Raw genomic sequence first — 111242 nt, forward strand, 5'->3', positions numbered from 1 at the left:
AGATGGCTAAGCTGGTGGGCATGCCGCCGGAGTACCTGCTCAAGGGCGAGAAGGAGAAGAGGTTCGTCGAGAAGACTATGGAGGCCTGGTCCATAGCCGTCAAGAGGAAGATAGATGACATCCGGAGGAGCGGCGCCAAGATAGTGGTTACAGCCTGCCCGGTCTGTATGCACTCGATAGCAGGCGGCGCCCAGCTCTACGGGCTCAATATAGAGGTGAAGCACATAGCCGCCTACGTCGCCGAGCGCCTGGAGTGAGTCCCCTGTCTTTTTCCCGCCCTCTCCCCCGCGGCCTCCTCCCCATTTACGCCCTGGGGGCTCGGAGGGGCCTAGCGCGCCCCTATCATGCCGGCCGACGCGAGGCTGTACGCGGCCACGGCGGCCGAGGCGGCCTGTAGCAGCTTGTTGGCCAGCGGGTCGCTGCTCCTCAGCCTGGCCAGCCTGTAGAAGCGGCGCTGGAAGGGGTAGAGGAGCGCAACCCCCCGGACGGTGAGCATGTCGAGGAGCAGGTGGCTGGAGTAGCCGAGCAGGAACCCTGCAGCCACCAGCCAGGCGGCCCAGGGCGCGGCGGCGAGGGACGCGGCGTAGGCTAGGATGGTTAGCGCGAGCATGACGGGCACGTTGTGGAGCAGTGCCCTGTGCGCGGTGTGGAGATCCAGGTCGGGTATCGCAGCGGCCAGCGCGGCTACAGTGGAGGCTAGCATGACCGCCCCCGGGGGCTCCCCAAGCTCAGCCATCACGGTGACTGCGAGGCTTACCGCGAACACCAGGTGAGTCGACCTCTCCACCCCTCCCAGCCCCGGCGCAGCCTCCCGGAGGGGCCCTCGGGGCCCCTAGGCCGCCTGGCTGGAGAGTGGGCCCGCCTGCTGCCCCCTTTATCCAGGCCGGCAGGTGTTTCTCCCCCGAGAGGGCTCTCGCAGGGCGCGGAGGGCCAGGGCTATGCCGGCGTCCAGCGTTCTTGCGCATGCTAGACTCGGCTCGGCAGCGGCCACGGAGCGGGACGAGGAGCCGGCGGGCTATGTCCTGGTTACCGGCTCCAGCCGCGGCATAGGGAGGGCTGTGGTGCTCCGGTTCGCCTCCGAGGGCTACGCTGTGGCGGTGACCTACCGCTCTAAGCGCGAGCAGGCGCTGGAGACTGCTGAGAGGGCTCGCCGCCTCGGAGCCCCTGACGTGGTGGTGCTCCGGCTCGACGTGTCCAGCCCGGAGAGCCTCGAGGAGGCCCGCCGGGTCCTCGAGTCCCGCTGGCCTCACCTCAACGTGCTGGTAAACAACGCCGGCATCATACACTTCGGCGGCATAGATGAGACGAGCCTCGAGGACTGGGAGCGCGTCATAAGGGTCAACCTGACCGGCGTCTTCCTGGCGACGAAGACCTTCCTCCCGATGCTCCGTAGGGCGCCCTGGGCCAGCATAGTCAACCTGGCCAGCATAGCGGGGCAGACGGGGAACGTGGTGGCCTCAGCCGCCTACGCCGCCTCAAAGGCCGGGGTGATAGGGCTCACCCGCCGCCTTGCGGTGGAGCTGGCGCCCCACGGGATAAGGGTGAACGCCGTCGCCCCCAGCTTCGTTGAGACGGACATGGTGAGGGAGTTTATAGACACGCCGGAGAAGAGGAAGAGGGTTGAGGAGATGCACCCGCTGCGCATTATAATACAGCCGGAGGACGTAGCTGAGGCAGTCTACTTCCTCGCCACCCCCGCCTCAAGGGCTATAACCGGCCACGTGCTGAGCATAAACGCCGGCCGCTTCACAGCCTAGCCCCGCGGCGGCCGCCGGGAGCCCCTGGGCTTGTTAGCCTCCCTCGTGCCCCCTCTCCCCCGGGCGTGGAGGACGTGGCGGCCTGCTGGTACAGCCTGAGAGTCTCCCGGCACGCCCGGGAGAGGATGGAGGAGCGCCGCGTAAGCCTTGACGAGGTGCTGGAGGCCCTCGAGAACCCGGTGCAGCTCGTCTACGACGAGGAGAAGGACGTCTACCTAGCCCTCGGCGTGAACGATGTCGCGGTCGTCTACGCGGCGCGGGGCAGGGTAGTGGAGATAGTCACTGTCATGCGGAGAGGGGAGTACGAGGCCCTGGTAGGGAGGCTCAGGGGCCGCCGCTACAGGGTGGTATACTAGCCCAGCCCCGCCACGTAGACGGCCACGGCAACCAGCGCGGCACCAGCAGCTATGGAGGCGTAGGGCGCCGCCCGGGTAACAGCGTGCTGCACACGCTCCACGCGGTACAGGGCCGAGACGGCGAGCCCCATGCCTACCAGCGGCGAGACAAAGATAACATTGTACAGCATTAGGAGCGGGAGCACCGCCAGCCCCTGGTAGCCGCTGGCCCTAGCCAACACTATGAAAGCCACCAGGGGGCCGCCGCTGCACGGCAGCAGGGTGAAGGAGAGCAGCAGCCCAAGCCCCGCAGCCCCCAGTAGACCGGCGGTGCGCACAGCCCTCGGGGCCAGCCTGACCCCAGGCCTCTGGAGTCCGGGCCTCCCGCCGCGCAGCTCGTAGAGTCCTACGGCGATGTTATAGACCCCGTAGGCGCCCGCGGCGAGCGATAACAGCCACGCAGAGAGCCGGGAGGCCGCACCCGCTATCCCGAGGCCCAGTAGCGTGTACCCCGCATAGATCCCGGCTACGAAGGCCAGCCCGGCGGCTAGTACTGCCCGGCTGCGCCTCTCCTTAAGGGAGACCGAGAGCAGCAAGACAGCGTATATGTAGAATGTGCAGGGGTTAATACTGTCGAGGGCAGCCAATGCAGCGAGCTCGCCGAGGAGCCTCATAGCCCCTACCCCAGGGCCCTAGCATCAGCCAGGGTTTCACGGCACAGCAGGTTGTAGAGGCTCCCCATGCCGCCGAGCCTGGCGCCGACGAACCCGGCCAGCCTGCCCCCAATGTACACGGGTATGGTAGTGGCATTGCCCGTCGACACGCCATTGCTAAGGATGCTCCTCCACCAGCCTGCATCCTCGTACTCCCCTACAACTATGCCATCAACCCTATGGCTCTCGGCGTCGCAGACAACGATTGTGGGCACGCCGAGCGTAACCCTCTCAGCCACGAGAAGGCTGAAAGCCCTCCAGCAGCTAGACCCTCTAGCGTCTATATCACAGAAGTAGGCTACGCCGGGCAGCTTCTCCTCGAAGAACGCCTCCATGGCGCGGCAGTGGGGGCAGGCCGCGCTGCCCAGGATCACTATATACCTTCCAGGAGGCTCGGCCCCGGCTGCCGGGGTGGCGGTAGGGCCCGGGCCACCATTCCTGGTATGGGCTGCGAGCACTAGTAGCGTGAGGGAAAGGAGGGCGACAGCCGCTCCCAGAGCCACGGCTGCGGCGGCCCTCACCGGGCCTACACCTCCAGCACCCTGCTCCCACCGGGAAGGCGCAGCCGGTGGCTCATGGCTAGCAGGGCGGCGGTGTAGCCGAGGGCAACCAGCCCTAGGACACTATGCGCCTCCAGGAGCCCCGGCGTCTTGTAGGCGGCGGCCCCGGTGGCGGCGAGGAGTGCTAGCAGCAGGTCTCCGGTAGCCAGGAGTAGCTGCCTCGCCTCCCCGGGGCCTAGTGCTAGGCGGGTGTAGAGCCGCATACCCAGCAGGCTAGCGGCGGAGGCCAGCACCAGCCATGCTGCTATAGTCCTGGCATGGATCAACGCCTCCAGGACGCTGGGGGGCGCCGTGTAGAGTCCGCTCCAGGCGCCGGCGAGCACAAGGTGCATAGCCACGGCGGCGGCGAGCCCGAGGTGGAGCATGCTTGCCAGGAGGGCTGTCAGCAACGCTGTAGGATGCCCCAGGGCCGGGAGCACCAGGAGGTCGCGGAGGAGACGCCGGAGAGCCCTGGCCGCAGACCGGTAGCCCCTAGCCCCGCTTAGCCCTGCATAGGCTATAGGGAGCAGCGCAGCGGCCAGTAGGGCGGCGGCCTCGTAGGAGGCTGCCGGGATCGGGGCCACCCCTACCCCCTCTTCTCGAGCACTACGTAGAAGGTTCCCTCCCTCTCGCCCTTCTCGAGGATCCTCGCGATGCCTGCCTTCTCCAGGCTTAGGGCAGCCGCCTCGACTAGGCCGCGGTCCCCAGCCCTAGCCCTGACTACAAGCCTCTCACCGCTGGCTAGCGCCTTCAGCTTGGAGAGTATGTGCACAGTGTAGTCGCCGCATACCGTGGTCAGGGCTGTCAAGTCGAGCACTGCTTCTCCGCCGGCCATGCCCGCCCCCACTAGGCTCTTCCACAAGGCCTACTAATCTACGTAACTAGCGTATATTACGAGATAAAATTAAAAATATCTGGCTACCCCCACCACTCCGCTAGCTCCTCCGGATCCCTCGGCTCACCCACATGCACCCTGCCGCTGGGCGAGATGAAGGTAGGCACACGTCTCACCGGGATCTCTCTACCAGTGGCATAGTAGCCCTCGACGTTGACGACCTCCAGCTCAGCCGTGCTGCAGCAGAGTATATGCAGCGCGTCGTACAATGTCTTAGCGCAGGGTAGGCCCGGCACCACGTAGAGCCTGGCCCGCCCCTTCACGCCGCCGAGCCCCCTGCAGCGACCCGGCCTCCATGCCTCGGCGGATGCTGCGACAGCTAGCAGGAAGATCGGCTTGAGTATGTCAGAGGGGGCCCCGTAGAAGAATATCCTGCCCTCTAGGGTGCCGTCTATGCTTATCAGGGGCGGGGGTAGCTCGGAGCCCCAGCTACTCTTCTCAACGATCCTCGTTTCAACGCCCTCATACCTCTCCAGGAGCTTCTTTAGGTTATCGGCTTCAGCCCTGGCATACCTGGAGTTGTCGATCACTATGACGACCCTGGTGCCCTTCTCGGCTCGCCTCATGATCCTGCCTACTTCGTCTAAGGTAGGCAGCCCTGCTGTACGGAGGAGTACATCGGCTATTGCTGCTCTCAGTGCGGTCTCGTCGAGAGGCATGGTGCCCGCCCCGAAGTCTGAGGAGCAGGACCCTCATATATTTATTTTTGAATTTTATGAATATAAGTAATTAAATAATATAATGTGTTCTCGGGGCACCCGGGAAGCCAGGGCTGAGGTGTGGCCGTGATCCATAGGGATGCAGTGGACGCTATAATAGGCGAGGCAGAGGAGATAGCCCGGGAGGCGCTGGCAGCATGCACCCGGTGCATGATGTGCGCAGCAGGCTGTACATCCTACCGTGCAGTCCGTGATCCGAGGCTGGCACCGCCGCGGCGCCTAGAGGCTGCAGCACGGGTACTCCTGGAGGGCAGGGCCACGAGCGACGACCTTGTCTCGCTCTACACCTGCAGCATGTGCGGCGCCTGCACCCTCCTATGCCCCTTCGGCATAGAGGTCTGGAGGCTAGTCTACGCCGCTAGGGCGAAGCTCAGCCTGCAGGGCAGGGCTCCGAAGAGCCTTCAGCAGGTTGCCGAGAACGCCGCCGTCTCCGGCCACAGCTTCGTAGCTAGGCGGGAGGAGCCCCGCCGTGTCCTGGAGAGGGTGGCTAAAGAGGCAGGCGTAGAGCCCGGCAGCCCGGGCGACGTCCTCTACGTGCCCTCGCCCTTCGAGACCACTTTGTATCCGGAGAAGCTGCGGGAGGTTCTCCTCCTCCTCCGCCTCCTGGGTGCCAAGGTAACTGTATCGCCGGAGGCCCTCGACCTCGGGGGTAATGTAGCATTCGACGCGGCCAGGCCCGACGTGGGGCTAGCCCTGCTCGAGAAGGCTGTCGAGGAGGCTGAGAAGCTAGGAGCCAGGAGAGTCGTAGCTATTACATGCGGCGCCGACATAAAGTTCATACACCTGGCTAGAGCGTATGGGCTCGTCCCGGGAGGAGGCGTCGAGGTAGCTGACGGACTGGCTATGGTAGCAGGCCTAGCGCCTCGAGCCGGCCACGGTAATGGCGGCAGGGGCTCCATGGTCTTCACCAGCTGCGGCTTTTGCCGCTTTGGATACCGCACGGTCTGCCCCCTGGTGCTGAGACTAGCTGGCGCCGGGCAGCCGAGGGACAGGCCACCGTACACGCTCTGCTGCGGGGGTGGAGGTGGAGTCAACTACCTGAAGGAGGAGCCCTTCCCAGGCATCCGCGAGCGGATCTACAGGTGGAGGGTGGAGCGGATGCTGGAGCAGGGAGTCAGGGAGATAGTTACGCCGTGCATAAAGTGCTACACTGTATTCCTCCACGGCGCGGTACTGGCCGGTGCTCTGGGCAGGCTCCGCGTCGAGCTTCTTACCAGCCGGCTCCTGGAGCACGTTAGGGCTGGGGCTGAGACGGGCCCCGGCAAGTGATGAATGATTGTGGGCTCGTCTAACGTAACTTGACTAATTTAGCCTCCACCGGTGCTGTAGATATAATGAGGGTAAGGGTTTCAGTTCACCAACCAGCTAGGCTGGGGTGGTAGGGCGTTGACGGGGGATGTGCTCCTGCTATCCGTGGAGAGGGCCGAGGGCTACAGGGTGCGCGAGCTCAAGGGGCTAGTCTATGCTTCAAGGCCGATAAGCCTCACTGTAGCCGGCCTTGAGGCCGAGCTAGACGCTATAATGGAGCGTGTGAAGCAGGAGGCCCGCAAGCTAGGCGCAAACGCCGTCCTCGGCATCCGTATCGACACCAGGAGAGTCGTCGGCGTTGGCGGCGAGTGGGTGCTCCTCCTAGCCTACGGGACGGCAGCTGTACTAGAGAAGGCGGAGAGCCAGTAGCTCCCACCTACACGGTGATGGGCTTTTTTCCCCTCATAGGCTATGCGCTCGGAGGGGCTTGCCGTAGGCCAGCGGGGGTCTCCGCCCACTGCGGGCTGCGGCCCCCGGTCTCCCCAGCAGCCCTCTCGGAGAAACCTGCAGGGGTGCAGCCTCATTGACGTGGATACACCGGCCGGAGCCCTGGATGCTCGACGTGGTAGCTGACGCCCTAGGGCTGCCCAGGGAGCGGGTGGAGGAGCTGGCCTCCCGGAGGACGCTCCGCTTCCGCGAGTTCAGGGGCCTCCTCTACGCCTCCCTCCGCCGGGGGGTGGCGGGGCACCATGAGGGCACCGCTGTGGTCTTCGGCAGGGGCTGGTGGAGGGTGGTTCCCGGCTACCCGCCGATACAGAGGATGGTCCTTCCAAGCGTCGCGCTTCCCCGCCACTTCCTGGACAGGGTTGTTGTGGAGGAGAAGCTCAACGGGTACAATGTCAGGGTGGTCCTGGTCGATGACAGGATACTAGCCGTTACGCGGGGCGGGCTGATCTGCCCCTACACTACCTCCAGGCTCGAGAGGCTCATGGGCGACAGGCTGAGGGAGATGCTCCGCGAGCTGGGCCCCGAGGACCACGTGGCGGCGGGGGAGGTTATAGGCCTCGAAAACCCTTACACGAGGTACTTCTATCCCGAGGCGCCCCGCTTCGGCTACTTTGTCTTCGACATCTTCCGCGGCGGGAGGCCGCTGCCGCCGAGGATGCGGGACGAGGCGGCGGAGAAGCACGGGGTCCCCCATGTCCCGGTGCTGGGGGTGCTGGAGAAGACCGATGTGGAGGCCTTCAAGAGGATAGTGGAGAGGCTTGACCGTGAGGGCCGCGAGGGCGTCGTGGTGAAGGACCCGGACTACCGGGTGCCCCCGCTGAAGTATACGACCTCCTCCACCAATATAGGCGATATAAGGCTGGGCATGAGGTTCTTCATGGAGGAGGGCTGGAGCTTCCTCTTCTCCAGGATCCTCCGCGAGATATTCCGGGTCTACGAGGAGGGGGTGGAGGGCCCGAGGCTCGACGCCATAGCCCTGGAGCTGGGCCGCGCCGCCCTCCAGCCGGCGGTGGAGACCGTCAAGAAGGTCGCCGGCGGCTACATGGTCTACGAGGAGTTCGAGCTGGAGTTCGCCGGCAGGGATGAGCTAGAGGAGTTCATGGACTACATGCAGAGCCTCGGGGTCGACGTCGTCCTGGTCGAGGCCAGGGAGGAGGGCGGGGTCCTAAGGGCCAGGATGAGGAAGATAAAGGAGACCTGGATACGGGTGCGCCGGATCCTCGAGACTGGCGTCTCCCCGATAGACTAGCCTACCGGGGTCCGGGTTAGCTCGCCGCCCCCGCCGCCGGGGTGCTGGCCGCACGACGCCCGAAGGTAGCCGGCGGCCATGTAGACTAGGAGCCCTGCGAGGACGGCTAGCGAGGCCTCCACAGTGTAGCGGCTCGTCCTAGGGTTGAAGAGGAGGGCCAGATAGGCTATGTAGCCCGCTAAGAGGGCTGCGAGTCTAGCCCTACAGCCCCTCCCCGGCACCCTTCCCCTCCCCGTCTACCGGCTCCACGGGCCCCGGGGCTGCCGCTCCCGCATCCTCCCCGGCCTCCGCCGGGGCCGCGCGGCTCTCGAGAGACCTCCTAAGCTCTTCCCCGGCCTCCTCTATGCACCTCAGCAGCCTCCCGTAGCTGGGGGAGGCTATTACAGCCGAGGCGCCGAGCCCGGCGAGGGTTATCGAGGAGACCGCGGCCACGCTGAGCCCCGGCGGGCTTCTGCACGCGGGCTCCGCCCCGAGGCTCTTGGCAAGCCTCAGCAGGGCCGCGGCGCCCCTCCTGGCGATGTAGTATGATAGTATTGAGGCTAGCAGCCCTGACACCCCGGCGCCTGCCGCCGCCAGGGGCCAGAGGCCCGCCACCTGCTCCAGCCCCGCGATGCTCTGGGCCACGAGGGTAGCGTCGGTGGCGCCCCGGGGCCCCAGCTCCGCCACGCCTAGCCTGGAGACGTGTGCGAGGGCCCTAGCCAGTGCCTCGGCGTAGCCCCTCGCCAGCATCCGGGCGGCGGCGGCGGAGACGGCTGAGGCGAGGGCCAGGTAGCCTGCGAAGTGTAGCACTAGCTCCCTGGCCGGAGCGGTGGCCACGGCCAGCAGGCCTATAAGGGTGGTGAAGGCTAGCGCCCCCTGCAGCGCGGCGAGCCTAGAGGCTGTCAAGGCTCCCCCTCCAGCCTTCCGGGCGCTGCGTCGGGGAGGGGAGCGGCTATAACACGTCGGCTCCCGCTTCTTGGGACAAGTGTTATTGGCTTGTCCTGCACGCCCTAGTGGGAGGGCTACGGGGCGCTGTTGATGTGTCCTCCCCGGGGGATCCTTGGCGGCGGCAGCGGTGGTGAGGCGATGAGGGAGAAGCTGCAGAGGAGGCTCAGGGTCTACGTGCTTGACACTAGCGCGGTCACAGACCCCCGGCTCCGTGCAATCCTGGGCGCGGGCAGCCTTGACGAGGCGGTGCGGGTGCTTGCCGGGATGCTTGCCGAGGCCCGGCTCGGCTACGGGCTGGAGATATACATGCCCCCGACGGTCTACGAGGAGGCCCGACGCTTCCTCCAGGCCAACGGGGTGACTATACAGAGCTTCGAGGCGCTAGCGACCTGGATAACCATAAAGCCGCCGGCGAGGCACGAGATAAGCCTCCCAGCGACGGTGCTCAGGGCCTACGTAGAGGAGATGCGCAACAGGGTGACGAGGGGCCTGCGGGTGGCGGAGGAGCATGTCCGCCGCGCCTTCGAGGCCGGTAGCATGTACCCGAGCGGCGTGGCCAGCAGGGAGGCCCGGAGGGAGAAGCTGGGCGCCCTGATACGGGGGCTCCGGGAGCGCTACAGGGAGGCTACCAGGCACGGCGTGCTGGACAGCATAGAGGACCTGGACGCTGTGCTGCTGGCCCTTGAGACCCAGGGTGTGCTGGTGACCAACGATGAGGGTGTCAGGAGGTTCGCCGAGATGCTAGGCGTGGTCTCGATAGACCCGCTCCGGTTCCTCAGCATCCTTCAGGGTCTCATAGAGCGGGCGAGGAGGCGCGCGGAGAGGGAGGCTGAGGCCAGCGTCGAGACCCCGGAGCCGGGGGGCTCTTAAGAGCCCCGGCGGCCTCGGGCCCACAAGGGTGGGCCTCCAGTGGCGCATACACTGCGCATCGGGCTGGCGGGCTTCGGCAATGTTGGTAGGGCGTTTACGCGCATGCTCGCCGAGAGACAAGGGCTTCTCGCTGAGCGCTACGGGCTCGAGCCGCGGCTCGTCTTCATAGCTGACAGCAGGGGCTTCCTCGGCTCCAGCCTGGGCCTCGACTGGGGTAGGGTGGAGGCCGCCCTCCGTGCGCCACGCGGCGGCCTCTCCAGGCTGGAGGGCGGCTTCGAGGGGAGCGTGGCCGAGGCCCTCGAGCGCTTTGATATCGACGTGCTCGTCGACGCTACTCCAAGCCGCTACGACTCGCCGGGCGAGGCCCTCTCCTGGTATGAGCGCGTCCTCTCCTCGGGCGGCGCGGTGGTGGCGGCTGACAAGGCTCCGCTCGCTACTAGCTGCAGCAGGCTCCTCCGGGGCTCCTGGAGCCGCCGGGTCTTCTACAAGGCCACCGTCATGGCGGGCACCCCTCTCATCGATGTGCTGCGCTGGGGGCTTGCGGGCAGACGGGTGAAGAGACTCCAGGGCGTGCTCAACGGCACCACCAACTACGTGCTAGGCCTCGCCGAGAAGGGCATGAGCTTCGAGGAGGCGGTGAGGGAGGCCCAGGCCAGGGGCTACGCCGAGCCGGATCCCAGCGCGGACCTCGAGGGCCACGACCTCGCGGCCAAGGCGGCTATAGTCTCCTGCACCCTGGGGACCCCGAAGACAGTGTTCGAGGTGGAGCGGCTGAACCGCGTGGACGAGGAGGCCTTCCGCCGGGCGGCGGAGGCGGCGGCCCGGGGGAAGAGGCTCAAGTACGTGGCGCTCGTCGAGCCGGGCGCGGGGAGGGCGGTGGTGGAGCTGGTGGAGGTTGGGCCCGAGAACCCGCTCTACAGGGTCGAGGGGGTCTACAACGCGGCGCTCATAGAGACCGCGGAGGCTGAGCCGATAACCCTGGTGGGGCCCGGCGCGGGCCCCTCGGCGACGGCCTCCGCCATGCTGAGCGACCTAGTCTCGGCGGCCTACGCGCTGGGGGTGGTGTAGTATGGCTAGAGGCCTGCTGGTCGCCAAGTTCGGGGGCTCGCTGCTCCGCGACGCCTCCGGCTACATCACTGCAGCGCAGGAGGTGGCTAGGCTCCGGCAGGAGGGCTACCAGGTGGTAGTGGTAGTCTCGGCTATGAAGGGTGTCACCGACGAGCTGATAGAGATCCTCGAGAGCCCCAGCGGCTGGGAGCCCAGGCTCAGGAGGATAATGGAGCGCTACTACTCCGCCGCCAGGGGCGCGGTGAGCAGCGAGAGGGAGCTTACCAGCGTGCTGGGGGAGCTGAGCAGGCTGTTCGATGAGCTGTTCAAGCTCGTCTGGGCGGTGAAGGTTATAGGGGAGGCCACCGGCAACGCCCGGGCAGCTATAGTCTCGTTCGGCGAGCGGCTCTCCGCCGCCCTCATGGCGGCGGCGCTCCGCAGCAACGGGGTTGAGGCCGTCTGGCTCGGCGGCCGCGAGGCCGGGATAATAGCGGAGGGTGACCCCTGGGAGGCGGTAGTCGACTACGAGGCCTCCGAGCCCATGGTGAGGTCTAAGCTCCTCCCGGTCATCGAGCGCGGCGTAGTCCCCGTGGTCACCGGCTTCGTGGCCGGCACCCGGGAGGGCCGTATAGTCCTCCTGGGAAGGGGCGGGAGCGACTACACCGCCACGCTGCTCGCCCGGTTCCTCGGAGCCGACGAGGTGGTGCTCTACACCGACGTACCCGGCGTCATGACGGCCGACCCCGGGAGGCTGAAGAACGCGAGGGTGATTGAGAGGCTCAGCTTCGCAGAGGCCATGGAGCTGGCCCTCCTGGGGGCTAAGAGGATGCATCCCAAGACCTTCGAGCCGGTCATGGGCACCAGCACCAGGGTCAGGATAACTATGCCCGGCTCCAGCCAGTCCACCCTGGTGGACAGCAAGGGCGGGCCGCCGCCCCTGAAGGCCGTGGTGGTGAGTGAGGGTATCTCCCTCGTAACAGTGGTAGGCGGCGGCCTCGTGGGGAGGATAGGCACAGCCGCCAAGATCACGGGAGTCGCGGCCAGGCTGGGAATAAACATACTCGCCATAATGCAGCCTATAACCGAGACGAGGGTAAGCCTCGCCGTTCGCCGCGACAGCGCCGAGAAGCTTGCCAAGGCCCTCTCCGAGGAGCTGGGCCACATAGTATCCGAGGTGGAGGTGGAGGACGCCTCAGCCGTCAGCGTGGTGGGCGACGGGCTCCGCGAGCCCGACGTCTCGGGCAACGTGGTGGAGAAGGCCGCGGGCCTCGGCGGGGTGAAGAGCATCCTCTGGGCCCCTGGCAGCCCGATACTCGTAACATTTGTTGAGCCCGACGAGTCCTGGGCTATAGCCGAGAAGCTCCACGAGGAGGTGGTCTCCCAGTGGCGGATCGACTAAGGGCGGCAGTCCTCGGCGCAACCGGGCTCGTCGGGCAGAGGTTCGTGAGCCTTCTAGCCCGCCACCCCTGGTTCAGCCTCGAGGCGGTCACCGCCAGCGAGAGGAGGGTGGGCAAGCGCTACGGCGAGGCAGTGGAGTGGTATATAGACGAGCCGTTCCCCGATGAGGCCGCTGAGCTGGAGCTGAGGCCCACCAGGCCGGAGGCTGTGCGCGACGCCGACGTGGTGTTTGTGGCTCTCCCCAAGGAGGTTGCAGCCGGGATAGAGCCCGAGCTGGCCCGGATGGGCAAGATAGTGGTGTCCAACGCCAGCGTCTACCGCATGGAGCCGGACGTGCCCCTGCTGAACCCCGAGGCCAACTGGGAGCACATACAGCTGGTCAAGGTGCAGCGCCAGCGCCGCGGCTGGAGCGGGGCGATACTCAAGGTGCCCAACTGCACCACGGCGGTGCTGACGCTCAGCCTCAAGCCTCTCCTGGACCGTTATGGCCTAGAGGAGGTCTACATGACCAGCATGCAGGCGATAAGCGGCGCCGGCTTCGCCGGAGTCCCCGGCTACGCTATAGTGGATAACATAATCCCCTTCATAAAGGGCGAGGAGGAGAAGGTTGTGAGGGAGAGCAGGAAGATCCTCGGGAGGCTTGAGGCCGGCGAGGTCAGGCCCGCAGGCTTCCGCGTGGTGGCCACCGCCACCAGGGTGCCGGTGCTCGACGGCCACCTGGAGAGCGTGGTGGCGAGGCTCTCCAAGGCGCCCGGCGGCGTCGAGGAGGTGGTTGAGGCCTGGGAGGGGTGGAGGAGCCTGCCCCAGGAGCTGGGGCTCCCCACAGCGCCGGAGAGGCCTATAGTGGTGCGCCGCGAGCCCGATAGGCCCCAGCCGAGGCTGGATAGGAGGACGGGCCGTGGGATGAGCGTGGTTGTGGGGAGGGCCTCGCTGCCCCTGGAGGGCGAGCCCCTGCTCCGCTACCTGGTGCTGGGCCACAATACCCTCCGGGGTGCGGCCGGCACCGGGGTGCTGATAGCGGAGCTCTACTACAAGCTGGTGGAGCAGGTTTTCTAGCCGCGGCCTCCCCCGGCCTCCTCTAGGCTCCTCTTCGCAACCTCAATCGCCTCGCGGAGGAGCTGGAAGGCCTTCAACGCGTCGTCTAGGCCTAGGACGAGTATGGTGTCCGTGTAGACGGACTCCACCTGGTATATGTTTATCCCGTTCCTCGCAAGAATATTGGTTATATGCGCCACGAAGCCCGGCGTCTCAACCACCTCCTGCGGGCTAACTATCACTAGCACCGCCTGGTCCGGGTAAACCTCTATGAAGTTCTCCCGGCCCACCTTCTCCTCTATGCGGCCGAAGTACTCGCTGCTAACCGTGACCGTTACGCTGGAGAGGCTCTGCATGAGGAAGAGCAGCCTGCTACGCCCCGCAAGCTCGGCGACAGCCTCCGCAAGCCTGGGCAGGGCGTGGATCTTCGCAGTAGCCACGGTCACCCCAGTGCGGAGCTCCAGCGCGCTCCTCGCCAGGATCTCCAGCAGCTTCCTCTGCGGGGTCCTCGTCCCCTGGCCCCGGAGCCTCGAGGCGTAGCGGACCAGCGCCGCCTTTATGGCCTCAAGGCTGGCGCTCCGCCCGACCTCTCTCTCCGCCACCGGCTTGATACGGCGGGCCAGCTCGGAGTAGTTGGCTATACCGCGGGCCAGGCACTCCTGGATGCAGGGATCGGCGTCCACCAACCTGCGGACTATCTCGGAGAAGCTCGGGGCCGCCAACCCCCCCAGCCCCCTCCTGCAACACGCAGTGTCCTGTGTAACGGGTTCCGAGGAGCTTTATCCCTAGCGTGCACCGGCTAGTGCACGTAGTTTAACAGACAGTATCGGCCCAGGGGCCCCGGGGGGCAGGAGCTTGAGGGTTGTGCTAGCCTACTCCGGCGGCCTCGACACCTCGGCTATACTCGCGCTTCTCCGGGAGCAGGGCCACGAGGTAATCACGGTCACAGTCTCGGTTGGCCAAGAGGAGGAGCTGCGGGGGGTTGAGGAGAAGGCCTACAAGCTCGGCGCCTACAAGCACTACACTATAGATGCCGTGGAGGAGTTCGCAAACAACTACATATCCATGGCAATAAAGGCTAACGGGCTCTACGAGGACCGCTACCCCCTCGGAACCGCGCTGGCCAGGCCACTGATAGCCGAGAAGGTGGCCGAGATAGCCAAGAGGGAGGGCGCCGACGCCGTAGCCCACGGCTGCACGGCCAAGGGCAACGACCAGGTCCGCTTCGACACAGTACTCCGCTACCACCTGGGCGACGACTTCAAGATCATAGCCCCGGTCCGCGAGCTCAAGCTCACACGCGAGAAGGCAGCCGAGATACTGAGGAGGAACGGCTTCGAGCCTCCAGGGCTCCACAAGACCTACAGCATCGACGAGAACCTGTGGAGCAGGAGCATAGAGGGGGGCCCCATCGACGACCCTCTCGCCGAGCCCCCAGAGGACGCCTTCGCCTGGACCGTGGCGCCGGAGAAGGCGCCCAACCAGCCCCTCTACCTCGAGATAGGCTTCGAGAAGGGCGTGCCGGTCTCGGTCAACGGGGAGAGGATGAGCCTGGCCAAGATAGTCTCTATGCTGAACAAGCTCGTGGGGGCGCATGGCTACGGTAGGATAGACCATATAGAGAACAGGGTGGTCGGGCTTAAGAGCCGCGAGGTCTACGAGGCCCCCGCCGCCCTCACGCTCATAGAGGCCCACCGCGACCTGGAGAAGGCCGTCTATACCCCTAGGGAGCTGAGGTTCAAGAGGCTCCTGGACCAGGAGTGGAGCGACCTGGTCTACCAGGGCCTCTGGATCGAACCCCTCAGGCTAGTGATAGAGAAGGCTGTGGATGAGCTCAACCGCTGGGTGTCCGGAGTAGTCAAGATGAAGGTGTATAAGGGTAGCCTCCAGGTCGTCGGCCGCTGGAGCCCCTACAGCAGCTACAGCCGCGAGGTCATAGACTACAACAAGGGCTGGTACCCGAGCGATGAGGAGGCCCGGGGCTTCATAACCATCTGGAGCCTCCACAGCCTAGCGGCCGCCAAGGCTCGGGGGCTCCGCGGCTGAGGGCTCCCGGAGTCCAGGCCTCCCGAACCCCCTGGGGGCGCTGCGTTGATAAGGGGGTAGCAGCGGGCGGAGGATGGTGGGTTATTGCCGAGGTATCGGGAGGAGGCCGGCATCGGCGAGGGCTCGGGCCTGGTTTACGAGTACACCACCAGCCTCGGCCACGACCATGAGATCTATAGGTATGTTGTCCGGGTCCTCCTCGCCCACACCCTCCACCTGGCGGAGCGCGGGATTATACCCCGGGAGGCGGCGTGCCGCAGTCTCGCCGCCCTCCTAGAGGCGCTCGCCAAGGATCCCGGCGAGCTCCTCCGGCCCGGCTACGAGGACGTGTTCGAGGCCCTCGAGGACTGGCTTGCGGCGAGGACCGGGGGCGCCTCAGCCTACATATGGATAGGGAGGAGCCGGAACGACCACGTATCGGCGGCTCTCCGCCTCTACACCCTCGAGCGCGTCGCCGAGACGCTCCGGTGGATCCTGGAGGCCCGGTCCAGGCTCCTCCAGCTCGCCGAGAAGTACCGTGGCGTGCCCGTGCTCTTCCACACCCACCAGCAGCCTAGCCAGCTGGCAACCCTGGACTGCCTCCTCGAGGCTTGGGAGGAGGCCCTCGCCTCCTCCTACCGGCTGCTGGCCGGCGTCCTGCCCCTCGTGGACCGGAGCCCCCTGGGGGCGAGCGCGGGGGCCGGCAGCCTCGCCGGGCTCGACCCCTCCGAGCTGGCGGGCCTCCTGGGCTTCGGGGGCGTGCTGGGGAGCAGTCTCTACGCGGCCGGGGGCAGGCTAGACGTGTCGGCCGCCGGGCTGGCGGCCGCGGCCTTCCTGGTTGAGGCCTCGAGGATAGCGGGGGACCTGATACTCCTCTCAAGCCCCTACGTGGCGGCCGCCCGGCTCCCCGAGGGCCACGTGGCGACGAGCAGCATAATGCCTCATAAGAGGAACCCCGCCACCCTGGAGGTCCTCCGGGCCCGGGCGGCGCGTGCAGCGGGGCTCGCGGCGGGGCTCCTCGCTGTGCAGAAGGGGCTCCCCTACGGCTACAACCTCGACCTCCAGGAGGCGAACCCGCTCCTCTACAGCCTTCTCCGAGACGCCTCCGAGGCTGCGAGGGTGCTGGCCGACCTCTTCTCCGGCCTAGAATTCGATACGGAGAGGCTCCGCCGGCTCTCCGAGGCCTACATGGCCTGGGGCGCTGAGCTGGCCGAGCTCCTCGCCCTCCGCCGGGGGCTGCCGCTCCGCGAGGCCTACAAGGAGGCCGCCAAGGCCATACGCGAGGGCAGGGGCCGCGAGCTGCTGAGAGAGCTGGGGGTCGAGGACCCCATGGAGCTTGTCGGGATGAGGCGCACCGGTTGCCGCGGCCCGGCCGACCTGGCGGGGGCTAGGGAGAGGCTGGCCCGCGACGCGGGCGAGCTGGAGGAGCTGGCCGGGAGGCTAAGCGGCTCGTGGAGGAGGCTTGTGGAGAGGGCGGAGGAGGCGGCCCGGGGATGCAGGTAGGTGAGATCAGGGTCTACAGGATGCCGCTGCTACGCTGCCGCACGGGGCTGGGGGCTCGGCTGCTGCTAGCCGACGGCCTCGGCGTCGAGGGCTGCGGGTTCGGCGCCCCCGCCACCAGGGTGGGGGAGGTAGTGTTCACGACCGCTATGACGGGGTACCCGGAGAGCCTCACCGACCCCAGCTACCGTGGCCAGATACTCGTAGAGACCCACCCCATGGTCGGGAACTATGGGGTGCCCAGCAGGGCTAGGAGGGTGTACGGCATCCCCCTGGACTACGAGTCCGACAGGATACAGGTGGAGGGCTTCGTGGTCGCCGAGCTGCCGGAGCCGAGCCACTACGCCTCGGCCACGAGCCTCCATGAGTGGCTCCGCGGGGAGGGCGTGCCAGGCATCTATAGGGTCGACACCAGGATGCTCGTGGAGAGGATAAGGGAGCACGGCGTCATAATGGGGGTGCTCTCCGTCTACCCGCTCGACGAGGAGCCCCCCAGCTGGGATGAGCTGGCCCGGGTCCTCTCCAGCTCCAAGTCCTACGACGAGAGGCTATTCGCGCTGGAGACGAGCCCGAGGGAGCCCATAACCCATAGCCCGCCGGGCCGCCCCCGGGCCCGGGTCTCGATGCTCGACTGCGGGGTGAAGTATGGGATACTCCGCCAGCTCCTCCACCGTGGCGTGGAGGTGACACGCTACCCCTGCACGGCGGGGGCGGACGAGCTGCTGGACGGCTACGACGCTGTGGTGCTCAGCAACGGGCCGGGGAACCCCGCGCTGCTCCGGGCCCAGGCCCGGGTGGCGGCGGAGGTGGCCACCTCGGGCAAGCCGGTGCTCGCCGTCTGCCTGGGCATGCAGCTCCTCTCCCTCGGCCTCGGGGCCCGCGCCTACAAGCTCCCCTACGGCCACCGCGGCGTCAACAAGCCCGTGGTGGAGCTGGGCACCGGCCGCTGCATGGTGACGACGCACAACCATGGGTACGCTATAGACTGGGACAGCCTGGAAGGGACCGGGCTGGAGCCCTGGTTCCGGCAGCCCGACGACGGCACCCTGGAGGGCGTGAGGAGCAGGGACGGGCTGGTGCTCGCCACCCAGTTCCACCCGGAGGCGGGCCCGGGGCCCTGGGACTCGTCCTGGGTCTTCGACCTCTTCGTTAAGATGGTCGCGGGGAGGAGGTAGCGGGGTCGACGTAAAGCAGGGGGTGCGTGGAAGTGCCCAGGAGGATTGACGTGAGGAAGGTGCTGGTGCTCGGGAGCGGCGCGATAAAGATAGCTGAGGCGGCCGAGTTCGACTACAGTGGCAGCCAGGCGCTCAAGGCCCTCCGCGAGGAGGGTATTGAGACCGTACTGGTGAACCCCAACGTAGCCACCATCCAGACCAGCTACAGGCTGGCCGACCACGTGTACCTGGGCCCTCTGAAGCCCTGGTTCGTGGAGAAGGTCATCGAGAGGGAGCGGCCCGACGGCATCCTCCTAGGCTTCGGCGGCCAGACCGCCCTGAGCCTAGGGGTCGAGCTGCACCGGCGCGGTGTGCTCCAGCGCTACGGGGTGCGCGTCCTAGGCACCCAGGTGGAGGGGATCGAGAAGGCCCTGTCCCGCGGCCTCTTCCGCGAGGCCATGGTCTCCGCTGGGCTCCCCGTCCCGCCCAGCGTCCCGGCGAGAAGCATTGAGGAGGCGCTGGAGGCCGCCGAGAGGATAGGCTACCCCGTGATAGTGAGGGTGAGCTTCAACCTCGGCGGCGGCGGGAGCCTGGTGGCCCGGAGCCGCGGGGAGCTGGAGAAGTGGCTTGCCCGCGCCTTCGCCCAGTCGGGCTCCGGCGAGGTGCTTGTGGAGAGGTACCTCCACCACTGGAAGGAGATAGAGTTCGAGGTGGTCCGCGACCAGTATGGCATCAGCGTGGCCGTGGCCTGCCTCGAGAACGCCGACCCCATGGGGGTCCACACCGGCGAGTCGGTGGTGGTAGCGCCCTGCCAGACGCTCACCGACCAGGAGTACCAGCTCCTCCGCCAGGCCAGCCTCCGGGTGGCGGAGGCCATAAGCCTGGTCGGCGAGGGTAACGTGCAGCTGGCCCTCAACCCGAGGGACAGCCGGGGCTACTACGTGATAGAGACCAACCCCAGGATGAGCAGGAGCAGTGCCCTAGCGAGCAAGGCCACCGGCTACCCGCTAGCCTACATAGCGGCCAAGCTCGCCCTCGGCTACCGACTGGACGAGCTGCTCAACCGCGTCACCGGCAGGACCTGCGCCTGCTTCGAGCCCAGCCTCGACTATGTAGTCGTCAAGGTGCCGCGCTGGGACCTCGACAAGTTCGACAACGTGGAGAAGAGCATTGGCAGCGAGATGAAGAGCATAGGAGAGGTCATGGCTATAGGCAGGAACTTCGCTGAAGCCCTGCAGAAGGCTATAAGGATGCTCGACATAGGCGAACCCGGCGTGGTGGCCGGGCCCAGGTACGAGGAGCCGGAGAGCCTAGAGAGCGTCCTAAGGCGGCTCCGCAGCCGCGAGCCCTACTGGCCCATATGGGTGGCCAAGGCCCTCCGCCTTGGCACGAGCGTGGGCCAGATCTACGAGGCCACGGGGATTGACCCCTACTTCCTCAACCAGATCCGGGAGATAGTCGAGGTGGCGGAGGCCCTCCGCCGCGCAAGGCCGAGGAGCATGGAGTTCCTCGAGCTGCTCGCCGAGGCTAAGAGGCTCGGCTTCAGCGACGAGCAGGTGTCGCTGCTCACCGGGCTCAGCGTGGAGGAGGTGGAGAGGGCGAGGCGGAGCATAGGCCTCGAGAGGCCCAGGGTGAGGCAGATAGACACCCTCGCCGCCGAGTGGCCAGCGGCGACCAACTACCTCTATATGAGCTACAGCGCGTACGAGGACGATAAGCCTATAACCACTGGGCGGCCGCGGATAATGGTGCTCGGCGCCGGCGTCTTCCGGATCGGCGTCTCCGTCGAGTTCGACTGGGGGGTGGCGAGCTTCGCCGAAGAGGCGCGCAGGCTCGGCTACGAGGTCGTCGTGGTGAACTACAACCCCGAGACAGTCTCCACAGACTGGGATATGAACGACAAGCTCTACTTCGAGGAGCTCAGCCTCGAACGCGTCCTCGACATATATAGGTTCGAGGAGCCCGTGGGCGTGGTCGCCTTCCTCGGCGGCCAGATAGCGAACAACCTGGCCAGGCCGCTCGAAGAGAGGGGGGTCCGGCTCCTGGGGACCCCGGGCAGCAGCGTCGACCGGGCCGAGAACCGGGCGAAGTTCTCCCAGCTACTCGAGGAGCTAGGGATAAAGCAGCCCGAGTGGACGGCGGCCACGAGCGTTGAGGAGGCGCTCCGCTTCGCCGAGGAGGCCGGCTACCCGGTTTTCGTGAGGCCCAGCTACGTGCTCAGCGGCTCCGCTATGAAGATCGCGTGGAGCCCCGAGGAGCTGAGGAGCTATATAGAGAAGGCCGCTAGGGTCTCGCCCAGGTACCCCGTGGTCGTGTCCAAGTTTCTCGAGGGAGCCGTGGAGGCTGAGATAGACGCGGTGGGGGACAGTCGCCGGGCAGTCGGCGCGGTGATAGAGCATATCGAGCCTGGCGGGGTCCACAGCGGCGACTCAACCATGGTGATCCCCTGGTTCAGCCTCCCAGATGCCGTGGTCAGGGAGATGATCCGAGTGGCTGAGACGCTCAACGAGGTGCTGGGGATAAAGGGCCCATTCAACATACAGTTCCTCGTAAAGGATGGGAGCGTCTACGTGGTGGAGCTGAACCTCCGCGCCAGCCGCTCGATGCCCTTCACCAGCAAGACCACCGGCTACAACCTGATGCGCGCAGCCGCCGAGGCGGCGCTCAGGGGAGGGATAAGGTACGGCTTCGAGGCCGGCGAGGAGGGCTTCAAGCTCCTCCGCCCGGCGGGCTGGTGGGGGGTGAAGAGCCCCCAGTACAGCTGGCAGAGGCTGCGGGGGGCCTACCCCGGCCTAGGCCCTGAGATGAGGAGCACCGGCGAGGTGGCGGCGCTCGGCCGCAGCCTCCCAGAGGCGCTGCTCAAGAGCTGGCTGAGCGTGCAGGGCAACCAGCTGCCGCCCCCCGGCGGGGTGATCCTCGTCTACACGCCCACCGGCAGGGGCCGCCGCGAGCTCTCGGAAGCCGTGAGGTTGATGGCAGAGAGGGGCTACAGGATATACACGGTAGAGGGCATGGAGGCCGACGGGGCCGAGCCGCTCCCGGTGGAGCAGGCGCTGCGCCTCATAAGGAGCGGCTCAGCCGGCATGATCATGACCACGGACTACGCGCCCGACCGGGACTACGCCATCCGCCGCCTAGCAGTGGACCTCGGCGTTCCCGTGGTGCTCGACGCGAGGCTCGCCAGGATGCTGGCCGAGGCCATATCCAGGACCGGCCTCGAGGCCATCGAGGCCCTCGAGCTCCGCGACTACTGGGGCCCAGGGGTGGAGGCGTTCTAGCCATGCCCAGGGTGGCTCTCGTAGTGGACGTGGTGCGGATGGAGGAGCGCATGCTGCTCGACGTGCTGCGCTCCAGGGCCGAGACTGAGACGGTGGACGCTGGCTCTATGCCCCTCGAGGTAGGGAGCAACAGCTTCGACGCGGCAGTCATAAGGCCTATAAGCATGTACCGCGCTGCCTACGCCGCTGCGAGCTTCGAGGCAGCCAGGGTATTCACCGTGAACCGTTCCGAGACCATAATGCTGGCTGGGGACAAGATGCTGACCTACGCCCGGCTAGCCGCGGCGAGGGTGCCCACGCCCCGCAGCTTCTACGCCTCAAGCCCCCAGGCAGCCCTGAAGGCCGCGGAGAAGCTAGGCTACCCAGTAGTCATCAAGGCGCCGCTCGGCAGCTGGGGCAGGCTCGTGTCACGCGTCGACAACCCCGTGGAGCTGGAGCAGCTCGCGAGGCTCCGCCAGGGCCTGCCCTGCAGCCAGACGAGGAGCATGATAGTCCAGGAGTACCTCGACACCGGGGGCAGCGACATACGCTGCATAGTGATGGCTGGCAGCCTCCTCGGATGCATAAGGAGGATAGCCGGCAGCGGCGAGTGGAGGAGCAACGTAGCCCTAGGCGCGAGGACCGAGGCCTACAACGCGGACCCCGCCCTGGAGGACCTCGTCCTAAGGGCAGCGGCGGCGGTGAAGGGGTTCTTCGTGTCGATAGACGTGTTCGAGACGCGGGAGAGGGGCTACCTGGTGAACGAGGTCAACGGCGTCCCGGAGTTCAAGGGCTTCTACCGCGCCACCGGGATAAACCCCGCGGTGAGGCTGGCCGAGGCGCTGATAGAGGAGCTGAAACGCTAGAAGCCTTCCCGGGGGAGCCCCTCCGGGCGCGGGGAAAAAGAGGAGCGCCGCTCCCCCGGGGGGCTTAGCTGCTCTCGCGGAGCAGGCGCTCGCTCTCCTCGACAGCCTTCTTGAACTCCTCCCAGGCCTTCTTGATCTCCTCTACGCTGGCCTCGTCCTCCAGAGTGCTTACGTCGCCCAGCGGGGCGCCGGTGGCGACAGCCTTTACCAGCCTCCTCATTATCTTGCCGCTCCTGGTCTTTGGCAGCTTGTTCACGAAGAGCACCCTGCTCGGCACGGCTATCGGGCTCAGTGCCTTGCGGACGCTCTGCTTGATCTCCTCCTCGAGCTCCTTGCTGGGCTTGTAGCCCTCCCTGAGCACCACTACGGCGAGGGGCACCTCGCCCTTGATGGGATCGGGTATACCGACCACAGCGGCCTCGGCCACGGCGGGGTGGGTTAGTATCGCGTCCTCTATCTCCGTGGTGCCCAGCCTGTGGCCCGCTACGTTCAGCACCTCGTCCGCGCGGCCCAGCATCCAGATGTAGCCGTCCTCGTCCTTCACAGCGTAGTCGGCGGGGTAGTAGATCCATATCCCCTTATCGGGCTGGCTGAACCTCTGCCAGTAGGTCCTTATGTAGCGCTGCGGGTCGCCCCAGAGCCCCATCAGCATGCCGGGCCACGGCTTCTTTATCACGAGGTAGCCCTTCTCGCCGGGCTTCGCCGGCTCGCCCTTGTCGTTGAACACGTCGGCGTCCACGCCGGGCAGCGGGTACGTGGCGCTGCCGGGCTTCAGGGGCACCAGGGCTATGCCTGGAGCCGGGGCTATCATCGCGGCGCCGGTCTCGGTCTGCCACCAGGTGTCCACTATCGGGAGCTTGCCGCCGCCGACGACCTCGTAGTACCACTTCCACACGTCGGGGTTTATCGGCTCGCCCACGGTGCCGAGCAGCCTGAGGCTGCTGAGGTCGTGCTTCTTCACCCACTCGTCGCCGTACTTGCGGAACAGCCTTATGGCGGTCGGGCTCGTGTAGAGTATCGTCACCCTGTACTTCTCTATTATCTCCCAGACGCGGTCGGGCTGCGGGTAGTCGGGCGCACCCTCGTACATAACGTTGGTCATGCCGTGCATGAGGGGCGCGTAGACTATGTAGGTGTGGCCGGTTATCCAGCCTATGTCCGCGGCGGTCCACATCACGTCGTCGGGCCTCGGGTCCCAGGTCCACTTGAAGCTCCAGTAGACCCAGACCATGTAGCCGCCGACGCTGTGCATTATGCCCTTAGGCTTGCCGGTTGTACCGCTGCTATAGAGTATGAAGAGTACGTCATCACTCTTCCTGGGCTCCGGGGGCACGTAGACGTTGTGGGGCACCTCCTTGGCTAGCTCGTCGTACCAGTAGTCGCGGCCCTCAACCATGTTCACGTCGAGGTTGAGCCCGCTCCTCTTAACCACCAGTACCTTCTCCACCTTAACGCCCTGCTCCTCGGCCAGCTTGACGCCCTCGTCAGCGTTCTTCTTCAGGTTTATGACCTTGCCGCGGCGGTAGTAGCCGTCGGCGGTTATGAGCACCTTAGCCTTGGCATCCACTATGCGGTCGGCGAGCGCCTTGGGGCTGAAGCCGCTGAACACAACGCTGTGTATAGCGCCTATCCTGGCGGCGGCCAGCATGGCTATGGGCAGCTCGGGTATCATAGGCATATAGATTACCACGCGGTCGTCGGGCTTAACCCCGAGGTTCTTGAGGACCTGGGCGAACCTGTTTACCTCGCGCCAGAGCTCATAGTAGCTTATCACCCTGGTGTCGCCGGGCTCGCCCTCCCAGTAGTAGGCGACCTTGCTCTTGACCTCGGTGTTCATCCAGCGGTCTAGGGCGTTGACGGTTATGTTGGTGACGCCGCCCACGAACCAGCGGTAGAAGGGCGGGTTGGAGTCGTCGAGGACCTTGTCCCAGTACTTGAACCAGATGAGCGCGCGGGCCTTCTCGTCCCAGAACTTCTCGAGGTTATCGAGGCTCTCACGCCTAATCTCCATCAGCTGCTTGATGGCAGGGATGTACTTCTCGCCGAAAGGTAGGCCCTGCTCCTCAGTCATAGCCTCGCCACCCGACGAGCCAGGCTTTCGACTCTACTCCACGCTGCTAATCTATTTAAAGCATAACGCTTCATCTTAAATGTTAGAACGTTAGAATCGCGTAAGCATGTGGGCGGGCCCCGCAATCCCGGCGAGGCCGGGGCGGAGTGTTACCCGGGTAGCTATGGAGCCGCAGCCCGGCGGCCCCGGGACGAGGCAGCAAGCTATAGGGGTGGGCTGCGCGATGACACGCTTCGACCTCCCGCCGCCCCCGCCGGGGCTGCTCGAGAGGAGCAACCGGGAGGCGATGGAGGCCTTCCTCGCAGCGCTCGCCGCCGCCGGCGCCAGCCCGAAGACCGTGAAGGCGTACCGGGCGGCAATAAGCGACTTCCTAGACTTCATAGCCGGGAAGCCTCTCCGCGAGGTGACGAGCAGCGACGTCTCAGCCTGGATATACGAACGTCTCACCCGGGGGCTCAGGAGGCCCAGGAGCCCCGGCGGCGGGTCCCTCGACGAGAGGAGGGAGAGGCAGACAACGATGCACTACTACACGCTCTTCCTCCGTGGCTTCCTCGAGTGGCTGGGCCTCCCGGTTAAGGTCCCCGTGGTGAGGAAGCCCAGGAGCCCCAGGATCGAGGCGCTCCGCCCGGAGGAGGTTGAGAGGCTCCTCAACGCGGCCCGCGACCCGCTGGACCTCCTGATAGTGGCGCTCCTCTTCGAGACCGGGCTCCGCGCCCAGGAGGCGGTAGGGCTCCGGCTACGCGATATAGACACGGCTAGGCGGGAGATAAGGGTGAGGAACGCCAAGTACGGCGAGGAGCGCGTTGTCCTCTACGGGCCCCTAACGGAGCAGGCCCTGGCCCTCTGGCTAGCCCTGAACCCCGGCCTCGGGCCGGACGACCCGCTGCTGGGGATAAGCTACAGTGGGCTCTACAAGAGGCTGAAGAGCCTCGCCCGCCGCGCCGGCCTCGACCCGAGGAGGGTGAGGCCCCACGTGCTCCGCCACACATTCGCCACCGAGGCGCTCCGCCGCGGCGTGCCGCTCCCCGTGGTGCAGAGGCTGCTAGGCCACCACGATATCAAGGTGACCCAGATCTACCTACACCTGCTGGACGAGGACCTGCGCGCCGCTTACCAGCGCGCCTTCGCCGCCCAGCAGCCCCCGCCGCCAGCCACGTGGCAGTACCCGCAGCCATGGCCCGCGGCCCCCCAGCCCCAGCAGCAGTGGTGGACGCCCCCGGCCTACCCAGCCGCCCAGCCCCCAGGGGCCGCCGGCCCCCAGCCCTACCCCTACCCATACCAGCCCCAGCCGCCTCCGGTGCAGCCCGCCTACCCCCAGCAGGCCGGCAGCCAGGCGCCGGGCGCGGCGGGCGGCGGGAAGGGAGACGAGGAGAGGAGGCGCCGCGGCTAGGCCCCGGCCTTCCTGCCCCTCTCCTCCACCACGGCTGCGGAGCCGTAGCCCACGAGCACTATCTTGTCCGGGGCCAGCGCCCTGAGCACCTCCGGCCTGTTGGTGGAGACTATGAGCGTTATCCCCGCGCGGCGGGCTAGGGCGCCGAGCTTCCTAGCAACCCTCTGGGCCGTCAGCCTGTCTAGATGTGCTGTGAACTCGTCCACTATCATGAGGTTGGGCCTCTCCGCCAGGAGGCTTGCGAGCCTCGCCCTCTCCTTCTGCCCTGTCGACAGCTCATCGAACCTCGCCCGGTAGAAGATGGCGTCGCTCAGCCCCACAGCGTTGAGCACCTCCACCGCAGCGGCGGGGTCGCCGATCTTCCTGGCGACGTGCTCCAGCAGGGCCTCCCCGAAGCCGGGCTCCATCTCGCCGGGCAGGAGGACGGCGAGCCTGACGTTGCCTGGCACCTCGACCCTGCCCTGGCTGGGCCGGTACTTCTCGCTGCTCTCCCCCAGCGCGGCGCCGACTATCATGCGGAGGAGCGTGGTCTTCCCGGCCCCGCTCGCGCCCACCACGGCCACCACCTCGCCCGGCCCTATCTCCAGGTTCACGTTGCGGAGCACGTAGCGCTCCCCCTCCTCCTCTCCGCCCCGAAGGCGCGGAGCACCTCCTGCAGCCCCGGGGGCAGCCTGGAGACGTCGAGCTCGCCGCTGTACATCTTGGTCACGTTTACGAGCCTTACTGGCGAGCTTAGGGGCTCAACCCTCCCGTACCTGGGCCTGAACAGCCTGCCGCCGTGGCGGCGGGCGTAGGGGTCCTTCTCGAGGAACTCCTCGATCCTCCTCCGAGCCTCCTGGGTCAGCGGGTACATGAGCACTGGGCGGCCGCTCGCGGTGTCCCACATGTAGCGGAACCCCGCCTTCTCGAAGAACGGGTTGTACCTAGCCATCTGGGCTATGGTCTCTACCACGTGCTTCCTCCTCTTCATCTCGGGTATCCGTCTCTCGGCGATCCACTCGAGAGCCATCCTAACCGCTAGGACGCCGAGGCCGTCGCCGCGGTAGTCGGGGTGCACCACCACCCTCGCGATCCTCGCCGCGGCGGTGTTGGCGCGGCGGAGCGCCTCCTCCGCTATCTCCTCGCCCACGGCCGCCCGGGCTATCCTCCTCGAGCCGTAGAGCTCCGCCAGCTCCTGGAACCTCTTCCTAAGCTCGGCCCTCCTCGCGTAGGCCAGGGGCCAGAAGGTCGGGTGGAACCAGTCCCGGGGGAACATCTTCTCCCCTTATCATCCTCTCTATCTCGACCCTGCCGTCCTCGCGGACTATCCGGCGGTGCATCAAGGGTATCGGCGTGTCGACCCTAACGTACGCCACTATCCTCGGCTCGTAGGGCTCCCTGGAGACGAGCTCGAGCACCATGAAGCGGCTCGAGGGGAGGCTCCCCCTTATCTCCTGCAGCTTCATCGGCACCCCGCATCGGGGGCAGGTGGGCTGCACGTTGGCCTCGGCGTAGGCGCCGCAGACCGGGCACCTCCATATAGCTACGACCTCCTCCTTGCTAGCGTAGTGGTACTGCTCGAGCCCGACAATCTCCTTGAAGTCCTCCTCGCTCTCAGCCTCCCTGGCGACGACGCGGTACTCGTAGACCTTCTCCCCCAGCACGCTCTCCCGCTCGAGCCGGGCCTCCCTCCTCCAGAGGGGCCAGACCTGGATCCTCTCCTCCCCCTCCTCCCCGCCCCAGATCCTCCAAAGCTCGAACGTGTCCCTGGGGGCGACGTACACGCCTCCAAGGTTCTCGGGCTCCTCCAGGAAGCGCACCTCGACCCTCTCGCCCCTCTGCATCCACCTGGCTATAGCCCCGGGCATGAGGAGGTGGACGCGCGCCCCCGTCTCAAGCTCGACCATGAGGCCGCCTAGCCAGCGGGAGCCTACCCTGGGGACCCGGGCGCCGAGCACCCGGCCCCGAAGAAGCAGCATAGCCGGGACGGGCTCCCTCCTAGCCCCAGCCAAGCCCCTGCCCCCCGGGGCCTCAGAGCAGCCCCAGACCTTATCCCCTGGCTAGACGAGGCGGCGCCTCCGCCGGGCCAGCGTCCTGCCCATAATGCTCCTCCTGGCCAGGCGCAGCTGCAGCCCCCGGGCCGCGGCGAGCTGCTCCAGGAGCCTAATGTAGCCTGCAAGCTGGCTGGAGGTGAGGGTGGCGTTCATGTGCGCGGCCACGAGCTGCACGTTATAGTACTCGGGGCCGGCGTAGCCGGCGCGGAGCACCGCCACCAGCTCCTCCTCCCGGGCGCCCGGCTCCTCCAGCACCCTGCCGGGGGAGTAGTAGCAGCCCGGCTCTCCGGGGAACTCGGCGAGGAGCGGGGCATCCCCCGCCCCCAGCCTCACGTAGATCATCCTGCTGCAGGGTAGCTCGTCCAGCAGCCCCGGCAGCCTCTCGGCGAGCGAGCGGAACTCCTCCGCCTCCGGCTCCCCCGCCAGGAGGGCCTCGGCCCGGGAGGCCGCGCGCTCTACCAGGCCCTTGATCCCGCCCCTCGCCAGCGCCCTGCTGAGCCTCAGCGGAGGGGGCATGCGGAGGACCCAGCTGTACCCCGGGCCCTGGCCGGCGGCGTCGGCTATGAAGAAGCTGTCCCGGTAGCTCATATCCAGCGCGGCGTCGAACGCGCCGCGCAGCTCGTGGGGGACGAGCCTCCTCGCCTCCAGCAGCTGCTCCCGGAAGGCTAGCGGGTAGTAGTCGAGCGCCCTCGAGGCGAGGGGCTGGAGCGCCCTCACCCTCTCCGCCACCGCCTCCAGGAGCACCTTCTCCTTCAGCGCCCTGAACCCGTGGTCCTTCGAGACGTAGGCTACCGTTACGCCCCTCTCCCTCGCGGCCCTCACGAGCCCCGCTATCTCGGCGAGCATGTAGCCGCTGAGGAGCGCGGTGTAGACCAGCCCCAGGCTCTGAGCCCCGTGGCTGGCGAGCTTCGCCAGGGCGGTCAGCCCGGCGGTAACCGTGACCCAGAGGCTGCCATCCATTAGCAGCACGCTCCCCGGCGGCAGGCGCAGGGCCAGCCTCACAGCTATCCTGTGCTCCAGCCAGCTCCGGAGCGCGTCCAGCACCCTGGACTCGCGGACGGGGTAGTAGCGCAGCTCCAGCCCCCTCTCCGGCTCCCCCGCCTCCACGTAGCCGTAGGCCCTGGCTATGTAGAGGGCCCCGGCGCCCCCCGCGGGCTCCAGGCCCCCGCCCCCGTCGACGGCCGCGACCCGCCTATTCCCGGCAGGCTCGGGGAGCCCAGGCACCCACCAGTAGGAGGGGAGCCCCTCAAGCTGCCGGCCGCCGCCCCGCAGCCTGATAGACTCTATGAGCTTCTCGGCCTCGCTCGTGAAGAGGTCTACGAACCAGTCGCCGGCCAGCCTTGGCACCGCAGGGCGCCCTAAACCGGGGAGAACAGGGGTAATACTTTATCCCGGTGAGCCTGCCGGGCCCAGGCCTAGGAGCCTCCCAGCCGCCAGCCTGTACGCCGGCGTCTGCCACGCCCACTCCCTGCCGACCCCTGGATCCGGGCCGGGCTCCCGGGGCTCCGAGAGGCTTGCCAGCCTGCTAAGCCTCGTAACCAGGTTCATCTCCTCCAGCCTCTCCCCGCTCCATCCAAGCCCCGCCAGCCGCCCCAGGGGCAGAGGTTGCCCCCGGTCCACCCGCCTGCCGGCGAAGCATAGGCGCCCAGGCGGGAACGCTGTCCTGAAGCCGCAGTCCATCCCGCGTCCCCCAGGGGCGCGGGGATGCGTTCAAGCCTCTAGCCCGCCACTAGGCCGGCGAGCCAGCTGTAGAGCGCTATCGACCCCGCCGCCGAGGCGCCGCGGGCCAGCCCGTAGAGCCCGTAGCCGCCGGCCCCGCCGCGGACCATGGCGCGGGCGACGGTCTCGAACCCGGCCTCGGCGACGCCGCTGAGCGCGGCCGCGGCCAGGGCCCCGGCGGGCGAGCCTCCCACAGCGAGCACCGTGGCGCCGGCCGCCACGCCGAAGAGCGCGGGGAGCAGCGCCGCCGCCCCGGGGCTGCGGTCGTAGAGCACGCCGAGGGGCACGGCGGCCAGCGCGTCGGAGAGCATGGCTACGGCATAGAGTAGGGGTGCAGAGCCCCGCGGCACACCGCCCAGCACCCGCGCCACGTACTCGACCGCGAGGGGGCCTGCTACAAGGGTCCCAACCGCCGCCACGTAGAGGGAGGCCCTCAAGCCTTCCCCGAGCGACTCCCGGAGGCTCCTCCTCGGCCCCGGCACGGCGCTCCTCGGGTAGAGGCGCCACGCGGCGGCGAGCACCGGGAGCGTGAAGGCGGCCGGGACTGCGAGCAGCCAGAGGCCGGCTCCGCGGGCCAGCGCGGCGTAGGCGAGCAGGGGCCCCGCCACAGCCCCCACCTGGTCCATGGCCTCGTGGAGGCCGAAGACGAGGCCCCTCCTCCCGCCCGCCAGTCCTCCGAGGAGCGCGTCCCTGCTGGGGCTGCGCAGAGCCTTCCCGAGCCTCTCCAGGCCGTAGCCGAGGACTAGCAGGACGCCGCCCTGGGAGGCCGCCAGTACCCCCACCGGTATGAGCGCGTAGCCGAGCCCGGTGAACCCCCAGTAGGCCCCCAGCCTGTCTGCCAGCAGCCCCGTGGCGGGCCGGAGGCTCCAGGCGAGCACCTCGCCGAGGCCCACGACGCCGCCCAGCTCCAGCCCGCCCCTCACCAGGACCGGGAGCGCGCTCCGGAACCCCTCGTAGCTCATATCGCCGAGGAGGCTGACGACGCCGAAGAGGAGTACGACAGCCAGCGCCTCCTCCGCCAGGCCGAGCCCCCCGCTGCGCTCCCCGCCATCCCCCACGACGCGGCCCCGAGGGCCAGCCCCGCCCCCTGGCTCTTAACCGGTGCGGGGCCGGGGGTCAGCCCCCGTCTATGCGCCCATCCCTCCCCGGGCCCCGGGGAGGATGGGCAAGGGCCAATCATCATCCCCATCACGGCTTAAAGGCGGCCCCTACGCCACCACCCTGGGGTGGTGCGGGCGTGGCGGCCCGACGCGCCTGGATAGCGGTGGCAGCCGCGCTGGCCGCTATAGCCGCTGTAGCTGCGGCCCTCCTGATCCACGGGGGCGGGCCTGGCGCCCAGGCGCCGGAGACGGGCACAGCGGGCCAGCAGGGCGCCGCCCTGCCGGTAGTGCGTGTCGGCACGCTGCGCGGCGGCATCTCGAGCCTCGACGTCATAAAGGAGCTGGGGCTCGACAGGAAGCATGGTATAGACGTGAGGGTGGTCTACTTCACCAAGACGCTCGACCTCGCCAATGCACTGGCGCGTGGAGACCTAGACGCGGCTGTGATACCGGCGGAGTTCGTGGCCAAGCTCCGCGAGCACGGCAGCGACGTTGTTATAATAGCTGTCGACTTCTACCAGAACCAGGCGGTGGTCGCCAGGCGCGGCTCTGGGATCGAGACGGTCCAGGATCTCCGGGGCCGCAGGGTGGGCGTGTTCAAGCCCACCGGCACATACGCCATGTTCAAGGCCTATATGAGGGTCCTCTACGGCATCGACGTTGAGAAGGAGATGCAGCTCGTGGACGCGCCGCCGCCCCAGCTGCTCCAGGCGTTCGAGAGGGGCGACGTGGCTGCGGTGGTCCTCTGGGAGCCCCTGGTCTCTAAGATGGTCGCCGACATGGGCGGCAGGATAGTGGCTACATACAGCGGCTTCTGGCGCAGCTGGAACGGCAGCGTCGGCGACAACGGGGTCATGGTGGTCTACGCCGCCAGGGGCAGCTGGGCCCGGAGCCACCCCGGGCTCGTGGAGCGGCTCCAGGAGGCCAGGGCGGAGGCGGCCAGGAAGTGGAACCGGGATAAGGCCCTGGCGGCCTCCATACTCGTCAAGGGCTATGGGCTCAGCGAGGGGGCGGCGGAGCTTTGCTGGAAGAGGGTAAGGATGAACGAGGAGAAGGGCCTCACCGAGAGCATGGTGGAGAACATTCTGGCAGTCTGGAGGCTGGCCCGGGAGGGTGGCTACATCAGCTCAAGCCCGGAGTCTCTGGCGGAGGGCGCGTTCTGGCAGGCTGGGCGGTAGCGCTCGCGCTTCTAACCCTTTCCTGGCAGCTAGCCCACATAGCCTACCCTGGCCAGGTGCCCGGCGTGGAGGAGTCAATAATCTTCCTGGCGGAGGAGGGCCCGGGGAAGGTGCTCCGGAACACGCTCCTCACACTAGCCAGGTCGCTGGCCGGCTTCACGCTGGGCACGGCCGCCGCCCTCGCGCTGGGCCTCCTCTACACCCTGGGCCCTCTGGCGCGGGAGACGCTGAGGGCAGTCAACACGGTGCTCCAGAGCGTCTCCGTCCTGGTGTGGGTTGTGGTCCTGGTCATGCTCTTCGGCGTGCTGAGCCCCCTGCCCCCGGTGCTGGTAGCCGCCCTCGTAGCGCTGCCGATAATGCTGTCCTCCCTCCTCTCCGGCCTCGAATCCGCCAACCCGAGGCTCCTCGAGCTCGCCGCAGTGCTCGGCGCGGGCCGCTGGAGCCTCTACAAGGACTTCCTCCTGCCGAGCCTCCTCCCGTCCCTCGTGGGCGCCGGCCGCGCCGCCCTCGGAGCGGCTCTGCGGATAAGCGTCGTTGCCGAGGCGTTCGGGAGCAGCGGCGGGATAGGCTACATGATAGCTTCCTACTACAGCCTCGCCGAGCCCCGGGGAGTGTTCGCCTGGGGGCTGCTCCTCGTAACCCTCATGGTGGCCCTGGATAAGCTTGTCCTCGAGAGGCTGGAGGAGTGGGCCCGGAGATGGGCGGCGCTGCCGAGGCAGCAGTAGCGAGGGTCGAGGCCCGGGAGGTATGGAAGAGCTACAACGGCCGCCCCGTGCTGGCAGGGGTCAGCGTGGAGGCTCGCGGCTCGGAGATCGTCGGGATAGTGGGCCCCAACGGCTCGGGGAAGACGACGCTCCTCCGCATAATAGCTGGGCTCGAGAGGCCCGACAAGGGCAGGGTGGTGGTGAGGGGGAGGGCGCTGCTGGTGTTTCAAGAGAACCTCCTCCTCCCCTGGAAGAGGCTCCGCGACAACATAGCCCTGGGGCTGCGCTACCGGGGCGCCCCGCGCCGGGTGGTGGAGGAGAGGATTGCCTGGGCGGCCAGGCTCCTTGGGATAGAGGAGCACCTCGACAAGTACCCCGGGGAGGTGAGCGGCGGCACGGCCAGGAAGGCGGCGGTGGCCAGGATGCTCGTCCTGGACCCGGATATACTCCTCCTCGACGAGCCCCTGGCTGGGCTCGACGTGGAGTCGCGGCGCAGCCTGCTGGAGGCCGTCGATGCTATAGCCCACCGGCACGGCAAGACAGTCGTGATAGTGGACCATATACTGGACGAGGTAGCCTACTATGCTGACCGGGTCTACGTGCTCACCCAGCCCCCGGCGAGGGTCGAGGCCGAGGTGGAGCTGCGCGACGCCCCCCGGGCGGAGCGGCTGGCCATCGTCTACGAGGCGCTGAGCCGCGTCTACCGGGAGCGCGGCAGACTAGCCCTCCCCGAGCGGGTTGAGCGCGACGCCCTCCCGGGCTAGCTTCTCCAGCCGCTCTCTTATGTGGAGCAGCGCCCCCGCCAGCACCCTGTTGTTGTCGTAGCCCTGGACGATCTCCCCCAGCTCACTCCTGGGTCTCCCTCGCAGCTTCTCGATCTCCCCTGCTATGAGGGGGACGGCGCGCACGATGTTATCCACTATCGTCACGTCCGCCATCCTCGCGGTGCGGCTCAGCGGGTTAAGGTCTATCGCTATCACGCGCTTCCCCATCCTCCGGAGCGCCTCGGCCCGGTCTCCGTCCTCCAGCGCCACGAGCACTACGTCTGCCCTGAGGATCCCCTCGGGGCTTACCATGCCCCTGGGGTGGGGGAGCCCCGGTATACGAGCGGTTGCATCCTCCACGCCGAGGACGCGGCGGGCTCCCTTGCGGCGGAGGAGCTCCGCTATCCTCCGGACCCTCTCTTCCGTCCGGTAGAACAGGTTCACCTCCAGCGGCGCGTCGAGGAGCTTCGATAGCCTCACCAGCTCATCCGCGGCAAGGGCGGCGGCGTTACCGTTCACCGATATCACGGGGTGCTCCGCGAGGAGGAGCAGCGCGGCCGCGGCCCGGGCCGCCTCCCGGGCGAACCACTGGGTCTCCTCGCCTATCAGGTAGTCGAAGCACTCGCCCCTCCCATGGGCTATGAGGCCCTGGGGCACTACTATGCCCTCCCGCATGGCCTCCACGAGCCTCTCGCGGAGCACCAGGCTCCAGTACCTGGGGTGGCTCCTCGGTATCCCGTGTCCCCCTTCCTCCATCGAGCCTCCCGAGGGCATCCCGCAGCCGCTCCTCCAGGCGGCTAGCCCCCGGCTTGCTCCGGGTGTTTATCCCTCCCGGCCCCCGGGCCCGGTGAGGGGGCGGGGGAGTCGTTGGGTGGTGCGGCTGCGCCCTGGATACCGGCGCCGGTCAGCGTAGTCTACGCTGCCCTCGAGGCCGCCTGGGCCGGGCCATGCGACACCGTCTACGACCTGGGCTCGGGGGACGGCCGTGCAGTGGTGATAGCCGCCCGGGACTTCTGCGTGGCCAGGGCCGTCGGGGTCGAGATAGACCCCGTCCTGGTGGAGGTCTCGAGGGCCAAGGCCAGGATGGACGGGGTTGCGGACAGGGTGGAGATAATAGAGGGGGACTTCTTCGAGACTAGCCTGCGGGGCGCCACCCTGGTCTACCTCTACCTCTACAAGAGTATAAACGAGAGGCTCCGCCCCAAGCTCGAGGAGGAGCTGGGGCCCGGCGCCCGGGTGGTCACGGTAGACTTCCCGGTGCCCGGCTGGGTGCCGCTCTACACGCGCAGGCTCCGCGACGAGGGCGACATACTCCGCACGGTGCACGTCTACGTGATAGGGCTCAGCGACACCCGGTGGACCAGGCAGGGGGAGCGGCTGCGGGAGCGGCTCCCAGAGCTGGAGGCTCTCGCGGGCTGCAGGAGGAGCCCCCCGCCCGGATGCAGGCCCCGCCGCGGGGCTGGCAGGGCTTGAGGGCCAGGGCCAGGCTCGGGCTCAGGAGAACCGCCTCCTGGGGCCGCCGCGGGGTCTACATGGTGGAGGAGCCGCTGCCGCTAATGGGGGTCATACAGTTCGGGGTCATAGACAGGGGCACCAACGTGCTCCAGGTGAGGCCCACCACGGTGTGCCCCCTCTCCTGCATATTCTGCAGCGTCGACGCGGGCCCGGGGAGCAGGTGGAGACAGGCCGAGTACCTGGTTGAGCCGGGCTGGCTGGCCCACTGGGTGGGGAGGGCTGCCGCCGAGAAGGGCGTGGCGGTCGAGGCCCTGATAGACGGGGTTGGCGAGCCCCTCTCCTACCCCTGGCTCCCCCGGCTGGTGCGCCTCCTCAAGTCCATCCCCCTCGTGGCCAGCGTTGCCGCGGAGACCCACGGGGAGACCCTCACCAGGGAGCTGGTGGACCGGCTGGAGGAGGCGGGGCTCGACAGGATAAACCTCAGCATAGAGACGCTCGACCCCGAGAAGGCCCGCCGGCTAGCCGCGACCCCCTGGTACGACGTGGAGCGGGTTAAGAGGATGGCGGAGTACATTGCGAGGGAGACCAGCATAGACCTCCACGTGACCCCCGTCTGGCTCCCAGGCGTCAACGACGAGGACGTCGTGGAGATCGTGGAGTGGGCCTACAGGATCGGGGCTGGAAAGCGCTGGCCCCCAGTCACGGTTCAGAAGTACATCGCCCACCGGCACGGCCGCCGCCCGCCCGGGGTCCAGGAGCCCAGCTGGGAGGAGTACTGGAGCTGGCTCCGCGAGCTGGAGAGGAGGACCGGCAGGAGGCTCACATGGAGCATGGAGGAGTGGGGCATGAGGCCCGCGCCCCGGGTACGCCACCCGCTCCGGAGGGGCCAGGTGGCCAAGCTGCAGGTAGTCGGCCCGGGCTGGCTCCGCGGCGAGCTGCTCGCAGCGACACTGGACATGAAGAGGCTCGTGACCCTCGTCGGCGTCCGCGGCCTCGAGCCCGGCGACGTGGCGCTAGCCAGGATAACCAGGGACCGGGACGGGATATTCATAGCCAGGCCCGTCTAGGCCCTGACCGCCACCAGGAGCCCCAGCCTCGTGGGCACCACGGTGCTCCTCCACGGCCCCCTCTCCACCGCCTCGAAGAAGGACCCGGGCGGCCTCGGGAAGTAGGCGTTGTGGAACACGGCGACCCCTCCAGGCCTCAGCCTGGACTCGAGCAGCTCGAGCACCCTGGCGTACTCGTGCTTATCCACGTCGACGAACACTATGTCGAGGCTCCCCGGGCCCAGCCTCTCCAGGTAGCTTAGGGCGTCGCCCTGGACCGCCTCCAGCCTCGTCCTCTCCAGCCCCGCCTCCCCCAGCACCTCGCGGAGCCTCCGGGACCTCCAGGGGTCAGCCTCCACGGCTACGACCCGGCAGCCCCTGGTGCAGGCTGCCTCGACGCCCCCGGCGAGCCACAGGGTGGAGTAGCCTATCCCGGCCCCCAGGTCGGCCGCGGCCACCCCTTCCCCGCCCCTGCCGAGGGTGTAGAGGTACGCCACAGCGTAGAGGGCGGAGCCGTCCTCCCTCTCGATGGAGGGTATCCCGGCCCTGGCGGACTCCTCCTCAACCCGCTCGAGCAGCTCGAGGAGACGGGCGCTCGGCCCCACGGCCGGCAAGGCCTCCCTCCACCCAGGGGCGCCCAGGAGGAGCGTAATTGAGGCCTCACCGGGGATGACGGGGCGCCTTCGGAGCCCCCTCCCGGCCAACGAGGCTACACCTATCCCCGGGGCCCGGGGGTCCCGGTCCCTCGGGGCCGCGGGCACGCCCCCGCTCCTCCGCTAGGCCCCGGGGGGCCAGGCCCCGGGCGATGGGCGGAGGCTTCCCCCGCGGCCCACACCTGCCGCGGCGGGGGCTACGCGAGCGTTATAGCTCGCAGTATTACCGCTCCTGGAGCCAGGGCCTGCGGAGCCTTGATCGAGCTGCTGCCGGGGATAGAGACCGTCGGCGACCTGCCAGCGGTGTATGTGAGGAGGCTCAACGCGCTTGTGCTCGCCGACACCCACCTGGGCTTCGAGGAGGAGGCGGCCAAGCAGGGCCTCTACGTGCCCAGGATACAGCTGCTCCGCACCCTCGAGGTGCTCCGCGAGGGCCTCGACTCCACCGGCGCCGACTGGGTAATATTCGCCGGTGACGTGAAGCACAGCTTCTCCAGGCTGCTGAGGAGCGAGCGCGAGGAGCTCTCCAGGGTCTTCCAGTACCTGACGAGGGAGAGGGGCGTGAGGGTGACCATCGTGCGGGGGAACCACGACAACTACCTCCCCCTGGTGGCGAGGGACTACGGGGTCGAGCTGGTCCAGGAGCTCTACGAGAGGGGCATCCTGGTGATACATGGGCACCGGAAGCCGCAGGGAGGCTACCCCGGCCCCGTGGAGGCGGTCATCATGGGCCACGAGCACCCCAGCCTGAGGCTCCGAGACAAGCTGGGCTACGTGGCGAAGCTCCCCGCCTTCCTCGTAGCCCCCTACCCGCCCCTCAGGGCGAGGCTAGTGGTGCTCCCCGCGGTGGGCCAGTACCAGACCGGCACAACAGTCTCCCTCAGCCCCGACACCTACCTCTCACCCATCCTCCGCGAGGAGGTGCCCCTGGGGGAGGTTAAGCCCTACGTGCTCGCAGAGGAGCTGGGCGTCCTCGAGTTCCCCGAGCTCGCCCTCCTCGAGGACCTCCTGGCAGAGGTGGAGGTCTAGCCCGGGGGATGGCGAGCAGGCCGGCTCCCCGGCCCCAGCCGAGCCCCGGGGAGGCGGTGAGGCGGCCGCGGTTAGCCGACCCCTGCTACGCGTGCTCCAGGATGTCGGCGGCCTGGCCCAGGAGGTGCCAGTCCAGGCAGCCGCGGGCCCGCAGCACGTCGGCAGCCTCGCGGAGAAGCTCTGCAGCGTAGGCGGCCTCATCAAGGCCGGCGGCGCCCGAGACGAGCTCCTCCAGTATCTCGAGAGCCTCCTCCATCTCAGCCGTGGAGCCGCAGGCCACCTCTACAGCCCGTACGATCGAGTAGGCCTCCTCGACAGCCCTGCGGTACACCACGCCCAGACGGCACCCTCGGGAGCCCCGGGCAGGGGGCGACAGCCCCGGGATAAACCCGGGGCCCCTCCCCGCGGGGTAATGCTAATTCACGCGCGGCCGGTGTAGATGAGGGAGGGATCTAGCCGGAATGGCTGGTGGGGAGATGGGCGCCGCGGACACCGGCGGGGGCCTGACGCCCAGCCAGGCGGCGGTGCTGCTAGCGGTCTACCGCGGCGTTGACAGGGTTGAGGAGCTAGCGAGGGCTCTGCGGCTCCCGCGGGAGACTGTGGAGGATATAGTAGGGGAGCTCGAGGCCATGGGCATGCTGGAGGAGTACAGGTCCGGGCTCATATTCAAGAGGAGGAGGCTCCGCCTGACCCGTAGGGGGCTCGACGCGGTCCCCGAGGCGATGAGGCTCATGGAGCACGCCGCCCAGGCGGCCAAGAGGCTCGTCGAGGCCAGGCTCGCCCGCCAGGAAGCCCGGCGCCTGGAGGCCCCGGCGGACGCCGGGCTTCCTGAGGAGGAGCTGCTGGCCATCGCGCCCCTCCTCCCGATGCTGGGCCTGCTCTCAGCGGCCGAGGCCCTGATGCTCCTAGACCTGCTCTCCGGCCTGGACGCCGGCGGCGCGGGCGGCGGGGGCTAGGCGGCGCGCCAGGCGAGCAGCCCGCCCCTCTCCACCCTCTCGGCGAGCCCCCGCTCCTCCAGGTGCCTAAGGTGGGCCAGCGCCTCCCCCAGTGCGAAGAACCTCTCGGGGACCGGGTACTCGCTCCAGCTGCTGTACCCAGTCCTCCACCGCATCATCCTCGCTGCCTCGTAGCCGGTGAGGGGCCCGTGGCGCCTGAGGAGGTCGAGGACCTCCCGCAGCCTCTGCTCGTGGTGAGCCCGTATCTCCCTGGCCCTGGCCGCCGTGTCGCGGATCACCCCCCGGTGGCCGGGGAGCCCGGTTAGCGGGCCCAGCTCCTCTATCCTCCTGAGCGTCTCCAGGTAGCTGCCGAGCGGGTCCTCGTCCAGGCTGTGGAGCGTCACGTGGGGCGTTATCCCCGGGAGCACGGTGTCCCCGGTGAAGACTAGGCCGTCCGCCACGAGGACTATGTGGCCCGGCGTGTGCCCCGGCGCCTCCACGACGCGCAGCTCTAGCCCCGAGGCGTTGAGCACGCTGCCCCCGCTCAGGGGCCTCCAGTCCAGCTCGGCGGCGCGGCGGTAGGCCTCGAGCATCCTGGAGGCCGGGTGGTAGTGCTTCATCCCCTCCACCTCCTCCCTGGGGGCCCCGCTCCACGCGTAGAGCTCCAGCACCCGCTCCATGAACGAGTCCACACCCTCCCTGACCACCTCGAGGTCGCGGCGCCCCATGTAGAGGCTGGGCTAGCCCAGCTCGGCCAGGAGGGGCGCCAGCGTGGCGTGATCCACGTGGAAGTGGGTAACAACTATGCCGGCTATGCTGCAGGGGCTCACGCCGGCCTCCCGGAGGCCGTGGAGCAGGCCCCTGGCCGCCTCGGCGGTGTACATCCCCGCGTCTACCAGCCAGGGCTCGCCCCCGTCGCCGGCGACGAGGTAGACGTTAACGCTCCTCAGGGAGGGGATCGGGATGGGCACCTCCACCTGGTGGACGCCGGCCCCCTCCAAGACACCTGCGCCGGGGCCCGGCAGGCCCCGAGGCGGCCATTAGGCTTCCGCCCGGCGTGGCCCTGTCCAGACCCGGAGCGAGGATATGGTGAAGTTGGCTGCGAACCCCGCCAGTATCCCGAGGAAGGCCGCCAGCAGGTAGTGGACCCCGAGCCTGGCGAGAGCCTCGCCAACAGCCAGGTAGGAGGCCATCCCGGCCGCCGCGGCGGCGTGGTAGCGCACCCAGTGGCGGAGCCAGCTGAGCCTCCCCGGGGGCCTCTGGCCCCTGAAGGTCCAGGAGTCGTGGAGCACGTAGTTCCAGGTCAGCGAGGCCTCGTAGGCGGCCAGGAGGCTGGGGGGCAGGGGGAGCCCGAGCCGGCCGTGGAGGAGGCCCAGGACCCCGAGGTTGACCAGGGTCCCCGAGGCCCCCACGGCCGCGAACCTGAGGGGCCGGTAGCCGGAGAGCCTAAGCAGGTGGAGCACGTAGCCGGCCATCTCCCTCAGACCGAGCTTGCTCTCGCCCGCGGCGCGGCGGCGGAAGACGTAGGGGACCTCCGACACCCTCCCCTCCGCCGCCACGAGGAGGTCGAGTAGCACCTTCCAGCTCCTAGGCCTCTCGGGCACCCTCCCGGCGAGCCTCCGGGAGACGAGGAAGAAGCCGCTCATCGGGTCGCTCGTCGCCCGGGACTCGGGGAGGAGGAGGTGGGCTAGGAAGCAGGCGACGCGGGAGATGAGGAGCCGGAGCCTGCTCCACCCCTCCACGCCCCCGCCGCGGGTGTAGCGGGAGGCGACCACCAGGTCGGCCCCGCTCCTCAGCGCCTCCTCGAGGAGCCTCGGCACAGCCTCCGGCGGGTGCTGGAGATCCGCGTCCATGACCACTATGTAGCGGCCCCGGGCCTCCCTGAGGCCCCTGGCTATAGCGCTCCCGAGCCCCCGCTCCCCGACCCTCCGGACAACCCTGACCGGGAGCCCGCGGCGCCTCGCGTACTCCTCGGCGGCCCTCCAGGTCCCGTCCGGGCTGTCGTCATCAACCACGACTACCTCGTAGCTTATACCCCGGCCCCCCAGCACCCGGTCCAGCTCATCTAGGAGCCTGGGTATGTTTTCCCGCTCATTGTACGTGGGGACTACGATGGATACCAGGGGCTCCCCGCCCTCCTCGGCGCCCCCCGCTACCTTACCACGAACACCGGCGGCCAGGTCGCCACCCATTCACCCTTCACCGGGTCCCATAGATGGCCCGTGCCCGCCGGCGGCAGCCAGGCACCATGAGCCTTCACGTAGACGGCTCCAGCGCCCGCGGGGAGCCTATAATTATTCTCCATGTACTCCCTGATGAGATCCGGCACGCTGTCTATGCTGGGGAGCCCCCTGGGGCTGTAGAGGAACATGTGGAGGTAGCAGCCGCTGGCCCGGATGGGCTCTATCCTCACAGTCGAGTTCGCGAATATGGTTACCCTCACTACATGGTCTATGTAGTTGTCGAGGTTCCCGCCGTCAACAGGCTTCCATAGATCCTCCCAGAGCAGCAGCGCGTCTATAACCACCTTGTCCGGGTCATCCACCAGCTTGGGGAGCGTGAATACATGCTTATTGCCATTGATGTCTATGACCGTCACGTTATACTCCTCCCCAGCCCGGTACGGGTTTATGAACAGGACGGCGGGGCCGAGCTTGTGCCTCTCCTCCCAGCTGTCCCTCATGCTATAGAGGTCCAGCACGCTGGAGTCTATGAACACCTTTGTGTAGCCGCTGGCCCCCGCTACGCCGCTGCTGGTGGTGTACCTGAAATCGTAGCGGCCGGTGGCGAGGTCCATGTAGAACCAGTGCATCTGGCCGGGGTCTACGCTGAGGTTGCCGAGGTCGCAGCTCACGTCCTCGCCCGCCAGCAGCCCTATGACCGTAATGGGGCTCCTCGCGGCAGAGGTGTCGACGTAGCCTACGCCGAGCGTGCCAGAGCTTGTTGAAACCACCACGCGCAGCCCGCCGGTGTAGCCTCGGAGCCCCGGAACCAGGATGAGGGGGATAGCCACCGCCGCGGGCCTGCCCGGCTCAACCCTGACGGGCTTGGCGGGCCTGTAGACGCCTAGAAGCCTGCCACCATCATCGTATATGTAGATGTGTGTTATGCTGGTGGGCTCCCCAAGGCTGCGCGCGTAGACCACTATGTAGCCCGGGCCGCCTCCCGCAACCTCGATCCTTATGGCCGAGTACACCGCGTGCCTGGCGTTGGCGGGGCTCCCCGAGGGCCCCTCCGCTACATGCACTGCATAGATGTAGATGAAGGCGATGGATATGACGCTGACTAGCAGCAGGAGCGCGCTTGTAACAAGGTGTGATACCCCCATGGGGCTGGCGGGCCGCCCAGCGGGCTTCAAGGGCCAAGTACCTCGGTACCCGGGTGGGATGCGCCGGGGTAGTGGCCTCTAGATAGTCCTCTCCCGTGCCCCAGCAAGGCTATTGCTGTACCAAAAGTACATATGTATGTTGCCCCATGGCCCCCGGGGCTTCGGGGCATAGGCTTCTCCTACGCCATCCCGCCTGGAGGCGGTAGCTGCAATATCCTGCCCGGGGGGCCTCTAGCCCCGCGACAGCCCTGGGGGCTAGAGGGGCCGCCGTCTTGCCGGCCAGGGATGGGCGTGGCCTGCTGGGGGTGCTCCTGGTACTCGTGGTCTACCTCGCCTCGCTGCTGACCCTCTACGTTGAGGGGCTCAACAAGACCCTCGGGATAGACGACTACATCAGCGACGAGGTGTGGTATATACCTGCCTCGGTCAACGTGGCCAGGAAGGTGCTCGGCTGGAGCATGGTGCCCAGGGTGAACGCCAGCCACGCGGTCTACACTGTGTTCTACAACCCCGGCGACTGCAGCGGCGCCGAGGCCAGCGTCCTGCTGCACAGCCTCCTCCCGGGCTCGGCCATAACCTCCAGGAGATACGAGAAGATACACGTCCTCGTGGTCGTGGTCCCCGTTGGGGAGCATAGCCTCGCCCTCTCCCTGCCTAGGCGCTCGACCTGCTTCACCGACGTGGTCCCCGGGGTCATGCCCGACGAGGAGAATATAGACAATTACCTGAACACCGAGCACCCCCCGCTGGTCAAGTACATCCTCGCCGCCGTGATGAGGGCCCGGGGGTTCAGCTTCCCCGCCCTCCGCTGGGCCAGCTTCGCCGCGGCGGCGCTGGGGCTGGCGGCTGTGGCCGCCTCAGCCCTCTGGGCGATGCGCCGCTCCCCGCCCGTCCTCGGCGCGCTCGCCGCCCTGGCCCCCCTCGCCCTCGCGGCGCTGGATAGGAGCGTGCAGTCAATGTCGGCGGTGGCCATGCTCGACGTCTACGCCGCGGGCCTCGACGCCGCGGCTGCCGCGGCGCTGCTGTACGACCGCCCCCTCCTCGCGGCGGTCTTCACCGGGCTGGCGGGCTCGGCGAAGTACACTGGGCTCTTCCCCCTCCCGGCCATCCTCGTCTACGCGCTGCTCCGCCGGGAGAGGCCCGGGAGGACGCTGCTGCTCGCCTCCATCCCCATCCTCGTGGTGCTCGCCCTCTGGGCGCCTTTCATACACTGGATGGGGCCGGCGAGGTGGCTCAACGAGATGCTCGGGGCGCTGCGCTGGCACACCACCAGCAGGCCGCCGGGCGGGCCCCCCTCCACCGGGCCTCTGGGCCTCCTCCTCGGCACCCCCGGCTTCACCCTCTACTACCTCGGCGGCAAGCCCTACCTCGTGGCCGCCTCCAGCCCCCTGGTGACGCTGCCCGCCCTCCTCGCAGCGGCGGCCTTGCTGCTGGCAGCGGGGCTGGAGGCCTGCCTGGGCCTCAGGCCGCGGCCGGGCCCCGCCGCAGCCTCCGCCGCCCTGGTCTCCGCCGTCCTCGGCTACGCCGCCGTCTACGCCGCGGGCAACCACACGCTCTACAACTTCTACGGGGTCCAGCTCTCCATGCTCTCCGGCGTGGTGCTCGCCGCCTCCCCGGCGGCCCGCCCGGAGGCCAGGATACTCGGGGTGGAGAGCACCCGCCTCTGCCTCGCCAGCGACACGGGCGTCCGCTGGCTCGCCGGGCTCTCCGCCTCCGTGGGCGCCCTCGCCTCCGCGGCGCTGGCCCACGGGGCGCCCTGGCCCGGCTGGGCTGCGGGCGAGGCGCCGCTCCTGGCGGCGCTCGCCTCCGGGGGCAAGCTGGCCCGCCTCCTCCTCGCCGCCTCCGCCGCCAGCTTCTACCTGGTCCTGGGCTACAGGCTCGCCCCCCTCCACCACCTGCCGGGCAGGAGGAGCCCCCTCCTGGTGGCAGGCTCCTGGCTCGCTCTGGGCCTCCTGGCCTACACGGGGCCCGCCGGGGTCTTCGCCCCCGTGCTGGCCGTGGCGGCCTCCGCCGGGCCGGGGCTCCTCGACGGCCTCGCCGCCGGGCTCCTGGCGCCCAGCCCCCTCTACGCGGGGCTCGCCGGGCTCCAGGGGGACAGGCTGCGCCGGGGCCTCTACCTCCTAGGCATGGCTGCCGGGCTCGCCGCCGCCTCCGCCGCGGGGCCCTTCTCCCCCAGGGCCCTCGCCGCCTCCGCCGCGGGGGCGGGGCTCGCCGTGCTCCTCGAGGGGAGGCCCAGGCTCCTCCTGGCGGCGCTCGCCGCCTACAGCCCCGACACGATGGCGGTGCTCGCGGCCGCTCCCCCGGGGAGGGGCGGTAGGGGCTACAGCCCCTGGCCCTTCATCGCGGCGGCTGCTGCTGGCGTGGTGCTCCAGAGCAGGCTCCTCCTCCGGGCGGCCGCCGTGGCCTCCGCGCTCGCCGCGCTGGTGGACGAGCTGCCGGAGGGACGCTGAGAAGGGGGCCCGCGGCCCCGGCGCTGTAATATTTCGCCTTCCCGCTACCCTGTAAGCCCGGGGGTGGCCGGGCCTGGCTAGCCGTGCCGCCAGGGCAGGGGCGGCCGCCGCGGCCGCCGTGGCGATCGTCCTGCTGGCCGCTCTCCCGCTCTACGTGGCCTACAGCGGCCTCCACCCCGCCCGCTGCAGGCCGGGCCAGCCGCCGGGCTGGACGAGCCACGAGGACTTCAACGTGTCGACGAGGGACGGCGTGGTGTTGAGGGGCTGGGTGCTCAACCCCCAGGGGCCCGGCGACACGGTGTTCATACTGATGCACGGCTATACCGGCTGCCGCAGCTCCCACTACGTGATGCTGCTAGCCAGGCAGCTGGTCTCCATGGGGTACCCGGTGGTGGTCTTCGACTTCCGGGGCCACGGGCTCAGCGGCGGCACCACCACTATCGGGCCCAGGGAGGTGCTGGACGCCGAGGCGGTGGTGGGCTACACAGCCTCCCGCTTCCCCCATAAGAGGATAGCGCTGGTTGGCTTCAGCATGGGGGCGGCGGTGGCGGTGGTGGAGGGCTCCAGGGACCCGAGGGTCTACGCGGTGGTGGCCGATAGCCCCTACTACAGCCTCCGCCTGGTGGTCCCCAGGTGGATCGAGTACAAGACGCCGCTGCCCGGCTGGATCGGCAGCCTCGCCGCCGCCTACGCCTCAGCGCTCTACGGTATAGACGCCGGCTTCGGCCCGGCCGAGGTGAGGAAGCTGGATAAGCCGCTCCTCGTGATCCATGGCGGCCGCGACCCCCTGGTGACGAGGGAGGAGGCGGGGAAGATAGCCGGGCTCAGCCCCTGTGGCCGCCTGGTGGAGCTGCCGGGCGCGGGCCACGTGGAGGCGGTGGACGTGCTGGGCCCCGCCCGCTACGCCGCCCTCGTGGTGGAGACCGCCCACCGGGCCTGCGGCGCGGCGGGCTAGGCGGGCCCTGGCGCTGCCACGGGGCCGCTACGTCTATCGTCTAAAAAGGTATTCGACTACTGCTGGAGGGGAAGGGCTCTTCTACCACGCCCCGGCCATGCCCGGCGTGCATGGCGTGCCTGTCTTGGCGCGGGGCAGCGGCATAGCAGGCTGGGGCGCCTACGTGCCCCGCTACAGGGTTAAGGCCGAGGAGATAGCTAGGGTCTGGGGCTGGGAGCCCAGCGTCCCCAGGAGCCTCGGCGTGGAGGAGAAGGCTGTTGCGGGCGTAGACGAGGACTCGGTCACTATGGGCGTGGAGGCGGCGCTCAACGCTATAGCCAGGGCCGGCGTGGAGCCTGGGAGAATAGGCGCCGTCTTCTTCGGCACCGAGTCGAAGCCCTACGCGGTGAAGCCCTCGGCCACCATAGTGGCCGAGGCGCTCGGGGTGACACCCGAGACCATGGCCTCCGACCTGGAGTTCGCCTGCCGCGCCGCCAGCGAGGGGCTCCGCTCCGCCCTGGCCCTGGTGGAGGCGGGCCACGTGGAGTACGCGCTGGTGATAGGCTCCGACACGGCGCAGGCCAGCCCCGGGGATGTGCTGGAGTTCACCGCCGCGAGCGGCGCGGCGGCCCTCGTCGTCGGGCCCTCGGGCGACAGCGTCGCGGTGCTGGAGGGCGTCTACACCTACGTGACCGACACCCCCGACTTCTGGAGGGGCGCCCACAGCCCCTACCCCCTCCACGGCGAGGGGTTCACCGGCGAGCCGGCCTACTTCCACCACATAGAGAGCGCGGTGAAGGGGCTCATGGAGAGGCTCGGGCTGCGCCCCGGCGACTTCGACTACGCCGTCTTCCACCAGCCCAACGGGAGGTTCCCCCTGCGGGTGGCTCAGAGGCTCGGCTTCCCCAGGGAGAAGGTGCTCCCCGGCCTTGTCACCCCCAGGATAGGCAATACATACAACGCCAGCGCCCTCCTCGGCTTCGCCAGGGTGCTGGACCAGGCTAGGCCCGGGCAGAGGATACTCCTAGCCCCCTTCGGCAGCGGCGCGGGCAGCGACGCCTACAGCTTCCTGGTCACCGACAGGATAGAGGAGAGGAGGGGCCGGGCCCCCAGCGTGGACGACTACATGGAGGCGAAGAGGTACGTGGACTACGCGGTCTACGCTAAGATGAGGGGACTCTACACGAGGATAGCTTAGAGGGTGGGAGCGGTGGCCAGGGTGTACGTGGCCGGGGTCGGCGTGACCAGGGTCGGGCGCCACTACGGCCGCGGCCTCCTCGACCTCGCGGCCGAGGCTGCTTTCAGGGCGATCGACGAGGCTGGGGTGGAGCCCGGCGCGGTGGTGGTCACCAACATGCTGGCCAGCAGGCTCCAGGAGCAGGACAGCCTCGGCGCCTACATAGCCTCGGGGATAGGGCTGAGGGGGAGGCCCGCCCTGCACGTGGAGGCGGCCTGCGGCAGCGGTGGCGCCGGCCTCTACACCGGCTACGCCATGGTGCGTTCCGGGCTCGTGGACAGCGTGCTCGTGGTCGGCGTGGAGAAGATGACCGACTACCCCACCTCCACCGTCACCTCGGCGCTGGCGCAGGCGGCGGACGCGGAGTATGAGCTCTTCTACGGGGCTAGCTTCACCGGGCTCAACGCCCTCATGATGAGGTACTACATGGAGCGGTACGGCGTCGACCGGGACACGATGAGCGAGTGGCCGGTGATGATGCACGAGAACGCGCTCATCAACCCCTACGCGCAGCTCCGCAGGAGGATAACCAGGGAGGACGTGGCGAGGAGCCAGGTGGTGGCCGACCCGATAAGGCTGCTCGACAGCAGCCCGATAGGCGATGGGGCCGCCGCCGTCCTCCTCGTCTCCGAGGAGCTTGCCTCGAAGCTCCCCGAGAAGCCCAGCGTCTACATAGCCGGGGCCGGGGCGGCCACCGACACGGTGGAGCTGGGCAGCCGGGAGGCCCTCGACCGGATCCCCGCCGCCAGGATGGCGGCCGAGCAGGCCCTCCGCGCCGCAGGGGTGAGGCCCGAGGACATAGACGTGGGCGAGATACACGACGCCTTTACGATAAACGCTATACTCCTCATAGAGGAGCTGGGCTTCGCCGAGAGGGGCAAGGCGGCCAGGGCGCTGGCGGAGGGGAGGTTCCGCCCCGGGGACCGGCCGACCCTCAACCCCAGCGGCGGCCTCAAGGCCAGGGGCCACCCTGTCGGCGCCACCGGCGTCTACCAGGTGGCGGAGGTGGCGATGCAGATCCGCGGCGACTTCCCCGGGGTCCGGGTCGAGGGGGCCGAGACGGGGATAGCGGTTAACATGGGCGGCGACGGCTCAACCCTCACAGCCTTTATCCTGCGCCACGCCTAGGGGCTGGAGGGAGGCCCGGGAGCAGTGGCCCTGCGCATATCCCCCGCGAGGGTCTGGAGGGAGCGCATACCCCGCTACCGTCTGGCCGGCAGGCAGTGCAGGCGCTGCGGCCGCCGCCACTACCCGCCCCGGCCGGCCTGCCCCTACTGCGGCTCCAGGGAGCTCGAGGAGGTCGAGCTGCCCCGCACCGGCGTGGTCGAGACCTACGCGGTGATATACACTGTGATGGACGGGTTCCGGGACAGGGCGCCCCACCCGGTGGCCGTGGTCAGGCTGGACGACGGCACCAGGGTGCTGGCCCCGCTCACCGACGTCGAGCCCGGCGAGATACGGACCGGTATGAGGGTTGAGGCGGTGCTCCGCAGGATAAGGCGCGACGGCGAGCACGGCCTCATAGCCTACGGCATCGCCTTCCGCCCAGCCCTCCGGGAGCCCAGGACGCGGCGGAGCCAGGGGTGAGCCCCCGGCCCCCGGGGCACGCCTAATACCTCCACGGCGCCCCAGCCAGCCGAGGGTGTGCACCGCTCCTTGGGGGAGGAGCGCTCCCTCCGGGATAGGCTCGAGGAGGTAGTCCAGGGCATAGTGGAGGGCAGGATCCGGCTCCACGAGGCCGACCGGCTGCTGGGGAACGCCAACGCCGCCGCGCTGGCGCGGAGGCTGGCGCTGGAGAGGATGCTGGGCGTCGGGCTCTCGAGCATCGGCAGCACCATCCTCGACTTCGAGGAGCTGGTGGGGAGGAACATAGAGAACCCCATAGGCGCGGTCCAGATCCCCCTGGGGGTCGCCGGGCCCCTCCGGGTCCACGGCGAGTACGCCCGAGGCGACTTCTACATCCCCCTCGCCACCACCGAGGGCGCGCTGGTGGCCAGCGTCAACCGCGGGGCCAAGGCGGTGACGCTGAGCGGCGGGGCCCGGGCCCGGGTGCTCCGCGACGGGATGGCCAGGGCCCCCGTCTTCTGGACCCCCGGGGTGGAGGAGGCGGCCCGGCTCGCCGAATGGGTCCAGGAGCACATGGAGGAGGTGCGGAGGGAGGCCGAGTCCACCACCCGCCACGGGAGGCTGCTCGAGATCCAGCCCTTCATAGCCGGGAACATAGTCTGGCTCCGCTTCGTCTACAGCACCGGCGACGCTATGGGCATGAACATGGCAACCATTGCGACCGACAAGGCGGCCGAGTGGATACTCCGCAACTACCCCGGCGAGGCGAAGCTGATAGCAATAAGCGGGAACCTCTGCACCGACAAGAAGCCAGCCCTCCTCAACGCGATCCTAGGCCGCGGCAAGACAGTGGTAGCAGAAGCCACCATAAAGCGGGACATAGCCCTCAGGGTGCTGAAGGCGGCGCCCGAGGACATAGACACAGTGAACAGGGTAAAGAACCTCCTCGGCAGCGCCAGGGCGGGAAGCCCAAGCTTCAACGCCCACTACGCCAACATAATAGCAGCCATATTCATCGCCACCGGCCAGGACGTGGCACAGGTAGTGGAGAGCAGCATGGGCTACACCTGGACCGAGGTGAGAAACGGAGACCTCTACATATCGGTAACCCTCCCCAGCCTCGAGCTAGGCACAGTCGGAGGCGGAACAAGGCTCCCGACTCAGCGGGAAGCCCTAGCCCTCCTAGGAGCAGCCGGTGGAGGAAACCCCCCAGGCGCCAACGCCAAGAAACTAGCAGAGGTAACAGCAGCAGCAGTACTAGCAGGAGAGCTAAACCTCCTAGCAGCCCTAGCAGCCAACGAGCTAGCCAGAGCCCACCGTCTCCTAGGAAGAGGCGAGGCAAAAACCGGCAACAAAAACCCCACAAACCACGGCTAAGACAACCCCCACCGCAGAGAGGATGAGGAGGCACAGAACCGGCAACACAGCACCCAGCAGAAGCACCAGCCCACACCCAACCCCCTCTCCCAATTCTCTTTGCTTTGCTTGGATTCAGGCGCTGTAGGAACCCGAGATCTGGGTGGAGGCTGGGAGGAGGGCTGGTCCCTATCCTTGGCCCGGCGGCGCGGGCTGCCGGCCCCGCACCCGGCCACGGCGGCTGGGGCGTGAGGCGCGGAGCCCGGCGGGTAGGCAGAGCTATAGAGCAATGGAGCCCCCTTCTGGCAACACGGGCCAACACCGATGCCCGGCGATGGAGCCACGTAGCAAAGCACATGCCCCGAGTACGAGGCCGAGGAGCAACCACCCACAACCCCAAAACACGGGAGTCAGGAGCAGAAACGGAGCGGAGCCTAAACGAAGAGGAATTGATAGAATCGGGAGCACTACGGCTCGGAGGAGCAGGCGCGCTCCTTCTCGCTCTTCGGAATCAAATAAATGGAATTGGAAGCTGGCTGGGGTGGGGGCTGTGGATGGGTTGGGGGTTTGAGCGTTTGGTTTACTAGGGGGCTTTTTGTGGCTCCTGGTGTGGCTGTGGCTGCGGAGGTGGCTGGGTATTATCCCTGGCTGGTCTCGTTAGGGATGGTTTGGCTAGGCTTCTGGGTCTTGGTGGGGATAGTGTTGTTTTTGGGCGTGGTGGCTGTGTTCTTGTTCTAGTTCTGCGTGGTGCTGTGTGGGCTAACGGCTTCTCTCTTGGTGCTGGCTGGCTTGCTGTGAAGCCTCCTGGTATGCGGCTTGTGCTGCGTGGGCGTGGGGAGGTTGTTGTTCTTCGTGCTGCCGGCTGTCCTCTGGGCTTGGGGCGTGTGGTGGGGCCTCCCTTCGAGGTGTCTGCGCCCCCGCTCCGGGTTGCTGTGGGCGGGGAGGCTAGCGGGGAGGAGGGGGCGTGTGGCTGGGGCCGGCTGCTTCTGCTCGCGCCCGTCCCCGATGGGGAGGGCTGGCTGTGGGCTAGGGTTTGGGCTGAGGAGCTGGGGCCTCCGGCGTAGCCTGCTTCAAGCCCTCGGGGGCGGCGGAGGGGCTGGGCATGAGTGTTGACGAGTACGTGCTCTCCCTCCTCAGCGGCGCGCCCCCGGGGGGTTGCTGCGCGGGGCCTGGTGGAGGCCGCCCGGCTGGCTCTTGGGGAGGCGCGGGAGGCGCTGGCGCGGGGTGACGCGGGGAGGGCTGCGGAGCGGGGTCCGGGCGGCGGGGCTGGCTGTGAGTGGCTACGCCGCGCTGAGCGGGTCTAGGGCCTGGTTGATAGGAGGAGGCCCTGGGGCTCGTGGAGAGGCTCGTCGAGGCGGTCGAGAGGCTGGCCACGGGGCGGTGGAGGGGCTAGCCTCTGCGGGGTAGGCGGGCCCCGTCCCCGAGGACCCAGTAGTCCCCGTCGCTGCGGCGCTCCAGCTTGTAGATGGGGGCCCGGTGCTTCACCTCCTCGAGGAGGAGGGCGGCCGCGTGGAAGGCTACGCCCCGGGTCTCGGCGGTGACGAGCACGTAGACCGTGGGGTCGCCGGGCCGGCGGGGCCCGTAGTGGTGGATGACCGCCACGTCTATCACGCCGGGGGCCGAGGCGTAGCGCTCCGCCAGCTCGCGCAGCCTCCTGGAGGCATGGGGCTCCACGGCCTCGTACTCCAGGCTCGCCACCTCCGCGCCGTCGACGACGCCCTTGACGAACCCCATGAAGGCTACGAGGGCTCCCCCGCCGAGAAGGGCCGCGCGGGCTGCCATGAGGCCGGCCAGCTGGTCCAGGTCCACCCTCTCCCCGGGCCCGGCGAGCCTCGCCACCAGCACCCCGGGCGGGGGCGCCAGCACCGCTACGCCCCTGCAGCCCTCCGGGAGCCTGTCGCCCGGCTCCAGCCTCCTCCCCGAGGCGTAGACCGCGGCCCTCCCCTGGAGCCCGAGGCCCTCGAGTAGCTCCCCCGCGGTGGAGGCCTCGGCGGCCCGCTCCCCGTCCACGGGGCGGCCGTCCACAAGCCCCACAACCCTTGCCCTGCAGCGCATAGCTGCCAGGCCCGGAACCCCCTAGGCGGGGCCGGGGGTTGTTGTGGGCTCCCCCGGCCCGCAGCGCCTCCATGGCAGGCAGACGCCCCCGCGCCCGGCCCAGCCGCAGCGGGGGCAGCGGTGCACCATCCTGAGCCCCCTGCAGAGCCTGCCCCTGTGGGGCTCCAGCCTCCTCTCCAGCCCGGGGGAGAGGCACCGGGGGCACCTCTCGACGGCCACGAAGACCGCTCTCACCCCCTCCACCCTCTCCTCGACGAGGCGCAGGCCCAGGCCCAGCGCCTCCTCGGCTTCCTCGAGGAGCCGGGTGTAGGCCTCCACCGCCTCCCCGGCGAGCCGCTCGCCGGCCTCCCTCGCAGGCCCGGTGCAGAGGTAGAGGCGGGGGTTGAGCGCCACGGTCAGCTCCCTGGGGAGCCCCTCGACCAGCATCTCCGCCAGGCTGCTGCCCCGGGCGGTCCACTTCGCTATGAACTGGGCCACCCCCTGGAGCCCGAGCTTGGCCAGCACATCCGCGTCGCCGAGGACGGGGTCGCGGCGGGCGCCCCTGCGGAGGATCCCGGCCACCCTGCGGGCCAGCTCCTCCGGGGCGCCTAGCACCTCCAGGAGCCCCGCGGCCTTCTCGGCGGTGTACTCGTCCTCGTCGAGCCCCCTCTCACGGGCCTCGAGCTTCCCGTAGTCGTGGAGGAGGCCGGCCAGGTAGTAGGCCACGGGGTCCAGCCCGAGCCTGGAGGCTATGAGGGAGGCGTAGTGCGCTACGAGGAGCGAGTGCAGCCGGAGCGTGCGGGTCCCCGAGGCCAGCTCCTCGCCCCTGTCCAGCTCCTCGAGTATCCTGGAGGCCAGCCCCAGGGCCCCCGCCGGCGCGGGCAAGCCGCTACACCTCCCCGACGCTGCAGCCCCCCTCCCCCAGCAGGCCCAGGACCGCCTCCAGCGCGGCCCCGAGGCAGCCCGGGCAGGCCTCCACCAGCCTCCCCCTGGCCAGGGGCTCGGCCCTGGAGGCGTCTATATAGACCACGCACCCGCCCTTCGAGACGGCCTCGCCTATGTGGAGGCGGAACCCCTCCACCACGGCCACGTCGACCTCCCCGAGGAGCCTGACGGCGTCCCAGAAGCCGAGCGCCGCGGGCTCGACGAGCATGTACTCGCCGGGCCCCGCCGCCACCACCCTGGAGGCCCCGGCCTCGAGGTAGCGGCCAGTGTCCTTCACCCTGTAGTCCACGCCGTGGTGGACGTGCTTCACCACCCCCACCCTCAGCCCCCGGCGCCTAAGCTCCTCCACGAGCATCGTGCCCAGCAGCGTCTTCCCCACGCCGCTGCCCGAGCCCGCGAGCAGGACCAGCTGCAACCCCCTATCCCCGCGGGGCTGGAGGGGCCGCCTACTTGCCGCTGTGGCCCCGGTGCGGCGGCTGGTGGGGCAGCGGCTGCGGGATGAACTCGACGCCTGGCCTGTTGCCCGGCGCCTGGGGATAGAGCTCCATCAGCTCGTAGACCTCCGGGGGCACCTCGGTCTTCACCGGGAGGCCCAGCTCCCTGGCCTTCTCCGGGGTTATCGGGTAGTCGTGGGTCCACCTGCCCTCCGTCAGCGTCTTGGCGATCTCCCTGGCCCTCTCCTCGCCCATCTTGTCGCGGAGCAGCTCTACTATTGTCTCCTGCATCTCCGCTATAGCCTTCCTCGCTATATCAGCTATTATGAGCGTTGTGTCGCTGGCCTTGTCGCCCTTAACCTCCGCGACCCGGAGCACGCTGGGGGCCGGCACCACGGGCCCCTGGGGGCCCAGGGAGAGCTGGGGGTCGAGGGGCCCCAGCACCGCGTTCGGGTCCATCAGTATCTCGTCGGCGGCCAGCGCTATCAGGGTGCCGCCGCTCATAGCGTAGTGGGGGATTATCACTATCTTCCGCCCCGGGTGCCTCTTCAGGGCCATCGCTATCTGGCTTGCCGCCAGCACCAGGCCGCCGGGGGTGTGGAGTATCAGCGCTATCGGCTTGTCGGGCGGGGTCGTCCTTATGGCGCGGAGCACCGCCTCCGAGTCGTCTATGTCTATGAACCTCTGCAGGGGGATGCCGAAGAACGTGACCCTCTCCTCCCGGTGTATCATCGTCACCACGCGCCAGCCGTACTTCCTCTCCATATTCTTTATCAGCGAGAGCCTGGCCGCCTGGAGCCTGCGCACGCTGAGCGCGGGCTCCATCAGCACTATCAGCAGGAGCAGCCAGAAGAGCAGCGATATGATGCTGCCAGCCGCGTCCCCGTTCAAGGCGAGCCTACACCGGGGGTGTTAGAGGGCGCTGGAGGAGGGTGAAAAAGAGGCCCCTCCCCCCGGGCTAGCCGGCCAGAGTGACTATCTTCTCGTAGAACCAGTTCATCGTCTTGGGGCTCCAGAGCTCGTTGCGGCCCCAGCGGGTCCCCGGCGGCACCTTGACCTCCACGTCGCCGGTCTTCTTGCCGCTCGCGGGGTCTATGGTGTAGCCCCTTATCGGGCCCGTGTAGGGCTCGAAGAGCAGCTCCTTCATGTCTTCGTAGAGCCTCTTTATCTCCTCCAGGGCCTTGGCGGGTATCGCCTGGGTATTGAGGGGCGCCAGGTAGACAGCGCCCTCATGCCGGCCGGCCGTGGACTCGCTGACCGGCCTCCTCCACCTTATCGGGACGAAGTCGCCTATCCTGGCCCAGATGTCCTCCTTCCCGGCCGTCCCGGTTATATTCTTGGCCAGGAGGTAGACGTAGATCGGGGTCCAGTCGGCCACCTGGCCGGTGAGGTGGTACTTGGCTATCCTCTTCGCTATAGGGCTCGTCGAGCCCTTCCCCTTGGTGAAGTACTCGAGCATGTTGCTGTAGTGGCTGAAGCTGTAGACCCCGTACTCTGCAGCCGTCTCTAGCACCGCCGTCGAGTCCTCGGTGTAGGCTATAGCGTCTACCTTGTACTGGTTGATCAGGGTCTCGGCATACTGGCGGGCCTTGTCGGGGTTGAACCAGGCGTGCAGGGGCGGGGAGACATAGATCTCCAGCTTCTCCCCGTTCCCGCACTTGCCCATAAGCTTGGCGCCGTGGACGGAGCCCATGGCGTAGGCGTTTATGTGGCGCACCACCTCTGGGGTCAGGAAGGCGGGCACGTAGCCTACCCTGCAGGTCTTGGTCACGGCGCCGGCGGCTATCCCGTTGAGGTAGTAGAGCTGGTAGAACTCGGCGAAGTAGGTCACCACGTTGGGCAGGTCCGCGAACTCCTCCCAGGGCCCGCTGCAGTGGTAGAACGTCACGTCTGGGTACTCCCTGGCCAGCCTCTTCACAGCGTCCATGAAGCCGTAGCTGGTGGCGAAGACGGCGTCGAAGCGCTCCTGCTCGAGCGCCTGCTTTATAGCCTGGTAGGCCTGGTCCTCGGCCACCTTCTCCAGGTACTTGGTCTCCACGAGGCCGTGGAGAATCCTCTCAGCGTTCCTCCTCCCGACGTCGTGCGCGTGGGTCCAGCCGTAGTCGCCTATGGGGCCCACGTAGACCCAGAGCGCCCTGAGCCTCCCCCCGGCCCCGCCGGCCTGGGCCCCGGCGGCCGCCGTCCTGGTGACGGTCACCGTCCTGGTCTCGGTCAGCGTCCCGGCCTGGCCGCCCCCGCCGCCCCGGAGCCCGTAGCCGAGCCCGGCGCCTATTATGAGACCGGCTACGCCGGCGCCGAGGGCCTTAAGGAACTCGCGCCTGTCCGTCATCCAGGCCTGCACCCATGGCGAGGGGGCCGGGGGCCCCGGGGCGGTTATTAAGCGGGTTCTATAACGCGTGGAGCGCTCCTTGTTAAAACAGCCGTGTTAACGAGACCCCGGGGGCGTGGAGACCGGGGATGCCTGGGAAGCGGGGCGGGAGGCTGGAGCGCGCCCAGCTATCCACGGTGGTGGCGGCCGCGCTCCGGCTGGCGAAGAGGAGGTACAGCTACAGGGAGCTCTCCAAGGCGACGGGGGTGCCGGCGCCCCTCCTCTCCCGCTACGTCACCGGGAGGAGCCTCCCGGGCCCGGAGAAGGCGGGGGCTATCCTGGAGGGCCTCTGGAGGCTCGCCGACCCCCGCAGGGCGCTGGCCGAGAGGATGGCTGAGACCGGCGGGGTGCTCGACACCAGCATAGTGCTGACGGACCCCCTCTACCTGCTGCTGGCGACCCTCTACTACACGAGGAGGCTCCAGGGCCGGGGGGTTACGAGGATCCTCGTGCCGGAGGCCTCGGGGATACCGCTGGCGACCAGCCTCAGCCTCGCGCTTGAGACCCCGTTCACGGTCGCCAGGCGCCGCCGCCCCGGGCTGGAGGGCTACGACTGCAGCCCGGGGGAGCCGAGCTTCTGCATACCCAGGGGCACGCTGGGGAGGAGCGACCGGGTGCTTGTGGTGGACGACATCGTGGAGACCGGCCGCACCCTCAGGGCGCTCCGGCTCCTGGTGGAGCGGGCCCGGGCCCGGCTGGAGGCGGTGGCCGCTGTGGCGGTGGTGGGGGAGGAGTGGAGGGAGACGAGCGGCGTCGAGGAGGTTGAGGCGCTGATACACCTCACCAAGCCGGGGATGAGCAGGAGGATGCCGGGGCTCTAGCCCCGGGGGCTCAGCCTTAAATCCTGTGGGCTGGGCGTGGGCTACGCGGAGGCTGGGCGGAGATGAGCCGGGTTCACCGCTAGCCCGGGACTCCTCCCTGTGGCTGGCCTGCCGGCGGCTCTCCAGCGGCCGCTCCAGGGGGTGCAGCGGCTTGACCCTGAGGATAGCGGTGCCTAGCAAGGGCAGGCTGAGGGAGCCCGTGCTCCGGCTCCTCGAGGCCGCGGGGATCGAGCCCCAGTACAGCCCCGACTCCGCCAGGGCGCTGATAGTGCCCACCAACTGGGAGGACGTGACTCTGGTCTACGTGAGGCCCGAGGACATACCCGCGGTGGTCTCCGCGGGGGGCGCCGAGCTGGGGGTGACGGGGCTCGACTATATAGCCGAGCACGGCGGCGAGGGGCTCGAGGTCGTCGAGGGCCTCGGCATAGGGAGGGCCCGGCTGGTAGTGGCGGTGCCGGACGAGGCCCCGGTTGAGAGGGTGGAGGACCTGCCGGACGGGGTGAGGGTGGCCACCAAGTTTGTCAACATAGCGAGGAGGTTCTTCGAGGAGTCGGGGGTCCGGGCGAGGATCGTTAGGATAACCGGCTCCGCGGAGGCCATGCCGAGGCTCGGGGTGGCCGACGCGATCCTCGACGTCTCCTCCACGGGCACGACCCTCAGGCTCCACAGGCTCAGGGTGATAGCCGAGGTTATGAAGACCGAGGCTAAGCTCATCCGGGGCCACCACGTGGACCCGGGCGACCCGGTCGTGGAGGCAGTGGTGGAGGCGCTGCGGAGCGTGGTGAGGGCCCGGGGGTACAAGCTGGTGCTGATGAACGTGCCGGTGGAGGCGCTGGAGAGGGTGCTGGAGGCGCTCCCCTCCATGTCGGGGCCCACGCTGGCCAGGGTGGAGGGCCCGAGGCCCATGATGGAGGTGGTCACCGTGGTGCCCGAGGACCGGCTCGCCAGGGTGCTCGTGGAGGCCCGGAGGAGGGGCGCCCGCGACATACTTGTTCTGAGCGTGGACAGGGTGATACCCTAGCCATGCCGAGGCTGGCCTCGAGGCCCAGGCTGGTGCCCAGCATAGACGTCTCCGGCTGCGAGGCGGTGAAGAGGGTGAGGGGCCTGCCGGGCACCGGGCTCCGGCTCGGCGACCCCCTCCGCCTCGCCCTCCACTGGCACAGCCTCGGCGCCGAGGCGATCCACATAGTGGACCTGGACGGCGCCGAGAGGGGGAGGCCCAGCCGCTGCGTCCTCGAGCTGGTCTCGAGGGTGAAGAGGGAGACCGGGGCCAGGGTGCAGCTGGGCGGGGGGCTGAGGAGCATCGAGGCGCTCCGCGAGGCCTACGCCGCCGGCGCGGACCGGCTGGTGGTGGCCAGCGCCTGGCTCCGCGACCCCGGCTTCCTGGAGGAGGCGGTCGAGGCGCTCGACAGCGGGGTGTTGGTAGCGGCGGTGGAGGAACACTGGGACGCCACCCCTGCCTCCCAGGGCTGGAGGCTCCGGGAGCCCCTCACCCTGCGGGAGGCCGTGGAGAGGGCGGCCTCCACCCCGGGGCTCTGGGGCATACTCTACACCCAGGTCTTCCACGAGGGCGAGGGGAGGGGTGTCGACCTCCACCGCGCCGCGAGGCTCGCCAGGCTCGCCAGGGAGCGTGGCGTGGAGAGGCTCGCCTACAGCGGCGGCGTGGCGGGGCCCAGGGACCTCGAGCTGCTCGCCCCCCTGGGCTACGACGAGGCCGTGGCTGGGATGGCCCTCTACACCGGCGCCCTCAACCCCCTGGGCCTCCTCTAGCAGCACCGGCCGCTCCGGGGCTGCATCCTTAACCCTCGGGGACGCGTCCACCCGGAGGCACCCGTGCGGAGGCTGAGGGAGTCTTGGCCAGGCGTGCCCGAGTCGAGCGCGTCACGGGGGAGACGAGGGTCCTGGTGGACCTCGACCTCGACGCCCGCGAGCTGCGGGGGGTGAGCGTGTCCACCGGCGTGCCCTTCCTCGACCACATGGTTGAGACCCTCGCCTACTACGCCGGCTGGGGCCTGGAGGCCCGGGTCGAGGAGGCTAAGAGGGTCGACGACCACCACGTGGCGGAGGACCTCGCCCTGGCCCTGGGCGAGGCTGTGGCCAGGGCGGTGGCCTCCGGCGGCTACCGCGTCGCCCGCTTCGGCCACGCCATAGTCCCCATGGACGAGGTGCTCGTCCTCGCGGCCGTCGACTACTCGGGGAGGCCCGGGGCCTGGGTCGATCTCCCCTTCACCAGGGAGGAGGTGGGCGGCCTCGCCACGGAGAACATCCCGCACTTCGTGTGGAGCCTCGCCTCCGCCTCGGCGATGACGGTGCACGTGAGGGCCCTCCAGGGCGGGAACAACCACCACCTGGCCGAGGCCGCGTTCAAGGCCCTGGGCATGGCGCTCCGCCAGGCCCTGGCGCCCAGCGCCGCGGTGGTCTCCACCAAGGGCGTGATCCTGCCCCCGGGTGCGGGGGCCAGGGGAGGGGCGGGGGAGGAGTAGCGCCGGAGGCGTGTGGCGCTGCTCCGGCGGGGGCTGCAGGAGCCGGGGAGCTACCTGGCCATGCTCAGCGCCGTGGCCTAGGGGGATTGGGCCGGGCGAGGCGGCGGGCGTGGACCCGAGGAGCGTGCCCCGGCCTCGCCGAGCCGCCGGCCCTTAGCCCTCCCAGTCCCCGGGCGCCGAGAGGGCGGCGAGGGCGGCCTGGACCACTAGGTGCTGGAGCCCCTGGAGCCTGCGGGGCGGGAGCGGGTAGGCAGCGGCGTTGTCCGGGTCGAGGAGCAGCACCGCGTCGAGCCGGGCCTCCCGCAGCATGCCGGCGTCCAGCGGGGGCCTGGTGTAGAACATGTCGACCAGCCTCTTCAGCCACGCTACCTCGTCCACGCTCCTCCTCCACGGGGGCTCCAGGAGGGCCGGGTGGATGGGCGCGGCGTAGCCGAGGGGGATCGCGAGGGCAAACCTGTCCCCCAGCCTGCTGTACCTGGCCGCCTTGGCCGCGAGCCTCGCGGCGTGGTAGGCCAGCGGGGCATGGCTCCACCGGGGCGGGGTGTAGCCGGTCTCGACCTCGACCACCAGCGTCTCCCCGCCGCCGCGGGCAACCACGTCGGCCACAAGCCCCTCCACGGGCTCCTCGACCGACACAGTGTAGCCGTCCCGGTGGAGCCAGAAGGCGGTGAGCGCCTCGAGCACAACGTGGCTGGCGCCGAGGACCCCGTGGGCGTAGAGGCCCGAGAGCCGCTCCACGACCGGCTGAGCCTCCCCCGGCCCCAGCCCCAGCCTCTCGGCCAGGCGGCGGAGGAGGCCAGCCATCCTCTTATACCGGAGGCCGCGGGGCACCGGGTAGCCCGTCCAGGGGGCTGCGGTATCACAGCCTTAGCTCCAACGCGGCCACAGGAGGAAGACGCCAGGCCCCGCCGGGGTCTAGCCCTCCACGGTCACCGGGGCCTCCAGTTCCACGCCCCCGGGGGTAGAGGGCCTGGAGCAGGTCTCCCCGGGCCCCGCCATGACGAGCACCAGGGCCTGGTAGTAGGCCCCGCTCCTCCGGGCGGGCAGCTCGAGCCCCGCCACCCTGCCGGTCCCCCGGTCCACCAGCCTGAAGTGGAGGGTCTGGGCCCCCGGGCGGAAGAGCCCAGGGCCCACGCCGGGGTGTAGCCGTAGCCCCCCACGGCCCTGGCCCTGGCCTTACTCAACTAGGAGCGCGTAGCTCCTGGTCGAGCCGCTGGCCGTGTACCATCCCGTCGTGTTGCCCGGCCCCGCCCCCGCCGGGATCAGCCTGGCCCTCTCCCCCGGCTCCACCTCCACAACAGCGATCTCTTATCCTGGCCCTCCCGGTGCCCTCGGCCCTCCAGTGGAGGGCTAGGCTGATGCTGCAGTTCCCTGGCTCGAGCTGCAGGGGCGCATCGTACCCGGGTATGAGCATCTGTATCCTGAATCGGGGCATCCCGTGGGCGAGCAGACAGGGCATGTTGATAGTGTAGCTCCTCCCGGGCGCGCTCAGGGTCATCCTGCCCCTACCAGTATCCTCAGCCCCGGCTCAACGCTCCGGCCCACCGGGCGGGCGACAACCTCCACCCCCTCCCGGCTGCCAGACAGGTGGTGTTTGCGAGCACCAGGCTCCCCTCGGACCTGTTCGCGTAGATCTCGGCCTCTATGACGCGGTACCCGGCCGCCGCGGCCTAGCCGCCCGGCGCTCCCCGGTGGAGGGCGGTGTAGGCGGCGAGGGCGGCGAAGACCGGTGTGAGGAGCGGCGCCGCCCTCCACGTCCCGTCCTCATCCCTGGCGGCCGCCTCCCAGCCCTGCAGCCCCTGGAGAAGGGTCTCCGCCCCTGTTATCGCTGCCGCCCCCATCCCCGCGCCGTGGTAGGGGGATAAACCCGGGGGCAGGGCCTGGCTGGAGCGGGGAGCCTTGAGGATCAGCAACGCCGTGCGGGGCCTCGCCTGGCTGGCGATGATAGCCGCCCTGCCCCTCGCCGGCCGCGCCCTGGGGGCTGGATGCTGCTGCCCCCTGGCCTGCCGCGCCGCCGGGGCCCTGCTGCTCCTCGTGGTGCTCCGCGCCGCGGCCGTCACCGGCCGCTACCTGGCCGTCTACGGGAAGAGCAGCCCCGGGAGGGGCTTCGGCGAGCTGGACCGGCTGGTCACCGTGGGGCCCTACTCCTGCATGAGGCACCCCATGCACTTCTTCCTGGCCTGGCTCCCGCTGGGCGTAGCCCTCCTGCTCGCCGAGCCCGGCGCCGTGGCCCTGGCGGTGGCTGAGGCTGTACTTGTCCTCGCCCTGGCCGTGGTGCTGGACGAGAGGGAGAGCCTGGAGAGGTTCGGCGAGGCGTACCTCGAGTACCGGAGGAGGGTCCCCGCCTTCAACCCCCGGCCCCGGTGCCTCGCCAAGGCCCTCGGCCCGAGGCCGCCGAGGAGGGGCCGGGGGAAGGGGTTATAGCAGGGGCTTCCGGTGGGCCCCTGGGCCCGTGGACTCGTCTCCGGCAGGCACTGCTCCACGGGGGTGGCCGCGGCTATTGCATGGGTAGACGCTCTCCTCGCCACCCGCTCCAGGCAGCCCGCCCGCAGGATAATCCCCTGCCTCGACGTCGCGGGGGGAAGGGTGGTCAAGGGGGTCAGGTTCCGGGGGCTCCGCGACGCCGGGGACCCCGTGGAACTAGCGGCCCGCTACGAGGAGGAGGGGGCGGACGAGCTGGTCTTCCTGGATATCAGCGCCACGCCTGAGCAGAGGGAGCCCCTCTACAGCCTCGTCCGCGACGTGGCCTCGGTGGTCTCGATACCCTTCACCGTGGGCGGTGGCGTCCGCGGCCTCAGGGACTTCGACCGTCTCCTCGGCAGCGGCGCAGACAAGGTCTCGGTAAACACGGCCGCGGTGAGGAACCCGGGGCTGGTGGCTGAGGCCGCCAGGGAGTACGGCAGCCAGGCGGTGGTGGTCGCTATCGACGCGAGGCGCACGGGGAGGACGAGGAGCGGCTGGGAGGTCTACGTCTCCGGGGGGAGGGCCGCGACCGGGCTCGACGCCGTCGAGTGGGCCCGGAGGGCCGCCGAGCTGGGGGCGGGGGAGATACTCCTCACCAGCATAGACAGGGACGGGACCAGGATGGGCTACGACATAGAGCTCACCAGGGCGGTGGTGGAGGCGGTGGACGTGCCGGTGATAGCCAGCGGGGGCGCCGGGGAGCCGAGGCACTTCCTCGAGGCGTTCACCCTGGCCGGGGCCGACGCGGCGCTGGCGGCCGGCGTCTTCCACTACGGGGTGCTCAGCATAGGGGAGGTTAAGAGGTACCTGGCCGAGAAGGGCGTGGAGGTGAGGCTCTAGGTGCCGCGCATCCTCTACGCGGAGTGGCCCCGGGGCCCGGGCGCCGAGGAGCTGGAGGAGCTCCTCGGGAGGAGCTACAGCCTCGAGGAGTACGTTGAGAGGGTTAGGCCGATAGTCGAGGACGTCCGGCGCCGCGGCTACGAGGCGGCGAGGGAGTACAGCGAGAGGTTCGACGGGGTGGGCCTCGAGGACCCGAGGCTGGGCAGGGAGGAGATGAGCCAGGCCCTGGACGCGCTCCCCTCCCGGGCGGTGGAGGCGCTGGAGAGGGCCGTCGAGGCCCTCCGCCGCTACCACTCCTCCACCCTCCCCCCGGAGGCCGGGGCGCCCGGCGCCCGGCTCCGCTGGCACCCCGTGGAGAGGGTAGGGGTCTACGCGCCCGGGGGGCTTCACCCCTACCCCTCCACCGTGGTCCACACCGTGGTCCCCGCCAGGGTCGCGGGCTGCCGCAGGGTGGTGGTGGCCTCCCCGCCCTGCAGGAGCGGCTGCGGGGGGAGCCCCGTCCACCCGGCTGTGCTGGCAGCCGCCTACCTGGCGGGGGCCGACGCGGTCTACGCGCTGGGCGGCGCCCAGGCGGTGGCGGCGCTGGCCTACGGCGCCGAGCCGGTGGAGAAGGTGGACATGGTGGTGGGGCCGGGGAGCCCCTACGTGCAGGCGGCGAAGCTCCTGGTATCCAGCGTGGTCGGCGTCGACATGATCGCGGGGCCCACGGAGCTAGCGGTGGTGGCAGACGAGTCCGCCGACCCGGTGCAGGTGGCGCTGGACATGCTTGCCGAGGCTGAGCACGGCCCCCTCAGCCTCTCGCTGCTGGCGACCCCCTCCCGGGGCCTGGCGGAGGAGGTTTACAGGATCCTGAGGAGGGAGGCGGCCGGGGAGATAGGGGGCCTGGCGGTGGCAGTCACCCCGGGGCTCGGGGAGGCGCTGGAGCTAGTCTCCAGGATGGCGCCGGAGCACCTGGTGGCCTACCTCCGGGACCCGGGGCCCTTGCTGGAGGCCCGGCCGCCCGCCGGGCTCGTCAGCCTCGGGGTCCCGCCGGCGCTGCTGGACTACGCCTACGGGCCCAGCCACGTCCTCCCCACCGGGGGCGCTGCAAGGTGGAGGGGCGGGCTCGGCGTCTACACTTTCCTGAGGCCCGTGGCCTACGCCGAGCCGGGGCTGGGCGAGGAGTACGCCGAGGCGGCGGCCGAGCTGGCGAGGCTGGAGGGCTTCACCAGGCACGCCAGGAGCATAGAGTACTACGCGGGGCGGCTGGAGAGGGGCGGGGGGAGGTGACGGGCTGCACCGGGTTCCTGGAGGAGCTCGACCGGGTAATAGCGGGGCGGGCCAGGGAGATGCCCGAGGGCAGCTACACCGCGAGGCTGCTCCGCGACCCACGGCTCGCGGCCAGGAAGCTCGGCGAGGAGGCCGCGGAGGCCATGGTGGAGGCGCTGGCCGGGCCGAGGGAGAGGCTGCTGGAGGAGGCCGCCGACCTCCTATACCACCTCATGGTCGTGCTCCGGCTCAGGGGGCTGAGCATCTGCGACGTGGTGGAGGAGCTGGAGGCGAGGGCCGGGTGGCGCCGAGGGTAGCGGTGGTGAGGTACGGGGTGGGCAACATCTACAGCATCGTCTCCGGCCTACGCCGCGCCGGCGCGGAGCCGGTGGTGGTGGAGTGCATCCGCAACCCCGGCGAGTGGGACGGCATCGTGCTCCCCGGGGTCGGCGCCTACCAGGCCGCCTCCGCCCGGCTCCACGACTGCGCCCGGGAGCTGGGGGAGGCGCTGCGCATGGGGGCCCAGCTGCTCGGCGTCTGCCTGGGCCTCCAGCTGGTCTTCACCGAGGGGAGGGAGGCGGGGGAGCAGGGCTTCGGGCTGGCCCTCCTCCCCGGCAAGGTGGAGCGGCTCGTGGCGGCCAAGCTCCCCCACATAGGCTGGAGCAGGGTCCACCGGGTTCCCGGGAGGGACTGCAGGCTCCTCGAGGGCGTGGAGGACGGCGAGTACTTCTACTACGTCCACAGCTACGCCTACACCCGGGTTGAGGAGCCCTGGGTCTGCGCAGCCAGCCGCTACGGCGAGACCCTGTACGCTGCCGTGGTGGAGGCGCCGCCGGTCTACGGTACCCAGTTCCACCCCGAGAGGAGCGGGAGGCAGGGCAGGAGGGTGCTGGAGAACTGGGTGAGGCTCCTCCGGAGGTGAGGAGGGATGGCTGAGGGCGAGGCCCCCAGGGGGAGGCTGGTACCCGTAGCCGTGGTGGACGCAGTGACCGGCGAGCCCCTCATGCTAGCCTACGCCAGCGAGGAGGCGCTGAGGCTCACAGCCGAGACGGGGCTGGCCCACTTCCACTCCAGGAGCAGGGGCAGCCTCTGGCTCAAGGGCTCCACCAGCGGCGGCGTCCTCGAGGTGCTGGAGGTCATCCTCGACTGCGACCGGGACGCGGCAGCCTACGTCGCCGCGCCGAGGAGGCACGTCTGCCACCTGGGGAGGAGGAGCTGCTTCCACAACCACCTGGCGGACCGGAGGGGGGAGATGCTCGAGAGGCTACTGGAGGAGACGAGGCCATACACGAGGATCGAGGGCGGCAGGGTGGCCCACCCCCTCGCCACCTGGAGGCCCCCGCCCAGCCCCCTCCTGGCAGCCCTGGCGGCAAGCCTCCTGGCCGAGAGGATACGCGCCAGGGCGGGGGCAGGGGTCACGGCGCTCCTCGCCCCCGAAGGGCCCAGCTCGCTCCTAGCACTCCTCGCGGCCCAGAGGCTGAAGGCAAGCCTCCACCTCGCCGCGGGCGGCAGGGTCCCCGAGTCCCTGGGGGAGCTGGACCGCGTCGCAGTCTACGCCCCCGACCCGGCCACAGCCCAGAAGCTGGCGGAGGAGGCGGAGAAGCGCTCGGCGACCCCCGCAGCCGTGACAGCCCTCCTCGCCCCCGAGGGCGAGGCCCCCGAGGGCGTCGACGTGCTCATAGAGGCCAGCCCCGGGCACCCGCCGGGGCTGAGGCTGCGGGCCCCCCCGGGCCTAGAGGGCGAGGGCTAGAAGGCGTAGAAGGGGACATTCTCCTGGGGCTGGGAGAGCCCAGCCCTCGCGTAGAGGTGCCTCCCACCCCGGTACAGCATGGAGATGAACAGCGGCTTGTAGCCCTGCCTCGGCGAGGCGAGCCCAGCCAGCCACCCGCCACGCTGGAGAACCAGGGACTTCACAACCTTACTGCTAGCAGGCGGAAGCACCACATCACGGGGAGCAACAAGCCGGAGACGAGCCACACCAGGCCAAACACACAGCCGGCAAACCCCCAGCCCGCAACCCCGGAGGGGCTGGGTTTATGGCCGTATTGGTAGTTTGGCTAGGTCCTCTGCTGCTATTGTCCTGGGGAATATTCTCCGGGCTTCGTCGAGTAGGGGGCGTGTTGTCCTGTAGCGGGCGCTGATGTGGGTTAGTATTAGTAGCTGTGCTCCCGCCTGCTTTGCTATTGTTGCTGCGTCCTTGGCTGTGCTGTGGCCTTTCTCGTGGGCTTCGCGGGCGTATTCGCTGGTGAAGGTGGAGTCGTGGATCAGTATTGTTGTGTGTTTGGCTGCCTTTATCGTTGCCTGGCTTGGCCTTGTGTCCCCGGTGTAAGTTATTGATGCTCTTGGCTTCTCCTCTACCACGTCTTCCGGGTATATTATCTTGGTGCCTATTCTTACTGGCTCGTCTCGCTGTAGTCTTGCTAGCTGGGGTCCTGGCTGTAGGCCTAGCTTCCGTGCTTTCTCGAGGTTTATTCTGGGTTTTCTCCTGGGCTCCTGGATCCTATATCCTAGGGCTGGCACGGTGTGGTCGGCTGGGAAGGTTTTTGCTTCTAGGCCGCTGGGGAGGTGGAGGGTCTGCCAGGGTGCCGGCTCGGCGATGTATATGGGGTAGCTTGGGAGCCAGTGGGTGAGCTTTGACGCTGCCTCGATCAGCTCCTTTAGGCCGGGTGGGCCTGCTACGAGGAGTGGCCTCCTGCGGCCCTGCATGGCCATTGTCTGGAGGAGGCCGGGGAGCCCGAGGACGTGGTCGCCGTGGAGGTGGGTGATCAGCACTGCCTCGACCTTTAGGGGGCTTAGGCCGGCCCTGGCCAGGGTGTGCTGGGTTCCCTCGCCGCAGTCGAGGAGGACTATGCTGCCGCGGTAGACGAGGGCTATGGAGGGGAGGCCGCGGTGCCTGGCTGCCAGGGCGGCGCCGGTGCCGAGGAAGACTAGGCCCAGCTCCATGGCGTCTCCCCTCTCCCTGGCCCCTCGGGGCCCCGGGTGGTATCAAAACCCCTCCCCTGGCCCCTGGGGGCTGGAGGACGCTTGGGATGCCTCTGCCGGGGCGCGAGGAGCTGGTTGAGGAGGCTCGGAGCGTGCTCGAGAGGGCCCTGCTGAGGATCCACGGCCGGGGCGAGGAGGAGCTGGTGCGGGAGGCTCTCGCGGACGCCCCGGAGGCCTACGCGGAGCTGCTCACCGGCTACCTTGAGGACCTGCGCCGGCTCTACCGCGAGGCCGGCGCGGGGGAGCCGGGGGAGGAGGAGCTGGCCGGGCACCTGGAGAGGCTCCGCGGCCTCCTCCGGGCGGCCCTCGACTGCCTGCTGCACCCCAGGCTGGTGGACGGCTTTCTCGCGGAGATCTCCAGCGCTGAGGGGAGGAGGCACGTGCTCATCCGCTGCCTCGGCTGGGAGAACCGCCACCTCCTCATCGAGGGCGGGAGGGACGAGGACATAGCCTACGCGCTGCTCCCCGTGGAGGACCCGGCGCGGCTCTACCGGGAGATGCTCGGCCGCGGGGAGTGAGCCCCCCGGGCGGGGAAAGCCTCTTCTACGTCATACATCACAAACCATATCGAGCGAGTTCATGCTGGAACCCCTGGAGGGGTCGACGCCGTGAGGTACACGACCCTGGCTCTGGCCGGCCTAGTCGCTTCGGCTGCCGCCCTCGCCCTGCTAGCCGGCTTCGCCACCACCCGGAGCCCGCTGAACAGCTTCTACGCGGTGGGCGGCGCCGAGGCGCCCAACGAGCCCGTGAAGATAACCGACAGCCTCATTCACAGCGTCTCCCCCGCCGCCGGCGCCCAGGGCAGCCAGGACATGGGCTACATAATAGTCTGGCGCGAGCCGAACGACGTCAACATCGTGAAGCTGGGGGTAACCCTGGCTAATGCCGAGCAGCTGAAGAACTACTTCGACTACTTCACCGTCATGATAGACCACTGCCGCCACAACAGCACCAAGGGCATGGTGAGCCTCGACAAGCCTAGCACCGTGGTGGTGCTGGACACCGACGACTTCGACGCCGACGGCAACCGGACATCATACCTATGCTTCACCGCCTACTACGAGGCCAAGGAGGGCATGCTGTTCGACAGCGTGCCCGTGGCGTTCAACTTCCAGGTGCTCAGCACCAGCTAAGGCTGGGCGGGGGCGGCCCTACAGCCCTCCCGGGTTTTCTCCTCGCTCCATCCCCGGTTCTCCACTCCATCACACGGCTCCTGGCCCCCGGGCTCCTCCGGGCCCTCTTTTTACCCCCTGGAGGAGCCCTGGGCAGCGCCCCCTGGGGCTGCTGGGTTGGCCCGGGCTAGGAGCCCTGGGAGGGAGGTGGTTAGGGGCTACGACCCCTCCAGGGTAAGGCTGGCTGTGCCGGCGAGCCACTCGGCGCTCCAGCTGCTCCGCGGCGCCAGGGACGAGGGTGTCGAGGCCATCCTCCTCGCCGCCAGGAGGTACTACGAGTCGATATACTCTAGGTTCCCGTGGCTCTACAGCCGCGTGGTGGTTGTGGACTCGTGGGGGGAGCTGCTGAGCGGCAGGGTTGTGGAGGAGCTTAGGGAGGCTAACGCCGTGCTTGTGCCCCACGCCAGCCTGATAGAGTACGTTGGCGCGGAGAGGCTGCTGGAGCTCGAGCTCCCCATGCTGGGGAACAGGTATCTGCTGGAGATAGAGGCTGACTGGGAGAGGAAGCTGGGGCTCCTGGAGGAGGCCGGGATTGAGACGCCGCGGAGGTTCCGGAGCCTCGGGGAGGCGGCCGAGGCCGGGGCGCCGGTTATAGTGAAACTCCCGGGCGCGAAGGGGGGCCGGGGCTACCGGCTGGTCTCGCCCCGGGAGGCCCGGGGGCTTGAGGGGGCGCTGCCCCAGGGGGCTGTGGTGCAGGAGTACGTGGTGGGGGTGAGGCTCTACAGCCACTTCTTCAACAGCCTTGTCCACGGGAGGGTGGAGCTGCTGGGCATGGATTTGAGGCTGGAGAGCAACGTGGATGGGCTCCAGCGGCTCCCGCCCCGGCTGGTCGAGGAGCTGGGCATAGAGCCCAGCTACACCGTGGTGGCCAACGTCCCGGTGGTGGCTAGGGAGAGCCTCCTGGCCAGGGTGCTGGACTACGGGGAGAGGTTCGCCAGGGCGGTTGAGAGGGAGACGGGCTACCCGCTCGTCGGCCCCTACAGCCTGGAGGGGGTGGTGACGGAGAGCCTGGAGTACAAGGTGTTCGAGTTCAGCGGCAGGATAGTGGCCGGCACTAACGTCTACACGGGGCTCCAGACGCCCTACGCCAGCCTCTACTGGAGCGAGCCCATGTACATGGGGAGGAGGGTGGCTAGGGAGCTGAGGGAGGCGGCTGCGAGGGGGATGCTGGAGCAGGTGGTCACCTAGCCGCCAGCGCCTCCGCTATCTCGCAGGGGGCGTCGGTTACGATTACGTCCACGCCCATTCCCGCGAGCCTCCTCGCCCCCCGGGGGTCGTTCACCGTCCAGGCGGCCACGGCGAGGCCGCGGCTATGCAGCTCGCCGACCAGGGTGCGGGAGAGGTGGCGGCGGAGCCACCTGGCCGTGTTGGCCCTATGCCCCATCACGATCAAGCCTGCCCTGTCTCCTCGCCAGCCCTCCCATGTGCCCCCGGGGCCCCGGGGATGGGGAGCAGCTCGACCCCGTGCCGGGCGGCGAGCCTGGCCATGCCCCGGTCCAGGGTCGCCAAGGGGAGGCCTAGGCGCCTGGCCACCGAGACCACTAGGAGGTCCTCGTAGCGCCGCGGGTCGCGGAGGGCGAACCACACGTCATCGAGCCTCACGGGCTCCACCCTGACGCCGCGGGCTAGGAGCCAGCCCACCCTGGAGCCAGCCGCGGCGGCGCCGAGGCGGCGGCGCAGGCTCCACACCAGCTCGTGGACGACGCTGCTCGGCACCACGGCCGCTATCCTCGAGGCCAGCAGGGCCGCCGGGCCGTGGTGGGGGTCCTCCTCCACTAGGAGGGCGTGCAGCACGCTGGTGTCGACCACGGCCTCGCGCTCCGGCCCCGTCCTCCCCGCCAACATCCCCCCAGGGGCCCTGTGGCGCGGCGCCGGTGTAGATTACGGTTACCCGCCGTAGGCTCTAGCCGCTGCAGCCGCCGCTAGAGGCGCCCCTGGCCAGCCAGCCTCCCCGCCGCCGCCTGCGCCAGGAGTATGGCTGAGAGGCTCATAGCCTCGAGGATGAGGGCCGCCAGGCAGGCCTCGTGGAACAGCCTCCCGGCCGAGAGGAGCTCGTAGACGAGCACTGTCATGCTCCAGGTGGCCGGCACCGACACCACTATGCTCGCGCCGAACTCCCCGAGGCTCGCGGCCGCCGCCAGCCCGGCTGCCATGGCGGCCACGGGGGCCGTGGCGGCGAGGATGTGGCGGAGGAGCCTGGCGCCCCGGAGCCCGAGGAGGAGCATGGTGTCGCCCACCTCCCGCTGGAGCCTCCCCCAGGCCTCGGCCAGCACCCTGCTGGCCAGGGGGAGCCCCGCAGCCGTGTGGGCCAGCACTATCAGGAGCCTGGAGGCGTTGGCCTCGCCGAGGAGCCGGGAGAGGGGCCGGAAATAGGCGAGGCTGGCCGAGACCCCGTAGGCGACGGGCGCCACCGCCACGAGGGAGAGCGCAGCCACGGCGAGCCTCCCGCCCGAGGCGGGGACCCCCAGAAGTAGGGAGAGAGCGGTGGCGGCGGCCGCGTAGGCGAGGCTGTTAGCCACCGCCCCCGCCAGCCCCGGGCCCGCGGCCGCGGCCTCCAGCAGCCTGCCGGGATCCGCCCCCGCGGCCTGCACGGCGAGGGCGGCCACCGGGGCGTAGAGGTAGGCGGTGACCAGCGCCGAGTAGGAGGCGGCGGCGAGCCTCCAGCCCCGGCTCAGGGGCAGCGAGCCCTCGCCCCGGGCGGCGAGCGGGCTGGAGGGGAGCCCCCGGGCGGCGCGCAGAAGGAGCATCGAGGCGGCGGCAGCGGCCCCCAGCTCCAGGAGGGCGAGGACGGGGACGAGGCCGGCCAGGCCGGGGAAGCCGCGGTAGACGACGTAGAGCCAGGCCTCGAGCGTGTAGTAGCGGTACGCCGCGCCCTCCACGAGGAGCGGCGCCGCGCTGGTGGCGGAGTAGAGGAAGGCTATCCCCCAGGCGTAGAGCGCGACCCTGGCGGTGAGGGGGAGGAGGACGCGCAGCCAGAGCCTGGCGCCCCGGAGCCCCAGCATCCGGGCGTGCTCCGCCACAGCGGCCTCGGTGGAGCCCGCCGCGGCCGCAGCCAGCGCGGCGGCGAGGCCTATGTTGAAGTAGCTGTGGAGCGCCAGCACCCCGGTCCAGCCCCTGGCCAGCGGCTCGAGCCAGGGGAGGAGCCTGGAGGCCAGCCCGCCCTCCCCGTAGAGGGCCCTCATCCCCGCGGCGACGGCCGCTACGGGGGACATGAAGGGGGCTAGGCTGGCGGCCACCGCGGCCCTGGCCGCCCTGGAGCCGTAGAAGCCGGCGAGGACACCGAGGGGCCAGCCCACTGCGACGGCCAGGGTGGCGCTCGCGGCCGCCTGGGCGAGGGTCCAGGCCAGCACCCGGGGCAGGCTGAAGGGAGGGGGCCAGCCCGGGGGCCAGAAAAGGGCGAGGGCCAGGGCTAGGGGGAGGGTGTAGAGCAGCGCCACCAGCCACGCCGCCGTGGCCAGGGCGCCGCCTAGCCTGCCGAGGCTCAGCCGCTCATGATCAGCAGCCAGTCGCGGAGCCACTCCTCAAGCTCCCCCGGCCCGGCCCTGAGCCCAGTGTTAGCCAAGGTGTCGACGCTGCCGAGCCCCATGGCGTAGCGGTAGAAGCCTGGCAGCCTGGCGTCGCCGCGGACGGGCATCATCCACTGGCTGGTGGGTATCCTGTCCTGCACCTCGTGGCTGAGCAGCCAGTCGACGAACCTCCTAGCCTCCTCGAGGGGCGCCCCCTTGATCACCGCCGCGCCCTCCACCTGGACCCAGCCCACCCTGGAGCCGTTGGCCACCAGCACGGTGGCCTCGATGCTGGGCTTCTCGCCGCGGCCCTTCCTGGCGTTGTACCAGGCGCTGTAGGCCGGGTCGGTGCCGTAGCTCACTACTATCGCCCTGGGGCTCCCCTCCCTGTAGAACTCGTCGTAGGCGTCGCCCCAGCTGGGGGCCACCATTACGCCGCGGCTCTTCAGCTGCTTCCAGAGCTGCTTCCAGTCCCTGCCCTCCATCCTGGAGACGGCTATGGTGTAGAGGAGGAAGTTGAGCCCCGTGCTGCTCTGCGTCGGGTCCTCCACTACCAGCCTCGGGGCCAGCTTCACCAGCTCGTCCAGCGTCACCCCGTCGCGGAGCATGGCCTTCTCGGTCTCGTTGAGCCTGGAGGGGTCGTAGACCAGTGCTATGAGCCCGTAGTCCACCGGGGTCGCGCAGCCCTCCGGGTCGAGGGCCCTGACTAGCTGGGCCGGCGCCTGGGGCGAGGCGTAGCACTCCACGAGCCCGCGTGCCTTGAGCTCCGAGAGCAGCAGCGGGTCAACGCCCACCACGACGTCGGCTGTCCTAGCGCCGACCCTCTTCTCGGCTATGACCTGGGCCACCATGGAGCGGGCGCCTTTGAACTTGCGGAGCACCACCTTTATCCCGGTCTCCCGGGTGAAGTTCTCCACGAGCTTGTCGAATAGCTTCGGGTCTTCTCCCCAGGCCATGAAGTCCTCGTAGACGTAGACCAGGAGCTCCCGCGCCGGCTTGGTGGTGGCTGTGCCAGCCGCGGTGGCCCAGGTGCCCGTGGCACCGGTGGCCACCGTCCTGGTCACAGTCCTGGTGACCGTTGCAGTGGTGGTGACGGTGACCGTCTTGGCGGCTGTGCCGGCCTCTCTGCTGGAGGCTGCGTAGTAGGCGGCCGCTATGATTGCTGCTACGAGCACTGCGCCGGCTATTAAGTAGAGGCTCCTAGAGGCCATCGCCGCGCCTCCCTCCGCCGGGTGCTCCACCGCTCCATCCGGGGCCGGGCGCCGTAGAGGAGGCTATTCAACGCTACCATAACCCGGGTATCGCTGTGTCGTGGCCGCCCGGGGGGCTAGCCCCTCCCCCGGAGTCGCTTCAGGTAGTCTACGAAGCCGTGGACCGAGAGTATGAGCATGAGGCGGCCGTAGGGGCTCCTGCCGAGCCTCTCGTAGAGCCTCCTGGTGTAGGCGTCGCGCCCGGCTATAGCCTGGAGCGTCTCCTCGGCCGTGAGCCCCTTCTCCAGCGCCTCCCGGGCCGCCTGCTCCCAGGCATCGAGCTGCCTCTCGTGCAGCTCGAGCACCTCCCCGGGCCCCACGCCTATGTGGGTTGGCGCAACCCTGCCAGGCCCCAGGGCCTTCATGCGGCGGAGGCTCTCCCGGTACATGTCCAGCCTGAGGGGCGGCGGCGTGGTGGGCGCCAGGCCCCCATCCAGGGGGTCGTACATGCCGGCGGAGTCGCCGGTGAAGAGGAGCTTCTCCTCGTCTCCCCCGGAGGCGGGCTCGAGCACCAGGCTCTGGTGATGGCTCGCGTGCCCCGGGGTGTGGAGCACCCGGAGCCTTGCCGCCCCCAGTGCTATCTCCTCGCCGTCCCCCGTCTCAGCCACCACGCCGGCGGGGGCCGGCTCGGGCTCGCCGTAGAGCAGGGCCAGCTCCCCGAGGGTCTTGCGCGCGGCCGGCCAGAGCCTGGAGGCCGGGTCGACCAGGTGGGGCGCGCCCCTGGGGTGGGCCCGGATCCTCGCCTCCAGGCCCCTCGCGTGGAGGAGCCTCGCCACCCGGGCGGCGCCGCCGGCGTGGTCCAGGTGGACGTGGGTAACTATCACCTCTACGCGCCTCCCCCTCGCGGCCCTGGCCGCCGCCTCCGCCACCGCCTCGGCGGTGGAGGCGGGGCCCGTGTCTATGACCGCCACCGCCGGGCCGCCGGCGTCGACTATGTAGGAGCGTATGTAGTCGACTCCGAAGCCCTCGGGTGTCGCATCCAGCACCTGGACGAGGGCGTAGCCCAGGTCTAGGGTCTCCAGCGGCTCCACGGCCCGGGACCCTCCCTAGGCGCTGCGTGGCCGGCCCCCTTAGGGCCTCCGGCGCGGCGGCTCCACGGCCCTCGTCACGCCTCTATATAAGGCTGCGCCGCGCCTCTACAGGACGGGCCCAGGGGGCGGCGGCGGTGGCTGTGCTCAGGGCTTCGAGGGAGTATACCTGGCTCCGGAGGCTGGGCGTCGAGGACCGTGACATCATCCGGGCGCTCCGGCTCGCCCGCCGCTCGACGCTGGTCAGCATAAACCGTGAGGCGGTCGTGGCTGTGCCCAGCCAGAGGCTAGGCCTGCTCCCCAGGGAGAGGCTGGTGAGCCACACCGACCTCCTCGAGCTGCTCCGGGGCGGCGGCCACAGGGTGACTGCTGCGAGGGTGGGCAGGCTGCCGGAGGAGCAGCAGCTCTACCTGGTCCGTGTCACTCCGAGCGGCGCCTCCTGCAGCTGCCCGGCGACTAGGCTGGCCGGGGACCCGCTCTGCATCCACAAGCTGGCCGCGGCTGTGCTCCTCTACCGGAGGGGCCGCCTCGACCTCCTCGGCTGGCTCCCCGGGGCGGTGGAGAGGAAAAAACGGTGGAGGCTCCTCCAGGCCGGGGGCGCCCGGGCCTAGAGCTCGAGCACCCTGGCCTCCATGGTCTCTGTGTCCAGTATGGCGGCCGTCCTCCTCCCGGTCAGGCAGCCGCAGGCCTCGCCGGGGTTCAGGACCAGGGTTGAGCCAACCCTCCTCACATCCACCTCGTGCGTGTGGCCGTAGAGGACGGCGTCGTAGCGGCCGCTGCGGGCCAGCGCCTCCACCAGCTCCCGGGTCTCCCCCGCGGGGCCCTTGCCGTGGACCATCACTATCCTCCTCCCCGCCAGCTCGACCACGTGGGGCCAGTCGTGTATCTCGTAGCCCAGGCTCTCAGCGGTCCTCAGCAGGCCCAGCCTCTCGCCGCAGTTGTTCCCGTAGACCGCTATCAGCCTCTTCACGCCCTCCCTGCTGAACCTGCGGAGCGTGAAGGGGGCCACTATGTCGCCCAGGTGGAGCACCAGCTCGGCTCCCTGCTCCAGGAGGAGCCGGGCCGCCTTGGCCACAGCCTCCTGGTCGTCATGCGTGTCGCTCACAACGCCGACTATCACGGGGCCCGCACCCCAGGCTGTACGGGGCCCGGGGGACCAGCGTCCTAAGGTATAACGCTGACCCAGGTGCCAGTGTCTACACGGGGTAGTATGCGGGCCGAGCTACTAGCGGCGGGGAATGGGGGCGAGGAGCCGAGGCTTGTGGAGCCGGGGCTGGATGAGAGGGACCGGAGGATACTCGAGCTGCTCCGGCGCCGCGGCCCCCTGGGGGTCAGCGAGGTGGCCCGGCTCCTCGGTGTGAGCAAGTCTGTTGCCTCCCGGAAGCTCCACAAGCTCCAGTCGATGGGGCTTGTGGAGAGGGCTGTGGTCGATGGGAGGGTCCTCTACCGCGCCGCGCGGATGGAGACGAGAACATGTAAAAACAGGGATTGACATGTTATCTGGTTACCTCTGGATGTAGTACAGTCAGGGTATAATACTCGGCGTGTAGCATCCGGGAGCCCGGGGCGCCGGGGAGTGGTGGACCCGGGCTTCTTCATCGACCGCGCCGGGGAGCTGGAGGCGCTGGAAAGGCTCTGGAGCCGGGGCGAGCCCGGGCTCGTAGTGGTCTACGGGAGAAGGCGGGTGGGGAAGACGAGGCTCATCCTCGAGTGGCTCCGCGGCAGGCCCCACGCCTACTTCCAGGCCGGGCTCTGGAGCAGCAGCCAGAACCTCGAGGAGCTGGCGCGGAGCCTCGAGGAGCAGCTGGGGCTCGGGGGGCTCTCGAGGCTCGGGTTCCGCAGCCTCCGCGACCTCCTCCAGCTCGCCTCCAGGCTCCTCGAGGGGAGGAGGGCCGCTATAGTGCTGGATGAGTTCACCTACTGGCTCCGCGTCTCCCCCTCCGTGGCCTCCGACCTCCAGTGGTTCGTGGACCACGTGCTCCCCGGGACCCGGCTGCTCCTAGTGATCTCCGGGAGCCTGGTCGGGCTGGTCGAGAGGGACCTGCTGGGCGGCGGCGCCCCCCTCTACGGGAGGGCTAGGCTCCGCCTCCGGCTGGGCGAGCTGCCGGCCTGGTGCCTCCCCTACTTCGCGCCACGCTACGGGGAGGAGGACCTGGTGAGGCTCTACGCGCTGCTGGGCGGCGTGCCCCAATACCTCCGGCTGATAGACGACTCCACCGCGCCCGTGGAGGCCTACCTCTCGCTCTTCGGCCCCGGGGGCGCCCTCTCGGACGAGCCCCTCTTCCTCCTCCGCGAGGAGTTCCGCGACCCCCACCCCTACCTGGCCCTCCTCCGCGCCCTGGCCCAGGGCGCCACGGGCGTCGGGGAGGCGGCCTCCAGGGCCGGGATGCCGGCCAGCCACGCCTCCCGTTACCTCCGCGTGCTCGCCGACCTCGGGCTGGTGGAGCGCGAGACGCCCCTCTTCAGCCGCCGGGGGCTCTACCGGGTCGGGGACAGGCTGCTGCGCTCCTGGCTCTACCTGGTGGAGCCCCTCTGGAGCGGCCTGGCCGAGGGCCTGCCCGGGGCCCGCCGCGAGGCGGTGCGGAGGGCCGAGCAGCTGGCCGCCGAGGCCTGGGAGAGGCTTGCCGCCGGCCACGCTGTCTCCAGGCTATCGAGGGAGCTGGGGCTCGAGCCCACGCTGGCCGGCAGGCTCCTCCACCGCGGCCTGGAGGTGGACCAGGTCGTAGTAGACGAGGAGTCCAGGAGGCTGCTGGCGGTGGAGGCTAAGTGGTCCCTGCTCTCGGGCGGGGAGGCCGCCCGGGTGGCGAGGGAGACCCTGGCGAGGCTCTACGCCGCCCTCCCCCGCCGCTACCACGGCTACCGGGCGGAGGTGGCCCTCTACCTCCGGGGGCTCCGGGGCCCTGAGCCGGTGGAGGCGGCCGCGGTGGTCACCCCGAGGGATATGCCGTGGCGGGACGGCTGCCCCCAGGCCGGGGGCTAGTGCCCCACCCTGGCGGCGTTTATCACGGTGTACTTGTGGGTGAGCAGCTCCTCAACGTCCAGCGCCACCCCGGTGGCGTCCACGTGGCTCCTCAGTATCTTGCCCAGCTCCTCGACCTCGTCGCCGCGGAGGTAGCGGTACTCTGCATGGGGGTAGCCCACGTGGAGCACGCCCCAGAGCTTCGCCAGCCTTTCGAACTTCTCCCCCAGGGCCTCCTGCAGCTCGTCCACGGTCTGGCTCTGGAGGGCGCGGCTCATCTGCTCCCTGGATATCTCGCCCCGCTCAGCCATAGCCCTTATGTAGCGCTCCACCTGGCTCCTCGGCGGCGCCTTGCCTATGTGGCTGAGGGGGACGCGGCCACGGATGTAGATCCTCCCGCCCACCATGCCGCTGGCTATGTAGCGGCCGGCCCTGCCGAGGACCACTATTGTGCCCCCCGCCATGAACTCGCCGAGGTAGTCGCCCACGTCGCCCCTAACCACTATCACCCCGCCCTTCATCTGGACCCCCAGCCTGTTGCCAGCGTCCCCCAGTACGTGGAGCTCCCCGCTCCTCATAGCCTGGCCGGCGGTGTCCCCGACGCTGCCATAGACTACCACCCGCGAGCCCTCCATGCTGTCGCCCAGGTCCTCCTGGGCGTCCCCGTAGATCCTGGCGTCAAGGCCCCGGACCAGGTTAAGGCTAGCATTGCCCACGATGCCCCACAGCTCGAGCCTCCCGGGGCCCAGCCCATTGGCCACGTAGCGGTGGCCGGCCAGGTTGTAGGCGGCCGCGTAGCCTGCCCGCTCGAGCATGGCTGCGAGGGCCTGGTTCAGCTCAACCCTGCTCATCCTGCTGGCGTCCACCGCCCAGGCGGGGGGCCTGGGCGGCTCGGGGAGCGGCTTCCCCCCGGCCAGCCCCCGCGCCTCCACCTCGCCGTCCGGGTAGACCACCACGTAGCCCCCGCCGCGCAGCATCCGGGGCCTGGCGGCCGGGTTCATCGCCTTGACCGCCGCCGCCTCGCTGGCCACGTAGACCCGGTCCTCGGTCACGGTCACGTAGAGGGGCCGGAGGTGGTGCTGGTCCACGAAGGCGCCGAAGACGGGGCCCCGGGCCTCACCGTGGATGTATATGACCGCGTGGGGCCCGTCGAGCCGGGCCCAGCGGGGCCCGCGGGCGCCCGAGAGCACCTCGGCCACGTCGGCGGCCGTGTAGCCGTCGCGGAACAGCATCTCTATCAGGTAGGCTATCACCTCGCTATCGTTGCCCGTGAACTTCTTCAGCCCAAGGCGGTACTGGACGAGCCTCCGGTTTGACCCGTAGCTGCTGAGGTCCCCGTTGTGCACTATCACCGTCTCGCCCATGGAGAAGGGGTGGGCGAGCCAGGGCTGGAACCCGGGGCTGTTGGTGGGGTAGCGGGTGTGTCCTATCCACGCCCTCGCCTCGCGGCCCCCGAGCCGGTAGGCGGAGGCCACCTCGCCCGGCCAGCCTATGCTCTTCCACACCTCCAGGTAGCGGGAGGCCTGGAGGACCCAGAGCCCCCCGAGGACCTCCGCCGGCGGATAGTCGGCCAGGAGCCACTCGTCCACCGCCACCCCGTGGCCGAGGTCCACCAGCCTCCTAGGGCCGGAGACGGCCAGGGGGCCTAGGAGCCTCTCCTCCGCCTCCTCGTCCACCCCCACGCGGGTGAAGACGCGGACGCGCACTAGGCCGCGGGGCTCGGGGCTGTAGGCAGCGTAGCCCGCGCCGTGCTCGGTGCCCCTCTCCCTCATAGCCTCCAGGGCCTCCACGACCAGCCTGGAGCTGACCGGCCTCTCGTCGAGGCTGGCCACGCCGGCTATGCCGCACACGCCTGCACCACCCCTCCGGGAGCGTGGCGTCCACCCTAGGCCCTCTCCCCGGGGCCCGGGGGGCGACACTACACCTTGGTGGGAGCCTAGGGGGCTGGATAGGCGCCGGGCAGTGTTATAAAGAGTGGGTCGTGGCGGCCCCGGGCTACTCGCCGGCCACCAGCACCCCGAGCCTCTCGGCCACGGCGCCGTCGAGGCTGCGGAGGAGCCACCGGTTGCCCTGCAGGCTCTGGTAGCTGGTCAGCCCGCCGGCGCCCATCAGCAGCTTAAGCTCCCAGGTCATGGCTATCAGCGTGTTCTCGTAGGCCTCCCTCCTCCTCTCTGAGGGCCAGCCCGAGAGCCTCCTCCGCAGCCAGCGCAGCGGCCTCCTCACAGACACCAGGTCAGCGCCCAGCGCCAGCAGCTTGTACACATCGGCGGCGCTCCTCAGGTCGCCGGCCGCGACGATGGCCACCCTCTCCCTCACACCCCGGCGCCAGGCCTCGTCGTCGAGCCTCACCACCCACTCCTCCAGCCAGGGCTTGGAGCGGCCGCCGCCACCCCTCAGCTCCTCGTCCACGATGACGAGGCTCGCGCCCGCGGGGGGCTCGGCGCCGGGCGGGACAGCCACAGCATGGGGGTGCTCCATCAGCCTACACTCGAGCGGGTAGCCGAGCGCCTCGGCCGCCTCGGCCAGGGGCTCCTCGAGGCAGGGCACTGCTATCGGGGCCTCGTAGACGCTGCCGCCGGGCAGCCTCACCCTGAGGTCTATCTCCTCCCGGTAGGGGTCCACACTCGGCCTCGTCACCTGGGCGGCCTCTATCCGGAGCAGGTCCAGCGGCCTCTCGGCAGGCGTCGTGTAGCCGGGCACGTAGCCGCCCATCCCCAGCACGGGGGTCTTAGCCTCCATGTAGACCTCGCGGGGCACCGGCTCCTCGCTGGGGTCGCCGTACCAGGCCACCTGCCCGGGCTCCGCCAGCTCCACGCCCAGCACCTTGGCTACGCGCTCGTCCGCGTTGTGGAGCTCGAGGAGGTCGCGGCGGCCCACGAGCTTCTGGAGGCTATCCTCGCCGAGCGCGTAGGTTATGAGCTTGAGGCTCCTCTCCACCGCCCTAAGCCAGGTAACCAGCCTGGCCGTTGCCCAGTCTATGTCGAGCTTCAGGGGGCTGTCTACCCTGTTGGTGAGCGCCGTGGGGCAGTTACCCGTGTTGCATATATGGCACATTATGCAGCCCACCGCCAGCAGAGCGGCGGTACCGATATTAGCCATGTTGGCTCCGAGCAGGATAAGCTTAGCTATATCCTCGCCGCTCGAAACCATGCCCCCACCTATCACCAGGAAGCCGTCCCTGAGCCCGTTCTCGCGGAGGAGCCTGTCAGCCACGGGCACGGCGTAGTCGACGGGCATCCCCACGTGGTCCCTCACTATCCTCGGCGTCGCCCCCGTGCCGGCGCCCGCGCCATCGATTATAATCCCCATGGCGGTCGCCCTGGCCGTGCCGAGGGCGACGAAGCCCACCTGGTTGGTCGCAGCTGTCTTCACCAGCACCGGGCGGCCCGTGAGCTCGCGGAGCATCTTCACCCTCTGCGCCAGGTCCTCGATGCTGTAGATGTCGTGGTGGGGCGCGGGGCTCAGCGCCTCGCTCCCCGGCGGGAGCTTGCGCAGCCTGGCGATGTCGCCTACCACCTTCTTGCCGGGCAGGTGGCCCCCGATCCCCGGCTTGGCCCCCTGGCCGATCTTGATGTTCACCGCGAGCCCCCGGCGGAGCATGTCACGGTCCACGCCGAAGCGGCCGCTCGCCCACTGGATCACTATGTTGCGGTGCTTCCCCACCTCGGGGTGGAGGCCGCCCTCCCCGACGCCCACCACGGCCCCGGCCAGGTCGGCTGCCCTGGCGAGCGCTATGTTGGGGTTGCCGGATAGGGCTCCGAAGCTCATGTCCCCGAGGTAGACTGGGACCCGGAGCCTGGCGCCGGCAAACTCGAGGCCCACGTCCACGTCCAGCCTGTCTATCCCCTCCGGGCCCAGCTTCCTGGCCAGCTCGTTGACCTCCCTGGGGCTGAGGCCCCGTATCCCCATCCTGTCCAGGAGCCTGCCCCGGGCCCGGGGCATGCTAACTACTGTCCTCTCCAAGCCCTTGGTGGCGGCGTACCTCACCGCCAGTATCCTGTCGCGGCTCCAGAACTCTGGGGTCCTGCCGCCGCCGACTGGCGGCTTATAGCTTGCCAGCAGCCTTACCTGCGCCACGATGCGGCCCCGGCGCCAGGGCCCACGCGAAGCCCACAGTTAAAGCTATCCGTTCCCCTGACAGCCGCCGGGGTGGAGGGACAGTATATAAGCCGCCCGGGGCCCTGGTATCCAGCCCCTAGAGGGCTGGAGGTAGGCAATAGCGTTGGACATCCTCGGGGCCTACCGGGCCGACACGGGGCTCCTCCTCCAGGACCTTCTCAGGTCTCTCCCCCTGGCAGCCTGGGTGCTCTTCAGCATCCACGGGCTCGCCCGCTGGAGCTACGAGCGGGCCCGCAGCCGCTGGGGCGAGGCGGTGGGCATCTACTTCGCCAGGAAGGTTATCCACATGGCGGCCGGCGGGCTGGTAGCCCTCCTGGTCCCCTTCGTGTTCCGCGAGCCCTGGGTGCCCTTCATCCTCGGCCTGCTGCTCGCCGCCTACGTCTACCTCCCCCACCGCACGGGGAGGCTGATGACCTGGTTCCAGGACCCCGGTAACATTAGCGAGGTCTACTACTGCATAAGCTGGGCTCTAGCCGTCCTCGTGGCCTGGCCCTTCGACGTCAGGATAGCGGTGCTCCCCCTATTCCTCATGAGCTTCGGCGACGGGGTCACCGGGATAATAAGGGGGATAAGGCAGCGCCGCCGGGTGAAGAGCTGGGACGGCACCCTCGGCTTCCTAGCGGTGGGCCTCCCCGCGGGCCTGGCCATGCTGGGCCCCGTGGGCGGCCTCGCCGCCGCCGCGGCCGCGCTGGCCGAGAAGTCCGGGCTCGTCGACGATAACATCAGCGTGCCCCTGGTGAGCCTGGCCATCCTGCTGGCGGCCTACCACGCCGGGCTGCTCCCGGCGCATGGCCCCGCCGTGGCATCATACATGGCTATGCATGGGCTCCACGCCTCTCCATAGATACGAATAAATACTGCACTTATAGGGTGTTACTTCTGAGGGAGCCTCCTGTGCAGATGGCCGACGCCTGCCACGGCGGGACCGGCCTGGACACGGAGGCAGTGATAGCAGGGAGGCTGGTGAGGCTCCCCAAGCACAGCCCGGTGATCGAGCTCTACGGCGCGGTCGAGGAGGCCGAGGCCCTCATAGCCAGGGCCAGGCTGCAGCTGGAGGCCCGCGACCCCGCCACCGCGGAGAGGCTCTACCTCCTCCAGCGCGCCATCCGCCTCCTCCCCGGCGTCCTGGCAGGCGCCGTGGACCCGGGGCAGCCCCTGCGGCTCATAGAGGAGGCCGCCCGGGGCCTCGAGCGGCCCGGCGGCTGGAGCCTCACTGGCTGCAGCCCCGAGGACCCCGACATAGTGCTCGCCATGGCCAGGCTCCGGGCCGGCGACAGGCTGATCGCCCGGGCCCACGAGGAGGGGGAGGTGCCCCGGGAGCTGGCCAGCCGCATCTCCATGCTGCTGGAGGCGGCTAGCTACATGCTCTACGCCATCCACTGGAGCCTCTGCAGCCGTGCCCCTCAGGGAAGGAGGCTCATAGCCCGGAGGACTGCGGAGCTGGCCCAGTAGCCCCGCGGCGGGGCCTGGGACCCAGGCCTGGGCCCCCAGGGGGCTCCAGCTCCACCCTCCCGGCCCGGGCCCGGTACCTGGGCGGGTTCTCCACCGGGTTCTCCCTGAGGAAGAGGGGCGAGTCGAGGTCCACGTACCTGGTCGCGGCGCTCGCTAGGGCCGGGTGGAGCGCCTGGGCGATGCCCAGCCCGGTCTCCACCATGCACCCCCACATGGCCTCCAGCCCGTGGGCCTCTAGGAGCGAGGCCGCCCGGGCCGCCTGGAGCGGGCCGCCCACCTTGGCCACCTTTATGTTGACCACGTCCGCGGCCCTCATCGAGGCAACCCTGGCTATCTCCTCGAGGCTCCTGGCTGACTCGTCGGCCGCCACCGGGGTCTCCACGGCCCTCCTGACCTCGGCCAGCCCCTCCAGGGCCCCGGCGGGCACGGGCTGCTCGACGAGCTCGAGCGCGGTCCCCAGGCTCCTCTCCAGCCTCCGGATAACCCGGACAGCCTGCTTGGGGCTCCAGGCCTGGTTGGCGTCGACCCTTACCACCGCCCTGCCCCCGGACGCCTCGTAGACCGTCTCGGCGAGGAGCACATCGTCCTCAAGCCTGCCTGTGCCGAGCTTCACCTTGAGCACGCGGAAGCCCTGGACCCGGGGCAGGGGAAACGGGGCGTCTCCCGGGGGCTGGGAGCGGGATCCGACAAGGTACTCGACGGCCTCTATGAAGGCCTCCCGGAGCCTGCCCCTCCCCCTCCGGATCTCCTCCAGCGCCTCGCCCCCGGGGAGGGAGACGGTGTAGTCCGTCTCCAGGCCCGAGCGGAGCCTGCCCCCGAGGAGCGTGTAGAGCGGCACGCCGAGAGCCCTGGACGCGGCGTCCAGCACCGCGGCCTCGAGGGCGGCGCGGGCGGAGGAGAAGCCCGGGGCCCCGGCGTGGACCCTGCGGAGCGCCTCCCCCAGCTCGTCGGGGAGCCTAAGGCCCCGGAGCCTCTCCCCAGCCTCCCTGGCGTAGGCCTCGACCGCCTCGAGGCTCTCCCACGTCACCCTGGGCGCGGGCGCGGCCTCCCCGTAGCCTGTGGTGCCGTCGTCCAGCGCGACGGCCACGGCGATGTTCTCCAGCTCCGCGTGGGCGGCGTAGGAGATGCGGAAGACCCCGCGCAGCCCCGCGCGGATCCTCCAGGCCTCCACCCTCTCTATGCGCGGCAAGCCCGCGGCCCCGGGCAGCCCACCGGGCGCCCGCTGGGTTCAAAAAGAGGATGGGCGGAGCCTCCCCTGAGAACCCGCGCAGCCAGGCCCCTGCAGGGTGCCGCGCCGTGCCCATGGTGTACCACGAGGGTAGGAGGAGGGCGGCTGTCTACGCCCCCGGCGCCTACGGCAGGGAGGAGGGGAAGACGGGCCACGACCTGGTAATATTCGACGGGGGCCTCCTATGGAACCTTGTGGCCGTGGTTGACCCATTCAACGCCGGCCGCGACGCCGGCGAGGTGCTGGGGCTCGGGAGGAAAGGCATACCGGTGGTGAGGAGCCTCCGCGAGGCCATCGAGGCCGGCGCGGAGGCGATCATCCTGGGCGCCGCGCCGGTGGGCGGGAGGCTGCCCGGGGAGTGGAGGAGGGACATCCGCGACGCCCTGGAGGCGGGGCTCGACGTCTACAGCGGGCTCCACACCTTCCTCTCCGACGACCCGGAGCTGCGGGAGGCAGCGGAGAGGGGAGGGGCCAGGATTGTTGACGTCCGCAAGCCCGACCCCCGGTACTTCCGGGTCTGGGACGGCAGGGTGCTGGGCACGGAGATGAAGCGCGTCCTCGTAGCCGGGACGGACTGCGAGGCCGGGAAGAATATTGCGACCTACACGCTCTACCGGGCCCTAGAGGAAAGGGGGGCCAGCGCCTGCATGATAGGGACGGGGCAGACCATGCTCCTCCTAGGCGCCCGGGGCCTGGTCATGGACGCGGTGCCGAGCGACTTCGTGGCCGGGGCCCTGGAGCAGGTGATAGTGGAGGAGTATGAGAGGGGCTGCAAGATAGCGGTTATAGAGGGCCAGGCGGCGGTGACCCACGAGGCCTATGGCCACGTCTCCCTCGGCATCCTGCGCGGCGCCTCGCCGACCCACATAGTGGTGGCCCACGTCCCCGGCCGCCGCTGGAGGGCTGCGTTCAGCCACGCCTGGAAGCCCCTCCGCGTCCCGGAGCCCGGCGAGGAGCTGGCGCTCCTCCGGGCCCTCAACCCCTACCCCGACGCCGTGCTGGCCGGGATAACGCTGAACACCAGCGCCTACAGCCCCGAGGAGGCAAAGAGGATAGAGGAGGAGTACACGAGGACCTATATGGCGCCGGCCGTGGACCCGCTCCGCACGGAGGTGGACTCGATAGCCGAGAGGATACTCCGGGGCTAGCCCCTGGCGGCGCGGGCCAGGCCCAGCTCCTCCTCAGCCCTCCTCAGCGCCTCCTCGATGCTGGTATAGGGCCTGACTATTATCACCCGCAGCCCGTGCTTCTCCATGAACTCCCTGCCGCCGGGCCCCAGCGCGGTCGCGACTATAGCGTTGCAGCCCCTGTTCAGCTCGAGTATCTTGGCCCTCTTACCCCCGTGGCCCTTCCCCCCGTGCTCCCCGTGCTCCTCGGAGCCGTGGCCGCGGCTGGCGTAGGGGTTCTCAACCCTCCTCTCCAGCCTCCAGCCCTCGCTGCCGCAGCGGACGTAGTGGAGGTAGTAGCGGGCATCCCCGAAGTGGCCTAGCTTGACCCTCTCCCCGTCATCCGTCGCCACTGATACGCAGACGCACCCCACGATACCACCCCGTACAGTGCCTCCCGGGGGCCAGGCCCTCTTATCCTGGCCCCTGGGGGCTACCCTGGGGGCCCTAGGGCGGCTCCAGAGGCCTGCACTCCACGCCGAGCAGCTCCTCGAGGTTCCGGTAGAGCATCGCCTCTAGCTCGCCGCGCCCCCGGCCCCTCCGCAGTGCAGCCGCCACGAGCCGGGCGGCGCTCCTGGCCGGAGTGTCCTCCTCCACCACCGGGTAGTCGCTGGCGTGCAGTATCTTCCCGGCCGGGAGGCTCGAGACTACTATCTCGAGGACATCCAGGGGCACGGCGCTCGTGTCGAGGTAGACGTTGGGGTAGCGGCGGGCCAGCTTCACCGCCTCCTCGGTGAACACGCCGGGCGCGGCCGCGCTGTAGCCGCCCGCGTGGGCTATTATCACCGGCACGTCCCGGTGCGTGGCTATGGCCCTCTCGAGCCGCTCCGGGTTGCCGAGGCTGCAGAAGGCGGGCAGCTCCCAGAGGCCGGGGTCGCAGCCCGCGTGGACGAGGACGGGCACGGCCTTCTCCTCGGCGGCCTCGAACACCTCCTCGACCTCCTTCGAGTCCGGCCACACCATGTGCATCGTCGTGATCAGCTTGAGCCCCCGGTAGCCCTCCCCGAGCCTCCTCCGGGCGGCCTCATACACCTCCCCGGGGCCCCGGCTCGGCTCCGGGTCGGCGTAGAACACGAGCCTCGCCCCGCTGGGGCTCTCGCGGGGCTCCACGGGGCCGAAGCGCGAGAGGAAGATGAGGGTCTCGGCCAGCAGCCGGTCCGGGGTCTCGTAGTGCTCCAGCAGCCAGGGCGCGAGCCTCCTCAGCACGGGCTCCGCCGCCCTCCAGGCCCTGGCTAGCACGCGCTGGCTCCTCGCCGCCACAAGCTCGGCAGGGGGCCGGATCTCCATGACCTGGGCCAGGGAGACGCGGTAGCCGGCCAGCTCCAGCGCCAGCTCCCAGGGGCTGCGGTTATCAACCAGGTGGACATGGGCGTCGGCTATGCACGGCACCTCCTCGATGAGCTGCAGAGCCTTCTCTAGAAGGGGCAGGGCCCACACCTCACGGCGGGGTCGAAGAGGCCCCAGGGGGCTGCCGGCACCCCTTCCACCGGGGAGCCTTAAAAAGAGGGGATGCGGGTGGGGCCCCCAGGGGATCCTACTCGGCCACCGGGCCTATGGCCTGCTCGCCCACCCAGCGGTTGATCTCCTCCACGTAGTGGTCGACCATCTTCTGGATCTGCTCTATCTCCTCGTCGGTCAGGTGGCGGAACCTGCCCTGGAGCTTGAGGTACTCCCTGACCGGCTTCCTCTTGGGCACCTTTACCGTTACCCTGGGCTTCCCGTTCACTATCTCGAGCTGCACCCACATGCCGGTGAGGACTGCCAGCCGCGCTACATGGATGCTGTGCTCGTTCCTTATCCTCCAGCCAGGGGTGCAGGGCGAGAGCACGTGTACAAGGCTCGGGCCCCGGGTCTCGTAGGCCTTCCGGAACTTCTCCATCATGTCGGTCGGGTAGGCGGGGTTTGCGGTGGCTATGTAGGGTATCCTGTGGGCCAGCGCTATTCCTATTATGTCCTTCTTCGGGTGGGGCTCGCCCCTCATCCTCTTCCCAACCGGGGTCGTGGTGGTCCAGGCGCCGAATGGCGTGGCGCTGCTCCTCTGTATGCCGGTGTTCATGTAGGCCTCGTTGTCGTAGACCACGTACATGACGTCGTGGCCCCTCTCCATCATGCCGCTGAGGCTCTGCAGCCCTATGTCAAAGGTGCCGCCGTCACCTGCTATCGCCACCACCTTTATCCTCCTGTTGGGGTCCAGCACGCCCTTCCTCTGCAGCGCCTTAATCGCCGCCTCGACGCCGCTCGCCGCGGCGCCGGTGTTCTCGAAGGCTAGGTGGAGCCAGGGGTTCCTCCACGCGGTCCTGGGGAACAGGGTGGTGGTTACCTCGACGCAGCCAGTGCCCATCACCACTATTGCGTCCTTACCCGCTACCTTCATCAGCATCCTCATTATGAGGGCCGCGGCGCAGCCCTGGCACATGCTGTGGCCGGGGGCGAACTGCTCCTCGCGGGGTATGTCCCAGACTGTGCGTATGGGCTTAGCTATGGCCATCGAATCCCACCCCTCTAGACGGGCCGGTCCATGAGCGTGGGGGCTAGTGGAGCCTCATCCTGCTCCTAACCCCGTAGAATAGTGTGCGGGGCTCGCTCCTGCCTGTCTCCGCGATGTTCAGGAGCTTCTTGTACATCTCCACCACATCCTTCACGTATATGTCGCGGCCGCCGAGGCCGTGGACGAAGCTCGCCATAGGCTTCGTGATCCCCCTCACGGCGAGCGCCGCCGAGACGTCTAGGAAGAGGGGTCCCTCCACAGCGGCGCCGAATGCGAGGGCGCGGTCGAGCACGCCGACGGCCTTGACGTTCTCAAGCGCCTTGGCCACCTGCTCGGCGGGGAAGGGCCGGTAGACGCGGATCTTCACCATCCCCGCCCTCACGCCCTCCTCGCGCAGCCTGTTGACGGCGGCCTTCACCAGGCTCGCGGTGGCCCCGAGGCTCACTATAGCCACCTCGGCGTCCTCCATCATGTACTCCTCTATGAGGCCGTAGCGGCGGCCGAACCTCTTCTCGAACTCCCTCGCGGCCTCCTCTATCACGCGGGGCGACTCGCGGAGCGCCAGGTCCTGCTGTACCTTGGCCTCGTAGTACCAGTCGGGGCCGCCGACAACGCCGAACGTCATGGGCTTGTCGGGGTCCAGCACCGGCCGGTACCCCCTGGGCCTCTTGGCCGCGTACTTCAGCACCTCCTCCCTGGGTATAGGCTCCAGGGGCTCCACCGTGTGGCTGAGTATGTAGCCGTCGAGCGTCACGGCTACGGGGAGCAGCACGTCCGGGTGCTCGGCTATATAGTAGGCCTGGATCAGGTTGTCGTACACCTCCTGCACGGTCTCGCTAAATATTATTATCCAGCCGGTATCCCTCATTCCCATGACGTCGCTGTAGTCGTTCCATATGTTCAGCGGCGCGCTGAGCGCGCGAGTAGCTATAGCCATGACCACTGGCTGGCGGAGGCCACTGGCTATGTAGAGCATCTCGTGCATGTACTCGAGGCCCTGGCTGCTCGTGGCGGTGAACACCCTGGCGCCGGTGGCGGCTGCGGCGATGACAGCGCTCATAGCGCTGTGCTCGCCCTCGACGGGTATTACCTCGGCGTCGAGCTCCCCGTTGGCAACCATCTCGGTTATCTTCTCGGCTATCTGGGCCTGCGGGGTTATCGGGTATATAGCGGCCACGTCTATATCGACGTCGCGGACAGCGAGAGCGGCGGCGTAGTTACCCTTAGCGGCTATCCTCTGGGCCTGCCGCGCCTCAGCCCGCTCCCGGCTCCTGGCCTCCAGCGCCGCCACTGCCCTCCTCACCTCTCCTCCGGCACCATCTCTATCGCGTTCACGGGGCACTCGAAGGCGCAGATACCGCAGCCCTTGCAGTGCTGGTAGTCAACCTCGAAAGTTATCCTGAACTTCTTGCCCTGCTTGTTGGTGTACTCCTTGTCCAGCTCGAGGATAGCGCTATCCGGGCAGTAGACCCAGCAGAGGCGGCACCGGATACACTTCTCCTGGTTTATCACCGGGCGGAATGTCCTCCAGGAGCTTACGTCAACCTCCTCGGTGCTGCCCGGCCAGGGCACGATAGCCGCTATCGGGAGGTCTTCCATGGTCTCGGGGTACTTTTTACCCAGGTAGCGGTCCATGCTCACAGGCAGACCACCTCCGTCGAGGAGTAGGCCTCCTCCACCGCGCGCAGGTTGGGTTCAATAATCCTGGGCTTATCCTCGAAATACTCCTCTATACTATGCTCGAGCGAGTCGAGCTCCACGACCTTGGAGGCCCGTGCCAGGGCGCCGAGCATCGAGGTATTCACTATCGGCGCCCCCAGGTGCTTGAGAGCTATGCTAGTCGCGTCGACGGTCGCCACGCAGCGGGGCGGGTTCAGTCCATGGCTCCTGATGAACTCGGCGGCCTCCTCGGGGCTCTTCTTAGTATTTATCACCGTTAGCCCGCTCGGCTTAAGCCCCCTCATGTATATGCTGGGCACCAGGCTCGGGTCCAGGACTACAACTATGTCGGGCTCGAGGACCGGCTCCCTCTCGAGGATAACCTTGTCGTCTATCCTGACGAAGGCGAGCACCGGGGCCCCGCGGCGCTCGGCGCCGTACTCGGGGAAGGCCATAGCGTACTTGCCCTCCCGGATCGCGGCGGCGGCGAGCACCTCGGCAGCCGTGACGGCTCCCTGGCCTCCCCGGCCGTGGAACCTGATTTCTACACGCGTCAAGCCTACCACCAGGGCGGTCACACGTGTTCTGGAGAGCCCCAGGCACTACTATACCTTAGGGCTTTGGAGAGGGCTGGAGGAAGCCCCCGGGGCTGCACTGCTACAGTGGTGGGCTAACTAATAACTCCTATCCCTTCCCAGCGCCTGATTGTAGTAGCCAGCTGGCACGATAGTCGAACCACACGGGGGCCGGCGCTGCACAGTAGCCGGGCCCCTCCTAATACCCGGCCGGGGCGCCAGGCCCCCCGGGGTGGCCACGGAGTGGCCGGAGCCCCGCTGGCGGAGGCGCTCCGGAGGGAGCTAGCTCAGGCCCCCAGGCTGGTGGCGGAGCAGGCGTCCTCGACGGAGCCCATACTAGCCGGCGAGGAGTGCATACTAGCAGTGGGGGCCGGCGACAGCTACGCCGCGGCCCTGGCCCTGGAGGCCTGCAGCCGCGGCCGGGCCAGGGCCCTCGACCCCTTCGACGCGGTGACCACCGGCGCCCTGGAGGCCGCGGCCGGGAGGGGCTGCCTCCTCCTGGCGCTGAGCGTCGGGGGCAGGACCCGCAGCGTCCTGGAGGCCGTCGAGGCCTACCGCCGGCTAGGCGGCCGCGTCGTGGCAGTCACGGGGCCCGGCACCCCGCTCGCGAGGCTAGCCGGCAGCGTGGTGCAGCTCACCTATACCGGGCTCGCTGCAGGCGTGGGGGCGGCCCGGCACCTGGCGATGCTCGCAGCCCTGGCGGCCGCCATGGGGGAGAGGGTCTCCTGGCCCGGCCCCGCGGCCGCGGGCTGCGGCGCGCTAATGGCCGGGGTGCACGCGGGCGCGGCGGAGGCCTACAGCAGCGCGCTGTACACCGTGCTCAAGCTCTACGAGGCCTACGCCATGCCCGCCAGGAGCGAGAGGCTTGAGCAGCTGGTCCACGCCCCCGTCTACGCCGCGGATAGCGTGGCCCTCTACCTCTCGAGCACAGCGCCCCGGGGGAGGCAGGAGGAGGTGCTCGAGGCCCTCAGGGAGGCCGGGGTGCCGGTGAGCGCTGTGCCGCCGGGGAGGAGCTGCTGGGAGACGGTGCTCTCCCAGCCGGCCTGGGCCCTGGGCTGCCTGGCGGAGGCGGCGGAGAGGGACGGGGTGAGGGAGCCCAGGTACAAGCTCCACCCGGGCCTCGAGCGCCTCACGAGGCTGATCTACGGGTAGGCCCCCGGGGGCTGCTCGGTGCCTAGCCTGCTCCTCAGCCCCTCCCCGGGGAGGGTCCGCGTGTGGAGGCCCCACAACTCGCCACCGCAGCCCCGGGGGCCTAGAAGCCTGGCCCCGAGGCTGCGTCCACCGTCGGGCCCAGGGGCTGGGGGTTTGACCGCGGCCCCTAGCCGGCCCCGGGGTCATAGAGCCGCCGGGGCCTCGGCGGCCTCGCCCCCGGGTGTCGGCCGAGGAGGCGCCGGGATAAACGCTCCTGGATTAGTGTAGGCTGCCGGGCGGGATAATAATGGCTGCGCGCCGGGCTACGGGTTCCCCGGCTCCGCCGCCGCGCCCCTAGCGGGGAGGGGCTGGCGGGCGCCCAGGAGGCCGTGGACTCATCGGGCCCCTCGCCGGGGCGTCCTTGCCCACGGGGCTCCGGGGGCTGGTAGGGGGTGCGGGGGGCTTGTGCCTAGCCCCGCTTCTGGGGCTTCTCCTGCTCGTAGCCCGCCACGGCTTCCACGAGCCTGTCGATCGCCGCGGCTACCTGCCTGCTCACGTCCACCTCCTCCACGCCCTCCGGGGGCTTCACGGTGTTGCCGGCTAGTATCCTGGATACCCCTGCCTTCCTAAGCTTCTGGAGGGCGTCGCCCGCGAAGAGGCCGTGGGTGCAGGCTGCTATGACCTCCCGGGCTCCCTGCTGGAGGAGGATCTCCGCGGCCCTGGCCATGGTCCCCCCGGTGCTCACTATATCGTCGACTATCACTACCGTGGCGCCCCTGACGTCGAGCGTCTTGGGCCTCATTGTTATCTCCCCGGTTACCCTGTCCCTGCTCTTCTCAAGGTAGTCGAAGGCCGCCCCCAGCCTCTCGGCGAGCCTGCGGGCCCGGTGGAAGGCGCCCCGGTCGGGGGCGATCACGTAGATCTTCTCGGCGGCCTCCGCGGCCCCGCGGAGCCTCTCGGCGAACGCTGGGCTGGGGTCCACGCTGGCCGCGGGGCCCGGGAACCAGTGGAGGCTCTCCGGCTTATGCAGGTCCACGGCCGCGAAGGCCTCGGCGCCGCTGGACGCTAGGAGGCCTAGGGTGACGCGGATGCTCACCGGCTCGCCGCGGATGAAGCGGCGGTCCTGCCGGCTGTAGGGGGTATACCCCATCACCGCGACCACGTGGCTGGCGCCGAGCCCCCGGGAGGCCTCGGCAAGGAGGGCCGCCTCCCAGAGCCTCCTCGTCGGCTCCGGGTAGCCGGTTGAGGCTACCACCGCCACGGCGCCATCGAGGCCGGCGGGTATCCTGACGTAGCTCTCCCCGTCGGGGAACAGCTTGTGCTCGGCGCGGGCCAGCTCCGCGCCCAGGCTCCTGGCGAGCCCCTCAGCGAAGCTCTCGGGGACGCCGGGCGCGGCTACAACGACGTATCGGGCCGCCACGGCCAGCCCCCAGGGGAGGCGCCTCCCCGGGGAGGCCTCGGTATAAAGGCGGGGCCCTCCCCGGCCGCGGCAGGTTATTACCCGGGGGCGTTCCTTCCTTAGTATGCGTGGGTACGTGCCGCAAGGGAGGAGAGCATGGCTGCTCTAGCGAGGATCACGCGGGGTAGGTATGTATAGTAGGTGGGAGGCTCCGCCTCCTCCTCTACATGGCCCTGGCCCTCCTCTTCGCCTACAAGGCTGCCACGGAGATCCAGGGAGACAAGGTCTGGGGCATAATCTACGCGCTGATAAGCCTCGAGTACCTCTTCGAGGCCCCAGTGCACCCGGCCCGGAGGCACTAGCGCTGCTCTGCGGCTGCTTTTTTCAGCCCCTCCAGCCCCGGCTTTACGCGGTGGCCTTCTAGTGGGCTCAAACCCCTACGGGTGGAGCGGCAGGATCCTCTGGGCCGACCTCTCCCGGGGAGAGTTCCGGGAGTGGCGCTACCCGGGCGAGATGGCCCGGCTCTTCATAGGCGGCAGGGGCTTCGCAGCCAAGATCCTCTGGGAATTCCTCGAGCCGGGCGCCGACCCCCTCGGGCCCCGCAACCTCTTCATCGCCGCCGTGGGCCCAATCACGGGGCTCCCCGGGCCCAACACGGGGAAGCTTGTGGTCGCGGCTAAGAGCCCGCTGACCGGCGGCTACGGGGACGGGAACATAGGGTCCTGGGCGGCCGTCCAGCTGAGGGCCGCGGGCTGGGACGCCATAGTGGTTGAGGGCGCGGCGGAGAAGCCCTCGATACTGGTCGTGGAGGATGACAAGGCGTGGCTGGAGCCCGCCGAGGACCTCTGGGGGCTCGACACCTTCCAGGCCTACGACCGGCTCGTGGAGCGCTATGGCAGGGATGCAGGCATACTCCTCATAGGCCCAGCGGGGGAGAACCTGGTACGCTTCGCCACTGTCGTGGCCCAGAAGGGCCGGAGCGGCGGCAGGCCCGGCCTAGGCGCAGTCATGGGCAGCAAGAGGCTGAAGGCTATAGTCGTGCGGGGCAGCAGGCGCCCCGAGGTGTTCGATAGGGACGCACTGATGAAGGCTGCCTCGGAGGCTATAAGGGCCGTCCGGCAGAGCCCCAGCTACGGGTTCTGGATGCGCCAGGGCACCATGGCCACGGTTGAGTGGGCGCAGGAGGCGAGCGTGCTCCCAGCCTACAATTTCAGGGAGGGCGTGTTCGAGGGCTACCGGGGGATAAGCGGCAGCTACATGGAGAAGATAGAGGTGGACCTCCGCAGCTGCCCCCTCTGCGTCATGCCCTGCGGCCACGTGATAGAGGACGAGGAGGGGAGGAGGGTAGAGCTCGACTACGAGAACGTCGCCATGCTGGGCAGCAACCTGGGGATATCCAGGCTGGAGGAGGCGGCGGTCCTCAACAGGCTTGCCGACCTGTACGGGCTCGACACGATAAGCCTCGGCGGCACTCTCGGCTACGCGCTGGAGGCGGCGGAGAGGGGTAAGCTGGAGCTAGACGCAGGCTGGGGCGAGACCAGGAAGATAGCCGGGCTCGTCCAGGACATAGCACTCCGCAGGGGCGTCGGGGACCTCCTGGCCGAGGGGAGCGCGAGGGCCTCCAGGAAGATAGGGGAGACCTGGTACGCCATGCACGTGAAGGGGCTCGAGGTGAGCGCCTACGACTGCCACGCCGCCCCCGGCATGGCGCTGGCCTACGCCACCAGCCCGATAGGAGCCCACCACAAGGACGCCTGGCTGATAGCCTGGGAGGTGCAGCACGGCCGCATGGAGTACAGCAGGGAGAAGGTGAGGAAGCTTATAGAGCTGCAGAGGCTCCGCGGCGGCCTCTTCGAGACCGCCGTGGCCTGCCGGTTCCCCGTCGTGGAGACCGGGATAGACCCCGAGTACTTCATAAGGCTCCTCCGCGCCGCCACCGGGCTAGACATCACGATGGAGTATATGAACGAGGTGGCGGACCGCGTCTACGCGCTGATAAGGATGATATGGGTGAGGGAGCATGGGGGCTGGAGCATAGAGATGGACATGCCGCCGGAGCGCTGGTTCCGCGAGCCCCTCACTAAGGGGCCGCTGAAGGGCGCGAAGCTGGACCGCGACAGGTTCCTGGAGATGCTGAGGATGTACTACGAGGAGAGGGGCTGGGCGCCTAACGGCGTACCCCTCCCGGAGACCCTCCGCCGCCTCGGCCTAGAGGACGCGGTGCCCCTGGCGGAGAAGCACGCCCAGAGGGGCTAGCCCGCATGCCCCGTTTCCCGCCCCGGGCCGGCGTCGGGGTAACACCCATTCCCGGCCCAGCCCTCCCACAGCCAGCCGGGTCAAGGCTTGGCGAGGCTAGTGGAGCTAATGGAGGATGCAGCCGGGCTCCTGGCCAGCCGTGGCCCCGTGGTGGAGGTGGAGGCTGGGAGGATACTAGTGGTCGGCGACACCCACGGCTACCCCGAGGTCTCTGAGTGGGCGCTGCGGCTCGCGGACAAGCACGGGGCGGAGGCGGTCGTCTTCCTGGGGGACTACGTGGACCGCGGCCCCTGGAGCGTGGAGAACCTGGAGCTGCTCCTCGAGAGGATGCTGGCGGAGCCGGGGAGGCTGCTGCTGCTCCGCGGCAACCACGAGTCGCTGGAGATGAACAGGTACTACGGATTCCTTGAAGAGTACTACTCCAAGCTGGGCCCGGGCAGGCTGGCCCCCCTCCGCCGCCTCTACTCCTGCCTCCCCTACGCCGCCAGGTCCCGGGGCGTGCTCCTCCTCCACGGCGGGGTCCCCTGCCGCGAGTGCAGCGGGGGCCCCGAGGAGCCCGTGTCCCTGGAGGAACTGGCTGAGCGTCTCTCGAGGCTCCACTGCCGCCCCGAGCTGGACGAGTGGAGCGACAGCCTCGCCGCCCAGCTGCTCTGGAACGACCCCAGGGGAGACCTGGAGTGGTTCGCGCCGAGCATCCGGGGCCCCGGGGTCTACTACTACGGCCGGCTCGCCTGGACCAGCTTCCTCCGCGCCAATGGGCTGAGCCTCCTTGTCCGGGCCCACGAGGCTGTGGACGCTCACGCTGTGTGGACCCGGGAGGGGAGGCTGCTCAAAGGCGTGGGCCACGGGGAGCGTATGGGGATGAGGGAGCTGGAGGGCTCGGTGGTGACAGTGTTCTCGAGCCTCTACCACGGGGCCGGCGCCGGTGCACTCCTCATAGACCAGGAGGGGGAGTTCCTCGAATTCCTCCGCTACCCGGAGGGCTGAGGGTACCAGCCAGGGGAGCCGTTATCGCCGCGTCACCCGGCCTAGTCTTGTGACGGTGCCTTGTGATGCAGCCTCTCTACGAGGACGCGTGCCGCGGCCTCAGGCTCTGCCCGCGGCCCCTGCCCCCAAGGCTCTGGGGGGCGGAGCCCTCCACCCTCGCCAGGCTCGACCCGGCGCTGGCAGAGGGGCTGGCGGGCCCAGGGGCCGCGGGGGCCGTGGAGAGGCTCCGGGAGCTGCTCGGCGGGCTGCTCGGCAGGGGCTGCGCCTACTGCGGCGCCCCGGCGCTCAGGGTGGCGGGCTACTGGCGCATATGGCTCCTCGACGGCGGGGGCAGGGCCATCCTCGAGGACCTCCTGCCCCTCTGCGGCAACTGCCTCAAGGCCTACCGGGTTGAGAAGGCCCGGCAGAGCGGCGGGCTCGAGAAGGCTGTGGAGAGGCTGGCCGTGGTCAATGGGGTCGCGGTGGAGCATGCGAGGAGGGTTGTGGAGCGCGTGCTGGAGGAGTGGGGGAGGAGTCTCGCCGTCGAGCACTGGCGGGTCGAGCTGCCCGGGCTCCGGCGCCACGGGCTCCAGCGCGGCGAGGCTGAGGCCCTCGAGAGGCTCGCCAACCTGCTCACCAACCTCCCATACCTGGTGGAGAGGAGCCAGCTCCTAGTGGTGAGCGCTAGCGTCGAGGAGCAGAGGACCAGGGCCGCGGAGACGCTGGAGAGGCTCTGCAGCGGCGGCCTCGACCCGGGCCGCGTCGCCGAGGAGGCGCGGGCCCGCGGCCTGGCCCCAGAGGCCCGGAGCCTCGCTGTGCACGCGGCCAGCCTCCGCCTCAGGGCCTGCAGCCTGCCGGTCCACAAGGCGCTGGAGCTGCTTGAGGGCGCCTGGGTGCTAGTGGTGCCCCGCAGCCGCAGGCCGGGGCTCGTGGAGGGGCTGGCCGAGGCCGCTGGGCGGGGGGAGAGGTGGCTGCTGAGGATGGAGACTAGCCTTGAGCCTAGGGACCCCGCCCAGGTAGCGGTCTACACCGCCGACGCCTTCGACGCCGGGGCGGCGGCCGAGGCGGCGAGGGCGGTGGCGGGGCTTCTCGGCGGCCGCGTGGAGATGGTCTACCGTCCCGCCGCCCCCGGCGGCCGTAGGCTCACGGGTCTGATACTCTACCGGTACACCGGCGGCTAGGGCTTGCCGGCGAGGAGCTCCTGGTAGAGGCGCCTCACCCTCTCGTGGTACCAGTGCGCCAGGTTGCTGCGGAGCGCCAGCCTCTTGCCCAGCACCAGTATGCCCTCCTCGGGGCCCAGCGTTATCCCGGCGAGGGGCCTGCAGCTGGTTATGAGCGGATGGTAGGGCTTCTCCCCGGCCCCCTGCATCCTCGCGGCTATATTATTCACCGCCCTCGCCGCGCTCCTCAGAGCCTCCCTGGCCATCTTGAGGGCCACGCACTGGCCCCTCCTGAACTCTGTGGCGTCGCCTGCGGCGTAGACGCGGCCGCCTAGGCCGGGGACGCGGAGGTACTCGTCCACCCGGAGGAACCCTCCCCTCGCCAGGGCCTCCCTGGGCGCCTCTATCCCGGGGCCCCTGAGCCCTGCGGACCAGATAACGACGTCGCCCTCCACCCTGCTCCCGTCCTTCAGCTCGACGCCGCCCTCGTACACCCTGGTCACAGGCTGCCCCATCCTGAACCCGGCGCCCATCTCCTCCAGCAGCCTCCTGGCCAGCCTGGAGGCCTTCTCATTGCCCAGCAGCTGGAGGGGCTCCTGCAGCATATCCACAAGGGTCACGCGCAGCTCCCTCCCCAGCCTCCTGGCGAGCCAGAGCGCCTCCGCCGCCACCTCGACCCCGACGAACCCGGCGCCCACCACTACCATGCTCTGGATTCTCCCCTCCTCTATCATGCCGCCGAGCCTCCAGGCCTCCTCGGCCCCGTAGACGGTGAGGCTGAGCTCCTCGGCCCCGGGGACCCCGTAGAAAGCGGGCCGGGCGCCAGCAGCTATCACCGCGTAGTCGAAGTCGATGGTCTCGCCGTCCTCGAGGCGGATCCTCCCCTCCTCGACAGCCGTGGCCCGCTTGGCCACCAGCGACACGCCGAGCCTACCCGCGTAGGCCTCGACGCTCCACTCCACGTCCTCGGGCCGGTAGCGGCGGCTCACCAGCGCGGGCACCAGGGGCAGGAAGACCATGCTGGGCCTGGAGGTGACCCAGACGCACTCCCCCCTTTCGCAGAGCCCGAGTCCAGTCAGCCTCCTCACCGCCTCGACGCCGGCGAAGCCGCTGCCGACCACGACTATCCTGGCCACCCGGGGGGCACCCCTGGCGGAGCGGCAGAGGCCGCTGCCAAGCCAAAAGAGTGCTACCGTCATCCCGCCGCCCCCAGGGGAGGCGCAGAGGGCAGCGGGCCTTGAGGGGGAGGGGCTACTGGAGGAGCGTGGCCGAAGCGGCCGCGGCGGCCGTCCTATGGGGCAGCATAGGCGTGGCCTACAGGCTAGGCGTCCAGGCAGGCGCCGACGGGGCCTGGCTCATCCTCGGCAGGCCCCTGCTGGCGGCGCTCGCCAGCCCGGTGGCCGCGCTGCTGGGGGCCGGGAGGCCGGGGAAGTGGAGTATAGCGGTGGGGCTCCTCGGGCTCGCGCCGCTCTACGCCACCTACTTCCTCGCCGTCTCCAGGATAGGCGCCGCGCTGGCCAGCATACTACTCTACACGGCTCCCGCCTGGGTGGCGCTCGCCTCGGGGCCCCTGCTCGGGGAACCCCCTGGGGGCCAGGGGCTCGCCTCCATGGCCCTGGGGCTGGCCGGCGCCGTCCTGGCCGTGGGGCCCGGGGGAGGCAGCTTCGACGCCGCCGGGGTGCTGCTGGGCCTCGCCTCCGGGGTCAGCTACGCCGCCTACATCCTCCTCTCCCGCTACGCCCAGCTGCGGGGAGCCGGGGTTGCCGGGGTGGCCGTCCACAGCCTCCCCTTCGCAGCACTCGGCGTCACGGCGGTGGCGAGGCCCCGGGGGCCGCCGGGCCTCGTAGACCTGGCCTACGCCTCCTACCTGGCCTGCGCCGGCACGCTAGTCCCCTACACGCTCAGCAGCCGCGCCCTGCGCAGGCTCGAGGCCCACCGGGTGGCCGTGGTCAGCCTTGTAGAGCCGGTCACTGCTGTTGTGCTAGCCTGGCTCCTCCTGGGCGAGAGGCTCTCCCCGCTCCAGGCCCTGGGCGCCGCCATGGTGCTGGCCTCCTCGTTGCTCGCCACGGGAGGGGTAAGAGCTGGGGGCTAGGAGCCTAGCCCGGGGGGCTCGGGCATTGGGGTTCATCCGCAACCGTGGAGAGCTGGAGAGGAGCGGCCTCCACCGCGACCTCCTGGACGCCCTCGAGGCGGCCCTCGACGCCGTGGAGCCCCGGAGGCTGATGCGCCGGCGGCTCCGCCGCAGCGGCGGCTGCGTCGAGATCCAGGGGGCGGGGAGGCTCTGCCCCCGGGCTGGCGTCTACCTAGCCGGCTTCGGGAAGGCGGCCAGGGGCATGGCCGAGGGCGTGGTTGAGGCGCTGGACGGGCTCGTGGAGGCAGGGGTGGTGGTGGCGCCGCGGGGCCACGGGGGCCGGGTTGGCCCGGTGGAGGTGCTCGAGGGCGACCACCCCGTGCCCGGCGAGGCTACGCTGCGCTCCAGCAGGAGGCTCCTCGAGTTCCTCGCCTCGGTGCCCGGGGACGCGCTCCTCCTGGTGCTGGTCTCGGGCGGGGGCAGCTCCCTCTTCGAGGTCCCCGCCGACGGGGTGAGCCTCGAGGACGAGGCCGTGGTTGTGGAGAGGCTCCTCCGCCGCGGCGCCGACATCTACGAGCTGAACGCGGTGAGGAAGCACCTCTCCGCGGTGAAGGGCGGGCAGCTGCTACGCTATACCAGGGCCGGCAGGGTGGTCTCGCTCATAGTCAGCGACGTGGTCGGGGACAGGCTTGACACGGTGGCCTCGGGGCCCACGGTGCCCGACGAGACCAGCTTCAGCGACGCCTACAGGGTACTCCGCCGCTACGGTGTGTGGGAGGAGGCGCCGGAGGCGGTGAGGAGCTGGATAGAGGCCGGGCTGCGCGGCCTGGCCCCGGAGACGCCTAAGCCCGGTGACCCGCTGTTCGAGAAGGCAACGAGCCTCCTCGTGGCCTCCAACCGCGACGCCCTCCGGGCGGCGGCCGGGCTGCTGAGGGCTAGGGGCTACAACACGGTGATCCTCACCGATAGGCTGAGGGGCGAGGCCAGGGAGGCGGCTAAGCCCCTGGCCGGGGTGGTCGAGTCCACGGCCGCCGGGGGCCCCTCGCCGGCCGCGCCCCCGGCCGCGCTGCTAGCCGGCGGCGAGACAACGGTCACAGTGAGGGGCGGCGGGACTGGAGGCAGGAACCAGGAGCTGTGCCTCTCCCTTGCCATGGAGCTGCACCGGGGGAGGAGCGTAGCCCGCTACGCGGCCGCCTGCATGGGCACCGACGGGGTGGATGGCAACAGCCCCGCCGCGGGCGCGCTGGTGGACGAGGAGACGCTGCCCCGGGCCCTCTCCATGGGCCTGGACCCCTGGAGGGCGCTGGAGGGGAACGACAGCTACGGCTTCTTCAGCCAGTCCGGGGGAGTGATAGACACGGGCGGCTTCACCGGCACCAATGTGAACGATGTCTTCATAGCGCTTGTGCCGCTGCAGCCGCCCTAGCAGCTGCCGTCAGCTGAATCAACACAAGTCTATAGGGGCGATGGGGAGCCGGTTTAAGAAGATATGCCGTAATGCCTCAGCGCCGGTAGGCATTTATACTCGAAATGGTTTCTAAGAGGAATCAGCCTGGAGAGAAGAGCGGGAAGAGAGGTGCGAGAAGCATGCCCGGAACCATACCTCTAATCGGCGAGCGCTTCCCCGAGATGGAGGTCAACACCGACCGCGGCAGGATAAAGCTGCCCGATTACTTCAAGGGCAAGTGGTTCGTCCTCTTCAGCCACCCGGCCGACTTCACGCCGGTGTGCACTACCGAGTTCGTAGCCTTCGCCAAGAGGTACGAGGATTTCAAGAAGATAAACACTGAGCTGATAGGCCTCAGCGTCGACAACACATTCAGCCACATAAAGTGGAAGGAGTGGATCAAGGAGAAGCTGGGCGTCGAGATACCCTTCCCGATAATCGCCGACCCCATGGGCGAGGTAGCCAAGAAGCTCGGCATGATACACGCTGAGAGCGGCGTAGTCACCGTCCGCGCCGTCTTCATAGTGGACGACAAGGGCGTCATAAGGGCCATACTCTACTACCCACTGGACGTCGGCAGGAACATCGACGAGATACTGAGGCTGGTGCTGGCGCTCCAGCTGAACAGCAAGTACGGCCGCGCCCTGCCAGCCAACTGGCCGAACAACGAGCTCATAGGCGACAACCTGATAGTGCCGCCTGCATCCACCGAGCAGGAGGCGAAGGAGAGGGTGCAGAAGTTCAAGTGCTTCGACTGGTGGTTCTGCTACGAGGACAAGGCCAGCGCCGAGGAGAAGGAGCAGGCCAGGAAGTTCCTCAAGCGCGTCGCCAACTGCTAGCCTCGGCGGGGCCTACAGGCACCCCATACCTCCTACCGTGATTTTTACGGCCCCAGGGGCTCCCTCTCCTGCACGTACCTCTACTCGTTCCAGCCCATCCTAACGCCCTCCCGCCTCCTGACCCGGCTCCCGGGGGCTGCCTAGCCTTCTTTAGCCTCTAGCTCCTAGGGCCCCGGCACCCCTTACCCAGGGGGCTGGTGTGGCCGCCGGGCGGCTGATCATCCTCGTCGCGGGGATGCCGGGGAGCGGTAAGAGTCTCTTCTCCAGCGTCGCCCGGGAGATGGGGCTCCCGGTCTACGTGATGGGGGATGTGGTCCGGGAGGAGGCCCGGCGCCGGGGGCTGGAGCCAACCCCCTCCAACCTGAACATGGTTGCCCGCCTCCTCCGCAAGGAGGAGGGGCCCGCTGCCGTGGCGCTGAGGGTTGCGGGGAGGCTGGAGCGGGGCTCCTCGCCCGTCGTGGTGGTCGATGGCGTCCGGAGCCTGGTGGAGGTGGAGGTTTTCCAGAGGCTGGGCAGGGTTATCACGGTGGCTGTCCACGCGTCGCCGAGGACCCGGTTCGAGAGGCTCCGGAGGAGGGGTAGGCCGGGCGACCCCGGCAGCTGGGAGGAGTTCCGGGAGCGCGATATGACCGAGCTGAGCTTCAGCCTAGGGAGCGTGATAGCACTGGCCGACTATATGCTTGTGAACGAGGGCCCGGTGGAGGAGTTCCTGAAGGCCGCCCGGGGGCTCCTCGAGCGCCTCCTGGCCGAGGCGCCGCGGGAGCCTCCGGGCGGTTAGCCCTGCACCCTCACCCTCACCACCTCGCGGACCCGTAGGCTGGCCGCCGCTAGGGCCGCGTAGAGGGCCGCGGCGGCTAGGAAGAGCACCGTGTAGGCCTGGGGCAGGGGCACCTCGACCTCCGAGCCGTGGAGCAGTATCCTGGCCGAGTAGAGGCTCATCACGCTGCCCGCCACCGCGGGGCCCCACGCCGAGCCTAGGCTGCGGAAGAGCGTGTTGAGCCCGGTGGCCACGCCCATCGCCCCCCTGTCCACCGTGAATACCAGGATGTTTATCAGGGAGACGTTCAACAGGCTCATTCCCACTCCCGTCAGGGTGGTGAAGCCCACTATCCACCAGAGGCCCGCGCCCGTGGGGTTGTAGGCGAGGGCTGCGAGGCTCACCATGGAGATGAGGGCCCCGAGGCCCGCCACGGGCTTGGCCCCCGCCGCCACTATGGCGCGGCCCGCGAGGGGGCTCGTCACTATGCTTGCAAGGGCCACCGGGGCCATGAGGCTCCCTGCCTCGAAGGTCGTCCTGCCGTAGCCGTAGGGCGGGGGCATCTGGAGCAGGTAGGAGAGCGCCTGGCTCCTCATCTGGGCTGTGAAGCCTACGAGGAAGACGCCCATGTAGACGGCTACCACGTTTGCCTCCCGGAACAGCTCCAGCGGCACGAGGGGGTGCTCGGCGCGGCGCTCGTGGAGGATCAGCGCCGCAAGCACCGCTGCCGAGGCGGCGAAGAGGCCTAGCGTGTGGGGGGAGGCCCAGCCGGAGTAGGGCGCCATGGTCACTGCCGTCAGGCTGGCTGCAGCAGCCACCGCTAGCAGGACGGCGCCCACCACGTCCAGGCGGCCGGGGCTGCGGTACCTGCTCTCCCGGAGCATCCTGGCCGAGAGGGCTAGGAACGCCGCGGCGGGCACCGCCGCGGTGCGGTAGGTCCACTGCCAGCCCAGGCGCTGGTCTACGTAGCCGCCGAGGGGGAGGGCTATGGCCACGCCCACACCGAACATCGAGCTTATCAGCCCCTGGACCTGGGGCACCATTCGGGGCGGGAACTCCTCGCGGACCATGGTGAAGCCTAGGGGGAATATCGCCATCCCCACCCCCTGGAGGGCCCGGGCGGCTAGGAGGGCTGGGAAGCTCGGCGCGAACCCGGTGAGAGCCACCCCCGCGGTGTAGATGGCCAGTGCGGCCAGGAAGACTCTCTTCTTCCCGTGGATGTCACCGAGCCTCCCCATGACCGCTACGCTGGAGGCGGCGCTGAGGAGGTAGATGCTGAGCACCCAGCTAACACTGCTGGGGCTCACGTGGTACTGCTCCTGCACCGCGGGAAGGGCTGGGATGAGGGCCGCCTCGGTGTACATTACCAGCAGCGGGAGCGTGACGAGCAGGGCGGCCGCCTTCTTGGCGTAGGCTAGGTCGTAGCCCTCCTCCAGGACGCCCGGCCCCGCCAACGCCGTCTCGAGCGCCGAGGCATCGGACCCGAGGTAATAGGTGTTTCCGCGGAGGGAGATCCCGGGAACCCGGGACAAAAGATAAAACCAGTGTGCAGCTGGCGCGCCTATGCCGGGGCGTGCACCGCCTCCCCGCCCCCGGCGGGCTGCGGCAGCGCCGCCCCCTCCAGGCCCAGGGCCTCGGCCACCACGGCAGCCCTGGAGTATACGAGCATCCTAGCCCCCAGCTCCAGCCTCTCGGGGTCCACGTGGAGCAGGCCATCGACGTCCACCTGGACCACGCCGGCCTCACGGTAGAGGCGCAGCTCCGCCACCACGTCGCGGAGGGTGTAGCCGGGCGGCTGGAGCCCCGCCTCCTCGAGGCGCCGCAGGTCGTCGAGCAGCCGGTGGAGCCCGGCCGGCCCAGCGGCGAGCCTCGCGAGTATGTTGAGCCCCAGCTCCTCCGTGGCCTCCTCGGCGCCCAGGCCCTCCAGCAGCAGCCACGGTGGCCCGGACAGCGGCATCCTTGGCGTCACCTCCCCCGGGTATGGGATACTGCATTGACGGCGGGGGTTCTGGATGGCGGGCTAGTAGCTCCCGGGTATAGCGGCCGGGGGGCGTGGGAGGCTATCCGGCCCCGGCCTCCCCGGCCACCGGGAGGGGCGGTGAGGATCCAGGGATTATGCCTACCTCCCGGGGGTGACGAGTCCAGCCGAGCACCGAGCCCTCCTCCGCCTGGCCTCCCGGGTCCAGCTATAGGGGGCCGCGGGCTAGACACTACACCTCCCCGGGGGGTTTTCGTGACCGCGGACCAGCAGGGGCCTAAGCCGAGGAGCCTGGTAAAGTACCCGGTTGCTGTTATAGCCGACTGGGACGCCGACGGCGCCACCGCCGCCGCGATGATATACTATGCGCAGCACTACCGGAAGGTCTACCCGCTCCAGGGCCGTCACGAGGTCGCGCTGGAGCCGGCTGGGCCGAGGGGCTTCCCCACCGCGCTGGAGAACGTGACGGCCAGCGGCAACTGCCCCGACGCCCTGGCGGTGCTAGATATACCGCTCACCGAGAAGCTCTACGAGACGCTGGAGGGCTTCGCCAGGAGCTGCTCCTCCACAAGGCTGATATACATTGACCACCACTTCTCCACCCTCTACATGTCCAAGAGGCTCTACAAGCTGAGCGAGGAGGTCTACCTAGGCCACAGGCCCACCGCGGTGCTGACCTACCAGCTCCTCCGAAGCCTTGGGGTGAAGCACCTCACCCCCAGGCTGGAGGCCTTCATGAGGGCCGTGGGCGTGCTGGAGAGGAGCAGGAGGCCCCTGACAGATGCCGAGAAGAGGGTGGTGAGGCTGGCCGCCAGCATCTCCAAGGCCTCCACGGTGCTCCGCGACAAGGAGGTGTGGAGGAAGCTTGTCCGCTGGCTGGCCAGCCCGCTGCCCCAGGACACGCCGGTGGACATGAACCTGGTGGAGCGGGTGATACGGGTAGCGGAGGAGAGCGACCGGAGGATGGAGGACCTGGCGAAGGACCTGGCCTTCTCGGCCAGGCGGGTCGGCTACGTGAGGCTCGTGGACGCCCGCCGCCGCTGGAGCGGGAGGGGCGCGAGCGCGCTGGCCTCGAAGCTCTACAAGATACTCCGCCAGCCCGTCGCGCTGCTCGTGGAGAGGGATGACGGCGCGCTGCTCCTCATAATCCGCAGCAGGGGCCGCGGCGCATACAGGATGGCCGTAGGGCTCCTCCGTGACGGGGTAGCGGAGAACATTGGAGGCCACAGCGGCATCGCGGTGATAAAGCTGAGGGACGGCGTGGACCTCGCCGAGCTCGAGGACAGGCTCCGGAGGCTCAGCCTAAAGCTCTAGGCCTCCCGGGGGGCAGGGAGCCCTGGGGGATGAGGTGCCCTGGGGATGCACCTCCACAGAGCCCCCCGGGAGCCCGGGGCTGTGGAGACCGGACACCTCGCCGACCCCGCCGCCCTTAGCTCGCGTACCGTGGCACACGCCTCTTGATGCCGGGCATCCTAGGCCTCGTGGCCAGGGGCTGGAGGAGAGGGCTGCCGGTGGAAAAGACGAGGCGAGGCTGGCCCTCGGCTACTCCAGGCTAGCCCTTGGGCTCCGTGGCTCCCTCAAGCCTGACGCTGAGCGGGACTAGGTCCTTGACGTGCAGGTCTAGCTGCGGGAACGGTATCTCCACACCGGCCTCGTCGAGCCTCTTCTTCAGCGACGTCTGCAGCTGCACCTTGGTGCTGAACCAGACCTGGGGCGGGGCCCAGCAGCGGGCCGTTATCACTATGGCGGAGTCTGCGTAGTTGGATACGAACACCTCCGGTGCGGGGTTGACGAGGCAGTATGGGTGCTCGTCCATCAGCTCCCTTATAACACTCATTGCCTTGTCCAGGTCGCTGCCGTAGCTGATGCCTATGCTTATCTCTACCCTCCTAGCCCTGGTGCGCTGGTAGTTGGTTATCAGCTCGTTGAATACTGTCGAGTTCGGTATTCTCACTATATAGCCGTCCCATGTCCTCACTCTGGTGGAGAGGATGTTTATATCGACTACAACGCCGCTCACATCCTTCACGGTTACAGGATCGCCTATCCGTAGCGGCTGCTCTATGAGCAGGAAGATGCCGCTAACCAGGTTCGACACCGCCTGCTGGGAGGCCAGACCAACCACGAGGCCTGCGAAGCCGCCCGCCACCAGTAGGCCGGAGAGGCTCACCCCGAGGGGGGCGAGGGCGGCCACCACCCCGGTGACTATAATGCCGTAGAACGCTATGTTCTCCAGCGGCTTGTAGACATAGCTCGGCAGCTTGTGCTGGAGACTCCTCCTCATAACCTGCCTTATGAACAGCGCTATCAGTATAGTGGCGACCAGTATTGCCAGCGCCACAAGCATGTCGCCAAGCCTTACACCTGATAGGTTTAGGGAGGGTGCGGAGCCCGAGGCCACGGCGACCACCCGCAGTCAATACCCCTCAGATGGTCACCACGAAGACCTGTGGCAGTATGCCCCTCTGGCGGCTGCGCTGGACCCCCCGCGCCCCCTCCACCGGGGGCCTCTGGTCAACCCTCGAGGATACCCTTGAAGCGCCCACCTCGGCCCTCACCAGGGGGTAGTAGACCCTGCCGTCCTTCACGTAGAGGGGTATGTCCGCCACGTGGAAGCCCACCCCGGGCACCCTGCCGGGCGCCCCCCTGAACTCTATGGCTGCGAGGGCCTCCTCCATGCCGGCCTGCAGCTCCCTGGGGTCGGTGGAGGCTCTGGAGCGGTGGTAGCGGCACACAGTGCCCTCGACGACGTCGCCTACCAGCGTGTACTTGACGCGGAGGGGCGAGAGGTAGCCGAGCAGGACACCGTTAGCGTAGATAGCTAGCTCATAGGGCACTGTGGCCCAGAAGACGGCGTGCTCGCCGGGGGTTACCAGCTGCTCCTCGAACTCCAGGTAGAGGCAGTTAGTCATCTGGGAGGGCACGTGGACCGGAGGCACGGGCTCCAGGCGGGCCGCCGCGCCACGGGGCAGCCTGGCTCTTATGCAGTTGTAGCCGTCGCAGGCTTCGAGGAGCCCGTTCGTGCCGAGCTTCGCCTCCAGCCTGCCGAGGCTCAGCTCCCCGCCGGGCTCCAGTGTCAGCCGGGGCTGCTCCCCGCCGGCGGGCGGAGGGCCTCCCTCATGATGGCCTCCGCCGGTCCCCGACATCCTCCACATGCCCGAGAACAGCATTATCCCTGGCTTCACCCCATTCCTAGCTAGCTGCTCTCCGGCCCTCGGCTACGCCGAGCCAGTGCTATGAGCAGCTAAATACATTACTATATTTTCGGCGGATCCCGTACTGCAGCTGGACAGGGCAGAGCCATGGCTGTCGGGAAGGGCGTTGAGGGGTCGAGAGGGGCTAGGGGACGCGGCCAAGGGCCCGCCTTTGGGCTCCGCGACGCCGGGCTCATAGGCGTTGTCGGCGCCGCCGGCCTCGTGGCGGGTGCCGCGGGGAACGCGCTGACGGGCTCCGCGATGGGCGCGGCGACGGTTGGCTGGCTCTTCACCAGCCTGGCCGGGGACTCCCTGGCCCACCGGCTGGGGAGGCGCCGGGTCTTCCACCTGCTAGTGGTCTCGGGCATCGTGTGGGTGGCCGCCATGGGGTTCCTCCGGGCGGCTGCCGGGGGCCAGGGCGCCGCGGCAGCAGCTGCGGCCGCGGCCTTGGCTGCTACAGCCGGGCTGCTCCGCTCCAAGGTGGCAGGGGCCTCGGGCGAGATTGTGGGGGTGTTCGCATCCATAGCCCGCTGGGCCTGGGTCTTCACAGCCGTTGCGGGGCCCGCCCTGCTGCTCGCCTACGGGCTCTCGCCGAGCCGCGTCCTGCTGGAGGAGGCGGCGCTGGCTCTCAGCGTGGGGCCGCTGGCGGAGGAGCTGTTCTGGGCGGCGGCTGGGCGCAGCGGCTAGGGCCCATGGCGCTCATGACCGCTCAGAACCCGGTTATAGGAATGCTTAATAACACCGTTTTTAGATGCTGGGCTAACGGTGCCACCGGGCCTTGGAGGAGTTCTACCCCCGGGAGATCGAGAAGCTCTACAGCGAGGCGGCGCTCGCCCGCCTAGCGCTCCAGGCGGCCCTCGAGAAGCTCTCGAGGGCTGTCGAGGCCGATGTGGCGATAGCCGGCGGCGGGCCGGCGGGGCTCACCCTCGCCTGGCTCCTGGCCGAGCAGGGGCTCCGCGTCACCCTCGTTGAGCGGAGGCTGGGCACTGGCGGCGGCATGCGGGGCGGCTCAATGCTGCTCCCGGTGGGCCTCGTCGAGGAGGGGCTGGCGGCGGAGGTGCTCCGGAAAGCCGGCGTGAGGCTGAGCCTGGCCGCGGATGGCATCTACACGTTCGACCCTATGGAGGCGGCGGCCAGGCTCACCGTCCGCGCCCTGGAAGCCGGTGCGGTCATACTCCCGGGCGTGGAGGTGGAGGACCTCATAGTGAAGGGTGACGGTGGCTCGGCCCGGGTAGCGGGGCTCGTGGTCAACTGGGCCCCGGTGTCGGAGGCCGGCTGGCACGTAGACCCCCTCTTCATAGAGGCTAGGGCCGTAGTGGACGCCACCGGCCACGACGCGGCCCTCGCCCGGCTGCTGGAGAGGAGGCTCCCCGGGAGCATCAGGGTGCCCGGCATGTCGAGCCTCGACGTCTGGACTGGTGAGCGCCAGGTGGTCGAGCGCACGGGCGAGGTGTTCCCCGGCCTCTACGCCGCCGGCATGTCGGTGGCCGAGATATACAACACGAGGCGCATGGGCCCCGTTTTCGGGGGCATGATAGCCTCCGCGGCCAAGCTGGCCCGGATTCTCTCCGAGAAGCTCACGGGCAGGAGCATAGGCCTCCCCGAGGTGAAGGCTCATGGCTAAGACTATAATGATGTCCGCGAGGAGCGGCTCCACACCCGAGGAGATCGAGAAGCTGGCCAAGCTCGAGGGCCTCCCGGTGGAGAAGCTCAGGACGAGGATCGCCGAGGGTAGGATAGCGATACTCCGGAACGTCAGGCGCCTGGACCGGGTGAAGATTGTGGGCGTGGGGGAGGGCCTCTTCACCAAGGTTAACGTCAACCTGGGCACTAGCGGCACGGTAGTGGACGTGGATATGGAGCTGGAGAAGGCCAGGATAGCGCGGCGCTACGGGAGCGACACCGTGATGGACCTGAGCATGGGCGGGTCCCTGGACGAGATAAGGAGGAAGATAATGAGGGAGGCCGAGCCCCTCCCCCTGGGCACTGTGCCGACCTACCAGGCGTGGGTCGAGGGCATCCGCAAGTACGGCGGCCTCACCATGCCCAGCGACTGGTTCCTCGGGATAGTGGAGAGGCAGCTGCGGGACGGGGTAGACTACATGACCATACACGCTGCGCTGACCAGGGAGCTGGCGCTGAAGGCTGTCCGGAGCAGCAGGGTCATACCGATAACGAGCAGGGGCGGGGCGCTGCTGGCTGCATGGATGCTGGAGAACGGGGAGGAGAACCCCTATAGGAAGCACTGGGACTACCTCCTGGAGCTCTTCGCCGAGTACGACGCGGTGATAAGTGTCGGTGACAGCCTCAGGCCGGGCGCGCTGGCGGACCAGCACGACGAGTTCCAGGTGGGGGAGCTGATCGAGGCCGCCAGGCTGGTGAGGAGCGCCAGGGAGGCGGGGGTGCAGACTATAGTCGAGGGCCCGGGGCACATGACGCTCGACCAGATACCGGCCAACGTGAGGCTGATGAAGGCGCTGACCGGGGGCGCGCCCTACTACGTGCTCGGCCCCCTGGTCACCGATATAGCTATGGGCTATGACCACATAGCCTTCGCTATAGGCGGTGCGGTCGCCGCCGCCAGCGGCGCTGACTACCTATGCTACGTGACGCCCGCCGAGCACCTCAGCCTGCCCAACCCCGAGCAGGTGAAGGAGGGCCTCATAGCGGCCAAGATAGCCGCCCACGCGGCGGACCTGGCCAAGTACGGGGCCCGGGCTGCGAGGCGGGACGCGGAGCTGAGCCTGCTCCGCGCCCGGCTCGACTGGGAGAGGATGTGGAGCTACGCGCTGGACCCGGAGCACGCGAAGAAGATATACAGCCAGTTCCCCTCGGCCACCAGGGCCTGCAACATGTGCGGCCAGTACTGCGCCTGCCTAGTGCTGGGCAAGTTCGCCCGGGGCAGGAGGGAGCCAAGCGCCGAGGAGCTCCTCCGCCGCTTCAACGACGGCGGCAGCGAGGCCATGGAGGCGCTGGAGAGGCTCCCCGCCCCCTAGCCCCCGTAATTTTACCCCGCGCCCCCGGGCCCCGGGGACCCGGGGGGTCACGAGGCCGCTGTGCCGCGGCTCCTCTACTACGCGCTGCTCAGCGGGCTACATGCCAGCCTCCCCCAGGCCGAGCTGAGGGGCATACTGGAGGCGCTGGGCCACCGGTACCGGGTTGTGGAGGAGCTGGACCAGCTGGTGGTTTTCGAGTGCAGCTGCGGCAGCAGCCGGGGGGTGGCGTGGAGGGCCGGGCTGGTGCACGAGACCGGCAGGGTGCTGGCCGTCTCTGAGGCCAGGCTGGGCGACGTGCTCGACGCGGCGGCCTACATAGACTGGTGCAGCCTCGCGGGCCCCGGGGACCGGGTGCGGTTCGAGCTCCACCGGGTCCGGGGCTATGCCCGGGCCAGCCTCCCCGACGACGCGGCGAGGAGGCTCGCGGCCGAGGCCGCGCCCCTGCTCCGGCGCTGCGGCGCCGAGGCCGGGGCGAGGAGCCCCACTAGGACGGTGAGGCTGCTGGTCACGGAGGGCGTCGCCGTGCTCGGGCTCAGGGAGGACGAGCAGCCCAAGAGGATGCTGGAGGGCCACCGGCCCCAGAGGAGGCCCTTCTTCCACCCCGGCAGCCTCGACCCCAGGCTGGCCAGGCTCTTCGTCAACCTCGCCCGCGCCGCGCCGCCCGGGCCCTACCTCGACCCCTTCTGCGGCACGGGCGGCTTCGCCCTGGAGGCCCAGGAGATGGGGATAGAGACGCTCTGCGGCGAGCTCTCCGGGAGGCTGGCGGAGGGGGCATGGGTGAACCTGCGCGCCTACCCGCTGGACGCGCTCTCAACCCCGGCCCAGTGGGACGCGGCGAGGCTCCCCCTGAGGAGCGGGAGCGTGCAGAGCATAGGCACCGACCCCCCTTACGGCAGGAGCGTCTCGCTCCACGGTAGGCCGCTCGGGGAGCTGCTTGAGGGCTTCCTGGCCGAGGCCTCCAGGGTGCTGCGGCCCGGGGGCTTCCTCGCCTACGCCACCCCCCACTGGGCTGAGGAGAGGGCGGTCGAGGCGACCGAGGCCAGCGGGCTCAGGCTGGTGGAGAGGCACTACATGAGGGTCCACGGCAGCCTCACACGGGTCATAGTGGTGGCGCGGAAGCCCGGCTAGAGGGTCCTCACGTCTACCAGCCCCGGGGGTATGTGGACGTAGACCTGGTCCCCGGGGCCCGGCAGGCGGCCGAGGAGGGCCAGGAGGGGCCCCCGGGCCTGCTCGCTCCTCAGCACGAGGCCCCCGACCTCTAGTAGGAGGCGCACACCATGCCGGGTCACAACGGCCTCGGCGACCCGGGCCCGGTAGGTGTTGGTCCTAGCCACGGGCCTGGCGGAGACAACCAGGTCGTCGGGCCTCAGGGCGACCAGCACCCTGGAGCCCGGCTCCAGCCCATCCACGGCTGCCTCCAGCAGCCCGAGGCCGGGAGCCTCTAGGGAAGCCCGGCCCCCCTCCGCCCGGAGCACCCGGGCCTCGAGCACCATGTAGCCTAGGAACTCCGCCACCCCGTGCCTCAGCGGCCTCAAGGCCAGATCCCCGGGGCTAGCCTCGGCTACCACGCGGCCCGAGTCGAGGACAGCTATCCTATCCCCCAGGGCCCAGGCGTCGGAGAAGCTGTGGGTCACGATCACTGCTGGAACATTCAGCCTCCGGAGGAGGCTGCGCAGCTCGGAGCGTAGTCTCTCCCTGCTAGGCGCGTCTAGAGCGCTGAAGGGCTCGTCGAGGAGGAGTAGCCTGGGCTCTACTGCGAGGGCTCTGGCGAGCGCCACCCGCTGCCTCTCGCCGCCGCTCAGCTCCGCGGGCCTGCGGTCGAGGAGATGCTCTATCCCGAGGACCCCGGCGACCCCCCGCACCCTCCTGTCCACATCCTCCCCGGGGCAGCGGCGGGCCCGGAGGCCGAAGGCAATGTTCTCGTAGACAGTCATGTGGGGGAAAAGCCCATAATCCTGAGGAACATAGGCGACGCCTCGCCTCTCTGGGGGCGTATTCACCCTCGGGGGAGCGCTGGAGTAGACGGTCTCCCCGGAGACCACTATCCTCCCACGGCTCGGCTTGACAAGCCCCGCCACGGTCTCTAGCAGCGTGGTCTTCCCAGCCCCGTTGGGCCCGAGCACGACGAGTATTGAGGGCTCCTCCAGCTCCAGGCTCACACCCCGGAGCACGAGGCGGCTCTTACGCTTCACCCAGAGATCCTCCACCCGGAGGGCCGGGGCGGGCGCCATCCCTAGGTCTACACCTCCTCGAGCACTAGCATAGTTGCCACCGATGCGCCTGCCACGAGGACCGAGACCGCCATGAGAGCCACCGCTAGGTCCAGCTCCCCGCCGCTTATGGAGAGGTAGATCGCTATCGGCAGGGTCTCTGTCCGGAGCCTCGTGGCCCCCGCGAGCGTGACGGAGGCGCCGAACTCGCCGAGGGCCCTGGTGAAGGAGAGCAGGAGGGCTGAGAGCACCCCGCGGCGCGCCAGGGGGAGGGATACATGGATGAGCGTCTGGAGCCTCGTATACCCCAGTGTCCGTGCCACCGCCTCGTACCTGGGGTCCACCGAGGCGAAACTGCTCTTGAGGACTCTCAGGGCTATGGGGTAGACCACGAAGAACTGTGCTACCACGAGCCCTCTGGGGGTGAAGACCACCCGTAGGAGGCGGTCTAGCAGGCTTCCCGGCCCCGTGTTGGTGAAGAATATGAGGAGTGCTGCGCCCACGGCCACCGGCGGCATGCCGAAGGGGATCAGGAGCAGTGTCTCTAGAGCCTTGCCCCCGGGCAGGAGGCCGCGCGCCATAGCGTAGGCTACCGGTATGCCGAGCAGGACGGCTAGTATCGCCACGGC

At 69.2% G+C, this 111242-nt stretch carries 115 protein-coding genes and 1 pseudogene (2 of these 116 cut by a window edge); 62 read left to right on the plus strand and 54 right to left on the minus strand.

Going from position 1 to position 111242, the window contains the following annotated elements; translation table 11 throughout:
* Positions 1 to 257, plus strand: partial view of a (Fe-S)-binding protein gene (locus tag ACZ42Y_RS00380; protein ID WP_058370300.1) — the final stretch only. It extends 1162 nt beyond the left edge of the window; the window shows 257 of its 1419 coding nt (coding positions 1163-1419); its start codon lies off the left edge, out of view; it ends in the stop codon at positions 255 to 257.
* Positions 258 to 328: 71 nt separating this feature from the next.
* Here ACZ42Y_RS00380 and ACZ42Y_RS00385 read toward each other — a convergent pair whose 3' ends face one another.
* A complete protein-coding gene (locus ACZ42Y_RS00385) occupies positions 329 to 787 on the minus strand; it encodes a metal-dependent hydrolase (RefSeq protein WP_058370299.1) in 459 nt (152 codons plus the stop codon).
* A gap of 151 nt (positions 788 to 938) precedes the next feature.
* On the opposite strand from ACZ42Y_RS00385, the gene ACZ42Y_RS00390 reads away from it, so the two are divergent.
* Entirely contained in the window at positions 939 to 1757 is an 819-nt protein-coding gene (locus tag ACZ42Y_RS00390) for an SDR family NAD(P)-dependent oxidoreductase (RefSeq protein ID WP_083494435.1), read from the plus strand.
* A 65-nt stretch (positions 1758 to 1822) separates the two neighbouring features.
* The gene (locus ACZ42Y_RS00395; RefSeq protein ID WP_058370298.1) at positions 1823 to 2113 is read left to right on the plus strand and encodes a DUF4258 domain-containing protein; all 291 of its coding nucleotides are present in this window, start codon (positions 1823 to 1825) and stop codon (positions 2111 to 2113) included.
* Here the strand turns inward: ACZ42Y_RS00395 and ACZ42Y_RS00400 are convergent.
* From ACZ42Y_RS00400 to ACZ42Y_RS00420, 5 genes are read right to left on the minus strand one after another with little or no spacing between them, the layout of a single operon-like run.
* Entirely contained in the window at positions 2110 to 2766 is a 657-nt protein-coding gene (locus tag ACZ42Y_RS00400; RefSeq protein WP_058370297.1) for a cytochrome c biogenesis protein CcdA, read from the minus strand. The genes ACZ42Y_RS00395 and ACZ42Y_RS00400 overlap by 4 nt on opposite strands.
* Positions 2767 to 2771: 5 nt before the next feature.
* Positions 2772 to 3326, minus strand: coding sequence for a glutaredoxin family protein (locus ACZ42Y_RS00405; protein ID WP_058370296.1), 555 nt, complete (start codon positions 3324 to 3326; stop codon positions 2772 to 2774).
* Between the two features lie 5 nt (positions 3327 to 3331).
* A complete protein-coding gene (locus tag ACZ42Y_RS00410) occupies positions 3332 to 3928 on the minus strand; it encodes a hypothetical protein (RefSeq protein WP_058370295.1) in 597 nt (198 codons plus the stop codon).
* Positions 3929 to 3930: 2 nt separating this feature from the next.
* Positions 3931 to 4206: a hypothetical protein gene (locus ACZ42Y_RS00415; RefSeq protein WP_464735508.1), complete on the minus strand. Its 276-nt coding sequence runs from the start codon at positions 4204 to 4206 to the stop codon at positions 3931 to 3933.
* A 56-nt stretch (positions 4207 to 4262) separates the two neighbouring features.
* Positions 4263 to 4898, minus strand: a complete 636-nt coding sequence (locus tag ACZ42Y_RS00420) for a hypothetical protein (protein WP_058370293.1) — start codon at positions 4896 to 4898, stop codon at positions 4263 to 4265.
* A 126-nt stretch (positions 4899 to 5024) separates the two neighbouring features.
* On the opposite strand from ACZ42Y_RS00420, the gene ACZ42Y_RS00425 reads away from it, so the two are divergent.
* From ACZ42Y_RS00425 to ACZ42Y_RS00435, 3 genes are all read left to right on the plus strand, one after another.
* The gene (locus ACZ42Y_RS00425) at positions 5025 to 6227 is read left to right on the plus strand and encodes a (Fe-S)-binding protein (RefSeq protein ID WP_168371210.1); all 1203 of its coding nucleotides are present in this window, start codon (positions 5025 to 5027) and stop codon (positions 6225 to 6227) included.
* A 117-nt stretch (positions 6228 to 6344) separates the two neighbouring features.
* A complete protein-coding gene (locus ACZ42Y_RS00430; RefSeq protein WP_058370291.1) occupies positions 6345 to 6635 on the plus strand; it encodes a heavy metal-binding domain-containing protein in 291 nt (96 codons plus the stop codon).
* A 154-nt stretch (positions 6636 to 6789) separates the two neighbouring features.
* Positions 6790 to 7962, plus strand: coding sequence for an RNA ligase (locus ACZ42Y_RS00435; RefSeq protein ID WP_058370290.1), 1173 nt, complete (start codon positions 6790 to 6792; stop codon positions 7960 to 7962).
* Here the strand turns inward: ACZ42Y_RS00435 and ACZ42Y_RS00440 are convergent.
* On the minus strand, positions 7959 to 8183 hold the full coding sequence (locus ACZ42Y_RS00440) for a hypothetical protein (RefSeq protein ID WP_058370289.1): 225 nt from the start codon (positions 8181 to 8183) through the stop codon (positions 7959 to 7961). The genes ACZ42Y_RS00435 and ACZ42Y_RS00440 overlap by 4 nt on opposite strands.
* Entirely contained in the window at positions 8164 to 8847 is a 684-nt protein-coding gene (locus tag ACZ42Y_RS00445) for a hypothetical protein (RefSeq protein ID WP_058370288.1), read from the minus strand. Before ACZ42Y_RS00445 ends, ACZ42Y_RS00440 begins: the two co-directional genes overlap by 20 nt.
* A gap of 132 nt (positions 8848 to 8979) precedes the next feature.
* Between ACZ42Y_RS00445 and ACZ42Y_RS00450 the strand changes: the two genes are divergently transcribed.
* Genes ACZ42Y_RS00450 through asd form a run of 4 tightly spaced genes read left to right on the plus strand, consistent with a single transcriptional unit; the run spans position 8980 to position 13260 of the window.
* The gene (locus ACZ42Y_RS00450; RefSeq protein ID WP_083494434.1) at positions 8980 to 9759 is read left to right on the plus strand and encodes an RNA ligase partner protein; all 780 of its coding nucleotides are present in this window, start codon (positions 8980 to 8982) and stop codon (positions 9757 to 9759) included.
* Positions 9760 to 9798: 39 nt separating this feature from the next.
* Positions 9799 to 10827, plus strand: a complete 1029-nt coding sequence (locus tag ACZ42Y_RS00455; protein WP_058370286.1) for a homoserine dehydrogenase — start codon at positions 9799 to 9801, stop codon at positions 10825 to 10827.
* A 1-nt stretch (position 10828) separates the two neighbouring features.
* On the plus strand, positions 10829 to 12205 hold the full coding sequence (locus tag ACZ42Y_RS00460) for an aspartate kinase (RefSeq protein ID WP_058370285.1): 1377 nt from the start codon (positions 10829 to 10831) through the stop codon (positions 12203 to 12205).
* Positions 12190 to 13260 carry an aspartate-semialdehyde dehydrogenase gene (gene asd / locus ACZ42Y_RS00465; RefSeq protein ID WP_058370284.1) on the plus strand — a complete coding sequence of 357 codons (1071 nt, stop codon included), beginning with the start codon at positions 12190 to 12192 and terminating at the stop codon, positions 13258 to 13260. The genes ACZ42Y_RS00460 and asd overlap by 16 nt, the downstream gene beginning before the upstream one ends.
* Here the strand turns inward: asd and ACZ42Y_RS00470 are convergent.
* Complete coding sequence (locus ACZ42Y_RS00470; RefSeq protein ID WP_058370283.1) at positions 13257 to 13961, minus strand: ACT domain-containing protein; 705 nt, start codon at positions 13959 to 13961, stop codon at positions 13257 to 13259. The genes asd and ACZ42Y_RS00470 overlap by 4 nt on opposite strands.
* Before the next feature lie 133 nt (positions 13962 to 14094).
* Here ACZ42Y_RS00470 and ACZ42Y_RS00475 point away from each other — a divergent pair, with 133 nt between their 5' ends.
* The 5 genes from ACZ42Y_RS00475 to ACZ42Y_RS00495 all read left to right on the plus strand — a co-directional run bounded on the left by ACZ42Y_RS00475 (position 14095) and on the right by ACZ42Y_RS00495 (position 22041).
* Entirely contained in the window at positions 14095 to 15285 is a 1191-nt protein-coding gene (locus tag ACZ42Y_RS00475; protein ID WP_464735509.1) for an argininosuccinate synthase, read from the plus strand.
* Between the two features lie 84 nt (positions 15286 to 15369).
* A complete protein-coding gene (locus ACZ42Y_RS00480; protein ID WP_058370281.1) occupies positions 15370 to 16767 on the plus strand; it encodes a lyase family protein in 1398 nt (465 codons plus the stop codon).
* A gap of 20 nt (positions 16768 to 16787) precedes the next feature.
* Positions 16788 to 17939 (plus strand): glutamine-hydrolyzing carbamoyl-phosphate synthase small subunit, encoded by a 1152-nt coding sequence (carA, locus tag ACZ42Y_RS00485; protein WP_464735796.1) that lies wholly within the window; start codon positions 16788 to 16790, stop codon positions 17937 to 17939.
* A gap of 32 nt (positions 17940 to 17971) precedes the next feature.
* The gene (gene carB / locus ACZ42Y_RS00490) at positions 17972 to 21196 is read left to right on the plus strand and encodes a carbamoyl-phosphate synthase (glutamine-hydrolyzing) large subunit (RefSeq protein WP_058370280.1); all 3225 of its coding nucleotides are present in this window, start codon (positions 17972 to 17974) and stop codon (positions 21194 to 21196) included.
* Positions 21197 to 21198: 2 nt separating this feature from the next.
* Positions 21199 to 22041, plus strand: a complete 843-nt coding sequence (locus tag ACZ42Y_RS00495; protein WP_058370279.1) for a RimK family alpha-L-glutamate ligase — start codon at positions 21199 to 21201, stop codon at positions 22039 to 22041.
* A 64-nt stretch (positions 22042 to 22105) separates the two neighbouring features.
* Here the strand turns inward: ACZ42Y_RS00495 and acs are convergent, their stop codons facing one another.
* A complete protein-coding gene (gene acs, locus ACZ42Y_RS00500; RefSeq protein ID WP_058370278.1) occupies positions 22106 to 24112 on the minus strand; it encodes an acetate--CoA ligase in 2007 nt (668 codons plus the stop codon).
* Positions 24113 to 24335: 223 nt separating this feature from the next.
* On the opposite strand from acs, the gene ACZ42Y_RS00505 reads away from it, so the two are divergent.
* Positions 24336 to 25502 (plus strand): tyrosine-type recombinase/integrase, encoded by a 1167-nt coding sequence (locus ACZ42Y_RS00505; RefSeq protein WP_464735510.1) that lies wholly within the window; start codon positions 24336 to 24338, stop codon positions 25500 to 25502.
* Here the strand turns inward: ACZ42Y_RS00505 and ACZ42Y_RS00510 are convergent.
* The 4 genes and pseudogenes from ACZ42Y_RS00510 to ACZ42Y_RS00525 form a co-directional block, all read right to left on the minus strand.
* Positions 25499 to 27460: pseudogene (locus ACZ42Y_RS00510) on the minus strand (GNAT family N-acetyltransferase). The gene ACZ42Y_RS00505 and the pseudogene ACZ42Y_RS00510 sit on opposite strands and share 4 nt — an antisense overlap.
* Positions 27461 to 27541: 81 nt before the next feature.
* Positions 27542 to 28882: a DNA double-strand break repair nuclease NurA gene (locus tag ACZ42Y_RS00515; protein WP_058370277.1), complete on the minus strand. Its 1341-nt coding sequence runs from the start codon at positions 28880 to 28882 to the stop codon at positions 27542 to 27544.
* Positions 28883 to 28921: 39 nt separating this feature from the next.
* Positions 28922 to 29215 (minus strand): hypothetical protein, encoded by a 294-nt coding sequence (locus ACZ42Y_RS00520; RefSeq protein ID WP_058370276.1) that lies wholly within the window; start codon positions 29213 to 29215, stop codon positions 28922 to 28924.
* Between the two features lie 38 nt (positions 29216 to 29253).
* The gene (locus tag ACZ42Y_RS00525; protein WP_464735511.1) at positions 29254 to 30312 is read right to left on the minus strand and encodes an MFS transporter; all 1059 of its coding nucleotides are present in this window, start codon (positions 30310 to 30312) and stop codon (positions 29254 to 29256) included.
* 179 nt (positions 30313 to 30491) lie between these two features.
* On the opposite strand from ACZ42Y_RS00525, the gene ACZ42Y_RS00530 reads away from it, so the two are divergent.
* From ACZ42Y_RS00530 to ACZ42Y_RS00540, 3 genes are read left to right on the plus strand one after another with little or no spacing between them, the layout of a single operon-like run.
* The gene (locus tag ACZ42Y_RS00530; protein ID WP_464735512.1) at positions 30492 to 31532 is read left to right on the plus strand and encodes an ABC transporter substrate-binding protein; all 1041 of its coding nucleotides are present in this window, start codon (positions 30492 to 30494) and stop codon (positions 31530 to 31532) included.
* Between the two features lie 56 nt (positions 31533 to 31588).
* Positions 31589 to 32257, plus strand: coding sequence for an ABC transporter permease subunit (locus ACZ42Y_RS00535; protein WP_058370273.1), 669 nt, complete (start codon positions 31589 to 31591; stop codon positions 32255 to 32257).
* Complete coding sequence (locus ACZ42Y_RS00540) at positions 32230 to 33000, plus strand: ABC transporter ATP-binding protein (protein ID WP_168371209.1); 771 nt, start codon at positions 32230 to 32232, stop codon at positions 32998 to 33000. Before ACZ42Y_RS00535 ends, ACZ42Y_RS00540 begins: the two co-directional genes overlap by 28 nt.
* Here the strand turns inward: ACZ42Y_RS00540 and ACZ42Y_RS00545 are convergent.
* Positions 32956 to 33756: a 4-phosphopantoate--beta-alanine ligase gene (locus ACZ42Y_RS00545; RefSeq protein WP_058370271.1), complete on the minus strand. Its 801-nt coding sequence runs from the start codon at positions 33754 to 33756 to the stop codon at positions 32956 to 32958. The two genes, ACZ42Y_RS00540 and ACZ42Y_RS00545, sit on opposite strands and share 45 nt — an antisense overlap.
* Positions 33757 to 33867: 111 nt before the next feature.
* On the opposite strand from ACZ42Y_RS00545, the gene ACZ42Y_RS00550 reads away from it, so the two are divergent.
* Together ACZ42Y_RS00550 and ACZ42Y_RS00555 are read left to right on the plus strand one after the other, a co-directional pair.
* The gene (locus tag ACZ42Y_RS00550; protein WP_058370270.1) at positions 33868 to 34473 is read left to right on the plus strand and encodes an SAM-dependent methyltransferase; all 606 of its coding nucleotides are present in this window, start codon (positions 33868 to 33870) and stop codon (positions 34471 to 34473) included.
* Positions 34470 to 35522 carry a radical SAM protein gene (locus ACZ42Y_RS00555; RefSeq protein ID WP_236698095.1) on the plus strand — a complete coding sequence of 351 codons (1053 nt, stop codon included), beginning with the start codon at positions 34470 to 34472 and terminating at the stop codon, positions 35520 to 35522. The genes ACZ42Y_RS00550 and ACZ42Y_RS00555 overlap by 4 nt, the downstream gene beginning before the upstream one ends.
* Here ACZ42Y_RS00555 and ACZ42Y_RS00560 read toward each other — a convergent pair.
* Positions 35519 to 36106: an O-methyltransferase gene (locus tag ACZ42Y_RS00560; RefSeq protein ID WP_236698186.1), complete on the minus strand. Its 588-nt coding sequence runs from the start codon at positions 36104 to 36106 to the stop codon at positions 35519 to 35521. The two genes, ACZ42Y_RS00555 and ACZ42Y_RS00560, sit on opposite strands and share 4 nt — an antisense overlap.
* 303 nt (positions 36107 to 36409) lie before the next feature.
* Between ACZ42Y_RS00560 and ACZ42Y_RS00565 the strand changes: the two genes are divergently transcribed.
* Complete coding sequence (locus ACZ42Y_RS00565) at positions 36410 to 37183, plus strand: metallophosphoesterase (RefSeq protein WP_070807803.1); 774 nt, start codon at positions 36410 to 36412, stop codon at positions 37181 to 37183.
* An 85-nt stretch (positions 37184 to 37268) separates the two neighbouring features.
* Here the strand turns inward: ACZ42Y_RS00565 and ACZ42Y_RS00570 are convergent, their stop codons facing one another.
* Entirely contained in the window at positions 37269 to 37517 is a 249-nt protein-coding gene (locus ACZ42Y_RS00570; RefSeq protein WP_058370268.1) for a hypothetical protein, read from the minus strand.
* A 127-nt stretch (positions 37518 to 37644) separates the two neighbouring features.
* On the opposite strand from ACZ42Y_RS00570, the gene ACZ42Y_RS00575 reads away from it, so the two are divergent.
* Complete coding sequence (locus ACZ42Y_RS00575) at positions 37645 to 38139, plus strand: MarR family transcriptional regulator (RefSeq protein WP_058370267.1); 495 nt, start codon at positions 37645 to 37647, stop codon at positions 38137 to 38139.
* Here the strand turns inward: ACZ42Y_RS00575 and ACZ42Y_RS00580 are convergent.
* Genes ACZ42Y_RS00580 through ACZ42Y_RS00595 form a run of 4 tightly spaced genes read right to left on the minus strand, consistent with a single transcriptional unit; the run spans position 38136 to position 41476 of the window.
* On the minus strand, positions 38136 to 38846 hold the full coding sequence (locus tag ACZ42Y_RS00580; protein WP_058370266.1) for an MBL fold metallo-hydrolase: 711 nt from the start codon (positions 38844 to 38846) through the stop codon (positions 38136 to 38138). The genes ACZ42Y_RS00575 and ACZ42Y_RS00580 overlap by 4 nt on opposite strands.
* 12 nt (positions 38847 to 38858) lie before the next feature.
* Positions 38859 to 39119, minus strand: a complete 261-nt coding sequence (locus ACZ42Y_RS00585; RefSeq protein ID WP_058370265.1) for an MBL fold metallo-hydrolase — start codon at positions 39117 to 39119, stop codon at positions 38859 to 38861.
* Positions 39120 to 39158: 39 nt separating this feature from the next.
* Positions 39159 to 40310 carry a glycosyltransferase gene (locus tag ACZ42Y_RS00590; RefSeq protein WP_083494425.1) on the minus strand — a complete coding sequence of 384 codons (1152 nt, stop codon included), beginning with the start codon at positions 40308 to 40310 and terminating at the stop codon, positions 39159 to 39161.
* Entirely contained in the window at positions 40271 to 41476 is a 1206-nt protein-coding gene (locus tag ACZ42Y_RS00595) for a hypothetical protein (RefSeq protein WP_058370264.1), read from the minus strand. Before ACZ42Y_RS00595 ends, ACZ42Y_RS00590 begins: the two co-directional genes overlap by 40 nt.
* 242 nt (positions 41477 to 41718) lie before the next feature.
* Here ACZ42Y_RS00595 and ACZ42Y_RS00600 point away from each other — a divergent pair, with 242 nt between their 5' ends.
* From ACZ42Y_RS00600 to hmgA, 6 genes are all read left to right on the plus strand, one after another.
* Positions 41719 to 43896, plus strand: coding sequence for a hypothetical protein (locus tag ACZ42Y_RS00600; RefSeq protein ID WP_058370263.1), 2178 nt, complete (start codon positions 41719 to 41721; stop codon positions 43894 to 43896).
* A gap of 118 nt (positions 43897 to 44014) precedes the next feature.
* Positions 44015 to 44851 (plus strand): alpha/beta hydrolase, encoded by an 837-nt coding sequence (locus ACZ42Y_RS00605; protein ID WP_464735513.1) that lies wholly within the window; start codon positions 44015 to 44017, stop codon positions 44849 to 44851.
* Positions 44852 to 44966: 115 nt separating this feature from the next.
* On the plus strand, positions 44967 to 46028 hold the full coding sequence (locus ACZ42Y_RS00610; RefSeq protein ID WP_464735797.1) for a hydroxymethylglutaryl-CoA synthase: 1062 nt from the start codon (positions 44967 to 44969) through the stop codon (positions 46026 to 46028).
* A gap of 12 nt (positions 46029 to 46040) precedes the next feature.
* A complete protein-coding gene (locus ACZ42Y_RS00615; protein WP_058370260.1) occupies positions 46041 to 47195 on the plus strand; it encodes a thiolase domain-containing protein in 1155 nt (384 codons plus the stop codon).
* 24 nt (positions 47196 to 47219) lie between these two features.
* Complete coding sequence (locus tag ACZ42Y_RS00620; protein ID WP_168371206.1) at positions 47220 to 47654, plus strand: Zn-ribbon domain-containing OB-fold protein; 435 nt, start codon at positions 47220 to 47222, stop codon at positions 47652 to 47654.
* 69 nt (positions 47655 to 47723) lie between these two features.
* Complete coding sequence (gene hmgA / locus ACZ42Y_RS00625; RefSeq protein ID WP_058370259.1) at positions 47724 to 49010, plus strand: hydroxymethylglutaryl-CoA reductase (NADPH); 1287 nt, start codon at positions 47724 to 47726, stop codon at positions 49008 to 49010.
* Positions 49011 to 50378: 1368 nt separating this feature from the next.
* On the opposite strand, the gene ACZ42Y_RS00630 is transcribed toward hmgA, so the two are convergent.
* From ACZ42Y_RS00630 to ACZ42Y_RS00650, 5 genes are all read right to left on the minus strand, one after another.
* Positions 50379 to 50999, minus strand: coding sequence for a molybdenum cofactor biosynthesis protein MoaE (locus tag ACZ42Y_RS00630; protein WP_464735514.1), 621 nt, complete (start codon positions 50997 to 50999; stop codon positions 50379 to 50381).
* A 66-nt stretch (positions 51000 to 51065) separates the two neighbouring features.
* Positions 51066 to 51908 carry an HD domain-containing protein gene (locus ACZ42Y_RS00635; protein ID WP_058370257.1) on the minus strand — a complete coding sequence of 281 codons (843 nt, stop codon included), beginning with the start codon at positions 51906 to 51908 and terminating at the stop codon, positions 51066 to 51068.
* A 4-nt stretch (positions 51909 to 51912) separates the two neighbouring features.
* On the minus strand, positions 51913 to 52383 hold the full coding sequence (locus tag ACZ42Y_RS00640) for a molybdopterin-guanine dinucleotide biosynthesis protein B (RefSeq protein WP_058370256.1): 471 nt from the start codon (positions 52381 to 52383) through the stop codon (positions 51913 to 51915).
* 31 nt (positions 52384 to 52414) lie between these two features.
* The gene (locus ACZ42Y_RS00645; RefSeq protein WP_464735798.1) at positions 52415 to 53227 is read right to left on the minus strand and encodes an SDH family Clp fold serine proteinase; all 813 of its coding nucleotides are present in this window, start codon (positions 53225 to 53227) and stop codon (positions 52415 to 52417) included.
* A gap of 133 nt (positions 53228 to 53360) precedes the next feature.
* On the minus strand, positions 53361 to 54731 hold the full coding sequence (locus ACZ42Y_RS00650) for a BMP family ABC transporter substrate-binding protein (RefSeq protein WP_464735515.1): 1371 nt from the start codon (positions 54729 to 54731) through the stop codon (positions 53361 to 53363).
* 128 nt (positions 54732 to 54859) lie between these two features.
* On the opposite strand from ACZ42Y_RS00650, the gene ACZ42Y_RS00655 reads away from it, so the two are divergent.
* The 4 genes from ACZ42Y_RS00655 (at position 54860) to ACZ42Y_RS00670 (ending at position 58074) form a co-directional block, all read left to right on the plus strand.
* On the plus strand, positions 54860 to 55591 hold the full coding sequence (locus tag ACZ42Y_RS00655) for a phosphoribosyltransferase family protein (protein ID WP_058370253.1): 732 nt from the start codon (positions 54860 to 54862) through the stop codon (positions 55589 to 55591).
* Between the two features lie 151 nt (positions 55592 to 55742).
* Entirely contained in the window at positions 55743 to 56612 is an 870-nt protein-coding gene (gene hisG / locus ACZ42Y_RS00660; protein WP_236698094.1) for an ATP phosphoribosyltransferase, read from the plus strand.
* 2 nt (positions 56613 to 56614) lie between these two features.
* Positions 56615 to 57361: a 1-(5-phosphoribosyl)-5-[(5-phosphoribosylamino)methylideneamino]imidazole-4-carboxamide isomerase gene (locus ACZ42Y_RS00665; RefSeq protein WP_058370252.1), complete on the plus strand. Its 747-nt coding sequence runs from the start codon at positions 56615 to 56617 to the stop codon at positions 57359 to 57361.
* Between the two features lie 83 nt (positions 57362 to 57444).
* Positions 57445 to 58074, plus strand: coding sequence for an imidazoleglycerol-phosphate dehydratase (locus ACZ42Y_RS00670; RefSeq protein WP_058370251.1), 630 nt, complete (start codon positions 57445 to 57447; stop codon positions 58072 to 58074).
* Positions 58075 to 58227: 153 nt separating this feature from the next.
* Here the strand turns inward: ACZ42Y_RS00670 and ACZ42Y_RS00675 are convergent, their stop codons facing one another.
* From ACZ42Y_RS00675 to ACZ42Y_RS00685, 3 genes are all read right to left on the minus strand, one after another.
* Positions 58228 to 58905 (minus strand): hypothetical protein, encoded by a 678-nt coding sequence (locus tag ACZ42Y_RS00675; protein ID WP_464735516.1) that lies wholly within the window; start codon positions 58903 to 58905, stop codon positions 58228 to 58230.
* Between the two features lie 84 nt (positions 58906 to 58989).
* Complete coding sequence (locus tag ACZ42Y_RS00680) at positions 58990 to 59208, minus strand: hypothetical protein (protein WP_464735517.1); 219 nt, start codon at positions 59206 to 59208, stop codon at positions 58990 to 58992.
* Between the two features lie 536 nt (positions 59209 to 59744).
* Positions 59745 to 59987, minus strand: a complete 243-nt coding sequence (locus tag ACZ42Y_RS00685) for a hypothetical protein (RefSeq protein ID WP_464735518.1) — start codon at positions 59985 to 59987, stop codon at positions 59745 to 59747.
* Between ACZ42Y_RS00685 and ACZ42Y_RS00690 the strand changes: the two genes are divergently transcribed.
* The 6 genes from ACZ42Y_RS00690 to ACZ42Y_RS00715 all read left to right on the plus strand — a co-directional run bounded on the left by ACZ42Y_RS00690 (position 59974) and on the right by ACZ42Y_RS00715 (position 64375).
* On the plus strand, positions 59974 to 60498 hold the full coding sequence (locus tag ACZ42Y_RS00690) for a methyltransferase family protein (protein WP_464735519.1): 525 nt from the start codon (positions 59974 to 59976) through the stop codon (positions 60496 to 60498). The two genes, ACZ42Y_RS00685 and ACZ42Y_RS00690, sit on opposite strands and share 14 nt — an antisense overlap.
* Positions 60499 to 60561: 63 nt before the next feature.
* Positions 60562 to 61377, plus strand: a complete 816-nt coding sequence (gene hisF / locus ACZ42Y_RS00695; RefSeq protein ID WP_464735520.1) for an imidazole glycerol phosphate synthase subunit HisF — start codon at positions 60562 to 60564, stop codon at positions 61375 to 61377.
* Positions 61378 to 62646 (plus strand): histidinol dehydrogenase, encoded by a 1269-nt coding sequence (hisD, locus tag ACZ42Y_RS00700; RefSeq protein WP_058370248.1) that lies wholly within the window; start codon positions 61378 to 61380, stop codon positions 62644 to 62646. It abuts the gene before it with no gap.
* Positions 62643 to 62942 carry a phosphoribosyl-ATP diphosphatase gene (hisE, locus tag ACZ42Y_RS00705; protein WP_201783070.1) on the plus strand — a complete coding sequence of 100 codons (300 nt, stop codon included), beginning with the start codon at positions 62643 to 62645 and terminating at the stop codon, positions 62940 to 62942. Before hisD ends, hisE begins: the two co-directional genes overlap by 4 nt.
* The gene (hisH, locus tag ACZ42Y_RS00710) at positions 62927 to 63547 is read left to right on the plus strand and encodes an imidazole glycerol phosphate synthase subunit HisH (protein ID WP_058370247.1); all 621 of its coding nucleotides are present in this window, start codon (positions 62927 to 62929) and stop codon (positions 63545 to 63547) included. Before hisE ends, hisH begins: the two co-directional genes overlap by 16 nt.
* Before the next feature lie 6 nt (positions 63548 to 63553).
* Complete coding sequence (locus tag ACZ42Y_RS00715; RefSeq protein WP_464735521.1) at positions 63554 to 64375, plus strand: phosphoribosyl-AMP cyclohydrolase; 822 nt, start codon at positions 63554 to 63556, stop codon at positions 64373 to 64375.
* Here the strand turns inward: ACZ42Y_RS00715 and ACZ42Y_RS00720 are convergent.
* Together ACZ42Y_RS00720 and rnz are read right to left on the minus strand one after the other, a co-directional pair.
* The gene (locus ACZ42Y_RS00720) at positions 64372 to 64602 is read right to left on the minus strand and encodes a hypothetical protein (RefSeq protein WP_269082798.1); all 231 of its coding nucleotides are present in this window, start codon (positions 64600 to 64602) and stop codon (positions 64372 to 64374) included. The two genes, ACZ42Y_RS00715 and ACZ42Y_RS00720, sit on opposite strands and share 4 nt — an antisense overlap.
* 57 nt (positions 64603 to 64659) lie before the next feature.
* Positions 64660 to 65568, minus strand: coding sequence for a ribonuclease Z (rnz, locus tag ACZ42Y_RS00725; RefSeq protein ID WP_058370246.1), 909 nt, complete (start codon positions 65566 to 65568; stop codon positions 64660 to 64662).
* Between the two features lie 86 nt (positions 65569 to 65654).
* On the opposite strand from rnz, the gene ACZ42Y_RS00730 reads away from it, so the two are divergent.
* From ACZ42Y_RS00730 to ACZ42Y_RS00740, 3 genes are all read left to right on the plus strand, one after another.
* Positions 65655 to 66125: a hypothetical protein gene (locus ACZ42Y_RS00730; protein ID WP_058370245.1), complete on the plus strand. Its 471-nt coding sequence runs from the start codon at positions 65655 to 65657 to the stop codon at positions 66123 to 66125.
* Positions 66126 to 66215: 90 nt separating this feature from the next.
* Entirely contained in the window at positions 66216 to 66740 is a 525-nt protein-coding gene (locus ACZ42Y_RS00735; protein ID WP_058370244.1) for a hypothetical protein, read from the plus strand.
* Positions 66741 to 66896: 156 nt separating this feature from the next.
* Positions 66897 to 67967: a formate--phosphoribosylaminoimidazolecarboxamide ligase gene (locus ACZ42Y_RS00740; RefSeq protein WP_058370243.1), complete on the plus strand. Its 1071-nt coding sequence runs from the start codon at positions 66897 to 66899 to the stop codon at positions 67965 to 67967.
* Here ACZ42Y_RS00740 and ACZ42Y_RS00745 read toward each other — a convergent pair.
* The 5 genes from ACZ42Y_RS00745 to ACZ42Y_RS00765 form a co-directional block, all read right to left on the minus strand.
* On the minus strand, positions 67960 to 68163 hold the full coding sequence (locus ACZ42Y_RS00745) for a glycerophosphodiester phosphodiesterase family protein (protein WP_464735799.1): 204 nt from the start codon (positions 68161 to 68163) through the stop codon (positions 67960 to 67962). The genes ACZ42Y_RS00740 and ACZ42Y_RS00745 overlap by 8 nt on opposite strands.
* A gap of 5 nt (positions 68164 to 68168) precedes the next feature.
* Positions 68169 to 68621 carry a PIN domain-containing protein gene (locus ACZ42Y_RS00750; RefSeq protein WP_058370242.1) on the minus strand — a complete coding sequence of 151 codons (453 nt, stop codon included), beginning with the start codon at positions 68619 to 68621 and terminating at the stop codon, positions 68169 to 68171.
* A gap of 80 nt (positions 68622 to 68701) precedes the next feature.
* Positions 68702 to 70297 carry an ABC transporter permease family protein gene (locus ACZ42Y_RS00755; RefSeq protein ID WP_058370241.1) on the minus strand — a complete coding sequence of 532 codons (1596 nt, stop codon included), beginning with the start codon at positions 70295 to 70297 and terminating at the stop codon, positions 68702 to 68704.
* Positions 70261 to 71526, minus strand: coding sequence for a thiamine ABC transporter substrate-binding protein (locus ACZ42Y_RS00760; RefSeq protein WP_168371203.1), 1266 nt, complete (start codon positions 71524 to 71526; stop codon positions 70261 to 70263). Before ACZ42Y_RS00760 ends, ACZ42Y_RS00755 begins: the two co-directional genes overlap by 37 nt.
* 86 nt (positions 71527 to 71612) lie before the next feature.
* Entirely contained in the window at positions 71613 to 72566 is a 954-nt protein-coding gene (locus tag ACZ42Y_RS00765) for an MBL fold metallo-hydrolase (protein ID WP_058370239.1), read from the minus strand.
* 134 nt (positions 72567 to 72700) lie between these two features.
* Here ACZ42Y_RS00765 and ACZ42Y_RS00770 point away from each other — a divergent pair, with 134 nt between their 5' ends.
* Complete coding sequence (locus ACZ42Y_RS00770) at positions 72701 to 73174, plus strand: SWIM zinc finger family protein (RefSeq protein WP_058370238.1); 474 nt, start codon at positions 72701 to 72703, stop codon at positions 73172 to 73174.
* Here the strand turns inward: ACZ42Y_RS00770 and ACZ42Y_RS00775 are convergent.
* A complete protein-coding gene (locus tag ACZ42Y_RS00775; protein ID WP_058370237.1) occupies positions 73171 to 73683 on the minus strand; it encodes a metallophosphoesterase in 513 nt (170 codons plus the stop codon). The two genes, ACZ42Y_RS00770 and ACZ42Y_RS00775, sit on opposite strands and share 4 nt — an antisense overlap.
* 90 nt (positions 73684 to 73773) lie before the next feature.
* On the opposite strand from ACZ42Y_RS00775, the gene ACZ42Y_RS00780 reads away from it, so the two are divergent.
* Both ACZ42Y_RS00780 and ACZ42Y_RS00785 read left to right on the plus strand, forming a co-directional pair.
* Complete coding sequence (locus tag ACZ42Y_RS00780; RefSeq protein WP_058370236.1) at positions 73774 to 74055, plus strand: winged helix-turn-helix domain-containing protein; 282 nt, start codon at positions 73774 to 73776, stop codon at positions 74053 to 74055.
* A gap of 84 nt (positions 74056 to 74139) precedes the next feature.
* Positions 74140 to 75543, plus strand: a complete 1404-nt coding sequence (locus tag ACZ42Y_RS00785) for an ATP-binding protein (protein WP_058370235.1) — start codon at positions 74140 to 74142, stop codon at positions 75541 to 75543.
* On the opposite strand, the gene ACZ42Y_RS00790 is transcribed toward ACZ42Y_RS00785, so the two are convergent.
* Both ACZ42Y_RS00790 and ACZ42Y_RS00795 read right to left on the minus strand, forming a co-directional pair.
* A complete protein-coding gene (locus ACZ42Y_RS00790) occupies positions 75540 to 77372 on the minus strand; it encodes a GltB/FmdC/FwdC-like GXGXG domain-containing protein (protein WP_058370234.1) in 1833 nt (610 codons plus the stop codon). The two genes, ACZ42Y_RS00785 and ACZ42Y_RS00790, sit on opposite strands and share 4 nt — an antisense overlap.
* Positions 77373 to 77517: 145 nt before the next feature.
* Positions 77518 to 79599 carry an FMN-binding glutamate synthase family protein gene (locus tag ACZ42Y_RS00795; protein ID WP_201783069.1) on the minus strand — a complete coding sequence of 694 codons (2082 nt, stop codon included), beginning with the start codon at positions 79597 to 79599 and terminating at the stop codon, positions 77518 to 77520.
* Between the two features lie 145 nt (positions 79600 to 79744).
* On the opposite strand from ACZ42Y_RS00795, the gene ACZ42Y_RS00800 reads away from it, so the two are divergent.
* Positions 79745 to 80485, plus strand: a complete 741-nt coding sequence (locus ACZ42Y_RS00800; RefSeq protein WP_058370232.1) for a diacylglycerol/polyprenol kinase family protein — start codon at positions 79745 to 79747, stop codon at positions 80483 to 80485.
* A 56-nt stretch (positions 80486 to 80541) separates the two neighbouring features.
* Positions 80542 to 81093 carry a hypothetical protein gene (locus ACZ42Y_RS00805; protein ID WP_464735800.1) on the plus strand — a complete coding sequence of 184 codons (552 nt, stop codon included), beginning with the start codon at positions 80542 to 80544 and terminating at the stop codon, positions 81091 to 81093.
* On the opposite strand, the gene ACZ42Y_RS00810 is transcribed toward ACZ42Y_RS00805, so the two are convergent.
* Entirely contained in the window at positions 81059 to 82282 is a 1224-nt protein-coding gene (locus tag ACZ42Y_RS00810) for a mandelate racemase/muconate lactonizing enzyme family protein (protein WP_058370230.1), read from the minus strand. The genes ACZ42Y_RS00805 and ACZ42Y_RS00810 overlap by 35 nt on opposite strands.
* A gap of 113 nt (positions 82283 to 82395) precedes the next feature.
* On the opposite strand from ACZ42Y_RS00810, the gene ACZ42Y_RS00815 reads away from it, so the two are divergent.
* Positions 82396 to 83469, plus strand: coding sequence for a DUF1611 domain-containing protein (locus ACZ42Y_RS00815; RefSeq protein WP_070807862.1), 1074 nt, complete (start codon positions 82396 to 82398; stop codon positions 83467 to 83469).
* Here ACZ42Y_RS00815 and ACZ42Y_RS00820 read toward each other — a convergent pair.
* The 6 genes from ACZ42Y_RS00820 to ACZ42Y_RS00845 all read right to left on the minus strand — a co-directional run bounded on the left by ACZ42Y_RS00820 (position 83466) and on the right by ACZ42Y_RS00845 (position 88191).
* On the minus strand, positions 83466 to 83861 hold the full coding sequence (locus ACZ42Y_RS00820; protein ID WP_168371202.1) for a NifB/NifX family molybdenum-iron cluster-binding protein: 396 nt from the start codon (positions 83859 to 83861) through the stop codon (positions 83466 to 83468). The two genes, ACZ42Y_RS00815 and ACZ42Y_RS00820, sit on opposite strands and share 4 nt — an antisense overlap.
* 73 nt (positions 83862 to 83934) lie before the next feature.
* Positions 83935 to 84924 carry an amidohydrolase family protein gene (locus ACZ42Y_RS00825; protein WP_058370227.1) on the minus strand — a complete coding sequence of 330 codons (990 nt, stop codon included), beginning with the start codon at positions 84922 to 84924 and terminating at the stop codon, positions 83935 to 83937.
* A gap of 97 nt (positions 84925 to 85021) precedes the next feature.
* The gene (porB, locus tag ACZ42Y_RS00830; protein WP_058370226.1) at positions 85022 to 85975 is read right to left on the minus strand and encodes a pyruvate synthase subunit PorB; all 954 of its coding nucleotides are present in this window, start codon (positions 85973 to 85975) and stop codon (positions 85022 to 85024) included.
* 43 nt (positions 85976 to 86018) lie between these two features.
* A complete protein-coding gene (locus tag ACZ42Y_RS00835) occupies positions 86019 to 87257 on the minus strand; it encodes a transketolase C-terminal domain-containing protein (RefSeq protein ID WP_058371333.1) in 1239 nt (412 codons plus the stop codon).
* 17 nt (positions 87258 to 87274) lie between these two features.
* A complete protein-coding gene (locus tag ACZ42Y_RS00840; RefSeq protein ID WP_058371332.1) occupies positions 87275 to 87610 on the minus strand; it encodes a 4Fe-4S binding protein in 336 nt (111 codons plus the stop codon).
* Positions 87611 to 87612: 2 nt separating this feature from the next.
* A complete protein-coding gene (locus ACZ42Y_RS00845; RefSeq protein ID WP_058370225.1) occupies positions 87613 to 88191 on the minus strand; it encodes a 2-oxoacid:acceptor oxidoreductase family protein in 579 nt (192 codons plus the stop codon).
* A gap of 261 nt (positions 88192 to 88452) precedes the next feature.
* On the opposite strand from ACZ42Y_RS00845, the gene ACZ42Y_RS00850 reads away from it, so the two are divergent.
* Positions 88453 to 89361 (plus strand): hypothetical protein, encoded by a 909-nt coding sequence (locus ACZ42Y_RS00850; protein ID WP_058370224.1) that lies wholly within the window; start codon positions 88453 to 88455, stop codon positions 89359 to 89361.
* A 448-nt stretch (positions 89362 to 89809) separates the two neighbouring features.
* On the opposite strand, the gene prs is transcribed toward ACZ42Y_RS00850, so the two are convergent.
* A complete protein-coding gene (gene prs, locus ACZ42Y_RS00855) occupies positions 89810 to 90760 on the minus strand; it encodes a ribose-phosphate diphosphokinase (protein ID WP_058370223.1) in 951 nt (316 codons plus the stop codon).
* A gap of 206 nt (positions 90761 to 90966) precedes the next feature.
* On the opposite strand from prs, the gene ACZ42Y_RS00860 reads away from it, so the two are divergent.
* From ACZ42Y_RS00860 to ACZ42Y_RS00875, 4 genes are all read left to right on the plus strand, one after another.
* Positions 90967 to 91101 carry a hypothetical protein gene (locus ACZ42Y_RS00860; RefSeq protein WP_269082797.1) on the plus strand — a complete coding sequence of 45 codons (135 nt, stop codon included), beginning with the start codon at positions 90967 to 90969 and terminating at the stop codon, positions 91099 to 91101.
* 61 nt (positions 91102 to 91162) lie between these two features.
* Positions 91163 to 92995 carry an aldehyde ferredoxin oxidoreductase family protein gene (locus tag ACZ42Y_RS00865; RefSeq protein WP_058370222.1) on the plus strand — a complete coding sequence of 611 codons (1833 nt, stop codon included), beginning with the start codon at positions 91163 to 91165 and terminating at the stop codon, positions 92993 to 92995.
* A gap of 87 nt (positions 92996 to 93082) precedes the next feature.
* A complete protein-coding gene (locus tag ACZ42Y_RS00870; RefSeq protein WP_058370221.1) occupies positions 93083 to 93982 on the plus strand; it encodes a metallophosphoesterase in 900 nt (299 codons plus the stop codon).
* A 65-nt stretch (positions 93983 to 94047) separates the two neighbouring features.
* On the plus strand, positions 94048 to 95142 hold the full coding sequence (locus tag ACZ42Y_RS00875) for a hypothetical protein (RefSeq protein ID WP_464735522.1): 1095 nt from the start codon (positions 94048 to 94050) through the stop codon (positions 95140 to 95142).
* Here the strand turns inward: ACZ42Y_RS00875 and ACZ42Y_RS00880 are convergent.
* On the minus strand, positions 95139 to 96257 hold the full coding sequence (locus ACZ42Y_RS00880; protein ID WP_464735523.1) for an NAD(P)/FAD-dependent oxidoreductase: 1119 nt from the start codon (positions 96255 to 96257) through the stop codon (positions 95139 to 95141). The genes ACZ42Y_RS00875 and ACZ42Y_RS00880 overlap by 4 nt on opposite strands.
* Positions 96258 to 96358: 101 nt before the next feature.
* Between ACZ42Y_RS00880 and ACZ42Y_RS00885 the strand changes: the two genes are divergently transcribed.
* The 4 genes from ACZ42Y_RS00885 to ACZ42Y_RS00900 all read left to right on the plus strand — a co-directional run bounded on the left by ACZ42Y_RS00885 (position 96359) and on the right by ACZ42Y_RS00900 (position 100256).
* Positions 96359 to 97213, plus strand: a complete 855-nt coding sequence (locus ACZ42Y_RS00885) for a DMT family transporter (protein WP_058370218.1) — start codon at positions 96359 to 96361, stop codon at positions 97211 to 97213.
* A gap of 25 nt (positions 97214 to 97238) precedes the next feature.
* The gene (locus tag ACZ42Y_RS00890) at positions 97239 to 98618 is read left to right on the plus strand and encodes a glycerate kinase type-2 family protein (protein ID WP_083494421.1); all 1380 of its coding nucleotides are present in this window, start codon (positions 97239 to 97241) and stop codon (positions 98616 to 98618) included.
* A gap of 161 nt (positions 98619 to 98779) precedes the next feature.
* Positions 98780 to 99478: a peroxiredoxin gene (locus ACZ42Y_RS00895; RefSeq protein WP_058370217.1), complete on the plus strand. Its 699-nt coding sequence runs from the start codon at positions 98780 to 98782 to the stop codon at positions 99476 to 99478.
* A 199-nt stretch (positions 99479 to 99677) separates the two neighbouring features.
* On the plus strand, positions 99678 to 100256 hold the full coding sequence (locus ACZ42Y_RS00900; protein ID WP_269082796.1) for an AAA family ATPase: 579 nt from the start codon (positions 99678 to 99680) through the stop codon (positions 100254 to 100256).
* Here the strand turns inward: ACZ42Y_RS00900 and ACZ42Y_RS00905 are convergent.
* Both ACZ42Y_RS00905 and ACZ42Y_RS00910 read right to left on the minus strand, forming a co-directional pair.
* The gene (locus ACZ42Y_RS00905) at positions 100253 to 101689 is read right to left on the minus strand and encodes an MFS transporter (protein ID WP_201783068.1); all 1437 of its coding nucleotides are present in this window, start codon (positions 101687 to 101689) and stop codon (positions 100253 to 100255) included. The genes ACZ42Y_RS00900 and ACZ42Y_RS00905 overlap by 4 nt on opposite strands.
* 107 nt (positions 101690 to 101796) lie before the next feature.
* Positions 101797 to 102192: a hypothetical protein gene (locus ACZ42Y_RS00910; RefSeq protein WP_058370216.1), complete on the minus strand. Its 396-nt coding sequence runs from the start codon at positions 102190 to 102192 to the stop codon at positions 101797 to 101799.
* Positions 102193 to 102468: 276 nt separating this feature from the next.
* On the opposite strand from ACZ42Y_RS00910, the gene ACZ42Y_RS00915 reads away from it, so the two are divergent.
* Complete coding sequence (locus tag ACZ42Y_RS00915; protein WP_058370215.1) at positions 102469 to 103527, plus strand: hypothetical protein; 1059 nt, start codon at positions 102469 to 102471, stop codon at positions 103525 to 103527.
* Between the two features lie 238 nt (positions 103528 to 103765).
* On the opposite strand, the gene ACZ42Y_RS00920 is transcribed toward ACZ42Y_RS00915, so the two are convergent.
* Complete coding sequence (locus ACZ42Y_RS00920; protein WP_058370214.1) at positions 103766 to 104623, minus strand: mechanosensitive ion channel family protein; 858 nt, start codon at positions 104621 to 104623, stop codon at positions 103766 to 103768.
* Positions 104624 to 104639: 16 nt separating this feature from the next.
* Entirely contained in the window at positions 104640 to 105359 is a 720-nt protein-coding gene (locus ACZ42Y_RS00925) for a DUF432 domain-containing protein (protein ID WP_464735524.1), read from the minus strand.
* Between the two features lie 156 nt (positions 105360 to 105515).
* Here ACZ42Y_RS00925 and ACZ42Y_RS00930 point away from each other — a divergent pair, with 156 nt between their 5' ends.
* The 4 genes from ACZ42Y_RS00930 (at position 105516) to ACZ42Y_RS00945 (ending at position 109531) form a co-directional block, all read left to right on the plus strand.
* Positions 105516 to 106094: a hypothetical protein gene (locus ACZ42Y_RS00930; protein WP_058370212.1), complete on the plus strand. Its 579-nt coding sequence runs from the start codon at positions 105516 to 105518 to the stop codon at positions 106092 to 106094.
* 91 nt (positions 106095 to 106185) lie between these two features.
* Positions 106186 to 107031 (plus strand): sulfide-dependent adenosine diphosphate thiazole synthase, encoded by an 846-nt coding sequence (locus ACZ42Y_RS00935; RefSeq protein ID WP_058370211.1) that lies wholly within the window; start codon positions 106186 to 106188, stop codon positions 107029 to 107031.
* Positions 107024 to 108403: a phosphomethylpyrimidine synthase ThiC gene (gene thiC / locus ACZ42Y_RS00940; protein WP_058370210.1), complete on the plus strand. Its 1380-nt coding sequence runs from the start codon at positions 107024 to 107026 to the stop codon at positions 108401 to 108403. The genes ACZ42Y_RS00935 and thiC overlap by 8 nt, the downstream gene beginning before the upstream one ends.
* Before the next feature lie 60 nt (positions 108404 to 108463).
* Entirely contained in the window at positions 108464 to 109531 is a 1068-nt protein-coding gene (locus ACZ42Y_RS00945) for a TRM11 family SAM-dependent methyltransferase (protein ID WP_058370209.1), read from the plus strand.
* On the opposite strand, the gene ACZ42Y_RS00950 is transcribed toward ACZ42Y_RS00945, so the two are convergent.
* Together ACZ42Y_RS00950 and ACZ42Y_RS00955 are read right to left on the minus strand one after the other, a co-directional pair.
* The gene (locus tag ACZ42Y_RS00950; RefSeq protein WP_058370208.1) at positions 109528 to 110634 is read right to left on the minus strand and encodes an ABC transporter ATP-binding protein; all 1107 of its coding nucleotides are present in this window, start codon (positions 110632 to 110634) and stop codon (positions 109528 to 109530) included. The two genes, ACZ42Y_RS00945 and ACZ42Y_RS00950, sit on opposite strands and share 4 nt — an antisense overlap.
* An 8-nt stretch (positions 110635 to 110642) precedes the next feature.
* Positions 110643 to 111242 carry the 3' portion of a molybdate ABC transporter permease subunit gene (locus ACZ42Y_RS00955; RefSeq protein ID WP_058370207.1) on the minus strand. It continues 180 nt past the right edge of the window, so the window shows 600 of its 780 coding nt (coding positions 181-780); its start codon lies off the right edge, out of view — the gene reads right to left on this strand; its stop codon occupies positions 110643 to 110645.

It is taken from the genome of Pyrodictium brockii (assembly GCF_055379715.1).

What these genes read in the sequence shown, in the direction of transcription:
- ACZ42Y_RS00390 (WP_083494435.1), top strand. Translation starts at nt 939, where the DNA reads ATGCCGGCGTCCAGCGTTCTTGCGCATGCTAGACTCGGCTCGGCAGCG.
- ACZ42Y_RS00400 (WP_058370297.1), bottom strand. Translation starts at nt 2,766, where the DNA reads ATGAGGCTCCTCGGCGAGCTCGCTGCATTGGCTGCCCTCGACAGTATT.
- ACZ42Y_RS00420 (WP_058370293.1), bottom strand. Translation starts at nt 4,898, where the DNA reads ATGCCTCTCGACGAGACCGCACTGAGAGCAGCAATAGCCGATGTACTC.
- ACZ42Y_RS00450 (WP_083494434.1), top strand. Translation starts at nt 8,980, where the DNA reads ATGTGTCCTCCCCGGGGGATCCTTGGCGGCGGCAGCGGTGGTGAGGCG.
- ACZ42Y_RS00460 (WP_058370285.1), top strand. Translation starts at nt 10,829, where the DNA reads ATGGCTAGAGGCCTGCTGGTCGCCAAGTTCGGGGGCTCGCTGCTCCGC.
- carA (WP_464735796.1), top strand. Translation starts at nt 16,788, where the DNA reads ATGCCGCTGCTACGCTGCCGCACGGGGCTGGGGGCTCGGCTGCTGCTA.
- ACZ42Y_RS00495 (WP_058370279.1), top strand. Translation starts at nt 21,199, where the DNA reads ATGCCCAGGGTGGCTCTCGTAGTGGACGTGGTGCGGATGGAGGAGCGC.
- acs (WP_058370278.1), bottom strand. Translation starts at nt 24,112, where the DNA reads ATGACTGAGGAGCAGGGCCTACCTTTCGGCGAGAAGTACATCCCTGCC.
- ACZ42Y_RS00505 (WP_464735510.1), top strand. Translation starts at nt 24,336, where the DNA reads ATGACACGCTTCGACCTCCCGCCGCCCCCGCCGGGGCTGCTCGAGAGG.
- ACZ42Y_RS00520 (WP_058370276.1), bottom strand. Translation starts at nt 29,215, where the DNA reads ATGGACTGCGGCTTCAGGACAGCGTTCCCGCCTGGGCGCCTATGCTTC.
- ACZ42Y_RS00540 (WP_168371209.1), top strand. Translation starts at nt 32,230, where the DNA reads ATGGGCGGCGCTGCCGAGGCAGCAGTAGCGAGGGTCGAGGCCCGGGAG.
- ACZ42Y_RS00545 (WP_058370271.1), bottom strand. Translation starts at nt 33,756, where the DNA reads ATGGAGGAAGGGGGACACGGGATACCGAGGAGCCACCCCAGGTACTGG.
- ACZ42Y_RS00575 (WP_058370267.1), top strand. Translation starts at nt 37,645, where the DNA reads ATGGCTGGTGGGGAGATGGGCGCCGCGGACACCGGCGGGGGCCTGACG.
- ACZ42Y_RS00580 (WP_058370266.1), bottom strand. Translation starts at nt 38,846, where the DNA reads ATGGGGCGCCGCGACCTCGAGGTGGTCAGGGAGGGTGTGGACTCGTTC.
- ACZ42Y_RS00590 (WP_083494425.1), bottom strand. Translation starts at nt 40,310, where the DNA reads ATGGGTGGCGACCTGGCCGCCGGTGTTCGTGGTAAGGTAGCGGGGGGC.
- ACZ42Y_RS00645 (WP_464735798.1), bottom strand. Translation starts at nt 53,227, where the DNA reads ATGGAGCCCGCGCTCAGCGTGCGCAGGCTCCAGGCGGCCAGGCTCTCG.
- ACZ42Y_RS00650 (WP_464735515.1), bottom strand. Translation starts at nt 54,731, where the DNA reads ATGACGGACAGGCGCGAGTTCCTTAAGGCCCTCGGCGCCGGCGTAGCC.
- ACZ42Y_RS00655 (WP_058370253.1), top strand. Translation starts at nt 54,860, where the DNA reads ATGCCTGGGAAGCGGGGCGGGAGGCTGGAGCGCGCCCAGCTATCCACG.
- ACZ42Y_RS00665 (WP_058370252.1), top strand. Translation starts at nt 56,615, where the DNA reads ATGCCGAGGCTGGCCTCGAGGCCCAGGCTGGTGCCCAGCATAGACGTC.
- ACZ42Y_RS00715 (WP_464735521.1), top strand. Translation starts at nt 63,554, where the DNA reads ATGGCTGAGGGCGAGGCCCCCAGGGGGAGGCTGGTACCCGTAGCCGTG.
- rnz (WP_058370246.1), bottom strand. Translation starts at nt 65,568, where the DNA reads ATGGAGCTGGGCCTAGTCTTCCTCGGCACCGGCGCCGCCCTGGCAGCC.
- ACZ42Y_RS00730 (WP_058370245.1), top strand. Translation starts at nt 65,655, where the DNA reads ATGCCTCTGCCGGGGCGCGAGGAGCTGGTTGAGGAGGCTCGGAGCGTG.
- ACZ42Y_RS00745 (WP_464735799.1), bottom strand. Translation starts at nt 68,163, where the DNA reads ATGGGGCATAGGGCCAACACGGCCAGGTGGCTCCGCCGCCACCTCTCC.
- ACZ42Y_RS00780 (WP_058370236.1), top strand. Translation starts at nt 73,774, where the DNA reads ATGCGGGCCGAGCTACTAGCGGCGGGGAATGGGGGCGAGGAGCCGAGG.
- ACZ42Y_RS00805 (WP_464735800.1), top strand. Translation starts at nt 80,542, where the DNA reads ATGGCCGACGCCTGCCACGGCGGGACCGGCCTGGACACGGAGGCAGTG.
- ACZ42Y_RS00815 (WP_070807862.1), top strand. Translation starts at nt 82,396, where the DNA reads ATGGTGTACCACGAGGGTAGGAGGAGGGCGGCTGTCTACGCCCCCGGC.
- porB (WP_058370226.1), bottom strand. Translation starts at nt 85,975, where the DNA reads ATGGCCATAGCTAAGCCCATACGCACAGTCTGGGACATACCCCGCGAG.
- ACZ42Y_RS00840 (WP_058371332.1), bottom strand. Translation starts at nt 87,610, where the DNA reads ATGGACCGCTACCTGGGTAAAAAGTACCCCGAGACCATGGAAGACCTC.
- ACZ42Y_RS00860 (WP_269082797.1), top strand. Translation starts at nt 90,967, where the DNA reads ATGGCCCTGGCCCTCCTCTTCGCCTACAAGGCTGCCACGGAGATCCAG.
- ACZ42Y_RS00875 (WP_464735522.1), top strand. Translation starts at nt 94,048, where the DNA reads ATGCAGCCTCTCTACGAGGACGCGTGCCGCGGCCTCAGGCTCTGCCCG.
- ACZ42Y_RS00895 (WP_058370217.1), top strand. Translation starts at nt 98,780, where the DNA reads ATGCCCGGAACCATACCTCTAATCGGCGAGCGCTTCCCCGAGATGGAG.
- ACZ42Y_RS00910 (WP_058370216.1), bottom strand. Translation starts at nt 102,192, where the DNA reads ATGCCGCTGTCCGGGCCACCGTGGCTGCTGCTGGAGGGCCTGGGCGCC.
- ACZ42Y_RS00925 (WP_464735524.1), bottom strand. Translation starts at nt 105,359, where the DNA reads ATGTCGGGGACCGGCGGAGGCCATCATGAGGGAGGCCCTCCGCCCGCC.
- ACZ42Y_RS00930 (WP_058370212.1), top strand. Translation starts at nt 105,516, where the DNA reads ATGGCTGTCGGGAAGGGCGTTGAGGGGTCGAGAGGGGCTAGGGGACGC.
- thiC (WP_058370210.1), top strand. Translation starts at nt 107,024, where the DNA reads ATGGCTAAGACTATAATGATGTCCGCGAGGAGCGGCTCCACACCCGAG.
- ACZ42Y_RS00950 (WP_058370208.1), bottom strand. Translation starts at nt 110,634, where the DNA reads ATGGCGCCCGCCCCGGCCCTCCGGGTGGAGGATCTCTGGGTGAAGCGT.